At 63.1% G+C, this 108,149-nt stretch carries 94 protein-coding genes, 2 tRNA genes and 2 pseudogenes; 37 read left to right on the top strand and 61 right to left on the bottom strand.

Going from position 1 to position 108,149, the window contains the following annotated elements:
* A pseudogene (locus HMPREF3166_RS10050) lies at nt 1-135 on the top strand (IS481 family transposase); the annotation flags it as partial.
* A 99-nt stretch (nt 136-234) separates the two neighbouring features.
* On the opposite strand, the gene HMPREF3166_RS01055 reads toward HMPREF3166_RS10050, so the two are convergent.
* Nucleotides 235-305, bottom strand: a tRNA-Gly gene (locus tag HMPREF3166_RS01055).
* A gap of 113 nt (nt 306-418) precedes the next feature.
* Nucleotides 419-491, bottom strand: a tRNA-Thr gene (locus tag HMPREF3166_RS01050).
* A 197-nt stretch (nt 492-688) separates the two neighbouring features.
* Between HMPREF3166_RS01050 and HMPREF3166_RS01045 the strand changes: the two genes are divergently transcribed.
* The 5 genes from HMPREF3166_RS01045 to otsB all read left to right on the top strand — a co-directional run bounded on the left by HMPREF3166_RS01045 (nt 689) and on the right by otsB (nt 5,649).
* Complete coding sequence (locus HMPREF3166_RS01045) at nt 689-2,281, top strand: threonine/serine exporter ThrE (RefSeq protein WP_246816885.1); 1,593 nt, start codon at nt 689-691, stop codon at nt 2,279-2,281.
* Between the two features lie 70 nt (nt 2,282-2,351).
* Nucleotides 2,352-2,759, top strand: coding sequence for a hypothetical protein (locus HMPREF3166_RS01040; protein WP_070487281.1), 408 nt, complete (start codon nt 2,352-2,354; stop codon nt 2,757-2,759).
* A gap of 46 nt (nt 2,760-2,805) precedes the next feature.
* Entirely contained in the window at nt 2,806-4,272 is a 1,467-nt protein-coding gene (locus tag HMPREF3166_RS01035) for an alpha,alpha-trehalose-phosphate synthase (UDP-forming) (protein ID WP_070487280.1), read from the top strand.
* Nucleotides 4,272-4,754, top strand: a complete 483-nt coding sequence (locus HMPREF3166_RS01030) for an META domain-containing protein (RefSeq protein WP_070487279.1) — start codon at nt 4,272-4,274, stop codon at nt 4,752-4,754. The genes HMPREF3166_RS01035 and HMPREF3166_RS01030 overlap by 1 nt, the downstream gene beginning before the upstream one ends.
* 4 nt (nt 4,755-4,758) lie before the next feature.
* Entirely contained in the window at nt 4,759-5,649 is an 891-nt protein-coding gene (gene otsB, locus HMPREF3166_RS01025) for a trehalose-phosphatase (RefSeq protein ID WP_070487278.1), read from the top strand.
* Here otsB and HMPREF3166_RS01020 read toward each other — a convergent pair.
* Nucleotides 5,614-6,723 carry a LacI family DNA-binding transcriptional regulator gene (locus HMPREF3166_RS01020; protein WP_070487277.1) on the bottom strand — a complete coding sequence of 370 codons (1,110 nt, stop codon included), beginning with the start codon at nt 6,721-6,723 and terminating at the stop codon, nt 5,614-5,616. The genes otsB and HMPREF3166_RS01020 overlap by 36 nt on opposite strands.
* 138 nt (nt 6,724-6,861) lie before the next feature.
* On the opposite strand from HMPREF3166_RS01020, the gene HMPREF3166_RS01015 reads away from it, so the two are divergent.
* The 4 genes from HMPREF3166_RS01015 (at nt 6,862) to HMPREF3166_RS01000 (ending at nt 11,280) form a co-directional block, all read left to right on the top strand.
* On the top strand, nt 6,862-7,908 hold the full coding sequence (locus tag HMPREF3166_RS01015) for a metal ABC transporter solute-binding protein, Zn/Mn family (protein ID WP_070487276.1): 1,047 nt from the start codon (nt 6,862-6,864) through the stop codon (nt 7,906-7,908).
* On the top strand, nt 7,908-8,609 hold the full coding sequence (locus HMPREF3166_RS01010) for a metal ABC transporter ATP-binding protein (RefSeq protein WP_070487275.1): 702 nt from the start codon (nt 7,908-7,910) through the stop codon (nt 8,607-8,609). Before HMPREF3166_RS01015 ends, HMPREF3166_RS01010 begins: the two co-directional genes overlap by 1 nt.
* Nucleotides 8,606-9,544 (top strand): metal ABC transporter permease, encoded by a 939-nt coding sequence (locus HMPREF3166_RS01005; RefSeq protein WP_035007504.1) that lies wholly within the window; start codon nt 8,606-8,608, stop codon nt 9,542-9,544. The genes HMPREF3166_RS01010 and HMPREF3166_RS01005 overlap by 4 nt, the downstream gene beginning before the upstream one ends.
* Nucleotides 9,545-9,630: 86 nt before the next feature.
* On the top strand, nt 9,631-11,280 hold the full coding sequence (locus HMPREF3166_RS01000) for a carboxylesterase/lipase family protein (protein ID WP_070487274.1): 1,650 nt from the start codon (nt 9,631-9,633) through the stop codon (nt 11,278-11,280).
* A 51-nt stretch (nt 11,281-11,331) separates the two neighbouring features.
* Here the strand turns inward: HMPREF3166_RS01000 and HMPREF3166_RS00995 are convergent, their stop codons facing one another.
* Nucleotides 11,332-12,342, bottom strand: a complete 1,011-nt coding sequence (locus HMPREF3166_RS00995; protein ID WP_070487273.1) for a hypothetical protein — start codon at nt 12,340-12,342, stop codon at nt 11,332-11,334.
* A 121-nt stretch (nt 12,343-12,463) separates the two neighbouring features.
* Here HMPREF3166_RS00995 and HMPREF3166_RS00990 point away from each other — a divergent pair, with 121 nt between their 5' ends.
* Nucleotides 12,464-13,030 (top strand): TetR/AcrR family transcriptional regulator, encoded by a 567-nt coding sequence (locus tag HMPREF3166_RS00990; RefSeq protein WP_070487272.1) that lies wholly within the window; start codon nt 12,464-12,466, stop codon nt 13,028-13,030.
* A gap of 50 nt (nt 13,031-13,080) precedes the next feature.
* Here HMPREF3166_RS00990 and rlmB read toward each other — a convergent pair whose 3' ends face one another.
* The 8 genes from rlmB to HMPREF3166_RS00950 all read right to left on the bottom strand — a co-directional run bounded on the left by rlmB (nt 13,081) and on the right by HMPREF3166_RS00950 (nt 21,938).
* A complete protein-coding gene (gene rlmB / locus HMPREF3166_RS00985; RefSeq protein WP_034971815.1) occupies nt 13,081-14,037 on the bottom strand; it encodes a 23S rRNA (guanosine(2251)-2'-O)-methyltransferase RlmB in 957 nt (318 codons plus the stop codon).
* Nucleotides 14,038-14,240: 203 nt separating this feature from the next.
* Complete coding sequence (locus HMPREF3166_RS00980; RefSeq protein WP_049050120.1) at nt 14,241-15,113, bottom strand: HtaA domain-containing protein; 873 nt, start codon at nt 15,111-15,113, stop codon at nt 14,241-14,243.
* Nucleotides 15,110-15,784 (bottom strand): biliverdin-producing heme oxygenase, encoded by a 675-nt coding sequence (locus HMPREF3166_RS00975; protein WP_011273032.1) that lies wholly within the window; start codon nt 15,782-15,784, stop codon nt 15,110-15,112. Before HMPREF3166_RS00975 ends, HMPREF3166_RS00980 begins: the two co-directional genes overlap by 4 nt.
* 80 nt (nt 15,785-15,864) lie before the next feature.
* The gene (locus HMPREF3166_RS00970) at nt 15,865-16,920 is read right to left on the bottom strand and encodes an HtaA domain-containing protein (RefSeq protein WP_083293775.1); all 1,056 of its coding nucleotides are present in this window, start codon (nt 16,918-16,920) and stop codon (nt 15,865-15,867) included.
* 5 nt (nt 16,921-16,925) lie between these two features.
* Nucleotides 16,926-17,798 (bottom strand): heme ABC transporter ATP-binding protein, encoded by an 873-nt coding sequence (locus tag HMPREF3166_RS00965; RefSeq protein ID WP_005296738.1) that lies wholly within the window; start codon nt 17,796-17,798, stop codon nt 16,926-16,928.
* Nucleotides 17,799-17,830: 32 nt separating this feature from the next.
* The gene (locus HMPREF3166_RS00960; protein ID WP_005296741.1) at nt 17,831-18,880 is read right to left on the bottom strand and encodes a FecCD family ABC transporter permease; all 1,050 of its coding nucleotides are present in this window, start codon (nt 18,878-18,880) and stop codon (nt 17,831-17,833) included.
* The gene (locus tag HMPREF3166_RS00955) at nt 18,864-19,955 is read right to left on the bottom strand and encodes a heme/hemin ABC transporter substrate-binding protein (RefSeq protein WP_005296744.1); all 1,092 of its coding nucleotides are present in this window, start codon (nt 19,953-19,955) and stop codon (nt 18,864-18,866) included. Before HMPREF3166_RS00955 ends, HMPREF3166_RS00960 begins: the two co-directional genes overlap by 17 nt.
* A 48-nt stretch (nt 19,956-20,003) precedes the next feature.
* Nucleotides 20,004-21,938, bottom strand: coding sequence for an HtaA domain-containing protein (locus HMPREF3166_RS00950; protein ID WP_011273027.1), 1,935 nt, complete (start codon nt 21,936-21,938; stop codon nt 20,004-20,006).
* A 209-nt stretch (nt 21,939-22,147) separates the two neighbouring features.
* Between HMPREF3166_RS00950 and HMPREF3166_RS00945 the strand changes: the two genes are divergently transcribed.
* Nucleotides 22,148-22,735, top strand: a complete 588-nt coding sequence (locus HMPREF3166_RS00945; RefSeq protein ID WP_011273026.1) for a hypothetical protein — start codon at nt 22,148-22,150, stop codon at nt 22,733-22,735.
* Here HMPREF3166_RS00945 and cysS read toward each other — a convergent pair.
* Nucleotides 22,692-24,128, bottom strand: a complete 1,437-nt coding sequence (gene cysS / locus HMPREF3166_RS00940) for a cysteine--tRNA ligase (protein ID WP_210383901.1) — start codon at nt 24,126-24,128, stop codon at nt 22,692-22,694. The genes HMPREF3166_RS00945 and cysS overlap by 44 nt on opposite strands.
* 62 nt (nt 24,129-24,190) lie before the next feature.
* Here cysS and HMPREF3166_RS00935 point away from each other — a divergent pair, with 62 nt between their 5' ends.
* Complete coding sequence (locus HMPREF3166_RS00935) at nt 24,191-25,009, top strand: fumarylacetoacetate hydrolase family protein (RefSeq protein WP_070487270.1); 819 nt, start codon at nt 24,191-24,193, stop codon at nt 25,007-25,009.
* Here the strand turns inward: HMPREF3166_RS00935 and HMPREF3166_RS00930 are convergent.
* The 6 genes from HMPREF3166_RS00930 to HMPREF3166_RS00905 all read right to left on the bottom strand — a co-directional run bounded on the left by HMPREF3166_RS00930 (nt 24,999) and on the right by HMPREF3166_RS00905 (nt 29,553).
* A complete protein-coding gene (locus HMPREF3166_RS00930; protein ID WP_035004669.1) occupies nt 24,999-25,592 on the bottom strand; it encodes a hypothetical protein in 594 nt (197 codons plus the stop codon). The two genes, HMPREF3166_RS00935 and HMPREF3166_RS00930, sit on opposite strands and share 11 nt — an antisense overlap.
* Nucleotides 25,592-26,779, bottom strand: a complete 1,188-nt coding sequence (locus tag HMPREF3166_RS00925) for an ABC transporter permease (protein WP_070487290.1) — start codon at nt 26,777-26,779, stop codon at nt 25,592-25,594. The genes HMPREF3166_RS00930 and HMPREF3166_RS00925 overlap by 1 nt, the downstream gene beginning before the upstream one ends.
* Complete coding sequence (locus HMPREF3166_RS00920; protein WP_070487268.1) at nt 26,766-27,497, bottom strand: ATP-binding cassette domain-containing protein; 732 nt, start codon at nt 27,495-27,497, stop codon at nt 26,766-26,768. The genes HMPREF3166_RS00925 and HMPREF3166_RS00920 overlap by 14 nt, the downstream gene beginning before the upstream one ends.
* Before the next feature lie 78 nt (nt 27,498-27,575).
* Entirely contained in the window at nt 27,576-28,067 is a 492-nt protein-coding gene (gene ispF / locus HMPREF3166_RS00915; protein ID WP_070487267.1) for a 2-C-methyl-D-erythritol 2,4-cyclodiphosphate synthase, read from the bottom strand.
* Between the two features lie 53 nt (nt 28,068-28,120).
* Entirely contained in the window at nt 28,121-28,948 is an 828-nt protein-coding gene (locus tag HMPREF3166_RS00910; protein WP_070487266.1) for an IspD/TarI family cytidylyltransferase, read from the bottom strand.
* Nucleotides 28,949-28,962: 14 nt separating this feature from the next.
* Nucleotides 28,963-29,553 (bottom strand): CarD family transcriptional regulator, encoded by a 591-nt coding sequence (locus HMPREF3166_RS00905; protein WP_049049590.1) that lies wholly within the window; start codon nt 29,551-29,553, stop codon nt 28,963-28,965.
* A gap of 279 nt (nt 29,554-29,832) precedes the next feature.
* Between HMPREF3166_RS00905 and HMPREF3166_RS00900 the strand changes: the two genes are divergently transcribed.
* The gene (locus HMPREF3166_RS00900) at nt 29,833-30,405 is read left to right on the top strand and encodes a hypothetical protein (RefSeq protein ID WP_237746295.1); all 573 of its coding nucleotides are present in this window, start codon (nt 29,833-29,835) and stop codon (nt 30,403-30,405) included.
* 95 nt (nt 30,406-30,500) lie between these two features.
* Entirely contained in the window at nt 30,501-31,937 is a 1,437-nt protein-coding gene (gene radA / locus HMPREF3166_RS00895; protein WP_083293774.1) for a DNA repair protein RadA, read from the top strand.
* 23 nt (nt 31,938-31,960) lie between these two features.
* On the opposite strand, the gene HMPREF3166_RS00890 is transcribed toward radA, so the two are convergent.
* Both HMPREF3166_RS00890 and HMPREF3166_RS00885 read right to left on the bottom strand, forming a co-directional pair.
* Nucleotides 31,961-32,671 carry a hypothetical protein gene (locus HMPREF3166_RS00890; protein WP_053088969.1) on the bottom strand — a complete coding sequence of 237 codons (711 nt, stop codon included), beginning with the start codon at nt 32,669-32,671 and terminating at the stop codon, nt 31,961-31,963.
* Nucleotides 32,672-32,738: 67 nt separating this feature from the next.
* A complete protein-coding gene (locus HMPREF3166_RS00885; RefSeq protein WP_049049596.1) occupies nt 32,739-33,383 on the bottom strand; it encodes a carbonic anhydrase in 645 nt (214 codons plus the stop codon).
* Between the two features lie 36 nt (nt 33,384-33,419).
* Here HMPREF3166_RS00885 and HMPREF3166_RS00880 point away from each other — a divergent pair, with 36 nt between their 5' ends.
* The 3 genes from HMPREF3166_RS00880 (at nt 33,420) to HMPREF3166_RS00870 (ending at nt 37,524) form a co-directional block, all read left to right on the top strand.
* On the top strand, nt 33,420-34,505 hold the full coding sequence (locus HMPREF3166_RS00880; RefSeq protein ID WP_070487265.1) for an HhH-GPD family protein: 1,086 nt from the start codon (nt 33,420-33,422) through the stop codon (nt 34,503-34,505).
* Nucleotides 34,506-34,641: 136 nt separating this feature from the next.
* Nucleotides 34,642-36,108, top strand: coding sequence for a branched-chain amino acid transport system II carrier protein (brnQ, locus tag HMPREF3166_RS00875; RefSeq protein WP_035004687.1), 1,467 nt, complete (start codon nt 34,642-34,644; stop codon nt 36,106-36,108).
* Nucleotides 36,109-36,156: 48 nt separating this feature from the next.
* Nucleotides 36,157-37,524: a lipase family protein gene (locus HMPREF3166_RS00870; protein WP_070487264.1), complete on the top strand. Its 1,368-nt coding sequence runs from the start codon at nt 36,157-36,159 to the stop codon at nt 37,522-37,524.
* Here HMPREF3166_RS00870 and HMPREF3166_RS00865 read toward each other — a convergent pair whose 3' ends face one another.
* The gene (locus tag HMPREF3166_RS00865) at nt 37,525-40,182 is read right to left on the bottom strand and encodes an ATP-dependent Clp protease ATP-binding subunit (RefSeq protein WP_035004691.1); all 2,658 of its coding nucleotides are present in this window, start codon (nt 40,180-40,182) and stop codon (nt 37,525-37,527) included.
* A 470-nt stretch (nt 40,183-40,652) separates the two neighbouring features.
* Between HMPREF3166_RS00865 and HMPREF3166_RS00860 the strand changes: the two genes are divergently transcribed.
* On the top strand, nt 40,653-42,416 hold the full coding sequence (locus HMPREF3166_RS00860; protein ID WP_070487263.1) for an AMP-binding protein: 1,764 nt from the start codon (nt 40,653-40,655) through the stop codon (nt 42,414-42,416).
* Nucleotides 42,417-42,695: 279 nt separating this feature from the next.
* Nucleotides 42,696-43,541, top strand: a pseudogene (gene thiD, locus HMPREF3166_RS00855) (bifunctional hydroxymethylpyrimidine kinase/phosphomethylpyrimidine kinase); the annotation flags it as partial.
* Nucleotides 43,542-43,667: 126 nt separating this feature from the next.
* On the opposite strand, the gene HMPREF3166_RS00850 reads toward thiD, so the two are convergent.
* The 3 genes from HMPREF3166_RS00850 to lysS all read right to left on the bottom strand — a co-directional run bounded on the left by HMPREF3166_RS00850 (nt 43,668) and on the right by lysS (nt 48,262).
* On the bottom strand, nt 43,668-44,876 hold the full coding sequence (locus HMPREF3166_RS00850; RefSeq protein ID WP_005296808.1) for an acyl-CoA dehydrogenase family protein: 1,209 nt from the start codon (nt 44,874-44,876) through the stop codon (nt 43,668-43,670).
* Between the two features lie 58 nt (nt 44,877-44,934).
* Complete coding sequence (locus HMPREF3166_RS00845) at nt 44,935-46,353, bottom strand: acyl-CoA dehydrogenase family protein (protein WP_049049742.1); 1,419 nt, start codon at nt 46,351-46,353, stop codon at nt 44,935-44,937.
* 301 nt (nt 46,354-46,654) lie between these two features.
* Nucleotides 46,655-48,262, bottom strand: coding sequence for a lysine--tRNA ligase (gene lysS, locus HMPREF3166_RS00840; RefSeq protein ID WP_035004699.1), 1,608 nt, complete (start codon nt 48,260-48,262; stop codon nt 46,655-46,657).
* A 213-nt stretch (nt 48,263-48,475) separates the two neighbouring features.
* Here lysS and HMPREF3166_RS00835 point away from each other — a divergent pair, with 213 nt between their 5' ends.
* Nucleotides 48,476-49,693 (top strand): hypothetical protein, encoded by a 1,218-nt coding sequence (locus tag HMPREF3166_RS00835; protein WP_083293773.1) that lies wholly within the window; start codon nt 48,476-48,478, stop codon nt 49,691-49,693.
* On the opposite strand, the gene panD is transcribed toward HMPREF3166_RS00835, so the two are convergent.
* The 18 genes from panD to dacB all read right to left on the bottom strand — a co-directional run bounded on the left by panD (nt 49,690) and on the right by dacB (nt 67,319).
* A complete protein-coding gene (panD, locus tag HMPREF3166_RS00830) occupies nt 49,690-50,106 on the bottom strand; it encodes an aspartate 1-decarboxylase (protein ID WP_034965414.1) in 417 nt (138 codons plus the stop codon). The genes HMPREF3166_RS00835 and panD overlap by 4 nt on opposite strands.
* 134 nt (nt 50,107-50,240) lie before the next feature.
* Nucleotides 50,241-51,515: a galactokinase gene (gene galK / locus HMPREF3166_RS00825; RefSeq protein ID WP_070487262.1), complete on the bottom strand. Its 1,275-nt coding sequence runs from the start codon at nt 51,513-51,515 to the stop codon at nt 50,241-50,243.
* A complete protein-coding gene (gene galT, locus HMPREF3166_RS00820; protein WP_070487261.1) occupies nt 51,505-52,656 on the bottom strand; it encodes a galactose-1-phosphate uridylyltransferase in 1,152 nt (383 codons plus the stop codon). The genes galK and galT overlap by 11 nt, the downstream gene beginning before the upstream one ends.
* 73 nt (nt 52,657-52,729) lie before the next feature.
* A complete protein-coding gene (locus HMPREF3166_RS00815; RefSeq protein WP_035004705.1) occupies nt 52,730-53,047 on the bottom strand; it encodes a hypothetical protein in 318 nt (105 codons plus the stop codon).
* A gap of 37 nt (nt 53,048-53,084) precedes the next feature.
* Nucleotides 53,085-54,740: a sodium:solute symporter family protein gene (locus tag HMPREF3166_RS00810; RefSeq protein ID WP_035004706.1), complete on the bottom strand. Its 1,656-nt coding sequence runs from the start codon at nt 54,738-54,740 to the stop codon at nt 53,085-53,087.
* Between the two features lie 151 nt (nt 54,741-54,891).
* Nucleotides 54,892-55,872 (bottom strand): aldose 1-epimerase family protein, encoded by a 981-nt coding sequence (locus HMPREF3166_RS00805; RefSeq protein WP_070487260.1) that lies wholly within the window; start codon nt 55,870-55,872, stop codon nt 54,892-54,894.
* A gap of 24 nt (nt 55,873-55,896) precedes the next feature.
* On the bottom strand, nt 55,897-56,817 hold the full coding sequence (panC, locus tag HMPREF3166_RS00800) for a pantoate--beta-alanine ligase (RefSeq protein WP_070487259.1): 921 nt from the start codon (nt 56,815-56,817) through the stop codon (nt 55,897-55,899).
* Between the two features lie 5 nt (nt 56,818-56,822).
* Nucleotides 56,823-57,728 carry a Rossmann-like and DUF2520 domain-containing protein gene (locus HMPREF3166_RS00795; RefSeq protein WP_070487258.1) on the bottom strand — a complete coding sequence of 302 codons (906 nt, stop codon included), beginning with the start codon at nt 57,726-57,728 and terminating at the stop codon, nt 56,823-56,825.
* Nucleotides 57,729-57,737: 9 nt separating this feature from the next.
* Nucleotides 57,738-58,823, bottom strand: a complete 1,086-nt coding sequence (locus HMPREF3166_RS00790) for a DUF6779 domain-containing protein (protein WP_070487257.1) — start codon at nt 58,821-58,823, stop codon at nt 57,738-57,740.
* A 10-nt stretch (nt 58,824-58,833) separates the two neighbouring features.
* Nucleotides 58,834-59,328 carry a DUF3180 domain-containing protein gene (locus HMPREF3166_RS00785; RefSeq protein WP_035004713.1) on the bottom strand — a complete coding sequence of 165 codons (495 nt, stop codon included), beginning with the start codon at nt 59,326-59,328 and terminating at the stop codon, nt 58,834-58,836.
* A gap of 24 nt (nt 59,329-59,352) precedes the next feature.
* The gene (folK, locus tag HMPREF3166_RS00780; RefSeq protein WP_070487256.1) at nt 59,353-59,916 is read right to left on the bottom strand and encodes a 2-amino-4-hydroxy-6-hydroxymethyldihydropteridine diphosphokinase; all 564 of its coding nucleotides are present in this window, start codon (nt 59,914-59,916) and stop codon (nt 59,353-59,355) included.
* A complete protein-coding gene (gene folB / locus HMPREF3166_RS00775) occupies nt 59,913-60,278 on the bottom strand; it encodes a dihydroneopterin aldolase (protein ID WP_070487255.1) in 366 nt (121 codons plus the stop codon). Before folB ends, folK begins: the two co-directional genes overlap by 4 nt.
* Nucleotides 60,271-61,209: a dihydropteroate synthase gene (folP, locus tag HMPREF3166_RS00770; RefSeq protein ID WP_070487254.1), complete on the bottom strand. Its 939-nt coding sequence runs from the start codon at nt 61,207-61,209 to the stop codon at nt 60,271-60,273. Before folP ends, folB begins: the two co-directional genes overlap by 8 nt.
* Nucleotides 61,206-61,802 carry a GTP cyclohydrolase I FolE gene (folE, locus tag HMPREF3166_RS00765; RefSeq protein WP_049049731.1) on the bottom strand — a complete coding sequence of 199 codons (597 nt, stop codon included), beginning with the start codon at nt 61,800-61,802 and terminating at the stop codon, nt 61,206-61,208. The genes folP and folE overlap by 4 nt, the downstream gene beginning before the upstream one ends.
* On the bottom strand, nt 61,802-64,192 hold the full coding sequence (gene ftsH, locus HMPREF3166_RS00760; RefSeq protein WP_070487253.1) for an ATP-dependent zinc metalloprotease FtsH: 2,391 nt from the start codon (nt 64,190-64,192) through the stop codon (nt 61,802-61,804). Before ftsH ends, folE begins: the two co-directional genes overlap by 1 nt.
* 79 nt (nt 64,193-64,271) lie before the next feature.
* On the bottom strand, nt 64,272-64,853 hold the full coding sequence (hpt, locus tag HMPREF3166_RS00755) for a hypoxanthine phosphoribosyltransferase (protein WP_005296857.1): 582 nt from the start codon (nt 64,851-64,853) through the stop codon (nt 64,272-64,274).
* Nucleotides 64,854-64,958: 105 nt separating this feature from the next.
* Entirely contained in the window at nt 64,959-65,981 is a 1,023-nt protein-coding gene (tilS, locus tag HMPREF3166_RS00750; RefSeq protein WP_070487252.1) for a tRNA lysidine(34) synthetase TilS, read from the bottom strand.
* 3 nt (nt 65,982-65,984) lie between these two features.
* The gene (gene dacB / locus HMPREF3166_RS00745) at nt 65,985-67,319 is read right to left on the bottom strand and encodes a D-alanyl-D-alanine carboxypeptidase/D-alanyl-D-alanine endopeptidase (RefSeq protein WP_049049728.1); all 1,335 of its coding nucleotides are present in this window, start codon (nt 67,317-67,319) and stop codon (nt 65,985-65,987) included.
* Nucleotides 67,320-67,365: 46 nt separating this feature from the next.
* On the opposite strand from dacB, the gene HMPREF3166_RS00740 reads away from it, so the two are divergent.
* Nucleotides 67,366-67,848, top strand: coding sequence for an inorganic diphosphatase (locus HMPREF3166_RS00740; protein WP_049049743.1), 483 nt, complete (start codon nt 67,366-67,368; stop codon nt 67,846-67,848).
* Here the strand turns inward: HMPREF3166_RS00740 and HMPREF3166_RS00735 are convergent.
* Nucleotides 67,845-70,277, bottom strand: a complete 2,433-nt coding sequence (locus tag HMPREF3166_RS00735; protein WP_070487251.1) for an HAD-IC family P-type ATPase — start codon at nt 70,275-70,277, stop codon at nt 67,845-67,847. The genes HMPREF3166_RS00740 and HMPREF3166_RS00735 overlap by 4 nt on opposite strands.
* A 124-nt stretch (nt 70,278-70,401) precedes the next feature.
* On the opposite strand from HMPREF3166_RS00735, the gene HMPREF3166_RS00730 reads away from it, so the two are divergent.
* Genes HMPREF3166_RS00730 through HMPREF3166_RS00720 form a run of 3 tightly spaced genes read left to right on the top strand, consistent with a single transcriptional unit; the run spans nt 70,402 to nt 75,099 of the window.
* Nucleotides 70,402-70,713: a rhodanese-like domain-containing protein gene (locus tag HMPREF3166_RS00730; protein ID WP_005296869.1), complete on the top strand. Its 312-nt coding sequence runs from the start codon at nt 70,402-70,404 to the stop codon at nt 70,711-70,713.
* A gap of 32 nt (nt 70,714-70,745) precedes the next feature.
* On the top strand, nt 70,746-71,192 hold the full coding sequence (locus HMPREF3166_RS00725) for a MarR family winged helix-turn-helix transcriptional regulator (RefSeq protein ID WP_035004727.1): 447 nt from the start codon (nt 70,746-70,748) through the stop codon (nt 71,190-71,192).
* A 7-nt stretch (nt 71,193-71,199) separates the two neighbouring features.
* Entirely contained in the window at nt 71,200-75,099 is a 3,900-nt protein-coding gene (locus HMPREF3166_RS00720; RefSeq protein ID WP_070487250.1) for a Pls/PosA family non-ribosomal peptide synthetase, read from the top strand.
* Nucleotides 75,100-75,189: 90 nt separating this feature from the next.
* Here HMPREF3166_RS00720 and ppk2 read toward each other — a convergent pair whose 3' ends face one another.
* The 3 genes from ppk2 to groL form a co-directional block, all read right to left on the bottom strand.
* On the bottom strand, nt 75,190-76,080 hold the full coding sequence (ppk2, locus tag HMPREF3166_RS00715; protein WP_034987296.1) for a polyphosphate kinase 2: 891 nt from the start codon (nt 76,078-76,080) through the stop codon (nt 75,190-75,192).
* 160 nt (nt 76,081-76,240) lie between these two features.
* The gene (locus HMPREF3166_RS10120; protein ID WP_161799464.1) at nt 76,241-76,372 is read right to left on the bottom strand and encodes a PorACj family cell wall channel-forming small protein; all 132 of its coding nucleotides are present in this window, start codon (nt 76,370-76,372) and stop codon (nt 76,241-76,243) included.
* Between the two features lie 269 nt (nt 76,373-76,641).
* The gene (groL, locus tag HMPREF3166_RS00710) at nt 76,642-78,285 is read right to left on the bottom strand and encodes a chaperonin GroEL (protein ID WP_035004731.1); all 1,644 of its coding nucleotides are present in this window, start codon (nt 78,283-78,285) and stop codon (nt 76,642-76,644) included.
* 232 nt (nt 78,286-78,517) lie between these two features.
* Here groL and HMPREF3166_RS00705 point away from each other — a divergent pair, with 232 nt between their 5' ends.
* The gene (locus HMPREF3166_RS00705) at nt 78,518-79,933 is read left to right on the top strand and encodes a dipeptidase (protein WP_070487249.1); all 1,416 of its coding nucleotides are present in this window, start codon (nt 78,518-78,520) and stop codon (nt 79,931-79,933) included.
* Between the two features lie 169 nt (nt 79,934-80,102).
* Nucleotides 80,103-80,723, top strand: coding sequence for a hypothetical protein (locus HMPREF3166_RS00700; RefSeq protein WP_070487248.1), 621 nt, complete (start codon nt 80,103-80,105; stop codon nt 80,721-80,723).
* 10 nt (nt 80,724-80,733) lie between these two features.
* Here the strand turns inward: HMPREF3166_RS00700 and HMPREF3166_RS00695 are convergent, their stop codons facing one another.
* From HMPREF3166_RS00695 to HMPREF3166_RS00685, 3 genes are all read right to left on the bottom strand, one after another.
* Nucleotides 80,734-81,912 carry a glutamate--cysteine ligase gene (locus HMPREF3166_RS00695; protein ID WP_070487247.1) on the bottom strand — a complete coding sequence of 393 codons (1,179 nt, stop codon included), beginning with the start codon at nt 81,910-81,912 and terminating at the stop codon, nt 80,734-80,736.
* Between the two features lie 50 nt (nt 81,913-81,962).
* On the bottom strand, nt 81,963-82,670 hold the full coding sequence (locus HMPREF3166_RS00690; protein WP_070487246.1) for a LytR C-terminal domain-containing protein: 708 nt from the start codon (nt 82,668-82,670) through the stop codon (nt 81,963-81,965).
* Nucleotides 82,671-82,734: 64 nt separating this feature from the next.
* Nucleotides 82,735-82,947, bottom strand: a complete 213-nt coding sequence (locus HMPREF3166_RS00685; RefSeq protein ID WP_035004749.1) for a DUF3263 domain-containing protein — start codon at nt 82,945-82,947, stop codon at nt 82,735-82,737.
* A gap of 25 nt (nt 82,948-82,972) precedes the next feature.
* Between HMPREF3166_RS00685 and HMPREF3166_RS00680 the strand changes: the two genes are divergently transcribed.
* The 5 genes from HMPREF3166_RS00680 to HMPREF3166_RS00660 all read left to right on the top strand — a co-directional run bounded on the left by HMPREF3166_RS00680 (nt 82,973) and on the right by HMPREF3166_RS00660 (nt 87,668).
* Nucleotides 82,973-83,554 (top strand): peptide deformylase, encoded by a 582-nt coding sequence (locus HMPREF3166_RS00680; RefSeq protein WP_035004751.1) that lies wholly within the window; start codon nt 82,973-82,975, stop codon nt 83,552-83,554.
* Nucleotides 83,547-84,632 carry an N-acetylglutamate synthase, CG3035 family gene (locus HMPREF3166_RS00675; RefSeq protein WP_070487244.1) on the top strand — a complete coding sequence of 362 codons (1,086 nt, stop codon included), beginning with the start codon at nt 83,547-83,549 and terminating at the stop codon, nt 84,630-84,632. Before HMPREF3166_RS00680 ends, HMPREF3166_RS00675 begins: the two co-directional genes overlap by 8 nt.
* 11 nt (nt 84,633-84,643) lie before the next feature.
* Nucleotides 84,644-85,444 carry an exodeoxyribonuclease III gene (locus HMPREF3166_RS00670; protein WP_035004756.1) on the top strand — a complete coding sequence of 267 codons (801 nt, stop codon included), beginning with the start codon at nt 84,644-84,646 and terminating at the stop codon, nt 85,442-85,444.
* A 3-nt stretch (nt 85,445-85,447) separates the two neighbouring features.
* On the top strand, nt 85,448-86,959 hold the full coding sequence (gene cls / locus HMPREF3166_RS00665) for a cardiolipin synthase (protein ID WP_049049719.1): 1,512 nt from the start codon (nt 85,448-85,450) through the stop codon (nt 86,957-86,959).
* Between the two features lie 166 nt (nt 86,960-87,125).
* Nucleotides 87,126-87,668 (top strand): MarR family winged helix-turn-helix transcriptional regulator, encoded by a 543-nt coding sequence (locus HMPREF3166_RS00660; protein ID WP_035004760.1) that lies wholly within the window; start codon nt 87,126-87,128, stop codon nt 87,666-87,668.
* 93 nt (nt 87,669-87,761) lie between these two features.
* Here HMPREF3166_RS00660 and HMPREF3166_RS00655 read toward each other — a convergent pair whose 3' ends face one another.
* Nucleotides 87,762-88,574: an ABC transporter permease gene (locus HMPREF3166_RS00655; protein WP_070487243.1), complete on the bottom strand. Its 813-nt coding sequence runs from the start codon at nt 88,572-88,574 to the stop codon at nt 87,762-87,764.
* Nucleotides 88,574-89,734, bottom strand: coding sequence for an ATP-binding cassette domain-containing protein (locus tag HMPREF3166_RS00650; RefSeq protein WP_070487242.1), 1,161 nt, complete (start codon nt 89,732-89,734; stop codon nt 88,574-88,576). The genes HMPREF3166_RS00655 and HMPREF3166_RS00650 overlap by 1 nt, the downstream gene beginning before the upstream one ends.
* Nucleotides 89,735-89,810: 76 nt before the next feature.
* Between HMPREF3166_RS00650 and HMPREF3166_RS00645 the strand changes: the two genes are divergently transcribed.
* The 3 genes from HMPREF3166_RS00645 to HMPREF3166_RS00635 are packed head-to-tail and all read left to right on the top strand — an operon-like array spanning nt 89,811 to nt 94,772.
* Nucleotides 89,811-91,223 carry a hypothetical protein gene (locus tag HMPREF3166_RS00645; RefSeq protein WP_070487241.1) on the top strand — a complete coding sequence of 471 codons (1,413 nt, stop codon included), beginning with the start codon at nt 89,811-89,813 and terminating at the stop codon, nt 91,221-91,223.
* Nucleotides 91,223-92,308: a transporter substrate-binding domain-containing protein gene (locus HMPREF3166_RS00640; protein WP_070487240.1), complete on the top strand. Its 1,086-nt coding sequence runs from the start codon at nt 91,223-91,225 to the stop codon at nt 92,306-92,308. The genes HMPREF3166_RS00645 and HMPREF3166_RS00640 overlap by 1 nt, the downstream gene beginning before the upstream one ends.
* Nucleotides 92,298-94,772, top strand: coding sequence for a serine/threonine protein kinase (locus tag HMPREF3166_RS00635; protein WP_070487239.1), 2,475 nt, complete (start codon nt 92,298-92,300; stop codon nt 94,770-94,772). The genes HMPREF3166_RS00640 and HMPREF3166_RS00635 overlap by 11 nt, the downstream gene beginning before the upstream one ends.
* A 574-nt stretch (nt 94,773-95,346) precedes the next feature.
* Here the strand turns inward: HMPREF3166_RS00635 and HMPREF3166_RS00630 are convergent.
* The 9 genes from HMPREF3166_RS00630 to HMPREF3166_RS00590 all read right to left on the bottom strand — a co-directional run bounded on the left by HMPREF3166_RS00630 (nt 95,347) and on the right by HMPREF3166_RS00590 (nt 105,381).
* Nucleotides 95,347-96,558 carry an acetate kinase gene (locus HMPREF3166_RS00630; RefSeq protein WP_070487238.1) on the bottom strand — a complete coding sequence of 404 codons (1,212 nt, stop codon included), beginning with the start codon at nt 96,556-96,558 and terminating at the stop codon, nt 95,347-95,349.
* Between the two features lie 121 nt (nt 96,559-96,679).
* Nucleotides 96,680-98,137 (bottom strand): phosphate acetyltransferase, encoded by a 1,458-nt coding sequence (gene pta / locus HMPREF3166_RS00625; RefSeq protein WP_210383902.1) that lies wholly within the window; start codon nt 98,135-98,137, stop codon nt 96,680-96,682.
* Between the two features lie 155 nt (nt 98,138-98,292).
* Complete coding sequence (locus HMPREF3166_RS00620) at nt 98,293-99,339, bottom strand: sulfite exporter TauE/SafE family protein (RefSeq protein WP_168160714.1); 1,047 nt, start codon at nt 99,337-99,339, stop codon at nt 98,293-98,295.
* Between the two features lie 68 nt (nt 99,340-99,407).
* Nucleotides 99,408-100,235, bottom strand: a complete 828-nt coding sequence (locus HMPREF3166_RS00615) for a sirohydrochlorin chelatase (RefSeq protein WP_070487237.1) — start codon at nt 100,233-100,235, stop codon at nt 99,408-99,410.
* 1 nt (nt 100,236) lies between these two features.
* On the bottom strand, nt 100,237-101,496 hold the full coding sequence (locus HMPREF3166_RS00610) for a sulfate adenylyltransferase subunit 1 (RefSeq protein ID WP_035004789.1): 1,260 nt from the start codon (nt 101,494-101,496) through the stop codon (nt 100,237-100,239).
* Nucleotides 101,496-102,410 (bottom strand): sulfate adenylyltransferase subunit CysD, encoded by a 915-nt coding sequence (cysD, locus tag HMPREF3166_RS00605; RefSeq protein ID WP_070487236.1) that lies wholly within the window; start codon nt 102,408-102,410, stop codon nt 101,496-101,498. The genes HMPREF3166_RS00610 and cysD overlap by 1 nt, the downstream gene beginning before the upstream one ends.
* Nucleotides 102,407-103,207, bottom strand: a complete 801-nt coding sequence (locus HMPREF3166_RS00600; protein ID WP_070487235.1) for a phosphoadenylyl-sulfate reductase — start codon at nt 103,205-103,207, stop codon at nt 102,407-102,409. Before HMPREF3166_RS00600 ends, cysD begins: the two co-directional genes overlap by 4 nt.
* 245 nt (nt 103,208-103,452) lie before the next feature.
* Nucleotides 103,453-103,662 carry a hypothetical protein gene (locus HMPREF3166_RS00595; RefSeq protein ID WP_005296957.1) on the bottom strand — a complete coding sequence of 70 codons (210 nt, stop codon included), beginning with the start codon at nt 103,660-103,662 and terminating at the stop codon, nt 103,453-103,455.
* A 3-nt stretch (nt 103,663-103,665) separates the two neighbouring features.
* Nucleotides 103,666-105,381 (bottom strand): nitrite/sulfite reductase, encoded by a 1,716-nt coding sequence (locus HMPREF3166_RS00590; protein ID WP_070487234.1) that lies wholly within the window; start codon nt 105,379-105,381, stop codon nt 103,666-103,668.
* A gap of 315 nt (nt 105,382-105,696) precedes the next feature.
* Between HMPREF3166_RS00590 and HMPREF3166_RS00585 the strand changes: the two genes are divergently transcribed.
* A complete protein-coding gene (locus tag HMPREF3166_RS00585) occupies nt 105,697-107,118 on the top strand; it encodes an FAD-dependent oxidoreductase (protein ID WP_049049892.1) in 1,422 nt (473 codons plus the stop codon).
* Between the two features lie 44 nt (nt 107,119-107,162).
* Nucleotides 107,163-107,735, top strand: a complete 573-nt coding sequence (locus HMPREF3166_RS00580) for a GNAT family N-acetyltransferase (protein WP_070487233.1) — start codon at nt 107,163-107,165, stop codon at nt 107,733-107,735.
* The last annotated feature ends 414 nt before the right edge of the window (nt 107,736-108,149 follow it).

The raw sequence follows: 108,149 nt of genomic DNA, 5'->3' as shown, positions 1-108,149 counted from the left end.
CTTATGGTCATCACCGACAACCATGTCACCACTTCGTTAAAAGAAACCGGCGAGATTATCACCGAGCACTACATCGATACGTCTCGCAATTACCAAAAACCTTATTGGAAGAAAGGCCAGCCACCCCTGACCTAAAAGCGAAAACGGCGCCCCGGAAAAGAAAAACCGAGACGCCGGTTTGTCCATGATGTCGCGACTGAAGTGTCAACTATGTCGCGACTCATGACAAATTTGAGCCGGCGACGAGAATCGAACTCGCACTCTCAGCTTGGGAAGCTGATGTTCTACCACTAAACTACGCCGGCAGTTCCAGCACACGGGGGGTTGCATCAGTACAGCCCGCCACGTGCTGTCGAATACTCTAGCACCAGGGGTTCCGCCGCCACGATAAGCGGGCGAATTCCCTGGGCGCGAGGTGAGCTGGAGACGAGACTTGAACTCGCAACCTACGGTTTACAAGACCGTTGCGCTACCGATTGCGCCACTCCAGCACTGATCCACCTTCCAACGCGAGCTCTAGCAACCGGCGACGACCGGGGGGCTCACCCGCAGGCGATGGACTTTCCAAGCCTAGCAAGCCACACCTGCGAACAGTAAAACTTCCCCGCAGCACCCCATCCCACCTGGGGGAACAGGCTCTTGTGAAATCTCCCTAGCCCCGATGTACGGTGTGGGAGTGTCTAGTTTCATGTCGAAGGCATTGAGGAAGGGCTCTGACCTGCTGTTTTCCGGCAACAGGGCAACGATCGATGCTATCCGCTTAGCGCCGCCGCCATCTCCTTTGGCGCCGGTGGATCTTTCCGATCCTGTGAAGATCCACGCAGTGATGGACCTGGCCAGCCGCATCGGCGACCAGCTCCTCACCGCGGGCACCAGCAATTCGGATGCGAAGGCGCAGATCCGAAGCATCATGAGTGCCTACGGCCTGAACAATACGCACGTCGACATCACGTTGAACACGATCTACGTCTACTCGCGCTTCAACGAAAACACCCCGCCGACGAACATGTTCCGCGTGGTGCGGCAGCTTTCGACGGATTTCTCCCGCATCACTGAGGTCGACCGCCTCATCCGTTCGATCGTCGCAGGCGCCACCCCCCTGGAGATGGCGCAGAAGATCCTCTTCGACATTGAAACTTCCCTACTGCCCTACCGCAACCGCTACGCGCTGGCCAGCTGGGGTGGGTTCGCCGCTGCCGTCGCCCTGCTTCTCGGCGGCGGTTGGGCCGTGGCGATTGTTGCTGGCATCACCACGATCTTCACCATGTTTGCCAACGCCTGGCTGGCCTCGAAGTCCCTGCCGCTGTTCTTCCAGAACGTCCTCGGCGGTTTTGCGGCGGTGATCCCGGCGGCGGTGACGTATTCGATTGCGGATCGGATCGATTTCTACCTGCCGCCCTCGTTGATTATTGGTTCTTCTATTGTCGCCCTGCTCGCGGGGTTGACCCTGGTCCAGGCGCTACAGGACGGCATAACGGGCGCCCCGGTCACCTCCGCTGCACGTTTCTATGAGACGGTTCTGCAGACCGGCGGCATCATTACCGGCATTGCTGCCGGTATTCAGACGATGGCCGTCATGGGCATTACCCTGCCACCGCTGGATACGACTCATACCTCGGGCGTGCTGGGGTCGGTGACCATTCAGATCATCTCGGGCGCTGTGGCCACGGCATTCTTCTGCAGCGCCTGCTTCTGCGAGCGACGCGCCACCGTGGTCGCCAGCCTGACGGCCTTAATCGCCTCGCTGGCGCTGTTCAGTGTGACGAACGTGCTCAACTGGCCCGGCACCTTCGGCACCGCAATGGCCGCCCTGGTCGTCGGCCTGGCCGGTGGTCTGCTTTCCCGTCGCTACATGATTCCCCCGCAGATCACCGCTGCCGCGGGCATCACCCCGTTCCTGCCCGGCCTGGCACTGTACCGGGGCATGAGCTCCGTCCTCAACGACCAATTCGTCGTCGGTATGTCCAACCTGGGCCTCGCGCTGACAACCGCGACCGCGCTGGCTGCGGGCGTGGTACTGGGCGAGTGGATCGCCCGCCGCATTCGCCGCCCCCGCATCCTGCACCGTTACCAGCAGTTGCGGCGCCCCCGCGTGGATCCCCGACGGACGAACCAGAACAAGCCCCGGATGGGCGCCGACGGACGGGTGCGCCAGCCCCTGCACTGGCGTAGGCGCCGCAAGAGCGCGTCGAAGAGTACGTGGCAGCTGGATAGCGAGATGCGCGCGGCGGAGGGCGAAGAACAGTCCGAAGACCACCCGACGGGCACGAGCGAACACTAAATCGCGTAAAATATTTAAAGTTGAGACTTAAAGTTCCGTACGTCGACTTTGTAGAAATGGGGTCAGGCTCGTGCCTCCGAAGGTCACCGACAACCGTTCCGCCAACAATGAATCCCTGCACGCGGTAGAAGCGGAAACCGCACAGGCAGCGCAGCGCATCGTCGCGACCTTCTCCGAGGACTTCCTCGACGCTGCAACGCTGATGTGCATGCTGGGCGTGGAGCCGGAGGGTCTGATCCACCGCCGCGTGGTTGCCGAGCTCGAGGAGGCGGAGCAGGAGGCCAAGAAGTCCACCCGCAAGACCACCAAGAAGGCCGCAAAGAAGACTGCCAAGAAGTCGACGAAGAAGACCACCAAGAAGGCCGCGAAAAAGACGACCAAGAAGGCCGCCAAGAAGTCTACGAAGAAGACCACCAAGAAGGCCGCAAAGAAAACCACTAAGAAGACGGCGAAGAAGGCCACTAAGGCTAGCGAGTAGCACGTAGCGAATAAACCGCCTAATTGCACCGACACGGGTGATACACATGCAGTCCGATTTTCTGGTTGTCGCCAATCGCCTTCCCGTCGACCGCAACGTGGATAGCTCCACCGGGGAGGTCACGTGGGTTCCTTCTCCGGGTGGGCTGGTCACCGCGCTGAAGCCGGTGCTGGAATCCAACCGCGGCGCGTGGATCGGCTGGCCGGGGGCAACGGACGAGGTCGCGGCCGAGGATATGCCCGCGCCGGAGGAAGCCGGCATCCAGATGGTTCCGGTGAACCTGGACGCGCAGGATTTCGCGCAGTTCTACGAGGGTTTTTCCAATGCCACCCTGTGGCCCCTGTACCACGACCTGATCGTGCATCCCACTTACGATAAGCGCTGGTGGGAACGCTATCAGCAGGTTAATCAGCGCTTTGCCCAGGCGGCGGCGGATACGGCCGCGCAGAACGCAACCGTCTGGGTGCAGGATTATCAGCTGCACCTGGTTCCCGGGCAGCTACGCGAACTACGCGACGATGTCTGCATCGGCTTCTTCCTGCACATCCCCTTCCCCGCCCCGGAGCTTTTCCGTCAGCTGCCGTGGCGCCGCCAGGTGTTGGACGGCACGCTGGGCGCGGACGTGGTGGGCTTTCACACCCAGGATTCCGCGCGGAACTTCATGGTGGCGCTGCGGGCCATGGATTATTCGGTGCAGATCGTGGACGATTCCGAGTCCGCGAACTTCCTGCGCGGCGCCCGCCTGCCGGAGGAAGCGCAGGTGGTCGGCACCGTCACGCTGGATTCTGGCCGCCAGGTCAAGGTGGGAGTGTTCCCCATTTCCATCGACTCCGCGAAGGTAAACGCGCAGGCCAATCAGCCGGACGTGCTGGCCCAGGCCAGCGAACTGCGAGCCCGCCTGGGCAATCCGAAAGTACTGATCGCGGGCGTGGATCGCCTGGACTACACCAAGGGCATCCAGCATCGGCTAGAGGCCATCGAGTTCCTCTTGGACTCCGGCCGCCTGGCTCCGGAAGACGTGGCCATGGTGCAGGTCGCCACCCCGTCGCGCGAGCGCCTGGATGATTATCGGCGCACCCGCCAGCAGGTAGAGGCCATCGTTTCCCGCATCAACGGCAACCACGGCAGCCTGGGGCGTTCGCTGATCCACTACATGCACTCCGGCCTACCGTTCGAGCAGATCGTGGCGCTGTACACCGCGGCGGACGTCATGCTGATCACCCCGCTGAAGGATGGCATGAACCTGGTGGCTAAGGAGTATGTGGCCTGCCACTCGGATGGTTCAGGGGCACTGGTGCTCTCGGAGTTCGCGGGCGCGGCGACCCAGCTGGTGCAGGCGTACCTGTGCAATCCGCACGATGTCGATTCCATCGCCGACGCGCTGCAGCTGGCCATCGAGGACGAGCCTGCGAATAAGATTCGCCGCATGCGCCAGATGTGGGAGCACCTGCAGGATCACGACGTAAACCGTTGGGCCGATGCGTTTTTACAGCAGCTGCGGGAGGTTGAATAATGCGCCGTGCCGCTAGTTTCCTCGCGCTTGGTCTAAGCGCTGCAACCGTGGCCGGTCTTTCGGCGTGCTCCGACTCGGAGGCGCCACTGGGCAACTCCCAATGGCAGGTTTCGGCGATTTACGATTCGGACGTGCGTGGCGGCCTACTGCCGGAGGCTCAGCAGGGCCGCAGTTACTTGATCTTCGGCATGGAATCGCTGAACGGCGCCAGCGGCTGCGTCCACTTGACCGGAAACGTGGAGTGGAAGGACGAGTCCATACACATCACCGACTTTTCCTCCTCCCGCATCGACGGCGCCCAGTGCCTGCCGGGCGACGAGGACACTGCCGACCGCCTGAAGTCCGTCCTCAACGACCAGGACCTCACCTACACCCGCCCTTCCGATAATTCGCTGAAGCTGCAGCAGCCCGCGCCGGAGGACAAGCAGGATTGGCAGTCCGTCCCGGCGGTTGAGTTCATTAGCGGTCCGCAGGAGGGTTAGGCGCATGGATGGTTCGTTACTGCCCTTTCTTTCTGACGCCGACCTCTCCGGCCTGGCCGCCACCCCAGACCTACTGGTAGCGATGGATTTCGACGGCACCCTAGCCCACTTCTCCGACGAGCCAACGGGGGTGCACGCCGTGCCTGGCGCGACGGAAGCTTTGGAGGGGCTGGCGAAGCTGCCGAACACGGTGGCTATGGTGATTTCCGGCCGCAACTTGGAGCAGCTTGCGCATGCGACGATGCTGCCCGCGCACGGCCCGGTGCGCCTGGTCGGCAGCCACGGCGCGGAACCCGCCGACGGTGGCACAGCGAATTTGAACCCGGAGCAGCAGTCCTGGCTGGGCGAGCTGCGTTCCCACGCGGAGACCATCGCCGCTGAGCACGAGGGCGCGTGGGTGGAGGCCAAGCCCCTGGCGGTGGGGCTGCACACCCGCCTGGTGCCGGATAAGCAGCTGGCCGAGCAGCTGAATCAGCGCCTGGCGGACTTCGCCGCCACCAGCGAGCTTTCCCACGTGACGTGGGGTAAGGACATCCTGGAAGTCGCGGTGGATAAGACCACCAAGGGCTCCTACATCGAGGATTTCCGCCGCGCCTATGCCCGCCAGCACGGCCGGGAACTGCGGGTGCTGTTCGCGGGGGATGACACGACGGACGAGACGGTGCTCTCCGCGCTGCACTACTCCCCTGCTGCAGACTCCCCCGCCGCCGTTTCCCCCACCGTAGACTCCGCGGGCGTTGACGACACCCCGCCGGCTACCGCGCCCGCCCCGGACGTCGGCATCCGCGTCGGCGGCGGCGAGACCTCCGCCACGCACCGCTTGGACACCCCGGAGGACGTCCGGGACTTCCTGGAGGATCTACTGCGGCGCCGCGACGGACGTTCCGCGGATTAGCTCGGTATCCAGCAGCACGCTCGGCGCCGCTGCCCGGCGGGCGGGCTTGGCCGGGTTTTCGCTCAGCCGCTGTTCGATGAGCTCGGCAAGCATATTGCCGCTCTCCAGTCCCTTGTCTTTGCTGGGTTGGCGGACGGTTGTGATGTGGGCGTCAATAGCTTCGGGAATACCGTCGAAGCCCGTAACAGAGAGCTGACCCGGTACGTCGATCCCCTGCTCAGCTGCGTAGCGCACCACCCCGAGAGCCTGCGAATCGGTGGTGCAGGCGACGGCGGTGAGCTCGGGGTGGTTGGTCAGCAGCTCCTGGGCTGCTTCGAAGGCGGTCTGGGGATTGTTGATGTGCCGTTCGACGATGGGTGCCTGCGAGATCCCGGCTTCCTCCAGCACGTCCAGGATTCCCAGCACTCGCGAGCGCTGCACGTGCATGTGCGCGCCCTGGATGCGTTCGTCGCTCACCGGGCCGTTGTTCGGGGTGCGGTCCAGGCGGATGCACAGCACACCGATGTGGCGGTGGCCTGCGTCGACGAGTTCGCGGATGGCGGGCTTGATGGCCTCGCGGTCGTCGATCCCGACGAAGGGGTCACCTACTCCGGCGGGCTGGTCACACACCACGGTCGGCAGACCACGGTTGCGCACGGCGGTCAGGTACGGGTCGTCGACCGCCACGGAGTAGACGATGAATCCGTCCACGCTGGCCTGGTTCACTAGCTGCGCGGGGCGGTCGGCGGTGGGGTTATCGTCCACACCCGCCGGGATAAGTAGCATGGAGGCGTCCATCGATCCGCAGCTCACCGACACACCGGAGACGAATTCCAGCGAGGCCTGGTCTTCGAACGCATAGGGCAGCTCTTCGGTCAGCAGCACGCCGATCGCCCCTGCCCGGCGCGTACGTAGCGAGCGTGCCATCGGGTCTGGCCCTGGGTAGCCGACCTTCGCCGCGACGTGCAGGATCTTGTCGCGCAGCTCGGGCGAAAGCTGGTCCGGGCGGTTGTACGCATTGGACACCGTGGTGCGCGAAACGCCCAGTTCGGCCGCGATGGAGGCCAAGGTGCCGCGCCGTGCTGGTCTGTTCATTCTCTTAAGGGTAGTCGCCGGTCCTTTTTTCTTGGGGGTTGACGCCACCTTCCCCGGCCTGCCGTGGAGTTCCGTTGATGTTTCACCTTCATATTGACGATCATTTTCGTGACCAGTAACCTCGGAAGAATGAAGAAAATGGTTGCCAATTTCGCAGCAGTGTTTAGTATCGCAACGTTGGCTTTGGGCGTGACCGCCTGCGCCGGCGGCTCCGAAGATTCCGCCGCCGACGGCGACAAGATCAAGCTGGTCGCCTCCACGTCCATCTGGGGCAGCATCGCGGAAACCATCACCGAGGGGAACGATGACGTTGAGGTAACCACCATCCTCAGCAGCAAGGACGACGACCCGCACGAGTACGAGGCCACTGCCCGTGACATCGCGGCGGTTAAGGACGCGGACATCGTAGTCGCCAACGGCGCGGGCTACGACAACTGGCTGACCGACAACGTGGAGGAGGGCACTCCGCTGGTTACGGCTCAGCCGCTGGCCGAGGCGCACCACCACGGCGATGGCCACGGTGACGAGGGTCACGACCACGAGCACGGACATGACCACGAGCACGGCGAAGATGCCGGGCACGATGAACACGAGGGTCACGACCACGAGCATGGCGACGAGCACGATCACGAGGGGCACGACCATGAGCATGGTGACGAGCACGGTCACGAGGGGCACGACCACGGTGGAGCCAACCCCCACGTCTGGTTCGACCTGGACGTCGTCTCTGAGTTCGAGCAAAAGCTCTCCGCCGAGCTGCACAAGCTCAACTCCGACATCCCGGAATCCAACGAGGACGTCACTAAGAAGACCGACGAGCTGAAGCAGCGCATCGAGAAGCTGAGCGGCAAGAACGTCATCCTCACCGAGTCCGTCGCCGCCGAGCTGGTGGACGATTCCGAGCTGAAGGACATCACCCCGGAGGGCTTTGCCCACTCGGTGAATAACGAGTCCGAGCCTTCCGCCGCAGATCTGGCGGCCACCCGCCAGCTGATCACGGACAAGAAGGCCGACATCCTCATCACCAACGAGCAGTCGGAAACCCCGGCTGCCGAACAGCTGACCGACGCAGCCAAGGAAGCTGGCATTAAGGTAGTAAACGTCAACGAAACCCCCGATGAGGGTCAGGATTACTTCGAGTACGCCGATGCCCTGATCAAGCAATTGGAGGATGCAACCAAGTAATGGTTCTCGCTCTCCGCGAAGCGGCAGTCGAACCCCTCTGGCGCGACCTCAACCTCGAGGTCGCGCCAGGGGAGTTTTTGGCTATCTTGGGGCCCAACGGAGTGGGAAAATCCACCCTGCTGAACGTCGCCCTCGGCACCCGCAGACTCAGTCGCGGCAGCGTCAAGGTGACGGACAAGCTGGGATACATCCCCCAGCAGAGGATGTTCGACCCGACCATTCCGCTACGCGCGAGAGATCTGGTTGGCCTCGCGCTCGCAGCGGGCGTCATAAAGAATAGGCGACCGAAGAAAGCCCAGATCGACGCGGCGCTGGAAGAAGTAGGCGCGACCGGCCTGGCCAATCGGCGGGTCGGCGAGCTATCCGGCGGGCAGCAACAGCTGATCCGGCAGGCGCAGGCGATGGCGCAGGATCCGGAGCTGCTGCTGTGCGACGAGCCGCTGCTTTCCCTGGACCTGCGCGCGCAGAAGAAGACCGTGGAACTGCTGGATCGCAGGCGGCGGGAGCACGACACGGCAATCGTGTTCGTCACCCACGGCATCAATCCGATTCTTAACGTGACCGACCGGGTGCTATACCTCGCCCCGCACGGCCACACGATCGGCACGGTGGACGAGGTAATGAACAGCGAGACGCTCTCCCGCCTGTACCAAACGGACGTGAAGGTAGTGAACGTAGACGGAAAGCTGGTGGTCGTATGAGTAGCCAATTTCAGACCGGCGACTGGTGGGAGGACACCCTCGCGCTGCTTTCGGTGGACTTCGTGCAGAACGCACTGCTGGCGGCCCTGCTGCTGGGCATCGTCTCTGGCGCGATCGCCCCGCTGATCGTGATGCGGAAGATGAGCTTCGCCGCGCACTCCACCGGCGAGCTGGCGCTGATGGGCGCCGCCGCCGCGCTGCTGTTCGGCTTTAGCGTGAGCTGGGGCGCGCTGATCGGCGCGGTGCTGGCCGCCGTGGCGCTGACCGCGCTGGGGCAAAGGGAGCAGGACGCCATCGTGGCGGTGATCTTGAGCTTCGGCATGGGTCTATCCGTGCTGTTTATCTACCTCTACCCAGGCAGGTCTTCCGCCGCGTTTAGCCTGCTAACGGGCCAAATTGTGGGCGTGAGCTCCGCGTCGCTGGGCATCCTGGCTGTACTGGCCGTGCTGGTGGTGGTGACGATGGCGTTGCTGTGGCGGCCGCTGCTGTTCGCCACGGTGGATCCGGTGCTGGCCGCAGCCTCGGGTGTGAAGGTGCGCACGTTGGCGCTGGTGTTCGCCGCGCTGATCGGTGTGGTGGCCAGCCAGGGCGTGCAGATCGTCGGCGCCCTGCTGTTGATCGCGCTGCTTATCACGCCCGGCGCAGCAGCGGTGAAGGTGACCAGCAACCCGGTATTGGCAGTGGTGCTGTCGGGCGTTTTCTCCGTGGTGTCGGCGGTCGGCGGGCTGGTGGCATCGCTGGCGCCGGGGCTGCCGGTTTCGGTGTTCGTGACTACCTTGAGCTTTGTGATCTACCTGATCTGCCGCGGGATCGCGTGGATGCGTTCCCGGAATGTGCAGGCGGATGCGGTGCGAGCGCGGGAGTATTCGGCTGCTGGCGAGTCGATCTCGAAGCAAACCAGCAACGAGGCCGCAGGTCACGCGCACCACGCCTAGAACAACCGGGTGCGTAAAGCGCATAAAAAATAAGCACTGCCCCCGGAAGAGGGCCAGGGGCAGCGCGGCTCGTTAAGGTAGCACTTGTGATTACCGAGACGACTGCGAACTCACAACCCACCAACCCTTGGATCGTCCGCACCACCACCGGGCTAGTTAAAGGCCACGCGGAAACCGGCGTGACCGCCTTCCGTGGAATCCCCTACGCCGAGAAACCCATCGGCGACCGTCGCTTCCGCCGGGCCGAGCCCATCGCACCGTGGGAGGGCGTTTTTAACGCCGCGACCTCCGGCGACGCATGTTCCCAGTACCGCCCGGCGCGCAAGTCCGCCGGCAACTGGGAGGGCACGGAAGATTGCCTCTGGCTGAACGTGGTCGTTCCCCGTCCCGCGCACTCCCCCACGCCCGCTATCGACCCGGAAGCTTGCCGCCCGGTGGTGGTCTATTTCCACGGCGGATCGAACATCCATGGCTCGGCGAACAAGCCCCTGCTGTCCGGCGAGTACTTCACCCAGGCCATCGACTGCGTGTATGTGGCCGTGAACTACCGCGTGGGTATCTTCGGCCAGTTAGCCCTGGGCGAGGGTACGCACACTCCCGACGACATGGATACCAACGCGGGCCACTCCGACCTGCTGACGGCTCTGCGCTGGATCCACGATAACGCCCGCGTTTTCGGCGGCGACCCGGACCGCGTGACCATCATGGGCGAATCCAGTGGTGGCTCCATGGTCACCGCACTGATGGCCACCCCCTCCGCGAAGGGACTTTTCAGCGCGGCCATCGCGCAATCCCCCGCCCCGATGATCGTCCATACCCGCGCGAATGCGAAGTATTGGACGGACTTCGCCGCCCGCTGGCTGTACCGCATGCGCGCGGAGGAATCCTTGCCCTTGGACCAGCGCACCCCGGTTCGCCAGGCCCCACCAGAGCTCAGCGACGAGGAGCTTGCAGCCGCCACCGCAGACCTTCTGACTGCCGAGCACGCAATCCTGGGCCGCCTCTCGGACGAGATCGTGCGCTTCCACGCAGACAACCCGATCTCCAAGGCCGGCCCTTTCGCTCCTGTGATCGACGGCGATCTGCTGCCGGAGCACCCGCTTTCCCCCGGCGCGATGATGGACGTGCCCCTGCTGATCGGTACGAACCGCAACGAGTACGACATGATGCACCTGGAGCCGAAGCGTAGCTCCATGCAGTACACGCGCACGCGCACGTTCGCCCACGCGATTTCCGGCTCCGCCGCACACGCCACCGACATTCTGGAACGGCACTACGGCGGACCGAAGTCCCGCAAGCTCAAAGGGCGTTTCTTCGGCGACGCGCTGTTCACCGGCCCCTCCTGGTACCTGGCGCAGAACCACCCGAGTGACCGGGCATGGGTTTACCGCCTGGACACGACCACCCCGTTCCTGCGCGCTACGGGCATGGGCGCGGTACACGCCCTAGATCTGCCGATCCTCTTCCAGCGCTACGATCAGGACAAGGGGCGCATTGCAGTACTACTTGGCGGTCGCGGCGAGATGCGCGCCACCTCCGTCGCCATGCAGTCGCGGTGGAGGCAGTTCGTGCACTCTCACGACCCAGGTTTCGATCCCTATTCGTTGGGCTTCGCCACGCAGGTTTTTGACGCCCACTTCCCCACCGGCGAGGAAACCATCTACGACCCACAGCCCGAGCTGCGGGAGGCGTGGGCACAGGTTCAGTGGGATAAGCAGGAGGAAATGTTCGGCTAGCGCGAATTATTGGCTAGCGCTGGAGCCGGCTACGGCTGAGACGAACGGGCGTCACTTAGCAGCGCGACGCTTCCGCCACGAAGCCAGGGCGACCATGCCCACACCGAGCGCAACCCAACAGCACAGAACAACCACCGCATGGGTAATGCCGTGGCCATCGAAATAGCCGACGGACCGCACCGCAGTGCCAGCTGCGCCGATAGGTAGGTACTGGCCGAACCAACCCCAGGGGCTAGGCAGCCACTGCCAACCCGTCGCGATGCCGGACAGCGGGTTGGAAACAAACAACGTGATGATCGCGCCGATGCCCAGACCTGCGCCGCCGAGCAGGGATTCCATGCCGAGGACGAACATCGAGGTACCGGCGATACCCAGCGCGAGGATTCCCGCCAGCTCAATATAGTTTCCGTCGAACAGGTCATACCCGAACTGCATGATCGCACCGAGCACCAGACCGGCCAGAATGGAGACCACGGCTGCGCCGACCACCCGGCCCCAACGGCGCCCCTTGAGTCCGAAGGTCAGCAGCGCGGCCGAGGCCATGCCTCCAAAAGCCAGCGGCAGAGCAAGGGTGTTTAGACCCATGCCAGTGGGATCACCAGCGGGCAGCGGGGCGACATCCTCCACGGTGACCTTCTGGCCTTGCTGCTTCATGCCATCTGCGAGACCGGTCATGGTCTGTTTGAAGGTAGAGCCGGCTCCGCTGGCAATGGTGACGACTGCACCATCTTTACCGAGGGAGATGCCGCCGATCGCTTCGCGTTCCAGGACCTTCGTTTTTACCTCGTCTGGATTGTCGTAGGTGGTGACGTCGAAGGCACCGGGTTGCTTCTGCTCGAGCATCCCCTCAATTTTCTGAACAGCAGGCGCCGGGCCAGAGACCGCGAGGGGGAGATCCTTCGGGCCGGAGTGCATGCTGGGAGTAAGGAACACCAACAGCATGAGGGTGATGATTCCCGTGAGCGCGACGACGATGGCGGTGAGACGACCGATACCACTGCGCTCGGGGGTCGGGGGCGTTTGAGTTGGTGGATTCTTCTGCGTATCTACAGCGTTGGACATGGGTTTCCCCTTTCTACTTTCCATTAATCGGAACACTTTGTTCCGCTTGAACAAAGTGGATCATAACGCTCCGCTTAGATAGAATGCAAGTGCTAGAGCAAAAGTTTTCGGAAGGTTTGTAATGCGCGCGGATGCACACGAGAACAGGCAGGCAATACTCACTGCAGCTTGGAAACTGTTTTCCACCATCGGAATCGACGTCTCCATGCGCACCATCGCCAGCGAAGCGGGCGTGGGCATCGGCACCCTCTACCGCCACTTCCCCACCAAGCAGGACTTGCTGACGGGGCTTTTCGACTACGGGCGCGAGCGCCTCATCGACATCATCGACCGCCACACGGCGGGATGGGAGAACGCTCAACAAGCCACCGAAGCGTGGAGCAGTTTCGTCCATAGCGTCGCAGAGCTCCAGCTGGGAGCCATCGCCACGCAGGTAGTGCCGACCATTGTGGAAAACTTGGACTTTGAGGCAGACCTCGTCCCTCGAATGAACGAACTGATGGAACAGTTAGAAAGGGTGCTTCACCGTGCACGCCGCTGGAACCTCCTCAGAGAGGACGTGGACGCATTACATTTCCACCTCGGCCTGGCGGCAATCACCCGCCCGCTGCCAGACACAGCTCAACAGTTCGTACCCGATTACCAGCCCTGGCTCGTGGAGACGTACATTCGAGGACTTAAGCCTTAGAAACTAGAAGCCCCTGCTGAGGAATCCGCAGAGGCGAAGACGAGGGGGCGTCACTTAGCAGCGCGACGCTGGCGGGCGAACTCGCTGAGCACCACGCCCGCAGCGACCGACGCATTGAGGGATTCCACCCACTTGGCCATGGGGATCGACATGATCGTGTCGCAGGTCTCCGAAACCAGGCGGGACAGCCCCTTGCCCTCCGAGCCGACGACGATGACGGTCGGGGTAGTGCCGTCGTAGGTATCGAGGGTGTGGTCGCCGCCGGCGTCCAGGCCCACGACCTGGTAGCCGGCCTGCTGGAGCTGCTTCAGGGAACGCACCATGTTGGTGGCCTTTGCCACGGGCAGGCGCGCGGCCGTGCCAGCGGAGGTGCGCCAAGCAACGGCGGTAACTGAGGCGCTGCGGCGCTCCGGGATGATCACGCCGTGGCCGCCGAATGCCGCTACGGAGCGGATAACCGCACCGAGGTTGCGCGGGTCGGTGATGTTATCCAGCGCGATGACCAGACCGGGCTGGGGTGCAGAGGCAGCCTGCTGAATCAGGTCTTCTACCTGCGTGTACTGGTAGGGCGGGATCTGCAGGCCAATCCCCTGGTGCATACCGTTGCCGGTCATGCGATCCAGCTCTGCGCGGGAAACCTCCAGCACAGAAATGCCTCGGTCGGCGCAGGTGTGGACGGCCTCGGCCAGGCGCTCGTCGTTCTTGGTGCCCTCCGCGACGTACAGCGCGGTGGCGGGGACCTTGGCGTGCAGGCACTCGATCACCGGGTTGCGGCCGACCACCAGCTCCACCTGGTTCTCGTCCTTTGCGAAGCGGTCGTGCGCACCAGATGCCCGGCGCTTGGCGGCCTGCTTGCGCTTGTAAGCGGCGTGGTAGACGCGATCCTCCGCCTTCGGCGTGGCCCCTTTGCCCCGCAGGCTGCGGCGCCCCTGGCCACCGGAGCCCTTGGTTGCGCCCTTCTTGTTCTTCTTGCGCACGCCTCCGCTGCGCTGGGTGTTGCCCGCCACTGTGATTGCCCCTCTTACCTGGTCGACTACGTGCGTTTGTGTATGTTACTTCCCGGCACGCAAAACTGGAACCAGGCTCACGAGAACGTGGACAGCAAAGCACCCCACCTGCTGTGAATTTGTTGCTTCCATTACCAATCTTGCCGGCAGCAGCTGAAACGAGCAATAGTTCTTCGCAGATGGGGTGGTACGATGCTTTCCTTCTAGGCAGTGATGCCGAAGTTCTTCAAAACTCCTCGCCAATCCACGGGCCCGAAGGCCAGTGCCCCTACCCCAATCACTGCCACAATGGCGGCGATCACACCGGCCGCGATGCCAAGGGACGAGTTTTTGGAACTGCCGCTAGAAGAACCGGAGAATCCGCTTGCACTTCCCTGCAGTTCCTGCGGGGTTACATCTTCTATCTGCTTGCCATCGTCATAGTCCAGCAGCAGGTCAACGTCCGCGCCCTCCAGCTGCTCGCCCTCGTTGTAGCGGAGTAGAGATCTCTGCAATCCGATACCGGCCGTTGTGGGACGGTTCTGGGCAACGAGATCCTTACCCGGATCAATCGGGGCTTCCAGGGTGAAGGTCACGATTACTTCATCGTCGCCGCGCTTGTCTAGCTGTGTAGGATCGTTCGCCGTGTTACCGGAAAGGGAGTAGTCCCCAATAAGCGATACCGCCTGACCTGTGACATTCAACTTCAAGTCGAAGTAAGAGACATCCAAAGCTGGCCCGCCGTTCTTACCAAGACCTTTGTATGCGGTCACATGTGCGCTGCCGTCCAGGGCAATCGTGCCATTCCCCTGCGGGTCCAGCTTTGTTTCTTGGGTATTTACTGGGAACACAAACTGGTTTCCCTTAAACTCCGCGCCTCCATCGCCGATGACGGTTCCCCTGGCGATCGGCCCCTGCACATGCTTAAGGAAAGAGGTTTTGATCGGCCAGGCAAAAGCACCGGCTCCTAACACTGGGGCGGACACTTCCTCTGCCTGTGCTACAGGAACCGCCATGCCGCTTAACGCGACGGAACTGACCAGGGCGCTGGCAACGAAGTGGCGGGAATTGGACTTGGACAAGAATGGTGTATTCACGCGCAGACTCCGTAAAGATCTGTGAACAGGGAAAAATTCATACCAAAAGCATCGATGGCTTCCTCAATCAATTCGGAACGCTGCTGTGCTGTGAGTGGCAGGCTATCGAGGCGCTGACGGTAGCTGGTTCGGTACGGAGGGATCTTGCCAATAGCGGAGAAGTCATAGAACTTCAATGCCTCAGGAGCGACATTGTAGAGGTCTGCTACACGTACAGCGATGACCTGACCGCCGGAAATATCCCCGAGGTAGCGGACATAGTGATGAGCGATCACTCGTACAACGTCTTGTTCTCCGAAAGAGTCGAGGCGATCTACATACCGCCGGGTGGCGGGCAGTAGTTCAAGTTGTTCGCGCCAATCGGAGCCGAGGCAATACGTCAGATCGTGTTCCAACGCAGCGCAACGTTGCAGGCGCGGATCGGCAATAACCGACCCGATGGGAGTGCCGGAGACTCTTTCTACAGCGTTCTCTAGAGCGCTGTAGACAAACCAGAGTTGTCCCGAAAGCGCATACACCGCTTGAGCGTCAAGCTCGCCTTTGAAAAGGGTGCTCATGAACTCGGATCCTTCTGCGCGCCCGTGCGCCTCCGCAGTGGCATTGCGCAGTGCCTGAGAGATCGGCTCGGCTGTGTTAAAGCTTGTGTTTGAAAGTGTGGAGGTCGAAGCCATCACGTTATTCCTTTCGAAAGAGTTTCAAGATCCGCGTGGAATCTGGAATTTGTCGCTGAACGAGAAAAGGGAACTCGTTATTAGCGCAAGTTGTGGTGGCGTAGGAATTCATCAATCTTCTTGTGAATGCCATCGAGAGCGCCAGACACGTTGATCGCGTGGCCAATGATCGCCAGCATGCCTAGGATTCCGACCGTGCCAAGAATGTAGTTCCACACCTTTCCGAACTTGCCCAGCGAACCTTGGCCTTGCCCCTGGTCATCCGGGTTGCTCGGGTTATCCGGGTTGCTCGGGTTATCCGGGTTATCCGGGTTATCCGGGTTATCCGGGTTGTCCGGGCCGGAACCACCTTCATCATTCGGCTCCCCTGGCGTTGCACATTTCTTCTCGGTGGTCAGAGAAACATTGATGTCATCCAGCTCTGGCTTGTAGTCCGCCGAGTAAATGCCCATGAATAGGACGTCTACACCCTCCACAATGTTCTTGTCCCCATCCGTTTCTGGCTTAGGAACGTAGGTCATGCTGCTTGCATCAAGCGTGACAGTGTCCCCGTCAACCTTCCAGTTTCCGTGCCCCTTCGAGAACACGTCCCTGCCGGAAACCTTGTTCTCTTCGATACGGTCCTCAGGCGTATACTCAGTCATGTGCTTGCCAGGCACGTAGTATCCCTCATAGCTAGCGCCGCCCTGAATACTAGCCCCCTCGGCCGTGATGTAAGGGGACTTGAAGTTCGAGTACAAAGCACCATGATGGCCTTCAAAAACGACATCGGACGGCTTGGTGCCGATCTCTGCCTTGGTTACGTTGCCCTCGGAATCGACCTCAATGCTAGATACACTTGGGTCTACCTGGAATTGGAATTGGAAGTCCTTGGATTTCTTGTTGGCAGGATCAGATTCCTTAACCTCACCCTTCGTTTCCCAGCTTCCCTGAGCGATTCTCCCCAGGATGTAGCTGCGGAAGCTCTCCTTCAATCCCCAGTTGAAGGTACCGCCAGTGATAACAGTTTTGCATTCAGGTTTAGCCTGAGATGCGCCCTCCTGTGCCGATGCAACGGGTACGGAAAGTGCAGCAGTGCCCAGGGCGAAGGACATCACAGTGCCAAGCATGGCATTTCGAGTTGACTTAATAGACATGAGAATTACTCCTGATGAATGGATCCTAGGGACTTAGCCCTAGTGAATGGAATGGATTGATATGCAGAAAGCAGTCGAGCTACTGCAGCTGGCGGATCCCTCCGCCGCGGACGAACAGAGACGTCATTATCCGCACTGCGGACAACTTCGATGGGCCAGTCATAAACGCTGGAGAGAATCTCGTCGGTATAGACCGAATCAACCGATCCAGCGGCGGCAATTCGCCCATTCGATAGACAGACGATGTGATCGCAATACGCCGCAGCTGCGTCGAGGTCATGCAACACAATCACCACCGCAGTTCCAACTCTGTGAGCGATCTGCTGCATCAAGCTCAAGACTTGTTCCTGATGACGGATATCCATCGCCGCGGTCGGCTCGTCTAACAACACCACCGGTGTTTGCTGGGCCAAAACTCGGGACAACGCAACCCGAGCACGTTCGCCACCGGAAAGAGTGACGATGTCACGAACTGCCAACGCAGTGGAACCGGTGGCGTCCAGAGCAGCGTCAACAATGAGCTCATCCACACTGCTATCGACTGTCCCTCGCCACGGTCGCCGTCCCATCGCCACAACATCTCGAACAAGAAACTCAAACGCGACTTGGACATCCTGAAGCAACACCGCACGGCGCTGCGCCATTGCCCTTGCATCGGCCCGAGAGGGGTCTAATCCGGCGACGGAAACCACACCCTCAGTAGGTTTAATATCCCCAGACAGCGCGGCGAGCAGCGTCGACTTACCAGCACCATTCGGCCCAATGAGCCCTGTGACCTCGCCGGCACGAGCGACAAAACTAATGTCACTGAGCAACCGCTTGGCACCAACGTCGACGGCGAGGCCAGATACCTCAATGGCCTTATCGCCGATAGCCATACTGTTAGTAGTCGCATCGCTACCGTGAGCACTCATGCGTGCATCCCCTTTCGCATCATTCGGCGCAGCAGAACGAAGAAAGTCGGGCCGCCGACAAGGGCAGTGAAGATGCCAATCGGCAAATCTGCGAATTCAATCAACGTGCGGGCAGCCACATCGGCCAGACCAATCAAGACCGCCCCGCCAAGCGCAGAAGCAGGGATGAGGAGATAATTCTCCGGCCCCATGACCGTTCGCAACAGGTGCGGGATAATCAGCCCTACGAAGCCGATGAGCCCAGCAAAGGCAACTGCACCTGCAGTGAGTACGGTCGCAGCGATGATCACAATCGCTCTCAATTGACTTACATTGATCCCTGTGTGACCAGCGGCTTTCTCACCCAAAGCAAGCACGTCTAGTGCCCCACCCATCCGTAGGGCTACGGCAATTCCAACCATCGTGATCGGCAAAACCGCCCAAACGTGCTTCCACTGGGCACCATTTAGGGATCCCATCTGCCAAAAGATGATCTCTTCCCGACTGGCGGTCGGAGCCAAATAGACCATGAAGGAGATAATTGCTCCACACACGGCATTGACCGCGATACCTGTGAGAACCAGATTGATAACCACAACTCGGCCTTGACTTCGTGCTAGCTGGTAAATCAGGCCAGCGGCAACCAATGCGGAAAGAAAGGCGAAGAACGGAACGGTGAACGTGCCGAAGAAAGCAAGGTTAAAGACGATTGCCAACGCCGCACCAACCCCGGCGCCCGAGGTCACGCCAATAATCGATGGCTCGGCCAGAGGGTTGGCAAACACCGCCTGCATCAATGTTCCAGCCACACCCAAACATGCGCCGACTAGGAACCCCAGCAGGATGCGCGGCAAGCGAATATCCCACACTACGCTGGAGGCCAGACCTGAATGATGGTCTTTCCCCAGCAAGATTGAACCTAAATCCTGCAGTGGCACGTAGTACTGTCCAAGCACGATCGATAGCACCGCAGCAACAAGCATTAGCACCACCAGTGCACCGAAAATCCCTACCCATCGGCGCGTTCGCGCCCGGAGAAACTCGTTCGTATTAACCGTGTGGGTCATATAACGCCTTCGCTGTCCGCAAAAGTGTTTGCCCAGTCATAGGGCCGAACGCCAACGATTGACCATCTGGAATCGTGATTACGCGCCGCTTCTGTCCTGCCGTGGTTTGAGCTATGCCGGGGCGTTTGAGCAGGCCTTCGATCCCTCCGGTGGATTCCAACCCGCCGGTCATCATGATGAACGCATCTGGGTTTAACCTAGCTAGCGACTCCGCATTGGCTGGTTCGATGTAGGAAAGATTGTTCTCCGTCCCCACGTCAACCGCACCAACGCCCTCGATCAGGTCTTTTGCTCCGGTCCCTTCGCCCATGATGAAGAACACTCCACCATTTCCACGGGCATAAAGGAATGCCACCCGCATCGGTGTAGAGGGCACCATCTTCTTGATGGTCTCTTTATCCAGATTTATTTCCTCGACTGTGCGATCCGCAAGCTTTTCCGCATCCTCCGGGAGGCCCACGACAGCACCGAGCGTGGTGATGTCCTCGGCTACCGAATCGATCGTGCGGGTCGGTTCCATGACCACAGTGGTCACGCCCGCCTGACGAATCTGATCGATAGCGTCCCGTGGCCCGATGGAGTGGTCCACGATGACGATATCCGGCTCCAACGACAACACGGCTTCCACGTTGATGTTGTGCCCACCTTGAGTGACCACTGGCCTGTCGGCCAAGATGTTTTCAGTAGAAGAGACCGTGCGGCCTACAATCCGATCGGCAAGACCCAGGCCAGTAAGGGTTTTAGTGTAAGTACCGTACAGGTCAAGAGCCAGAATCCGATCGAGCTTATTAACCTTGACATCGTGGCCGTCTGCGTCGGTCAGCTCCACCGGCAGCTTCGGGGATGGATTCTTGGTCACAGGCTCCACATCCGTGAAGTCCTTGACCTCCGAAACGCCCTCAAAGCTACGAGGATCCTGCAGATCAGCAGCATTCTTGATGTCGTTTCGCAGAGCAGCATCAGCTTCGGATTCATAGGCGCCCTTAACGCCACACGCAGCGATGCTAGCCGTGCAGATAAACAACACACAGGTGCGGAACGCTAACCGCACAGTTCGATTAAGAACAATGGACATTAAAACGTGCTTTCTAACTGAGCAGTGTCTTGCCACCTAGTAGGCGGATTAAGACGGATTACTTACAACCAGTCGACCGATGCTTCCACCTGCGACGATGACTCCTACGATCAATCCGAGAAGGTAAGTAGCCGGGTTCTCATCCTGACCCTCAGCCGCAGCAGGCTTAACCTTGAATTTGCTCGATCCGTTTTCGTACCCCGCCGATGAAGAATCGCCGTCGACGCCATTGCCGGAACCGTCCTTATTGCCGGCGAGCTTCGCGGCGGCAGCATTGTGCGCAGCAGAAGAACCACCGCCCGATCCACCCGCACTCGATCCAGATGCTGTCGTACCGCCCACTGCGTCGCAGTCACCCTGGCCACCTAGCTGGGCGCTGAAAGATATGGGCGCTAGTTGAGTTCCCGGATCGTAAAATTCGGCGAAAGCCACAGAGCCATCCTGGGTCAGCGATACACTCGCCTCTCCGCTTACTGAGTTATCCGAGATATCAAGGGAACTAAAGCTCAGGTCTCCCAGCACTGTGCGCCCGAAGTCTCGCTTCTCCCCTTCCATGTTTGAAGAACGAACATCGGCAACAAGCCTTCCTGTTCCACCGTTGAACTGGATCTCCGGATTCGCAATGTTCAGGTCGAGAATTCCGTTGTGACCGGTGAATTGCATCGCGCCACCATAGGAAATCGTTCCCTGTTGAGAAGACGTATCGACGTTGCCGCCGTTGCCGGTGAACTGATACTTGCCGCCGCTGTATCCGACCCCGCTCAAATCCCACTTGCCCTTAGCGATAGAGCCGGTGATGTACGACTGGAAGGATTCCTTCAGAGCCCACGATGCCTTGGCGCTTTCGACTGCCTTGACCGACTCGCAGTGCAGGTCTCCACCGCCACCAGCTGCTCTACCTGCTGTGGCACCGCCCCGGGTTGTTCCGCCTCCGCTGGCGGCCGACCCGCCGCCTGTTCCGCCGTTTCGCGCACCACTGTTCCCTGCTCCAAGCGATGTTCCGCCAGAGGCCGATCCACCACCAGAACCGGAGTTGGAGTTAGAGTTCGTTCCGGAGGTAGAGCTAGTTCCGGAGTCGCTTCCGCTAGAAGATCCGTTCTTTACGCTCCCGCGATTGACGAAAGATTCATACTCGTCCAAGAAGGCTTGGGAGTTACCCATGAAAGTGGTCAGGGCGTTCATCGTGTCGTTCGTCTCAGACAGAATTCCCATAGCTTCCTTGTTAAAGCCGGTGAAGTTGCCATCGATCGTGGTCAGCGTGCGCTTTTCGCCCGATCCCGAGCCACTGCCCGAATCTGATCCACAGCTGCCGTCCAAAGCCACTGAGCCACTGGTTGGATCCATCGAGGTTCCCGCATTGTAAGCGAGAAACAGCCGGCTGCCACCTTGAGTAAGTGTCGTAGAACCAGAAAGGTTCACGCTCCCTGAGCCAGGGGTCACCGGGGTGGACAGGTTCACCTTGGCGATGACTTCATCGTCGCCAGTGATTTTGGCTCCTCGCTTGCTCTTATTGACCATGTCCGACTCATAGGAGACATAGTCCACCAGAATCTCGGCGGTTTTTCCCTTTGCGCGCACCTTCCAATCGGAGAGCGTCATATCTAACAGGTCATCACCGCCATAGTTGTGGCCGTTGAAACGGAGAACTCCGTTGAGCGGAACCGTCACCGTATCACCGTTTACCTGGGGCTTTTGGGGGCGGAACTGGAAGGCTCCATTCGGGCCGGTCTTATCGCCATTAAAGCCGATACCGTCGCCACCCCATCCGCCTTTAGCGACAGGGCCTTGGATATAGGCACGGTAGCTCTGCTTGATACCCCAATTGAATTCACAGGTTCCCGCCGCTGAGGCAACGGGGGTAGCGACCGTGGTAAATGCTACGGGAGCGAAGGCAAGTACGGAGGTGGCAGCCACAGCCGTGGATGCGCGGACGAACAACCGTCGCGAGGAGCCTCGACGTGATCCAAACGGTGAAAGATGCATGCTGATCCTACTCAAAACTGAAACATCAAAAGATTTGCGCCGCCTTACCTCTACCTAGGTTTTACCCATTAGATTAGGATAGTGTTACCTTAATTAGGTAAGGCTCGACTTAGCTGAAAGTATCATGAGTCAGCCTAAGAGACGAAAGCATCTTGTGTTTAGTTTCGTCCCCCACCCCCACCTCTCACCCCCGAGAAAGGACGCGAAGAATGACCGCATACACCCCGGCCCCTCTGGCCAACCTCTACCCTGAAGTAGACCCCCACCAGGCAATTCCGCTTTCCGCGACCGAACGCTTTGCCCTAACCGTATCGATCGGCGTGATGGCATACGGCGCAGTAGTCGGCGACTTCATTATCGCCGGAGTCGGGCTGGCACTAGTCGCCATCGCATGCGTCGTATGTTCTCAGAAAACGCAGCGCCGGATCCGCTCCCAAGCCCGCAGCCGCTTCCCCAGCGAGGACTGGGTCGAATACAGAACCGCAAACAGGTTGAATCTGAACCTCTTCCTCCCCCTGTGTATCGGCTCCATCGGCGCCCTGATTGTGGCCGGTTTTTGGTACATCCCGCCGGAGCACGCAACACTGGGCGGCATCATCATCGCCATCGTTTCTGCCGCCACCATTTGGTTCTTGCCAGGCCTGAACCCCATGTGGTCGAACGACGAAGAATATTTCGTACCCGAAGAAATGTATGACGACGAGGTCGAGCTTCCGGGATCAGAGTTACAACCCGACGAGTACGTCTATGGAACTACCCCTTCAGCGACCACTTCGCGCCATCGGCTGTATCCGTAACCTCAATGCCAGCCTCGGCCAGGCGGTCGCGCACCTCGTCGGCGGTGGCCCAGTCCTTGGCTGCGCGGGCCTCAGCACGGCGCTCCAGCTCGGCCTTCACCAGCACGTCCAGGGCGCCCATCGCCACGTCGGAACCACCGGCAGCAGCCTTGGTAGATTCCAGCCAGGTCTCGCTCAGCGGATCCACGCCCAGCACGGCAGCCATCGCACGAACCTGTCCGGCGATCTCCTTAACCTGCTGCTTTGCCTCGTCCGTGGGCTTTGCGTCCAGTAGCTTGTTACCCTCACGAACCACGTCGTGGATCACGGCCAGCGACTGCGGCACGGCCAGGTCGTCATCCATCTTCTCCGCGAACTGCGCCGGCACCTCGCCGACCGGCAGCGCCTGCGGGTCCACAGCGGTCTCACCGGTGACGTACTCTATAGCGCGCACCAGGAACTTCTCGATGCGGCGGTAACCCGCAGCGGCCTCACCTAGCGCAGCCTCGGAGTACTCCAGCATCGAGCGGTAGTGCGCGCTGCCCAGGTAGTAGCGCAGCTCAACCGAACGCACCAGCTTCAGCACATTCGGGATAGAAAGCACGTTGCCCAGGGACTTCGACATCTTCTCGCCGGACATCGTCACCCAGCCGTTGTGCATCCAGTAGCGCGCGAACCCATCGCCCGCTGCGGTCGCCTGCGCGGCCTCGTTCTCGTGGTGCGGGAACTGCAGATCCAGGCCACCGCAGTGGATGTCGAACTCACTTCCCAGGTAGGTCGTCGCCATCGCGGAGCACTCGATGTGCCAGCCCGGGCGACCACGACCCCACGGGGTATCCCAGGCTGGCTCGCCCGGCTTGGCTGCCTTCCACATGGTGAAGTCGCGTGGGTCGCGCTTGCCGGTACCCGCCGACTCACCCTGATCCATCTCGTCCAGCTTCTGGCCGGACAGGAAGCCGTAGTTATCGATCGTCGCGGGTTGCGCGTACACGTTGCCGTCTGCGGCGTAGCCGTGGCCGTTGTCGATGATGCGCTGCATGTACTCGATCATCTGCGGTACGTGCCCTGTGGCGCGGGGCTCGATGGAAGGTGGGGTGACGCCCAACTGGTCATAAGCCCAGTTAAACGCACGCTCGTGCGTAGCGGCCCACTCCCACCACGGGCGGTCGTTCTCCGCGGCCTTGGTCAGGATCTTGTCGTCAATATCGGTGACGTTCCTTACGAAAGCGACGTCCAACCCTTTGGCCTCTAGCCAGTTCCGCAGAATGTCAAAGGCAACTCCGCTGCGCACATGTCCAATGTGCGGGATCGACTGCACGGTCGCTCCACACAAGTAGATCGAGGCATGGCCTTCACGGATAGGCTCAAAGTCGCGGAGCTGGCGGGCGGCAGTGTCGTAAATTCGCAAAGTCACACCACACAGTATAGGCATGCGCATCCGGCCTCTTTCCTCTGTGCGTCAGTATCGTGGAGTACATGAGCACTCAGAACACCCCGCGATTCGCCACCATCCGCCTCAATGACCGGGGTGCATGGCTCCCAATTGCAGTCACCTCCTTCTCCGCCGAGGGCGGTGAGGGCAAGCTCCTCGCCGAATTCCCTTACAAGGCGCAGGTCACCAGCACGGAACTGGATTCCCTCCCCACCGTTTCTTTCACCGCCGACCAGCTGGGGCCGGTCGTGCCGAACCCCAGAAAAATTTTCTGTGTAGGCCTCAACTACCGGGAACACATCGCGGAGATGGGGCACCCGATTCCGGATCACCCCACCCTGTTCGTGAAGTACGCCTCCGCCCTGGCGGGCCCGTTCGACGAGGTCGTTGTTCCCCCGGAGCTCTCCGCGCAAGCGGACTACGAGGGCGAGCTCGCCGTCATTATGGGCGAAGCCGGCCAGATCGCGGGCTACGCCGTGATGAATGATTTCTCCCAGCGCGATTGGCAGTACCGCACCCAGCAGTGGCTGCAGGGCAAGAACCTGGATCGCTCCAGCGGATTCGGCCCGTGGATGGTGCCGGCCAAACACTTCGACCCGGTTGCGGAAGGGGCCGTCTTGCGCACCTGGGTCAACGGTGAACTCCGCCAGGAGCACAGCGTTGCCGACCTGGTGTTTAAGCCACAGGATTTAGTGGATTACATCAGCAACTTCGCCTCGTTGGCGCCTGGTGACGTCATCGTGACGGGCACACCAGAGGGCGTCGGCCACGGCATGACCCCACCGCAGTACCTAGCCGATGGCGACGAGGTGCGCATCGCGATCGACGGCATCGGGGAAATCCGCAACCGCATTAACTGCTGAGCTGAACCAAACTAGGCTCGGCCTTCTTGATAGCGCTCCGCACTGCCGCGAAAAGTAACAGGCAGATGGGAAGCGCAATCACAATTACATCGACCCTGGGAGTCCAGAACAATGGCAGGTATCTACTAGGCAATACCGATATGAGCAGGCACTGCGCGGCAGTTAGTAGCAGCAGGCCATAGAAACTCTTGCGCAGGTCCGCTACGAGGCATGCTCCGAAAATCACCGACAATGCAATAAGCGTGTACTGCAACATGCCTGGGTTGCCCAGGAGCGCGACAACGCCGCATTCGCCCAGGCAAAGTCCGAGGAAAAGCCAGTCGCAGGCCGCCCATGTGCGAACAGTTAATTCTTCCAGCTGGGAAAGCCGGTTATCCCAGAACATCACCGCGGAGCTAACGATGGCGATGGAAAACACGAAGTTAAACGGGATAACTCCGGACGAACTCCACGAAGCCCAAGGAATGGGAATAGTGGTCGTGCCGAACAGTACGGCGCCCACGACGCCGAATATCTGAAGCATCACCGCGTAGGTCGCGGAATGTCCACGCCAATAGATCTGTACTCGATGTTGGGCAGACACTATCCCTCCCAGCACTCGGAGTTCGCCCGATCCAGGATGAACTTCACGTCCACTCCCGCATTCGTTCCATGCACCCCGCGCCATTGTCCGGAAGGCGTCAAGGTCGCTCGTTCCAGCTCTTCTTCCGTCAGATCGGGAAGAGACTCCGCTACGGATACGGGTTGCTGCGGGGTCCCCCAACACGATGGTGCCCCCTTAAGTGCAGGTTCATTGCTGAGGAGCTCGACCAGGAGCGCGTGCTTTACTTCCGGTTGTTGACCCGAGCGAGCGAGCCGGATGTCGTCGTCCCGTTGCGGTTCGGCGTCGATCAGCCTATAGGTAGTGACGCCCAAAGATTCCCACACCTTGCGGTTTGCGTCTATCTGCTCAGGTGGGGTTTCGCGCCAGTAACACAATGCTCCCTCGCAGATCATGCGCTCTCGGGGGCGGGGCACCGCGGAACTGTAGTTTCCGTCTTGGGCGATTCCGTAGCCTAAACTACAGCTCACGCCGAATAGACCAATGGCTGCCACGCGAAGTGGCCACGCCGACAACCCCGGAAGCCAGTTTCCATGAAAAGCCGCGATCAACAGCAACGAGCAAACGCATATGGCCCCCAGCACCAGAGCCGAAGCCTTCCACAGAATCGGGTCCACGCTCTGTGATACTTGGCAACAGGAGCTGAACGGCTGCCCGAACATTTGTCGCCACGCCACGTTTGAGAGCGACACCGGGTAAGCGACCAGGATATAAGGAAGAAGCAAGCCGACAGCGATCGCCACAATTGCTGGTAGGTACAGCCCTAAAGTTGCCCCCAAGCTCAGCCATGCCACGCCGTGAAGAGCAATAAAGACCAACCCTGTTGCAAGGAACCGTCCGGACTCTACGTAGCCGATATCCGCCAACTGCACTGCGAGGTACGCCAGCACCACTACCACCGCAAGCAATAGTGGCAGCGCCAAGGATCTGAGCCAGACTTTAAAAACATCCTGCACAGACCCGCGGGACTTAAAAAAGGAACGGAAGCGTGCCATCTCTTTGGCGCCGATAAAGCCAAGGATTGGCCCCAGCGAATAGTAGAGGGCCAAGCTATTGGAGATCGCGTTGTCCTGCGTAGGCACCGGGTTTGCGTTGAGTGTAATGCTCAGCAATCCAAGCACAGAAGCCGCGAGCACCAAAGCAACGTTGAGAGCGTTAATCCTCGCCATGACCACCATCCCTGGAAAATGCCTCCGCAAGGTTTCTCACAGTCTCGGAATAACGATGTGACTTCTCCGACTCTAGTGATTCACGCCCAATTCGTAGAAAATCGCCCATCGGCCCCTGGAATTCAACTCTGCCTTCATGCAACACGAGCACATGCCCGAACGGCTTCTCTACTTCCAAGGGCTGATGGCTAGAAACCCAAAGACCAACGCCCGATTCCGCGATGGATCGATAGAGCCCTTGCAGATCCCGCTTCGCCAGCGGGTCGAGTGCAGCGCTAGGTTCGTCTAGCAGAATGTGCTCCGCGTTAGAGTTCAGGGCTGTAGCGATTTGCACGCGGGCTTGCTGCCCGCCAGACAGCTTGCTGCATTGCTTATGTGCGTGTGCTTTAAGTCCGACGAATTCAATCCAATAGGCTGCGGACCTCTTACTCTCCGCCCAACCGGCACCGTTAAGCCAGGCGACGTAGGAAACATAGTCGACCACACGCGCCCCATTGATGCTTTCGAAATGCTGCGGGACGTACACCGCTCGGCCCAACTTCGGCACAGCGCCCTTGGACGGTTTTAGCTGCCCGGCAAGCAACTTCATAAGCGTGGTCTTACCGGCACCATTGACACCCAGGATCACTGTTGGGCTAGCAGGAACCTCGAGGGAGCGGACCTCGATCCCTTCATCGGAACGCGGGTAGCTAAAGGAAAACGAGTAGCTATTCGACAAGGAAGTTCCAGACCTTTAGTGCACGGAGTTTCTGTTTGATGGAACAAACCTACGAAGGCATAAAAAGATTGTCAATAACTAATTCTGCGACTGCCACACGACCGCCGTCGCCACAGCCGCCACGCCCTCGCCGCGGCCGGTGAAACCCATGTGATCGGTCGTGGTTGCAGAGACGGAGACCGGCGCGCCGATCAGCTCCCCCATCACCTTCTCGGCCTCTTCGCGCCGGGTGCCCATCTTCGGGCGGTTCCCCACCATCTGCACCGCCGCGTTGCCGATCACGAAACCCTTGGATTCCAACAGCTCGCGGCACTCGCGCAGGAGGCGCTCGCCGGAAACGTTGTCGTATTCCTTGCGCCCCACTCCGACGAAACTACCCAGATCCCCCAGCCCTGCGGCGGAGAGCAACGCATCCACTACCGCGTGCGCCACCACGTCGCCATCGGAGTGTCCTTCGCAGCCATCCTGCCCTTCCCACAGCAGGCAGGCCATCCAGCAGTCTTTACCGGGCTGCACCTGGTGAGCATCCGTCGCAATGCCGACGCGGGGAATGATGTGTGGGGTATTCAATTGCGGTCTGCCTCTCGCCTCTGGTTGCGTTCTACTTGTCTTCCGCGGACTGTCTAGCCTTCGCTGCCATTCAGAATCATCTGCGCGACACGGTAGTCCTGGGGCGTGGTGATCTTCATAGCCAACGGGTCGGCATCCACCGCCACCACCGGGAAACCTGCCATCTCCATCAGCGAGGCATCGTCTGTTACCAGCGGCAGCGGTGAGGCACCCACCCGATCCACCGCGTGCGCGGAGCTGATTTCCGTGGTGCGCAGGTACTGCTCGTTGGCCTCGATCAGCTTCTCCAGGTCGAATACCTGTGGCGTAGCCGCCGCCCGCAGGCTGGCACGGTCGGGGGTTTGCTCCACGACCGTCTGCCCTGCGCGCGGGCCGGAGGTGGGGGCGTCAATAACTTTAATAGTGTCTACCACCGGCAACACCGGGATCGCCCCGTACCAGGAACCATCCGCGACACCACGGCGCGCGCGGTCGACAACCTCGGCGATCATGGCGGGTGGGGTGAGGCAGCGGGCGGCATCGTGGACGGCGACGAAGTGCCCCTCGGGCGCCTCGCCCGCAGCGCTTAACCGCCGTTGGATTACAACGAGACCCGCGTAAACAGAATCGAAACGCTCTCCACCACCGAGCTCCACGCTGACGGTCATGGGCGCCCATTCCGCAACGTTGATTGGATCACTGACGATGCGCTCGGCGTGGTCGCGCATGTTCTCGCTGACCAGCACAATCGCTTCTTCGATACTTTGGGACGCCGCCAGGCCATCCAGCGACCGTTCCAGCAACGACCGACCGTTGAGCTCGACGAAAGCCTTCGGGGTATCGAAACCCAGGCGGGTACCGCTACCGGCAGCGGCGACGAGTGCGTAGACGTTCGCTGTCACTGCGCCTGCCCGGTTTAGTCTTCGCCGTCCAGCTCGTCGTCCAGATCGATGGAGCCACCGGACTTGGAATCCTCGTCCACGCCTGCGGCGCGGGCTGCAGCGGCGGCCTCGCGGTGGCGCTTAATGGCGGCCTGCATCTCGGCCAGCAGTGCGTCGGTCTTCTTGTCATCAACACCCTCGGCCAGTGCGAGTTCGCCCACGAGGATCTGGCGAGCCTTGGCCAGCATGCGCTTCTCACCGGCAGACAGGCCGCGGTCCTGGTCGCGGCGCCACAGGTCGCGCACAACCTCGGCAACCTTGTTCACGTCGCCACTGGTCAGGCGCTCCTGGTTCGCCTTGTAGCGGCGGGACCAGTTGCCAGCCTCTTCGACGTCGGTCTCGCGCAGCACGGAGAAGACCTTGCGCAGGCCTTCCTCGCCCACCACGTCACGCACGCCAACCTTCTCGGCATTCGCAGCCGGGACACGAACGGAAAGATCGCCCTGGTTGATGCGCAGCACCAGGTAGTCGACGGTTTCCCCCTTGAACTCCCGCTGCTCGATGCCCTCGATGACGGCGGCGCCGTGGTGCGGGTAAACGACCGTATCTCCGACTGCGAACTCCATAAGTGTTCCTCTAACGTCCTTCCGAAAGGCTGTGACAGGCTGTGCCGGGCACTGACAGGCACGGCGTAAATACCCGAGTAAATACCCGATAGATTCTACCGTAATCGACCGCGCTACCCGCATTTGGGGCATAAAATCCCCAGCAAGTACGCACTAGGGGGCACTAATTAACCTTAAAGGCCTCCTTGGCTAGGTGTACCGGCCCCCTACAGGCTAGGCTGGGTGCAGACGTTTTTATTCAACTGCTTTTAAGACATGCCTCAGATGGAGGAACGCATCGTGAAGACCCTCAAGGCCCAGCCGCTGAAGACGACCTTTGCCCGTGGTGCGCTGGCGCTGGTCGCAGCAGGTTCCGCACTCGCGCTGTCCGCGTGTGGTGCAGGTCAGATTTCCCAGACTTCCAGCCAGGTTGCCGCAGTCAACGGTGCTAGCGGCACCGCTGAGCACGCTGACGTGCAGGACGTGACCGTCGTTGTCGGCCCGGATAACGCTCTGGCCCTGAAGTTCACTATCACCAACGAGGACACCCACGGTAAGCCCGTCAAGGTTGAGTCCGTGAAGGTGGAGGGCAAGGAGATCTCCGGCCTGGACGAGACCGAGATTCCGGCTGGCGGCTCCCTGGTTGCTGATGGCAAGTTCGCTATGGAAGACATTGAGGCCAAGGAGCAGAAGCAGCTGCAGTACGCCACCACCTCCATCAAGGGACTGGATGACGTTTACGTCGGCGGCCACAAGAAGGTCACCTTCAAGCTGGATGTCGGCGAGGTTGAGCTGAGCGCTCCGGTTTCCGCTTATGTTCCGGAAGCAGGCCAGCTGCACCGTGACGAGGACGGCAGCCTGACCGACAAGTAGCCCCAAGAGCAAGCTTTCAGCGAAGGCTTCCTCAAAATCGAACAAACGCCGCCGCCGGACATTGGTTGTCCGGGGCGGCGTTTATTGTTGTGAGCATGTCAAGTAAGTCGAGCAAAGCAAGCCGGGTTTTCGTCTGTACCTCCTGCGACCACCAGCTGTCGAAGTGGATGGGCCGCTGCCCGCAGTGTGGGGAATGGGGATCGCTGGAGGAGCGGGACACGCGCTCCTTAGGCTTGGGCGCAATGGGGCTCGCCGGAGTTGCGGGTGCTGGCGCTAGTGCGGGGCGCCGCGGCGGGGGACGCGGGTCCGGCGGCCTAGTTCCAGGGGCCAGCGCCCAACCGGTCACCCAAGTGGATCCGACCATCGCCAAGCACCGCCCCACGGGCATCGGGGAACTAGACCGCGTTCTAGGCGGCGGCATTGTCCCAGGCAGCGCTGTGCTACTGGCGGGCGAACCGGGCGTGGGTAAGTCCACCTTACTGCTAGAGGTCGCCGCTGCGTGGGCCAAGAAGGGGCATACGGTGCTGATCCTCACCGCGGAGGAGTCCGTGGGGCAGGTGCGCCACCGGGCGGAACGCACCGGTGCACTGCACGACAAGCTCTATTTGGCCAGCGAGAACGACCTGGAGAATGGCCTGGCGCAGGTCGATGCACTAAACCCAGAGCTGATCATCGTGGATTCCCTCCAGACCATGCAGGCCACTGGGGTGGAAGGCGTTGCTGGTGGCGTGGCCCAAACCCGCGCGGTCACCAGCACGCTGACGACCCTGGCGAAGATGTCGGGCACGCCCGTCATCGCGGTGGGGCACGTGACGAAGGAGGGCACGGTCGCCGGCCCCCGCACCATCGAGCACCTGGTGGATGTTGTGCTGAACTTCGAGGGCGACAAACACTCCTCCATGCGCTTCCTGCGCGGCATCAAGAATCGCTTCGGTGCCACGGACGAGGTCGGCTGCTTCGAGCAGACCGCCCACGGCATCCAGGAGGTTGCGGACCCCAGCGGGTTGTTCCTGCATCACCGCACCGAATCCGTGACCGGCACCGCAGTAACCGTCGTGATGGACGGGCGCCGCGCCATGGTCGGCGAGCTGCAAACTTTGGCGCTTAACAGCGAGTTTAAGAATCCGAAGCGCTACATGACGGGCATGGATGCCTCGCGAGTGTCGATGGTGCTGGCCGTGCTCTCCGAACGCTGCGGGTTGCCGCTGGCGGACAAGGAGGTTTACGCCGCCACGGTCGGCGGGATGAAGATTCTGGAACCCTCCGCGGACCTCGCCACCGGGCTTGCGCTGGCCTCCACCGCAAAACGTACCCCGCTCCCCCTTGGGCTGGTTGCCCTCGGCGAGGTGGGCTTAGGCGGGGAGGTGCGCCGTATTCCGCAGCTCACTCAAAGGCTGGCAGAGGCCCACCGGCTGGGATTCCACACCGCGCTGGTGCCAAAGAACTGCCACTACGAGGCGCCGAAGGGCATGAAGGTAAAGGAGGTCTCCACGCTCTGCCAGGCGGTCAACTACTGCCTATCTACTGACTAGGCCACCGGCTGGGCCATTACTGGCTACTGCAAGTTAAACGAGGCCGGCTGGGAAGTATTGTCGCCCACGTGGGCGTACAGCAGGTAGCTTCCCGGATCGACCGGCTTGCGGTCCTCGCACTTGCCCGGAGCGGAGGTGGTACGGGACCAGGCGGCCATCTCGTAGTTCGCAGACTCGCCGGCCTTGATCTTCGTATCGCCTACGACCTCCGGCTCGTTGCAGTCGATGTCTCCCCACACGCGCTCATAGTTGCCCATGGTGAAGACCTCGAACTTCAGCGGGGAATCATCGAAGTTGATGTCGCAATCCGCGTTCGTCGGGTTCTCGATCTTCACGAAGAAGTTCGGCTGCTGCTCCGCGTTAAACGTCGGAGCACCCGGCCGAGCGGTGACGCGCAGGTCGGCAAGCGAGCAAGAATCCTTCTTCTCGTCCTTGTTCTCGTCGCTCTCGTCGTCCTTGTCTTTATCTTTGTCCTTTTCGGACGCCTTCTCGTCCTCCGAGTCGCTCGGTTCCGTACCCTTCGGCGGCTCCGGCGAGCTAGTCATATCCTGCTGCTCGGAGGTAGTGATGGCAGTCTCGGTGGACGCCGTGTTCTCGGAGTCCCCTCCCCCACTGACCAGGCTGATCAAAGCCCAGATCACACCGATAACAACGACCAAGATCACCACCGCAGCAATACGGCGGCGGATATACACTTCGCGTGGCAACGGGCGCCTGTTGTCTTCATCAGTCACGCAACTAATGCTAAAGGCTGCCCGCTAAAAGACGGCGCATAGACACGGAATGAACGCCGCAAAACTCCTAGTGAACGCGCTGCGCACCCTCAATATCCAGGCCATAGCTGACCAGCGGCTCGGCCAGACCATCGGACAGGCGGTAGCGCAGCCCCACAACGGCACAACGGTTGTCGGCCAGACGCGCCTGAATCTCCGGCGAACGATCCACGATGTGGTCGGCGATCTCCGCCACGTGGTTGCGTTCGAAGGCGTCACTACTTTCCATGCCGCGCTTCTTCGCGGACAGCAACGAGGGCGTGACCTTCTCCACGAGCACGCGCTGGAAGCCCGCAGGCATGTCGCCGCCGTTCAACGCCTGGGAGGCCGCGGCAACCGCGCCGCACTTCTCGTGCCCCAGCACCACAACCAGCGGCACTTCCAGGGAATCCACCGCAAATTCCAGGGAGGCCAGAACGGACAGGTCGGTGATCTCTCCGGCAGTGCGGATCACGAAGACATCGCCTAGCCCCTGGTCGAAGAGGATCTCCACCGGGGCGCGGGAATCGGAACACGCCAACACCACGGCCTGGGGCTTCTGCCCCTCCTGCAGGGAAATTCGGCGGCTCAAGTCCTGGTGTGGGTGGTCGGAATCGCCGCGCATGAAACGTTCGTTGCCTTCGCGCAGGCTATCCCAAGCCTGCTGCGGGGTCTTATGTTGGCTGGAAGTCATGGTTCCATTGTGCACCGCGCTACAGTGATTCGTGCAATGAACTCCCCTTCCGCCGCCTCCCCCAACCTGCCCACCGGCTCGCATAGCAGCCTGCCTGCCAAGTTGAATTATTGGTACGCGCGCAACGCCCGCGACCTGCCGTGGCGCCATCCGGACACCACCCCGTGGGCGATTCTGCTGAGCGAAGTCATGAGCCAGCAGACGCCCGTCGCCCGCGTGATTCCCCTCTGGCAAGCTTGGCTGGAACGCTGGCCCACCCCGGCGGATCTGGCCGAGGCGCCGCGGTTCGAAATCCTGAAGATGTGGGCCAACCTGGGCTATCCCCGGCGCGCGCTGCGCCTAAAGGAGTGCGCGCTCGCCTGCGTGGAACGCCACGGCGGCGAGGTTCCCAGCGACATCGCCGAGCTCGAGGCCCTGCCGGGTATCGGCCACTACACCGCCCGCGCCGTCGCGGCCTTCGCCTTCGGCCAGGCCGTGCCGGTTGTGGATACGAATGTGCGCCGCGTCTACCGCCGCCTCGTCGACGGACGCTACCTGCAGGGCCCCGCCCGCGCGCGCGACTTGGCGGATGTGGCCTCGTTGCTGCCCCACGTCGATCCAGACCCTCGTTTAGTTGGACGCCAACTGCCTCCACCGCCCCAACCCCAGCCCACTGACACGGGCACCCGCTCAGGCGCGGGAACTGGCACAGCCAACTGCTCCGGCGTGGGCAGAAACGCTGGTGCGGGCACAGATACCGCCAGCGGCGCGCGCAGAGACGCCGCGAATCTGATGTGCGCCGCACTCATGGAACTCGGCGCTTTGATCTGCACTGCGAAAAGCCCAGCGTGCGACCAGTGCCCCGTAATCGACGACTGTGCGTGGGTGCAGTCGGGCAAGCCGCAGCCGACGGAGGCGGAGGCGCAAGCCGCGGCCCGGCGCGTGCAGAAGTTCGTGGGGACCGATCGCCAGGTCCGCGGAAAGATTATGGGGCTACTGCGGGAAGCGGGGGAAGGTGGCGTCACAAAGAAAGAGATAGACCTACTGTGGCCCGCAACCGAGCAGCTCGAGCGAGCCCTGCAATCGCTGCTCGACGACGGGCTGGTAGCTCGCGACGGCGCAACGTACCAGCTACCGCACTGAGAAAGCTCCGTAGAATCCCCGCAGAATCTCCGCCCGAAATAGGGGCAAAACGCAAATAGTTTTGACCGGCTTAGGCTCTACGGGGATACGTGCATTAGAGTGATAAACGTTACCCAGATCACAATAGGAAAATTTTATGTCGACTCCACCCTCCTCGACTGCCAAGCAGCCAAACACAACTACCACCGTGGCGGCCGTTGGCCTCATGTTGTTTTCCATGTTCTTCGGCGCCGGCAACCTCATCTTCCCGCCCATGCTCGGCGTGGAATCCGGCGAGAACTTCACCCCTGCCATGATCGGCTTCTTGCTGACCGGAGTACTCATGCCGGTGCTGACGGTCATCGCCATCGCAATTTCCGGCAACGGTGTGCGCGACCTGGCCTCTCGCGCCGGCGCACTGTTCGGGCTCATCTTCGCGATCGTTGCCTACCTTTCCATCGGTGCGCTCTACGCCGTACCGCGCGCCGCAGCGATCGGCTACGAGCTGGGCATCGAATCCACCTTCGATCTCTCCGGTGGCTGGTGGCGCCTGGCGGGCACGTTCGCCTTCTTCCTGATCTGCTTCCTGCTGACGCTCTGGCCTGGCAAGGTCGTAGATACCCTAGGCAAGGCCCTAACCCCAGTACTGCTGATCCTGCTGGCCGTGCTGGCTATCGTCGGTCTGCAGAAGCTGAACTCCCCGAGCATTCCCGCCACTGAGGAGTACACCTCCAACCCGCTGGTCAGCGGCATCTCCCAGGGCTATTTCACAATGGACTCCATCGGTGCGCTAGCCTTCGCGCTTATCGTCGTGAGCGCTTTTAGCCAGAAGGGCGAGACCGACCACAAGCGCATCGTCAAGCTCTCCGGCATTGCGGCCTTCACCGCCGGTTTCTTCCTCATGCTGGTCTACCTGGGCCTCGGCCTGGTCGGCGCCCGCATGCCAGAGAAGGAAAGCTACAGCGACGGCGCAGCTATCCTGAGCTCCGCTGCGCATCTGACCATGGGCAACACAGGCGAGATCGTGTTCTCATTGATCGTTCTGCTGGCCTGCATTACCACCGTCGTTGGCCTGACCGCAGCATCGTCCACGTTCTTCCACGAGCTAGTTCCGGCCATCAGCTACCGCTGGTGGGCGACCATCTTGACGCTCGTTGGCCTCGCTATCGCCAACCTGGGTCTGGAAAAGATCCTGAACGTCTCCGGCCCGGTGATCGGCCTGATTTACCCGCCGGCGATCGTGCTTATCGCGCTTTCCTATGTGCACCTGCTGTGCCGCCAGCACAAGCTGGTGTTTTCCTACCGCATCGGCGTGGCCGTGGCCTTCCTGTTCTCCTTCATCGACTTCCTGGCCGCCCTGAACGTGCCGGTCGACGATCTGCAGAGCGCCTTGAGCTGGATCCCGCTGATGGATGCAGGCATGGGCTGGCTGCTGCCCACCATCTTCCTCACCGCCATTGGCTTGGTCATCGACCTGACCCGCAAGGTGCCAAATGACGAGGACAAGGACGTGGACCTGGAGGCGCTGGATCCGTTCACGGCGAATGTGGACACCGAAGGCACAGAAGACAGCGCCGAAGTAGCCGCAGACAGCGCAACCGATACCCCCACTTCACGGGGCTAATTAGCAATACCTAATACTTCGGACAGAGAAAACGCTTAGGATTCCCCTATGACGTTTTCTCGTAGAAGTTCCAACCGTTCCCGTCCCCTCCGCTCCCGTACCCTAACCGCTACCTTCGCAGTTGTGCTGCCCGCCGCCATCGCCGCTTCCGGAATGGCCCCGGCCACCGCAGCACCCGGCGGACTATATGGTTCCGTCGAGGGATCCGCCTCCAAGGCCGCCGCCACTGGCAGCGGCAAGTCCGTAGTGGGTTCTCTGCCCAACTACGACCCGGATGGCTTCTACTCCTCTCTGCCTTTGCAGGTGAAGGGCAAGCCAGGGGAAATCATCAAGACTGCCCCCAGCAACTTTGCCCTCGGAATCCCCTTCGTCGACTGGACGAACAGCGAGGCCCAGCGCGTAGCCTACGTTTCCACCAATTCTCGCGGCGAGACCGTACCCGTCACCGGCACCGTGCTGGTGCCCCGCGCTCCCTACACCGGTGGCGGGGAGCGCCCACTGCTGGTCGTAGCTCCAGGCACTCAGGGCAGCGGAGATGCGTGTGCCCCAGGCAAGCTGCTGCCGATGGGCTTGGAGTATGAGGCCGCGCCCGTCGCCGCCGCCCTCTCCCGTGGCTGGGCTGTGGCGCTGACCGACCTGAACGGCCTGGGCACCCCGGCGCAGCATACGTACATGAACCGTGTGGATCAGGGCAACGCCACCCTGGACATGGCTCGCGCGGCGAAGAACATGCCTCGAGTGCCGAAGGCCGCACCGGTCGCGGTGTGGGGTTACTCGCAGGGCGGCGGTTCCTCCGCCGCAGCCCTGGAGCTGGCTCACACTTACGCCCCGGAGATCAACCTGAAGGCGGGCTACGCAGGCGGAGTTCCGGCGGATTTGGCTATGACTGCCACCGCCATCGACAACGGCCCCCTAGCAGCCGCCCTGGGCTACACACTGAATGGTTTCCTCGTCTCCAACCCGGAGATCCGCGGCGCCGTGGAGGAAAAGATGAACGACAAGGGCAAGGAGTTCGTCCGCCAGACCGCCAGCGAATGCGTCCCCGAATCCCTCGCGCGCCACGCTTATACGGATACGCGCACGCTGACAAAGAACGGCGAGTCACTCACGGAGCTGCTGCAGCAGGAGCCATTCAAGAAGCTTGTTGACGCCCAACGCATCGGCAGCCGCCCACCCCAGGTCCCTGTGTACGTCGGCCATGGCACGAACGATGACACGATCCCGGTTGAGCAGAGCCGCCGTATGGCCCGCCAGTGGGCGGAGGGTGGCACGAAGGTGAACTACGCGGAGCACAATATCCCGCGCACGTTCCCGCTTGGCGATCACATGCTGCCGATGTTCTCGCACCTGCTGCCTGCCCTGGACTGGGTGGATAACGTAATCCACGATCGCCCAGTGCAGTTCAACAAGGCTTAATTAGCCTTTCTGATTCCAGTCGTCGCTGGAATCTGCGGCGTCAAAACCCTTATCCTCCGGCACGTTGCCCTCGGCGGCGACGGACACCGCCTCCTGGGCCTCGTCGGCGGCGAAGTCCTCCTCACCGACCTCCGGCAGGGGCTTGGGCTTGGTGCCGAAGACGAACTTCGCATCGTCGCCCTTGGATTCGCCGTCCCAGTTTTCGACGTCGACGGTGACGATCTCGCCGGCGCCGATCTCGCCGAATAGGATCTTCTCGGACAGGTGATCCTCGATCTCGCGCTGGATCGTGCGGCGCAGCGGGCGGGCGCCCAGTACCGGGTCGAAGCCACGCTTGGCCAGCAGGGACTTCGCCTGCTCGGTGAGCTCCAGGTCCATGTCCTTCGCCTGCAGCGCGGTGCGCACGCGGCCCAGCAGCAGGTCCACCATCTGCACGATCTGCTCGCGGGTCAGCTGGTGGAAGACCACGATGTCGTCGATACGGTTCAGGAACTCCGGGCGGAAGTGCTTCTTCAGCTCGTCGTCGACCTTCTGCTTCATCCGCTCGTACTGGGTCTCCTCGTCGGCTTCGCCGGAAGCGCTGAAGCCCATGCCCACAGCCTTGGAGATGTCCCTGGTACCCAGGTTCGAGGTGAAGATCAGGACGGTGTTCTTGAAGTCCACCATGCGGCCCTGGCCGTCGGTCAGGCGACCGTCTTCCAGCACCTGCAGCAGGGTGTTGTAGATCTCCGTGTGGGCCTTCTCGATCTCGTCGAACAACACCACGGAGAACGGCTTGCGGCGGACCTTCTCGGTCAGCTGGCCGCCCTCGTCGTAGCCGACATATCCCGGAGGCGCACCGAACAGGCGGGATGCCGTGAACTTGTCGTGGAACTCGCCCATGTCGATCTGGATCAGCGCGTCATCGTCGCCGAACAGGAACTCGGCCAGAGCCTTCGACAGCTCGGTCTTACCCACACCGGACGGGCCGGCAAAGATGAACGAGCCGGACGGGCGCTTCGGGTCCTTCAGACCGGCGCGGGTGCGGCGGATGGCGCGGGAGACCGCCTTGACGGCATCGTCCTGGCCGATGATGCGCTTGTGCAGCTCGTCTTCCATGTGCAGCAGGCGGGTGGACTCTTCCTCGGTGAGCTTGAACACGGGGATGCCGGTCCAGGTGCCCATGACCTCGGCGATCTGCTCCTCGCCCACCTCGGCGACCTCGTCCAGCTCGCCGGCGCGCCAGGCCTTTTCCTTCTCCGCGCGCTCTTCACCCAGCTTGCGCTCGTCGTCGCGCAGGGCTGCTGCCTTCTCGAAGTCCTGGTCGTCGATGGCAGCTTCCTTCTTACGGCGCACCTCGGCGATCTTGTCGTCGATGTCCTGGATGGCCTTCGGGGCGGTCATGCGCTTGATGCGCATGCGGGCTCCGGCCTCGTCGATCAGGTCCACGGCCTTATCCGGCAGGAAGCGGTCGTTGATGTAGCGATCCGCCAGCTGGGCGGCGGCCTTCAGCGCACCGTCGGTGATGGATACGCGGTGGTGTGCCTCGTAGCGGTCGCGCAGACCCTTCAGGATCTCCACGGTCAGCTCCACGGAGGGCTCCGGGACCTGCACCGGCTGGAAGCGACGCTCCAGCGCGGCATCCTTCTCGATGTGCTTGCGGTACTCGTCCAGGGTGGTGGCACCGATGGTCTGCAGCTCGCCGCGGGCCAGCTTCGGCTTCAGGATGCTGGCAGCGTCGATCGCGCCCTCGGCGGCACCTGCGCCGACCAGGGTGTGGATCTCGTCGATGAACAGGATGATGTCTCCGCGCTGGTTGATCTCCTTCAGCACCTTCTTCAGGCGCTCCTCGAAGTCACCACGGTAGCGGGAGCCCGCCACGAGGGAGCCCAGGTCCAGGGAGTACAGCTGCTTATCCTTCAACGTCTCCGGCACCTTGCCGTTGACGATGTCCAGCGCCAGGCCCTCGACCACGGCGGTCTTACCCACGCCGGGCTCGCCGATCAGCACTGGATTGTTCTTGGTACGGCGGGAAAGCACCTGCATAACGCGCTCGATCTCATTCTCGCGGCCCACGACCGGGTCCAGCTTGCCATCCTTGGCTGCCTGAGTGAGGTTGCGGCCGAACTGGTCCAAAACCAGGGAGTTGGACTTCTGGCCCGGGCGGCTCGGCGCGCCCTCCGGGCTGCTGCCCACGCCGGCGGTAGCGGGCTCGCCGCCACCGCTTTCTTCCTCGTTCCCCTCGTAGCCGCTGAGCAGCTGGATTACCTGCTGGCGCACGCGGGACAGGTCTGCACCGAGCTTGACCAGCACCTGTGCCGCCACGCCTTCACCCTCGCGGATGAGGCCCAGCAGGATGTGCTCGGTGCCGATGTACTTGTGGCCCAATTGCAGCGCTTCGCGCAGCGCGAGCTCCAGTACCTTCTTGGCGCGCGGGGTGAACGGGATGTAGCCGCTCGGCGGGTGGCCACCGGTGCCGATGATGTCCTTGACCTCGGTGCGTACGGCGTCCAGGGAGATGCCCATGGATTCCAGGGCCTTCGCTGCGACACCTTCGCCTTCTTGGATCAGGCCGAGCAGGATGTGCTCGGTGCCGATGTAGTTGTGATTCAGCGCGCGTGCTTCCTCCTGCGCCAACACAACGACGCGGCGCGCGCGATCCGTGAACCTCTCGAACATGGTGTGCTCCCTTTTTCAAAAGATGTAGCTTGCGTATTCGCCAATGTTGCCCACCTTAGCCGTGAGCGTGGACAACTCATATCGCCTTTCACACAACACTGTGTTGTTGTTGCATTATTCCGACGCCACCTCGGCCTCAACCACCCACATACCAGCAGGTCAACAGGCATTCTGAGCTTAAGTTTCTAAGCTGTACGCCGTCAGCGAACGCCCCCTATAAACCCCTATTCCCCGGCTCCCCCACAACCTGTTGCTTCATAGTTATTTTTTCAAACCGAGAACTTTTTAGTCCAGAAACATTAAAGTGATGCACGCCACTAAAACTTCGAGGCAGTGGTACTTGAGAACCCCTCCAAGAGGGCGCCTCAGGAGAAACCGCCACGGAGAGAGCACCCCAGAGATACCAACCCAGAGAAACCAGCCCAAAGAAACCAGCTCAGAGAGACTGGCCCAAGGAGAGTCACCCAGAAATGAACGCAGCAGCAGCCGCCCAGTTGCCCAAGCCCTCCCTCACCGAACAGATCGGGACCGCCGGCACACTTCTCAAAGGCACACTGCCCCTGTTCAAATCGGGCGTCCTGGGATCCATGGGTCCCGTCGCAGCCGGCAAAGCCCTCAAGGGCATCATCCAGTGGAGCTTCCTGCCCGCAGGCCTGCTGGCCATCGGCGCCGCGCGCGACCCGTACCACACGGCCATCATCGACGACGCCGGCTCGATGACCTACCAAGAACTGCACGAGCAGTCCACCGCCCTGGCGCAAGCCCTCTTCCGCACCGGCGTCCGCGAGCGTGACCGCATCGGCGTCCTGTGCCGTAACCACCGCGGATTCATTCTCACCCTGTGTGCACACGGTCGGTTGGGTACGGACATTGTGCTATTCAATACTGGGGCGTCAGCAAAGCAGACCCAGGCCGTGCTACAGGAACAAAAGATCGACATTCTTTTCATCGACGAGGAATTCCTGCCGCTTCTACCGAAGGATTTCGACGCCTGCCCGGTCGTCGTCGCCTGGGAAAACGGAGACACGCTAGGGCTTACCCGTGAGGCGGAGGAAGCACTGAAGAAGGCCTCCAACGTTCGGGATGCGATCAACAGTGGCGACTACGCCACCCGTAGTGAGGACTGGCCGTCCCTGCACGAGGTGCTGAGCACCACCCCGGAAAATCTCTCTATCCCCGCCCGCCCGCGCCAGGGACGCACCATCATCCTGACCTCCGGAACTACCGGCACCCCGAAGGGAGCGCGCCGACCGGAGCCGAAGACGTACATGCCAGCGTCCTCCATCATGAGCCGCATCCCGATGCGCCACCACCGGCCGTCGTTCCTCTCCGCGCCGATGTTTCACACCTGGGGCTTCGCACAGATCCAGTTGGCGCTCGCGCTGCGCAACACCATGATCATGCAGCGCCGCTTCTCCCCCGAAGCTGCCGTGAAGCTGATTGAAAAGAACCGCCCGTACACCATCGCAATGGTGCCGACGATGCTGCGCCGCATGCTGGAGGTTGTGCCGGAGAACTTCAACTCTGGCACGAAGATCATCGCCACCTCCGGCGAGGCACTGCCGCCGAAGGTAGTGCGCGAGACGCAGGAGAAGTTCGGCGACGTGCTGTACAACCTCTACGGTTCGACGGAAGTCAGCTGGGCTTCCATCGCCACTCCGGAGGATCTGCGCAAGCACATCAACACTGCCGGGAAGCCACCGATGGCAACGACACTGAAGGTTCTGGACGATAACGGCAACGAGCTGCCGAACGGCGAGATCGGGCGCATCTTCGTGAAGAACGACATGCTGTTCGAGGGCTACACGCGCCCCGGCTCCGACAAGGAGATCATCGACGGCATGGTGGCCACCGGAGACCTGGGCTACTACAACGACGAGGGCCTGCTGTTCATCTCTGGCCGTAGCGACGACATGATCGTCTCCGGCGGTGAGAATGTCTTCCCGCAGGAGACCGAGGACGTGATCAACTCCATGGATTGCGTCGCCGAGTCCGCCGTGCGTGGCGTGGACGACCCGGAGTTTGGCCAGGCACTATGCGCGTGGGTAGTGCCGGAGGACAAGAGCGCCGCCGAACTGACCGACGAAGAGAAGGCGGAGTTCGAGGAGAAGGCTAAGACGGAGGTTAAGGCTCACCTGGCTCGCCACAGTGTGCCGCGCTACTTCGTCTACCTGGACAAGCTCCCCCGCAACGCGGTGGGCAAGGTGGTCCCGCGCGAGCTGCCGCAGCCTTAGCCCCCAGTCCGCTCGCAGCCGCCCGGCCGCAGCCGTGGCCGCCCACCAGTCACGGCCTCGCCCCTAGGCCTGTAGCCACCTCGCAGCCCATCCAAAAAGGCTTAAATGTCGTTAGAACGAGAATACGTTATCGGAAACGTTTTTCGTTTTGGCAAAACTGCTGGTCAGAACGTTGCCGTCAGGGCTACACAGGTAGCAAATGTGACACTTTCTCGTTCTAACGACATTTAGCGCTGCGTAAAGCCAACCGAGGCGGTGGGCGCAAGCAAATGCGCCATAATGAGGGGCATGACCAACAACAGCCCCGACATCAACCCCAGCAACTCAAGCCCCAGCGAACCCAGCCCCCTCCGCCCGCGCGTCCTGTCCATCGCCGGCACCGACCCAACAGGCGGAGCGGGCGCGCAGGCGGATCTGAAGTCCATCATGGCGGCGGGCGGCTACGGCATGTCCGTCATCACCGCCCTGGTCGCGCAGAACACGCAGGGCGTGCGCAAGATCCACACTCCCCCGCTGGATTTCCTCCGCGCGCAGCTGGATTCCGTGTTCGACGACGTCACCGTCGATGCCGTGAAGATCGGCATGCTCGGCGACACGGAGACCATCCAGACGATCCGCGATTACCTGCAGAATCACCAGGTCACGACGGTGCTGGATCCGGTGGCGGTGGCTTCCTCGGGCGACCGGCTGCTCACTGCGGACGCCGAGGACGCACTGCGGGACTTCGCTGCCGCTTCTTCGGTTGTGACGCCGAACCTCCCCGAACTCTCACTCCTGACCAAAACCGAACTGGCCACCAGCGAGCAGGAGGCCGTGGAGGTTGCCGCAAAGTGGGCGCAGGAAACCGACACCACCGTCATCGTGAAGCTGGGTCACCTGGCCGGGCCGGAGGCCGGAAACATTGCAGTATCCCCTGCCGGGAAGACGCATAAGGTCAGCTCCCCGCGCGTGGAAACAAAAAACACCCACGGCACGGGGTGTTCTTTGTCTTCTGCGCTGGCCACTCGGCTGGGCGCGGGTGATTCACTGGAGGATGCGCTGGATTGGTCTACTAAATGGCTCAACGAGGCCATCGCCAATGCCGACCGTTTGCTAGTCGGTAAAGGCCATGGCCCCGTTGATCACTCGGTGCGCCTGTTCTAGGCAGCTAGGCGCAGGTGCAAGCGCGCGGTTCGACGCAAGGCAGCTAGGCGCAGGCACGAGCGGCGGCTAGCAACGTAGCCGCTGCCTGCGCTCTCGCGCAGCCAGCTACTACTTGAGCTCCTTGGAGGAAAGACCCAGCTCGCGGCGAGCAACAACCAGCTGCTGAATCTGCTGGGTGCCCTCGAAGATGTCCAGGATCTTGGAGTCGCGGGCCCACTTCTCCAGCAGGTCACGCTCGGAGTAGCCATAAGCGCCGGCGATCTCAACCGCACGCAGGGTCAGGTCAGTAGCCATGCGGCCGGCCTTCGCCTTGCACTCGGAGGCTTCCTTGCTGTTCGGCTGCTTGTTGTCGGCCATCCAGCCTGCGCGCAGGGTCATCAGGTATGCAGCTTCCCAGTCGCTCTCCAGGCGAATGTACTCGCTGGCAGCTGCGGGCTGGTTCCACGCGGGGGCGTCATAATCGATCTCTACACCTGCGTCGGTGAGGATCTCGCGCAGCTTCTCCAGGGAAGCGCGGGCGACACCAACGGCCATGGCGGCAACCATCGGGCGGGTGTTGTCGAAGGTGGCCATCACGCCACCGAAGCCCTTCTTGGTGTCCACCTCCGGGGAACCCAGCAGGTTCTCCTTCGGGATGCGGACGTTGTCCAGGATGAAGTGCGCGGTGTCGGAGGAGCGGATACCCAGCTTGTGCTCTAGGCGGACCAGCTCGAAGCCCGGGGTGTCGCGCGGGACGACGAAGGACTTGATGGCTGCACGGCCAGCGGACTTGTCGACGGATGCCCAGACGACAACGTGGGTGCAGCGCTCGCCGGCGGTGACGAAGATCTTCTCACCGTTCAGCACGTACTCGTCGCCGTCCAGCTTGGCGGTGGCGGCGACGGCTGCGGAGTCGGAGCCGAACTGCGGCTCGGTGATGGCCATGGCGGCCCAGATCTTGCCGAAGCGCTCGAGCTGCTCGTCGTCGGCGACGGCTGCTACGGCTGCGTTGCCCAGACCCTGGTAGGGGATGGACAGGGTGAGTCCCACGTCGCCCCAGCAGGTCTCGAGGACGTTGAGGATGGAGGCCATGTTGCCGCCATTCTTGACGCCCTCAGTCTTCTTCTTGTCATCGCCGCGGCCACCGGAGGCGCCAGCCATTGCCTGGCCGGCGTCTGCCATGCCCTCGACCAGGCTGGCCATGGTGTCCAGCTCGACGGGGCGCTCGTGCTCCGCGAGGTCGTACTTGCGGGAGATGGGGCGGAAGATTTCGGCGGCGGCCTGGTGCGCTTGGTTCTGGCCCGCCTTCAAACGCTTGGGGAGTTCCAGATTAATCATGATGTGGTTCCTTCAAGTTCCTTGTGCTTATTCGATATGGATTCGAATTGTGGCGGGGTTAGACGACGACTACGCCCTCGGCGATGCCGATGGCGCGCATGTCGCGGTACCAGCGCTCGACCGGGTGCTCCTTGGTGAAGCCGTGGCCACCGAGCAGCTGCACGCCGTCGAGGCCCATGACCATGCCCTTGTCGGATGCGTAGCGGCGGGCAAGGCCGGCTTCGCGGTTGAAGGACAGGCCTTGATCCAGGCGGGAAACACCGCGCAGCAGGATCAGGCGCAGGCCGTCGAGCTCGATGCGCAGGTTGGCGACCATGAAGGCCACTGCCTGGCGGTGCGAGATCGGCTCGCCGAATGCTTCGCGCTCGTTGACGTACTTCTTGGTGTATTCGAGGATGGCCTCGCCGGTGCCGGCTGCCAGTGCGGCCCAGCCCAGGCGGGAGCGGCGGATGATCTCCGCGTAGTTTTCCTTGCGCTCGTCGGCGGGCAGGTCCTTGCCACCCAGCAGCTGGCTGGCGGGAACGCGGACGTCCTTCAGCAGCAGGCGACCCAGGGCGGCGGCACGCAGACCCATGGACGGGTCAGCTTCGACGACCAGCCCCTCAGTGTCGGACTCGACGATGACGAAGGTGTTCTCGCCGTCGAGATTCACTGCGATGACGAACAGCTCGGCCTTGCCTGCGTTCGGAACCATGGTCTTCACGCCGTTGATGACGATGTCGTCGCCCTCGCGGACGGCGGTGGTCTGCAGAGTGAACGGGTCGAACAGCGGGCGGGACTCGGAGACGACCACTGCGGAAGCCGGGACGGACTCGCCCGCGAACTCCGGCAGGTAGGTCTTCTGCTGAGAGTCGTCACCGTAGTTGGTGATGACGTTGGCCACGCCGGCCGGTGCCAGGATGGCGACGGCCTGGCCCATGTCGCCGAATGCCAGGGCCTCGGCGATCAGAGCGTTGGTGGTGGCACCGGAGGCGGAGGCGATGCCCTCGTACTCTTCCGGCAGGTTGATCAGGGCAACGCCCAGCTCGGCGGCAGCTTCCAGCAAGCCCTCTGCCGGCTCGGATGCCTCGTTCTGGTCGTGGCCGGTCGGGCGCAGGCGCTCTTCAGCGAACTCGCGCACGGCGGCGACGATCATTTCCTGATCCTCGGTCGGGGTCAGGTCGAACGGTGCCTTGCCCGGTGCCGGTGCCTCGGTCGGGACGGGCTGGTTGTTCTCGTCGGTGGTCTGGTTGGCCAGGCGTACCGGCTTGCCGGAGCCCTTGATCTTCTTGAACTGGCGGTTCACGGCACCGAGGGTGCGCATGCCGGTCTTGGTGGACTGGTAGGCAACGCGGTCCACCTTCTTGCTCAGACCGTACTTCTCTGCCAGGTCGGAGCCGGTGAACTTCGTCAAGACTCCCATGACGGTACCGATTGCGTCTCGCTTGATGTTGTTCAGGCCAGGGGTTGAATCGGCACGCTTGCTTCGGTCGCTCATTTCGTGCGGCCACCTTTCACTGGTTGTCAGCGCAAATCTCATATCTGCATGTGCGGATAATTATGTACGTAGCATAAACCAGGATAATGGCGCGCATCACATCTTGGGCCAAAATATTGATTGAATTACACCCACACGGGCGAGCTGCACGCCAGCTACTCCCCAACTATTCGAGGCACCGGTGCCCGCCTTTCACGCGCGCAGCCCCCGAACCACCCCCGAAGAACTCCCTCTAGCTCCCCCTCGAGCCAACCGGCCCCGGCAATAGATCCCACCGCAATCTACTGCCGGTGTTTGGCCGTTAGTTCTCGCGCTCCGGCTTCACGATCGGGAACAGCACGGTCTCGCGGATACCCAGGCCGGTCAGGGCCATCAGCAGTCGGTCGATACCCATGCCGGTGCCGGCTGTCGGCGGCATGCCCTGCTCCATAGCAGCCAGAAAGTCCTCGTCCAGGCGCATGGCTTCATCGTCGCCATTGGCCGCCAGGCGTGCCTGATCCTCGAAGCGCTCGCGCTGGATAACCGGGTCGATCAGCTCGGAATAGCCGGTGGCCAACTCAAAGCCGCGGACGTACAGGTCCCACTTCTCAGTGACACCCGGCTTGCTGCGGTGCTGGCGGGTCAGCGGGGAGGTCTCCACGGGGAAGTTACGCACGAAGATAGGGCCTTCCAGCTGGTCCTCGCACAGAACCTCCCAGATCTCCTCTACTAGCTTGCCGTGGCCCCAGCCGCCCTTGGCGGGAACGTCTAGGCCGATAACCTTGGCGATCTCCTTCAGTTCCTCAACGGTGGAGTCGATCGTCACCTCTGGCTGGCCGGGGTACTTGCGTGCAAGCGCCTCGTTCAGCGAGGGGTACATCTCGATTTCCTTCCATTCCCCGCCGAAGTCGTACTCGGTGCCGTCGGCGAGGCGAACCTTGCCGGTGCCCTCCAGGTCGGTGCCCTTGGTCAGCTGGTCCACGATGTACTGGATGGATTCGCGGGTGGTGCGGGCGCAATCGTCGTAGTCGCCCCATGCAGCGTAGGTCTCCAGCATTGCGAACTCCGGGGAGTGGGACTTGTCCACGCCCTCGTTACGGAAGTTCCGGTTGATCTCGAAGACGCGGTCAATGCCGCCCACCACGGCGCGCTTCAGGAACAGCTCCGGTGCGATGCGCAGGTACAGGTCAATATCCAGCGCGTTGGAGTGCGTGACGAACGGGCGGGCTGCCGCGCCGCCGTGCAGGGTCTGCAGCATTGGGGTTTCGATCTCTACGAAGCCCTCGCCCTCCATGTAGTCGCGCAGCGCACGGATGACCTTCACGCGCGTCATTGCGTTCTTGCGGGCCTCCTCGCGCACGATCAGGTCGTTGTAGCGCTGGCGCACGCGGGTTTCTTCGTTCATTTCTGCGAAAGCTACGGGCAGCGGGCGCAGAGACTTGGCAGCCATGACCCACTCGCTGGCCATGACGGACAGCTCACCGCGGCGGGAGGCGATCACGCGACCAGTCACACCGATGAAGTCGCCGAGGTCCACGTCAGCCTTCCAGGCCGCGAGTGCGTCCTCGCCAACCTCCGCCAGGGAGAGCATGGCCTGCAGCTGCGTGCCGTCGCCGTCCTGCAGGGTGGCGAAGCACAGCTTGCCGGTGTTGCGCATGAAGATCAGGCGCCCGGTCACGCTCACTACGTCCTGGGTTTCTTCGCCTGCGGCGAGGTAAGTGACGCCCTCTGCCTCAACCGGCTGCTCTTCAGCTTCACCGTCAGTCTTCTTCACTGCCCACTTTGCGCGCACCTCGGCCAGGGAGTGGGTGCGTGGCACCTCTACCGGGTAAGCGTCCTTGCCGGATTCGAGGATGCGCTGCCGCTTTTCACGGCGGATGCGTAGCTGTTCGGGCAGGTCTTGTACGGGGGTATTTGCTGCGTCAGTCACGCTTACAAAGCCTAGCGCATGAGGGGTACGGGTAATCGATTGAGGCATGCAGGTCGCCCGGGAGTGTTAGCTTTAGGGAACATAAGACGTTTTGTTCCCCTTACTCCTAGGTAACTCCCTCCAGTCATTTAGTTTCACCAGCCACAACCGGTAATGATCCGGAAATAGTCATAACTAGAAATCCATAACTAGAAAACAAAGGAAGCACTCGACATGCCTTCTTCACGCCCCGCTACCCGCACCCGCAGCCACGCTCGTACTTACGCCCGCACCCTGGCAGCCTGCCTAGCTGCGGGCGCTTTGACTTTCACCGCCAGCTGCTCCGCCTTCCAGCGCCCAGAGGGCGCCAGCGAAGAAATCTCCTACGGGGGGCAAACGGGCGGATCCGGTGGTAGCGAAGGGCAGCCCGCTCCGAGCAGCTATTCGGAAGTTTCACCGGAGATCAGCGATGACCAGCTACGGGAGATCTTCGCCGACGGGAAGTTCAACGACTGCAAGCTGGATCAGAAGTTTTACGATAGCGCCTACTTGGATGGCGGGAAGATGATTCCGCTGGATTCGGCCGATGCCTATGTCAATGCGGAGACTTGTTCTGGTTATGTAAAGCCACAGATCAGTGGTGACCAGCCCGAGGAACTCAAGGATACGTCGATCTACATCGGACTGTCCGCTACCAAGTTTGGCTCCCAGCTCGAGGAGTTGGCCAGCAACGATACCGAGCGGAATGAGCTATCCGATGAGGGCCTCAAGGGGTGGCAATCCATCGAGCTGCAAGACATGTGCGTACTTGCCGGCCCGGAGGGCACTCCGCTGGAGTACGCGGAGATTATCTCCACCTACACCTGCGACCCCGTCAAGCCTCTGCTGCGTTCGCTGACTAACCTGGCTAACCGCTACCAGGAGCTAAAGGGCGAGGAAGCGAAGATCGGCGGAGCTGAAGACCCGTTGGAGATCGGCGATCGCGTCGAGATGGATCTCGTGGACGATGGCTTCCGCGAAGCTCGCGACAAGGCCAAGTCCAAGGATGAGCCGACCACTGAAGAGGTGGGAATCGGCAAGGTGGAGATGAAGCTGAAGGATTCTGAGATCCTCATCGACAATCCACGGGACTACAGCAAGCTCTGTGTCGAAGTGGAGTATGACTACGAGGACAGGGCCCCGCTCGTTCCCCCGACCGAGATCGGCATGCAGTCTCCCAACGGCGAGTTCGAGGTGATGAAGGTCGCAGACAATACCATCAGGGCTCTTTCCGATGGCAAGGGTAGCCAGCGTTACTGCTCGGAGGTTGGCATACGATTCGGCAACACCGACTTCGTCGTTACCGGCTTGAAGACTCTCTCGGCGACTAAAGAAGCACTAGAGAAAGAAGGAATCCCGCTGTGGCGCATCCACGTAGAGCGCCGCGACGACGGGAAGTACGAGATCAGCTAAGCCTCCGGGTGGCGCGGGTTCTTCAGCCCCGAGCCGTCCGGCACGTGAGCCGGGTCGCCGCCGAGCTCCACCTGCTTGTTGTTTTCGTCCACGAAGACCACGCGCGAGGCGTAGTTCTTCAGGTCTTCCTCGCTGTACTGGGCATAGCCGATGATGATGACAAGGTCGCCGGGGCTGATCAGGCGCGCGGCGGCACCGTTGATGCCGATCACGCCGGTGCCCCGGTCGCCGGTGATGGCGTAGGTCGTCAGGCGATTGCCGTTATCGATATCGACGATATCGATCTGCTCGCCCTCGAGGATGTCGGCAGCTTCCATCAGATCAGCGTCGATGGTGCACGAGCCGACGTAGTGCAAGTCGGCCTGCGTGACCGTCGCACGGTGGATCTTTGATTTCAGCATTGTTCGCAACACGGGTGAACACCTTACTCGGGGCTAACCAAATAAGCTATTTAGCTGTTACTTTGCTCGGCGCCAATATGGCGCCCGGGCAACGCGCGAGCGGCGCGCGAGCGCTGCTCGCGCAAGCGTTACTCAATGCGAGCCACTTAAGCATTCCGGTGCGCGCCGTCGCTCGGCAGTGCAACCACGAACTCGGGCTCGTTGAAGCCCTTCTCCGCGAAGGCCCTGGCCACCGCTGCGGCGGTCGCCTCCACCTGATCCTCGCGCAGCAGCGCAATCGCGGAGCCACCGAAGCCACCGCCGGTCATGCGGGCGCCCAGCGCGCCTTCGGCCATCGCAACGTCCACAGCAGTATCCAGCTCCGGAACGGTGACCTCGTAGTCATCGCGCAGGGAGGCGTGGCTGCCCTGCATCGACCGCCCGAAGGCCTCCATGTCCCCGGCGCTGACCTGGCGGATCGCCTCAGCGGTGCGGTCGATCTCGCTGACCACGTGGCGCACGCGGGCGGCCACCACCACCGGATCCATGTTGTTGGCCTTGGCCCAGCCCACGGAGGCATCCTCGGCCTCCTCGGCGAAACGCAGGCTGCTAACGCCCAGGTCGGCGGTCACTCCGTCGATCACGGCGCGCCGCGCGGCGTATTGCCCGTCGTTCAGCTGGTGTGGGGCGTTCGTGTTCATAATGAGGATCGCCAATCCGCGCGCCGCGATGTCGAAAGGCACCTGGGTGGCGCTGTCTTCGGCGAAGTCGATGGCCAGCGCGTGGCCGGCTTGGCCGAACAGCGAAATACGCTGGTCAAGCCCGCCCGTCGAGGCGCCGACTACCTCGTTTTCTGCTCTTATGGACGCCCCCATGAGCCCGTTGCGAGCCGCATCATCAAGGGACTCGCCGCCGTATAGGTCGAAGGCCGCCAGAGCCGCCGAGCACTCCAGCGCTGCGGAGCTGGAAAGCCCCGCACCGACGGGAACGTCGGACTCGATGGCGAGGTCCAGGCCACCGGCGGGCATCAGGCCGGCCTCGGTGGCCGCCCAAATAGCACCCACTGCGTAACCCGCCCAGTTGGCGGGGTTACCGGGACCGACCTCGGCGACGGGGATCTCAAAGTGAACAACCTCCGCGGGGTCGCCGAAGCGGGAGGCCACGCGGTACACGCCGTCTTCGTTCTTGGCGGCTGCCACGTAGGTGCGCTGGGAAAGCGCGAAGGGCAGGCTGATGCCATCGGCGTAATCGACGTGCTCGCCGATCAAGTTCACGCGCCCCGGCGCGGACCACACGCCCGCCGGTCCATAGCCGTAGACCTGCTGGAAAAGGGATTGCACGTCGGCAGTGCCCTGCTCCTCGGAGCGGGTCTGCAGCCACCGCGGAGTACCAGCGTTCTGTGCTGCGTTGGTTTGGTTAGTTGGGGTTTCGTTAGTTGGCATTGTCGGCGACCTCCCGGAAGCGCTCGGCGATCCTCTCCGGGGTGGTGTCGGAGATCCAGGCCTCCTGGCCCGACTCGCTACCGGCCAGGAACTTCATGCGGCCCGGCGAGCGCATCATCGAATACAGCTGCAAGTACAGGCGACCGTTCTCCCGGTCCTCCCCCACCGGCGCCTGGTTCCAGGCGGCGATGTAGGGGGTGCGCTCCACACCCTCGAAGAAGCGATCCATGCGCCCCAACAGATCCAGGTAGAAGCGGGTCAGCTCGTCCTTTTCCTCGTCGCTCAGCGCCGCGAAGTCTGGAACCGCCCGGTTAGCCATGAGGATGACCTCCACCGGCCACTTCGCCGCCGCCGGCACATAGGCCGTGAAGTGCTCACCGGCCAAAAGTACACGGGTGCCGGATGCCTTTTCGGCGGACAAGGTGGCGTCAAAAAGATCCTTTCCGGTTTGCTCCCTAAACGCCCGAGCGCGTGCAGCTACCTCGGCGGCGCGCGGCGGGACGAAGGGATAGGAGTAGATCTGACCGTGCGGGTGCTGCAAGGTCACGCCGATCTCCTTGCCGCGGTTCTCGAAGGGGAACACGTAGCGGATGCCTTCGATGGCGGAGAGCTCGGCGGTGCGGTGCGCCCAGGCCTCAACAACCGTGCGGGCGCGCTCGTAGGGCAGATCCCTAAACGAGGAATTCACGTCCGGGGTGAAGCAGACAACCTCGCAGCGGCCGATAGCGGGCTTGCGGGGGAACAGCTCCTGGCCGTCGACGTTGGTGGCGAAGTCCTCCGGCACCTCCATGTGGACCGACAGGGACGGGAAGCGGTTCTCGAAGACCACCACGTCGTAGTCGTCGGCGGGCACCTCGGTGGGCAGCTCACCGGGCTTGGTGGGAGCCAGCGGGTTCTCGTTGGCCGGGGGCATGAACGTGCGGTTCATGCGGTGCGCGGCATAGACGTACCACTGGCCCGTCAGCGGGTCCTGGCGCATCTCAGATTCCGTGGTAGCCTGCGGCAGGTCGCGGGAATCGTGCAGCTCGCGCTGCTTCTCCCCCGCAACGTAGGCCGGCTCGTCGTCGAAGTACAGCAGCTCGCGGCCGTCCGCCAGCGTGGTTCGGGTTACTTTGAATTCGTGCTGCACAGCGTGGATCACTTCCTAAAAGGTCCTTGGGTGGGATGGTGCTTAGGTTGAAAATGCCCGCCTCCGGGTGGGGCGGGCATGTGCGTTATTTAGCTTGCGAAGCTGGTGAGTCAGCAGAGTCAGCAGAGTCCACAGTGTCCGCAGGTTCGTCGATCTTGATCGGATCCAGCTTGGTCCACAGGAAGAAGACCGCCGCCACAGCGACCATGGCAAGCCCGCAAACCAGGTTATACGTTTCGTTCTTCGGCTCGCCGGTGGTCACATCCATGCCCGGATCCAGCAGGAAGTAGCTGATCAAAAGCACAAGTCCGTACAGGCCCATGAGGGAACCGATGACGTTGCGGATGTCGAAAGCGCCGGCCATGTGGGAACGCTTGGTTTTCTTAGCCGTGTTGTTAGCCATTGTGTCCGTTCACTCCTTTCTGAAAGTTTAAGCGCTCTTAGGCGAACACGATGTTGAGGACGAGTGCCATAGCCAGGCAGAGGATGCCCAGCGGAACCGTGCGGCGGTACCACGGCAGGGTGGCCTCGGCGGCGTCCGTGAGGTTCTCCTTCGGGGTGACGGACTTGACGAAGCCCACCAGCTCCTCGTCCGGCTTCGGCTCGGTGACCAGGGAGACCAGGACGGAAACGATGATGTCCGTGACGAACGCCAGGGAGGCGGCAACGAAGGCCGTACCCTGCCCCGGCAGGTTGAAGAAGGTTGCGTCGGTGCTGCCGAAGGTGGCCACAGCCCAGTAGACGATTGCCACACCCGTACCGGAAACCAGGCCCACCCAACCTGCTGTGGGCGTCATACGCTTCCAGAACATACCCAGGATGAAGGTGGCGAACAGCGGCGCGTTGAAGAAGCCGAACAGCGTCTGCAGGTAGTCCATGATATTGCCGAAGTTGGATGCCAGCAGGGCGGTGAACACGGCAATGACGGTAGCGCCGACGGTCGCGATACGTCCGACCTTCAGGTAGTACTCGTCGTCGCGATCCTTGACGATGTAGGACTCCCAAATGTCGAAGGAGAACACGGTGTTGAAGGCGGAAATGTTAGCCGCCATGCCGGCCATGAACGCTGCCAGCAGACCCGCGATAGCCACGCCCAGCAGGCCGTTCGGCAGCAGGTCGCGCATCAGGTACAGGATCGCGTCGTTCGGCTCGGCGGAACCATCCATAATCGGGGTGACGGTCGCACCCGCAACCATGCCCGGGATGACCACCAGGAACGGGATGAACATCTTCGGGAACGCACCGATGATCGGGGTCTTGCGCGCGGACGACAGCGAATCAGCCGCCATGGAGCGCTGCACCTCTACGAAGTTGGTGGTCCAGTAGCCGAAGGACAGTACGAAGCCCAGGCCAAAGACCAGGCCGATGGCGGAGACGATCGGGTTTTCGAAGCCCGAGATCTCAGTACCCGGCCAGGTGTGGAAGTGCGACGGATCCGCGACCTTCTCCTGCAGGCCGGACCAACCGCCGACCTGGTGTAGGCCGATCATCGTCAGCGGCAGCAGGGCCGCGATGATCACGAAGAACTGCAGAACCTCGTTGTAGATGGCGGCGGACAGGCCACCGAGGGTGATGTACGACAGCACGATGGCCGCGGCCACCACCAGCGTGACCCACAGCGGCCAGCCGAGCAGGGAGTTAACCACCTTGGCCAGCAGCAGCAGGTTCACGCCGGCAATCAGCAGCTGGGCTACGGCGAAGGAAAGGCCGTTGACCAGGTGTGCGCCCTTGCCGAAGCGGCGGAGCATGAACTCCGGTACGGAACGCACCTTGGAGCCGTAGTAGAAGGGCATCATCACGATGCCGAGGAACACCATCGCTGGGATCGCGCCGATCCAGAAATAGTGCATGGTCTCGAAGCCATACTGCACGCCGTTAGCCGAGTGGCCCACGATTTCTACGGCGCCCAGGTTGGCGGAAATGAAGGCCAGGCCCGTCACCCATGCGGGTAGCGAGCGGCCGGAGAGGAAGAAGTCGATTGAGCTGGACACTTTGGACTTTGCTGCCCAACCGATGCCCAGGACGAACGCGAAGTAGAGGGCGACCAGCGCGTAGTCTACCCAGCTCGCGTCCAGGCGTAGTCCTTCAGCCGTCATAGCTGCGAACCTCCAGGAACGTCATGTTCCCGTCCCAGGCGCCAACGGTCACGTTTTCCAACTACCAGCGACGAGAACTATTGGATATATATGCGTCGCTAATTTTAACGCCGCGGGGTGCGTTAAAGGAAATTTTTTTCTATTTCTGAAACTACTTCGGTTCTTGGGTTGTGACGCCCTCACGCGGCGCGAAAGAGATCCCGCATTCGAAGCTGTGATTCTCGCCTGGTTGCAGGCGAATGAGGTCCCTACCGGAGCGTAGAGCGTCCGGCGGGCACGTCATCGGCTCGACGGCCAGAGCCCGGCCCACGCCAGGGTAGCCCTCGCGGCGGGCCGGGTCGGCGGTGAAGACCTGGAACCAGTCGAAGCCCTCTCCCACCCAGAGGCGCACGCCCTCGCCGTCCGGGTTGAGTAGTCGCGCTTCGGCCAGCGCTTTCTCCTGCACATCGATCTCGCCGAAGCAGTGGTCCAGCCACACCCCGGCCATACGCTGGCCGAATTCCACATCTGGCAGCACCCGGCGAGCCGGAAACTCCGGCCCGGCGGGCAGGTTACGCACGGAATCCAGAGGCAGATTCGTACCGACAGGCAGGTGTAGAACGCAGTCGTCCAGTGGAGCGCCCAGGGCACTCAGGTATGGGTGCCATCCCAGGCCGAAGGGGCAGGAGGCATCGGCCTCGTTGCGGACGTCGAAGGTGGCGCGCAGACCCTCATTCGCATCGAGCGACCACGTCATCCGCATGCGCAGCGGCCACGGCCACCCTTGGCGCAAGCCGGTGGACAGCTCCAGCGCTACGAAGTCCTCCCCCTGGTCGGCGACGTGCCAGGCCATCTGCCCCACGAATCCGTGGATCGCGGTGGCGCGGGCCGGCTCCGTGATGTCCAAACGGTGCAGCACGCCGTCGTGGGCGAAGACCCCGTCGGCGGTTCGGTTCGGCCATGGGGCCAGCACAATTCCGGAGGATAGCGGCGGGTAGGCGCCCTCTGGGTAGGAAACCACCAGGGGCTTGCCCGCGTAATCCAGGCTGCGTAGCCCGCCGCCGAAGGTGGAGATGCTGGCGCGGTACTCCCCGGCGGAGATGTCCACGAAGGAGTGCGAGTGTCGCTTCAAAGTTTCGAGTTCGTCGCTCATGGTCCTACTCAGCTCTACTCAGTTCTACTCACCTGCGTTGTCCGCGGGCTCGCCGCCCTCGCCGCCGTCGTCCAGGCCCTTGAAGCCGGTGCCCAGGGGCACGCCCACGTTGTCGATCAGGCGTGTGGTTCCAACGCGCGCCGCCACCAGCAGGCGGGCCTCGCCGTCCTCCGGGGTGTCGGAAAGGTCCGTACCGCGCAGCTCAAGATAGTCGACGTCGATGCCCGAGGCGGCGTCCAGAATAGATCCGGCAGTCTGCAGCACCACCGCAGGGCCCTGCTCGGCCACGAAGGCGCCGGCGGTCAGGGCGGCGGACAGGGTGAGGGCGAGCTCGCGCTCCTCATCGGAAAGGTAAACGTTGCGGGAGGACTTCGCCAGGCCATCAGCCTCGCGCACGATCGGCACGCCGTGGACCTGCACCTCCATGTTCAGGTCCGTGACCATCTGCTGGATCAGCAGCAGCTGCTGATAGTCCTTCTCCCCGAAGAAGGCGTGATCGCAGTGCGTGATGGTGAAGAGCTTGTTCACGACCGTCAGCACGCCCGCGAAGTGGGTCGGGCGGTGGGCACCCTCCAGGATGCGGCCGGCCTCGCCCGGGTGGATAGTCGTGCGCGGACCGTTGGGGTACATCTCGCGGGGGTTGGGGGCGAATACCGCGTCCACGCCCGCGGCCTTCAGCTTCGCCACATCCTCGTCGAGGGTGCGCGGGTAGGCATCCAGGTCCTCCCCTTCGGCGAATTGCAGGGGGTTCACGAAAATACTGACCACAACCAGCGCGCCCGGAATCTGCTGGGCGGCCTGCACCAGCGAGAGGTGCCCCTCGTGCAGCGCGCCCATCGTGGGCACCAGCGCCACGGGGCGGCCCGCCTTGCGCATGGCGCGGGTGAGCTGCCCGATCTTCTCGATCTCGGTGAAAACCTCTGCTTGGCCAGGTGTGAACGTCATGGCTCTTACTCTAGATCCAGCAGCCTTTCGACCTCAATAGCCCCCGCTTTAAGCGCAGTGCGGCGGGCCATCGCGGTGTAGGCGGCCTCAGCTGCCCCTTCCTCGGCTGAGTCTGGCCCGTCCTCCAGCTCCCGCAGCGCTGCACGGTGGCGCATCACAGCCTCCGCGTCGTCGCGGGCTACTGGGCCGGTCAGCCCGTCCATGCGTTTTTCCAGCGCGTTATCCACCGCGGCGTGGGCGATACGGCGCAGCAGCAGGGCGCTATCGGGGCTCTCCCCCGGCGCTTCCAACACGCGGTCCAGGATCTCCTGGGCATCAGTCAGCAGGGTCACCAGGTGGTTGGCCGCGTGCGCCATCGCCGCGTGGTAGGCCGCCCGGCGGTGTTCGGGGATGGCAACGGGAACCCCACCCAGGCTGGCCACTAGGGTTTGCGCGACCACATCGCCGACCTCGGAATCGCTAGTCACACCCCATGCGCAGCCGTCCAGCCGCTCGCTATCTGCCGGGGTGCCGGTGAAGGTCATCGCCGGGTGCAGAGCCAACGGCAGCGCGCCAGTATCGGTGATCGGCTGCAGGATCTCGCAGCCAAACGCCCCGGAGACGTGCGCCACGATCTGCCCGTCGCGCGTGTGCTGCGCGACTTCCTCCACCACCTCGGGCAGCTTCGGGTCCGGCACCGCCAGCACCACGAGCGCGGCGTGGGCGGTGCTGTCTAGGTTGATGCGGGGTATGTTCGGGATTCTTTCTGACGCCAACTTTTCCGAACGTGCCGAATGCGCATAGATGCCATGCACGTGGTGGCCGGCGCGTGCAAAGGCCTCCGCCAAAGCCACGCCTACTTTCCCGGCGGAGATGATGCCGACGGAGAGGCGTGGCTGTTGAATGTCCGAGTTGGTTGTCGGGCCTGTCACAGGTGGTTTTTACTTCTCTCGATTCTTGAAGCGCTGCATCAGCTCTGCGACAGTGAGGCCGTTTTCCACCTCATCGGCGCGACGGCGACCGTGGGTGGTTGCCGTTGCCTCAGTCTGCTCGCCCTGCTTCGCGGCAGCGTCCTGGGCGCCAGCGTCCTGGGCGGCGCCAGTGCGGGCACGGCTGGGGCGAACGGCCTCGGCGCTCGGCATCTGCGCGCGGCGCTTCTGGGCGGGCTTGGGCTGAGTGGGCTTTTGCTGAGTGGCCTTGTGCTCTGCGCGCTTGGCCTCGTCCATCGCCGTTGTGTCCACGACCAGTGGCAGCTGGGAGGTCTCCTCGGAGTCCTGGCCGGTCCAGTTCACGGCGGCGAAAGTGCCGGTGTTGAACTTCGGCTTGCTGCGGTGCTGTGCCTTGTGCGGCTGGGCTTCCTGCTGGCCCGCCGACTGCTGCTGTCCTGCGGTCTGTCCGGCAGAGCTGCCTGCAGCTTGCGGCGCCTGGCCACCCACGCTGTGCCCCAGCTCGCGGACTCGCTCGGCAGTCGCGCGCACCGCGCGCTGCTCGCCCTCGTCGAAGTTCTCGCCGGTCAGCTCCGCCAGCTGCTTGCGCATGTGAGCCAGCTCCGCACGCAGCTCCTCCAGGTGCTTATCGCGCTGATCCTGGGACTTCTTGGCCTCTGCGGCGTACTTCGCCTGCGTCGCAGCCTCGCGCTTTTCCAGCTGTGCGCGCTCGTGTTCCAGCTGCGACTGGAAGTAGCTCTCCTGGTTCTCCGCCTGCTCGCGCGCCAGCTTCAAGGCGCCTGAGTAGCGCAGCACCAGCACCACGCCGAAGAAGGCAGCCCAGAGGGCGGCGATAAGCGCCACCTTCAGCCAACCATCGGAATCCATTAACAGCATCAGCACGCTGGCCAGCAGCGCCAGAACCACCAGGCCGAACATGAGGAAGCGGGAGAGTCCCGAAGGCTCGTTGGAAGCCACGGAAGATCCCTGGAAGTTGGAGTCGTCCTCGTACCCCAGGGATTCCGGGGACTGGTGCCCGTCGAAGGGCTGCGACTGCGGCTGGTGAGACTGCTGTGGCTTAGGAGACTGCTGGAAGCTCATGGACAACACACTACCCAACGTCGAGCCCGTTGGGCGTTAATGGCGCATCCGGCGGTGGCGCTTCGCAGCTGCGTTCCAGCCAAACCCCGGCCACGACGGCCGCCAGAGCTCCCAGCGCTCCGGCGATCACGCCCGGCACATCGGCCTCCGCGGCCATAAGGTGCCCCGCGTTCGGCAGAACATAAATTCCCACCCCGACAAACATTCCCAGGAACACCGCCCCGGCCCATGCCGTGGCCTGGCCAAGCGCCAGCCACTGAACCACCGTCGTCGGCTGCATCTGTGTGCGATCCATCCCCACCCCGCTGCTGCTGCCGATGCGCTTGCGGATCACCCAACCCGCCACAGCGCACACGATTGCGAAAATCCACAGCAGCACGGAGCCGGTGGTCTTAATTGGCGGGAAGCTTCCATAGAAACTCAGCGTGCTGACCCAGGCGATGAGGGCGCCCACGATCGCCACGACAGCCAGCGTGGAGATCTTCGTGCGCTTCAGCGGGCTCATGTGCTGCCTCTTTATCCCTCGTCTTTAGTTCTCGCCAGGGCCCGAAAGTTCGGATGGATCCGCCGGGACGATGGCTTCCCGTTCGGCGGGATCAACATCTTCTAGCCACTCCAGGATGCCTCGCCCGCCCAAGGTACACCAGGGTTCCCGGGCCAGCTGCAGGTCGCTCAGCGGCACCAGCACAAACGCCCGCTCGTGGGCGTAGGGGTGCGGAATAACCAGCTCAAACCCCCACTTTCCCTGGGACTGCAGGGGCTGGGACTGGGCGTCAAAACAAAAAAGAATGTCCACATCGACGGTGCGCGGGCCCCACCGGACCTCGCGCTCCCGCCCCGCAACGGCCTCGGCGAATTGGCAGTGGTGCAGCAGCGCGAGCGGGTCCAGCGACGTGCGCACGGCCACCACGGAGTTGCGGAACTCCTGCTGCTCCACCCCACCCCATGGCGGGGTGACGAAGATCCGCGACTTCTCCACAATCTCGATGGCCGGGTGCATCGCCAGCAGCTCGTAGGCGCGTTCGATCTGTGCGGTGGGGCTGCCCACGTCGCCGGGCATGTTCGAGCCAATTCCCAGGAAGGCTGTGATCATCGCTTGGACCTCCGCGCCACCACCCGCACGTCGGCGAACGGGTGGGCGATCGGCGCCTGCGGCTTATGCACCGTGACCTCCACGGCGTACACCCCGCCCAGCTCCGCGATCTGGTCCGCGATGTTCGAGGCCAGAGTTTCGATCAGATCGTGACCCTCCTGCACCTCGACCGCGTTCACCGCGATGTCGGCCAGCTGCACGTAGTTGATCGTGTCTTCCAACGAGTCCGAATCTGCCGCAGCGCGGAAGTCCGTCCACACCACCATGTCCACGATGAACTTCTGGCCGGTGTCCTTTTCGTGCGAAAACACGCCGTGGTGGCCGAAAGCCTCCACGCCGATGAGCTCGATGCGGTCAGCCACGTCGCGCCCTCCATTGCTCGTCGATGTCGGGGCCGCGTCCGGTGGCCATGGCGTGTGCAACGTCCACTGCGGCCCGTGTCGGGGCTACTTTATGCACCCGGACGGCCCATGCGCCAACTGCCGCCGCCAGCGCGGAGGTGGCCGCCGTCGCATCGTCCGCCGATTCTGGGGTGCCGGGGTTGCCGTCGCTCGCGGGGCGCAGCGCGGTGAGGAAGCGCTTGCGCGAGACCCCCACCAGCACCGGATAGCCCATCTGCACCAGCCGGTCGGTGGCGCCGAGCAGCTGCCAGTTTTCCTGCGGAGTCTTCGCGAACCCGATGCCGGGGTCCAGGTAGATCTGTTTCTTTGTGACGCCTACCGCCTCCGCCGCTTCGATCCTCTGCTCTAGCCAACGGATGACGTGGCCGACGATGTCCTCGCCGTGGTCGTGGTAGCCCTCGGCTCCGGCGAAGTCCGCGGCGTTTCCCTTGTTCCAGTGCATGAGGATGATCGGCAAGCCGGATTCTGCGGCCAGCGGAAGCATGTCTGGGTCCGCCAGGCCACCGGAGACGTCGTTGAGGTAGGTGACGCCCGCTTTCCAGGCGGCCCGGGCCGTGGATGCCCGCATCGTATCGATACTGGTGGCGATGCCCCGGCGGGATAACTCCTCGATGACGGGGGTGACGCGGGCGGCCTCGACCTCCGGGGCGACGCGGGTGGCGCCCGGACGGGTGGATTCCCCGCCGACGTCGATGATGTCCGCGCCGTCGGCGACCATCGCCTCGGCGTGCGCCAGCGCGGCCGCGGTGTCCGGGTAGGCCCCGCCGTCGGAGAAGGAATCCTCGGTGACGTTGAGGATGCCCATCACGAGGGTGCGCTGGGGGTTGGTCGCGCTGGGCTTGTTTGCGTTGGGGTTGTTTGCGCTGGGGTCAGTCACAGCAGAACCCGTCACGGCCGAATCAGCGCCATTGCCTCTGCACGGGAGGCCGCATTGCTCTGGAAACCGCCACGGACCGCGGAGGTCACCGTGTTGGCACCGGGCTTACGGATGCCGCGCATCGCCATGCACAGGTGCTCGGCCTCCAGGACAACGATCACTGCGGAGGGATCCAACTTGTCCACCAGCGCGTCGGCCACCTGCGAGGTCAAGCGTTCCTGAACCTGTGGGCGCTTCGCCAGGCCGTCAATCAGGCGGGCCAACTTGGACAGGCCTGTGACCTTGCCGGATTCACCGGGGATGTATCCGATATGCGCCTTGCCGAAGAAGGGCACCAGGTGGTGCTCACACATGGAGTAGAAGGTGATGTCGCGCACGAGCACCAGCTCGCGGTGATCCTCGCTGAAGGTCTTGCTGAGAACCTCCGTGGGGTCCTCGTACAGCCCGGCGCACGTCTCGCGGTAGGCGCGAGCCACACGGGCCGGTGTTTCCTGCAGACCTTCGCGGTCGGGGTCTTCGCCGATGGCGAAAAGGAGTTCGCGGATGGCCGCCTCTGCCCGCTCCTGATCGAAGGAGCCAGGGTCGAGCGGCTGCTGTGGGTTATTCACTACTTGTCTTCCTGCCTGTGCTGGCCACCGGACTCGTTGCCGTTGTAGCCACCGTTGTGCTTATCCCAAGGGAACGTCTGCTCCGGCATCTCGCCGCGGCGGTAACGCACCTGCGATTCCTGTGAGTCTTGCGGACGCTGCTGCTCTGCCTGCGGCTCCTGCTCGGGCTGCACAGCTTGCTTCTGCTGCGCGGGCTTCTCCGGCTGGTGATCCGGCTGCTCGTTGTCGGGCAGGCGGAAGCCGCGCTCCTCCTCCGGCGGAACCGGGCCGGCGGTGCCTTGACCCTGCTGGCCGTGCAGCGCCTGCTGGGCGTGCTGGCCCTGCTGGGTCTGTGGGAACTGCTGCTGGCCCTGCTGCAGGCGCTCGGCCTGGCGCTGCTCGTTCTGCGCCTTGCGCTTTTCCATGCGGGCACGGCGGGCAGCGGAGAAGAAATTGGTCTTCTCCGGTGGCTCCTCGCCACGCTCGCGGGCCAGCTCGACCGGGGTCTTCACCGGCTCGCGGTGATCGCACGGGCGATCCAGATCCTGCATCGGGAAGATGTCCGAGACCTCGCGGGTATCGATGCCCTCGAAGATGGCCTCCAGGTCCGGGCGGCGCAGAGTCTCCTTCTCCAGCAGCTTGGAAGCCAGGGTATCCAGATATTCCCGGTTCTCGCGCAGCACGTCGTAGGCCACCTGCTGGGCCTTGTTCATCAGCATGCGCACCTGCTCGTCGATCTGGTTGGCCACATTCTGGGACGGCTGGTTGCCGCCCTGGCCGCCACGGCCGACAAACGGGTCGCCGTCGTCCTGGCCGTACTTCACGGCACCAACAACGGGGCTCATGCCGTACTCCACCACCATCGCGCGGGCGATGTTCGTGGCCATCTCAATATCCGCAGAAGCGCCAGTGGTCGGGTTGCCAAAGACCAGTTCCTCAGCAGCGCGGCCGCCCATGGCGAAGACCAGGCGGGCGAACAGCTCGGAGCGGTTGTACATGCCCTTGTCGTCCTCGGGGGCGGTCATGGCGTGGCCACCGGTGCGGCCGCGCGCCAGGATCGTCACCTTGTAGACGCGGTCGATGTCCTTCATCGCCCAGGCAGCCAGCGTGTGGCCGCCCTCGTGGTAGGCGGTGACTTTCTTCTCGTGCTCAGAGATGATCTTCGAGCTACGGCGCGGTCCACCCACCACGCGGTCGGTGGCCTCTTCCAGCGCGTCGGCGGTAATCACGTTGCCGTCCACGCGGGCGGTCAGCAGGGCGGCCTCGTTCAGCACGTTCTCCAGATCCGCGCCGGACATGCCCGCAGTGCGCTTGGCCAGCGACTTCAGGTCCACGTCCTTGGCTAGCGGCTTATTCTTCGCGTGCACGTTCAGGATCTGCTCGCGGCCCGCCAGGTCCGGGTTGGTCACCGGGATCTGGCGGTCGAAGCGGCCCGGGCGCAGCAGCGCCGGGTCCAGAATGTCCGGACGGTTGGTGGCGGCCATCAGGATCACTCCGTCGCGGTCGCCGAAGCCGTCCATCTCCACCAGTAGCTGGTTCAGGGTCTGTTCACGCTCGTCGTGACCGCCGCCCATGCCGGCACCACGCTGGCGGCCGACCGCGTCGATCTCGTCGACGAAGATGATGCACGGCGAGTTCTCCTTCGCCTGCTTGAACAGGTCGCGCACGCGGGAGGCACCCACGCCGACGAACATCTCCACGAAGTCGGAACCGGAGATGGTGAAGAAGGGCACGCCTGCCTCGCCGGCCACGGCGCGGGCCAGCAGCGTCTTACCCGTACCGGGCGGGCCGTACAGCAGCACACCACGCGGGATCTTCGCTCCCAGCGCCTCGTAGCGGCTCGGGTCGGTCAGGAAGTCGCGGATCTCGTCCAGCTCCTCCACAGCCTCGTCGGCCCCGGCGACGTCGTCGAAGGTCGTGTCCGGGTTGTCCTTGTTCAGCTGCTTGGCGGTGGACTTACCAAAGCCGAAGGCGCCCATGCCGCTGCCGCCCTGCATGCGGGACAGCATGAACATCAGCAGGCCGAAGATCAGCAGCATCGGCAGCAGCATCACCAGCAGGCTGCCCAGGAAGCTATCCTCGGTGACCTTGGTGTTGTACTTTTCCGCCTCGGACTTCTTCACCGCGTCGAAAATCTCGGGCGCCGCCCGGCCGGGGTACTTCGCGATGACCTGCTCGATGTCCTTCTTGCCTTCGACCTCGATAGAGTCCTTCAGCTTCAGCTGTACCTGCTGCTCACGATCGTTGATCTGAGCTTCCTTGACGTTCTTGTCTTCCAGCTGCTTCAGCGCTATCGAGGTCTCGACCTCGTCGTAGCCGCGGGCGTCATCAGTTAAAACACCGAACGCATAGATCGCGATGAGGATCACAGAGACAATGCCCGCGATCCTCAGTACCTTCTTCTTGTCCATATTTCCTAGAGTGTTGTTGGTTTTGAATGCCGTGCGAACAGCGCTGCCATTTGGAGCTTATTGGATTGGGGCCAGCGCTTTACTGGTAAACGCGCGGGTGCAGGGTGCCCACATAAGGCAGGTCGCGGTAGCGTTCGGCAAAGTCCAGGCCATAGCCCACAACGAACTCGTTGGGGATGTCAAAGCCGACCTCGGCCAGGTCGATCTGCACCTTCTGCGCCTCCGGCTTGCGCAGCAGCGTAACGACGGACAGCGACTTCGGGTTGCGGTTGCGCAGGTTCTTCAGCAGCCAGGAAAGGGTCAGGCCGGAGTCGATGATGTCCTCGACGATCACCACGTTGCGGCCCTCGATGTCGCGGTCCAGGTCCTTCAGGATGCGCACCACGCCGGAGGAGCTGGTGGAGTTTCCGTAGGAGCTCACGGCCATGAACTCCAGCTGCGTCGGGATGTCGATCGCCCGCGCGAAGTCGGTGATGAAGAACACCGCGCCCTTCAGCACGCAGATCAGGATGAGGTCGTCTTCCTCGTCGCGGAAGCGGTCAGCGGTGGCCTTGGCCAGCTCGTTGATGCGGGCGTGCAGCGTTTCCTCGTCGATGAGGATACTTTCTAGATCATCGCCGTAAGGGTTTTCCGGGACATTGAAGTTCTTCTCGCTGTGCATCGCAGACCTCGTTTTCCTCGTTTGTTTCGCTGTTCTGGCTTCGCTGTCTTGGCTCCGCTGCATTGGCTTCGCCGTTTTGTGCCTGCCTGGCATTCTAGCGCGCAGCTACGACCTGGGGACAGTCGCTAACTGCAGGTACCCATAGCGACGTTGCACGACCAGGCGGTGGGTGCGCCGTTGCTCGGTGTATGCAGGTTGGTTCTGTGGCCACGGCACTGCTGCCCCTCCTTGCCCTTTCCATGCGATGACCAGCGCGTCTATCGCGTTGAGGTGCGCGCTCGTGAGGGGTCCGGCTTTGTCTGCCAGCCATTGTTTGAGCACCCTACGCCGCAGTGCCGCTGGTTGCTGTTGTAGTTCGGTGCAGTTTAATGACGCCCCCTCCTCCGCCGCCTGCAGCTCCCGTCCAGCGAGCTCGTCGAGTAGCTCGACGTCTTCGCGGAGCATCCGCGCGGTGCGGGCCATGTTCGCACCGATATGCTCCGCGAGCACATCTTGCAGGTAGGGCAGCACGTGGGTGCGAATGCGGCTGCGCAGGTAGGCGTCGCTGAAATTGTGCGGATCCTCCCACCAACTAAGGCCGGCGGCGCGGCATTCTGCCTCCGTGTCCGCGCGGGTGCAGTTCAGCAGCGGGCGACCGAGCCACGCGGCCCCTGCGGCCACGGCCGCGTGGTCGGTGTGTACGGATCGCATCCCGGCGATGGCTTCCGCCCCGGAGCCGCGGACCAGCCCGATGAGCATCCCTTCTGCGTCGTCATCCGCCGTGTGAGCCACCAAGAGGGGCCGCCCGGCGGCTGCCGCGCCGAGGGCTTCGTAGCGCGCCTGGCGCGCCGGCCCCTCCCCTGGGCCTTCCACTTCGACGGTGCGGATCTCCGCCGTCGCCCCTAGGGACAGCGCGGTATCCGCGGCCTGCCGCGCCACCTGTGCGGAGCCTTCCTGCAGCTGATGGTCCACCACCACCGCGTGTACCTTCACCCCGCAGCGCAGCAGGCCGTGCACCAGTGCCAGGGAGTCCGCCCCGCCGGAGAGCCCCACTGCTACCCCGGCGCGAACCTGTGCCGCGCGCGCTGCGGACTCGGGGCTGGTTTCCAGCTCTCGCAGCCAGGCCCGGATCTGCGACTGCACACTCATGGCCTACTTGGCTGAACGCACCGCGTTCGCCAGCCGATCCAGCGCCGGACGGGCGGAGTTGGGGTCAGACTCATTGGAGAGGAACGCAAACGTCAGCGCTCGCCCCGAGTCCGTCATAACCGTCCCGGCCAGGGCGTTCACGCCGGAAAGAGTGCCGGTCTTGGCACGCACCCAGCCGGCGGAGTCTTCCGAGCCGGAGCCGGAACCATAGCGCGCCTCCAGTGTGCCTTCCACGCTGGATACCGGCAGCATGTCCAGGATGCCGCGCACCTCCTTATTGGAGAGCACCCCGTCTAGTTCGTGGGCAGTCAGGCGGTTCTTCTCGCTCATGCCGGAGTTATCGAAGAGGGTCGCATCCTTGGTATCGATCCCGTGCTCCTTCAGCACGTCGAGGGTCGCACTCGTGGCGCCCTCGAAGGTCCGCGGCTTGCCCTGGGACTCCGCAATCTCCCGGCCAATGGCCTCGGCCATGATGTTGTCGCTGTGCACCAGCATGTCGCGCAAGCGCACGTTCAGCGGCGCGGACTGAACGGTTGCGATGGGGCCTTGGTCGCCGAGACTGGGCGTCACTTCCTTAGAAACAGTGACCTCCGCATCCGCGCCGAGCGCATCAGCGAGGGCGCGCCCCACATCCTCGCCAGGGTTGTGGGAGCGGGCAGAGTCGGAGGTATAAGGATCGAGGCGACCGGCATCGAGCATGACGGCATCCAGGTTGGCGATGTTGCCGCCGTCGATGTCCTCACGGTCCCAGGTCTTGTTGAAAAGGTCGCCGGAGCGAATCGAGTTATCCACGACGATGGAGGTCACGGCCTGGCCGCCCAGCTTCTTCTTCGCCTTCTCGGCCAGCTTGGCTACCGAGGCGGCATCGGTGAAGAAGCCCTCGCCATCGCGGGACAGCGACACATCGCCATCGCTGCGCAGGATCAGCCGACCCGGATCGTTCGGATCCTGCAGTAGGTCGGTGGACCAGCGGCTATCTTCGTCCAGCGCCAGGATCGCGGCGGCCGCCGTGTACAGCTTGGTGGCAGAAGCCGGAGTGAGCTTCCGGTTCTCATCCTTCGCCCACAGCACCTCGCCGGTCTCAACATCGGTGACGGAGGCTGACAGTACCCCCAGCGCCGGATCCGCCGCGGCGCGCTGAATAGCGGCCTGCACGTCCGGCACATCCCCCTCGGGCGCGTGCATCACCGGGGTGGGCTCCGCCAGCTGCTCGGCGGCCTGCACCTCGTAGCGGCCATTCATCGACCACACCACAGCAGCCCCCACTACGACCGCCACGACGATCACGAAGGCGAGGATGCTCCACAGCCATACTTTCAGGGACTTCTGCTCACTCACTCGTTTCACCCTAGCCGAAAAAAGGCGCTCGGTTAGAATGGTGCGCATGAGCAAAAAAATCGAAGTAACCGTTGAAATCCCGAAGGGTTCCCGCAACAAGTACGAGGTCGACCACGAGACTGGCAAGGTCTACCTCGACCGCTACCTGTTCACCCCGATGGCATACCCAGCCGACTACGGCTTCATCGACCACACCCTGGGCGAGGACGGCGACCCGCTGGACGCACTGGTGATCCTGCCGGAGCCGGTCTTCCCCGGCGTGATCGTTGAGGCCCGCCCGGTTGGCGTGTTCAAGATGACCGACGAGGCCGGCGGCGACGACAAGCTGCTGTGCGTGCTGGACGACGTGCGTTTCGAGCAGTTCCAGGACATCGAGGACATCGACCAGTTCACCAAGAACGAGATCGAGCACTTCTTCGTCCACTACAAGGACCTGGAGCCGGGCAAGGAAGTCAACGGCTCCGGTTGGGGCAACGCCGAGGAAGCAGTGAAGATCCTCGACGAGGCCATCGAACGCTACAAGGGCTAACTCACAGCCGCTTGCCGGCGGGCGGCGATCTGGTGCACAACCTCAATGAGCACCGCCCCGCCCGCACCCACGGCCAACCCCGTAAGCATCAGCTTCAGGTTGCCCGTGTGCAGAATCAACAACTCACGTAGCGGCGGCACCAGGAAGATCACCAGGTAGCCGCCCACACAGCCGGCCAGCAGAAGCACCTTCCACCAATTCAGCGGCCGCGCCACAATCCCCAGCACCCACAACCCCATGACGATCAGCGCCAGCAGCACCGCAGTACCGGCCTGTTGCCGCTGAATTTCCGGCACCTCCGCTCCGGGGTAGATGATGATCCACATCGTCACGCAGATGCCGCCGATGAGCACACCGGAGGGAATCGCCAAAGACAGCACGCGCCTGACGAATCCGTCCCGCGGACGTTCCGTGTTCGGGGCCAGCGAAAGAATGAACGCAGGGATGCCGATGGTGAACCAGCCGGTGATAGTCACGTGAATCGGCTGGAATGGGAAAGAGATTCCCAGTACCGCCACCACCAGCGCCAGCACCACCGAGTACACCGTCTTCGTAAGGAATAGGTGCGCCACGCGCTCGATGTTGCCGATCACCCGGCGCCCCTCGGCCACCACGCGCGGCAGTGCGGAGAACTTGTTCGTCAGCAGTACTAGCTGCGCCACGCTGCGCGTTGCGGGTGCGCCCGAGCCCATGGCCACGCCAATGTCTGCCTTTTTCAGCGCCAACACGTCGTTGACGCCGTCGCCGGTCATGGCCACCGTGCGGTTCTGACGGTGCAAAGATTCCACCATCTGCTGCTTTTGCTCCGGGCTGACCCGCCCAAAGACATTTCCGCGTTTGATCTCCGCATCGAAGGCTTCGTCGTCCAGGCCGTTCAGCGTGCGGGCATCCACCGCCACGAGATCCCGGTCGGTTGCCTTGCGCGCGACCGCCGCCACGGAATCCGAGTTGTCGCCGGAGATCACCTTGATGTCCACGTTCTGCTCGTCGAAGTACGCGAGCGTTTCGCGGGCGTCGGAGCGCAGTTGCTGGCGAAGCACCACGAGCACCGGTTCATTCAGTTGCGGGGCGGAATCCATGCTGAGGTCGTTCGTGTTGGCCCAGGCCTCCCCATCGGCGCCTTCGAGCTTGCCGAACACCAGGATGCGCAAACCCTGATCGCCCAGCTCCTTGGCTGTTTCTGCAGCACGACCACCTTCGCGCAAAAGCACGTCGGGGGCGCCCATGATCCAGGCGGTGGCGTCAGAGCAGGCGAACCCAGAGAACTTGTAGCGCGAGTTAAAAGGAATCTCGTGGCCCTGCCACTGTTCGGGTTCCACGCCGCGCTCGCGTAGCCCGGCCACGATAGAGCGGGCGGTGTCGTTCAGATCATCCTGGGCGTTCAGCATGGAGGCGAGGTTGCGCGCCCAGGTTTCGTCCTCTTCGCTCCCGTCAGCAGGGCTTCCGTCGGCGGCGACGATGGAATCCAGCTCCATCTCATTGGTGGTGAGGGTGCCGGTCTTGTCGGTGCATACCGTATCGACGCGCGCGAGCCCTTCGATGGCGACGAGCTCGTTGACCAGGGCTTTGTACTTGCCAAGGCGGATCACGCCCGCAGCGAAGGCGATGGAGGTCATAAGAACCAGCCCCTCCGGCACCATCGGGACGATCGCCGCAGCCATGGAAAGGATGGATTCGCGCAGACCCGTATCGGAGCGGACCAGCTGGGTCCAGATCGTGAGGATGCCGGTCGGGATAAGCAGCCAGGTGATTACCTTGAGGATGCTGTTGATGCCGTTCATAAGCACGGAGTCGGTCAGCGAAAACTCGCTGGCCTGGGAGGCCAGGCGTGCGGCATAGGCCTCATCGCCGACCTTATCTGCGCGGAAAACGGCGGAGCCTTCGTTGACGAAGGATCCCGAGAGGATCTCGTCACCCTCGCCCTTGCTCACAGCATCGGCCTCGCCGGTCAGCTGGGATTCGTCGACGCGCAGCGAGCCGGCCACCACCGTGCCGTCCACCACGACCTCGTCCCCGCTGCGCAGCTTGATGATGTCCCCGAGGACGACCTCGTGCTGCGGGATGGTTTTTTCCTCGCCATCGCGGATGACGGTGGGTTCCGATTCGCCGACGATGCGCAGTTTGTCGAGGGTCTTCTTCGCACGCAGCTCCTGGATCACACCCACCGCGGAATTAGCGATGATGAGCAGGCCGAAGGCGGCGTTGATGACCGAACCGGTGGACAGGACGATCGCGCACAGAACGCCGAGGATGGCATTGACGCGGGTGAAGATGTTGGCGCGCAGAATCTGTGCCACGCTTCGGCCGGTTCCGCGGCTCTGCGCATTCACCTCGCCGCGTTGCTTGCGCTCCTCTACCTCGGCGGCCGTGAGTCCCCGCGAAGGGTCAGCCTGCACTTCGGCGCTAGCTTGCTCGCTGGCGTGCGCCACTTCGACCTCCTGCGTAAACGGCCCGGCAGGTCCCCACCGGGGTGTCCCTTCTATTTAACTCCACGCTATTCAACTCCACCTCGCTGGCTGCCCAACTTTGCCACCTTGCCTACAATGGGGCGCCATGAGTGAATTCGAAACAGTACAGCCCACCGATGTTCCTGCTGGCGCCCAGCTAATCGACATCCGTGAGGTGGACGAATACAACCAGTGGCACGCCGAGGGCGCGACCAACCTGCCCCTCTCCGAGCTGCAGGCTCGCTACGGCGAGCTGGACCTGAACGAGGATATTTACCTGATCTGCCTCTCCGGTGGTCGCTCCGCGCGCGCCTGCCAGTGGCTGGAGCAGAATGGCATCGACGCAATCAACGTTGCTAACGGCACGGCCGGCTGGCGAGACGCCGGACTACCTATCGTGGGGCAACCCCACAATTAGACAACCCCCATAGTCAGCGTTATATTTATGGCATGTCCGAAAACACGCCGCTACCCGCTGACTTGTTGTCTTCGCCCTCATTCCAGCTTGAGCGCCTACGCCGCCGCACCCGCGACTTCGTAGAGACCGCGCTCGCGGAAAAGGGCTTCAACCTGCGCGAATTCTGGGTTCTTGCCTGCCTCGTCGATGGCGATGCAGCAAGCCAGGCCACGCTAGGCGAAATTCTTGGGGTGGACCGCTCCGACATGGTTCGCCTGGTCGACTCCCTGGAAAAGCGCTCCCTCGCCAAGAGGGTTAAGGATCCGAAGGATCGTCGCCGCCAGATCATTTCGGTGACCAAGAAGGGCACTAAGACCTACAACAGTCTCTCCCCTCTGGTCGCCTCCGCAGAGGATAAGGCGCTAGACGAATCCACTTCCAAGCAGCTTAAGCACTTGAGCAAGCTGGCCAAGGCCATCATCTCTACCGAGGAGGCCTAGGCGAAAAGTGCAAATCCCTTCCCGGTACCTCCGTTCCCACGAGGCACCGGAGCCGCGCACGCTCATCGACATTGTGCGTGCGACGGCTTCGGCGTGCCCAGAAGCCCCCGCCATCGACGACGGCAAGGGGGTTATTACCTATTCCGAGCTGCTCGACGAAATCAACGAAACCGCCGAGTGGCTGCATAACCGTGGCCTCGGGCGCGGCGACCGCATCGGTATTCGTATGCCCAGCGGCGATCGCTCGCTCTACATCGCTATTTTATCCACCCTGGCCGTCGGTGCTGCCTATGTACCTGTTGACGCCGACGACCCCGAGGAACGAGCTTCCCTTGTCTTCGGCGAGGCCGGCGTGGCCGCAATCTACGGCGCTGACGGACTGCAGCTAGTCGATGCCAACCTGCAGGCAGATCCCGGGGCAACCTCCAACAAAGCATTCGGCCCGGACCTGGAGACCGATGCGTGGATCATTTTCACCTCCGGTTCCACCGGCAAGCCGAAGGGCGTGGCAGTCACCCACCGCAACGCGGCTGCCTTCGTGGACGCGGAAGCGGAGATGTTCCTGCAGGACGAGCCACTGGCCCCGGGCGACCGCGTTCTAGCGGGACTGTCCGTCGCCTTCGATGCTTCCTGCGAGGAAATGTGGCTGGCTTGGCGCCACGGCGCCTGCCTAGTACCCGCCCCACGCGCCCTGGTGCGCTCCGGCGTGGACCTAGGGCCTTGGCTGGTTTCCCGCAGCGTCACGGCAGTTTCCACTGTGCCGACCCTGGCCGGTCTCTGGCCCGATGAGGCCTTGGATGCCGTGCGTCTGCTGATCTTCGGCGGCGAGGCCTGCCCGCCGGAGCTGGCCACCCGCCTGGCCACCGATTCCCGCGAGCTGTGGAACACCTATGGCCCGACCGAGGCCACCGTCGTGGCCTGCGGCACCACCATGGACGGGGTGCGCCCGGTTTCCATTGGCACTCCCCTGCGCGGCTGGGACCTGGCTGTCGTTAACGAAAACAACCAGCCGGTGGGCTGGGGTGAGACCGGCGAGCTGATCATCGGCGGCGTCGGCCTGGCCCGCTATCTGGATCCGGAAAAGGATGCGGAAAAGTTCGCGCCCATGCCGGAGCTCGGCTGGGAACGCGCCTACCGCTCCGGCGACCATGTGCGCCTCGAGGAAGATGGCCTGTACTTCGTCGGTCGTATCGACGACCAGGTGAAGATCGGTGGGCGTCGAATCGAACTCGGTGAGGTAGACGCCGCGCTGTCCGCCCTCCCCGGAGTACGTAGCTCCACCGTCGTGGTGCAGACCACCGGCGGCGGAGACAAGGTGCTGGTGGGCTACGTCTCCACCGAGGGAGACGTCGAGGACTTCGACCAGCAGCAGGCGCTAGACCAGCTGCGCGATTCCATGCCCGCTGCCATGGTTCCGCGCCTGTGCGCGCTGGACGAGCTGCCGGTGACGACCTCCGGCAAGGTGGACAAGAAGGCTCTGCCGTGGCCGCTGCCTTCCAGTGGCAACGCGGAGTTCGACAACCCCACCCAGCAGTGGCTGGCGGGGCTGTTCGCCGACGCGCTCGGCACGGCAGTAACCAGCCCGGATGCGGACTTCTTTAACCTCGGCGGCACCTCCCTGGGTGCGGCCACGCTGATCAGCCGCGTGCGCCAGGAGGTTCCCACCGTCAGCGTGCGTGATCTCTACGATCACTCCCGCCTGGGTGCACTGGCCGAGCACATCGACTCTCTGCGCGAAAAGACCGGCGGCACGGGCTCCGGCCAGGCCGCCCAGGCCAAGGACGTCAAGCCCGCCAAGCCGGTGGGCATCGGCACCCGCCTTGCGCAAGCCCTGATCCAGGTTCCGGCGCTCACCCTCGCGGGCGCGCAGTGGGTCACCTGGATCCTGGTGTTCAACGCGATCCTGTTCCACGGTTCCTCGTGGGCGGGCGACCTGCCGTGGGTTGTCGACGTGCCTTGGGCCGTGGTCATCGCCGCGGTGATCGTCTTCGCCACCCCGCTGGGCCGCCTGCCGCTGTCCGCGCTGTTGATCCGCCTGATTACGGCGGGCATCGGCGAAGGCGACTATAAGCGCGGCGGCTCTGTTCACCTGCGCATTTGGGCTGCGGAGCGCGTGGCGGATTCCTCCGGCGCACGCGATGTCTCCGGTGCCGCGTGGATCACCACCTATGCCCGTTGGCTGGGCGCGAAGGTCGGCAAGGGCGCGCAGATGCACACCCTGCCGCCCGTCACTGGCCTGCTGACCCTGGGCAAGCACTGTTCCATCGAGCAGGAGGTGGATCTTTCCGGCTACTGGCTGGAGGGCGATGTGCTGCATGTCGGCAGAATCGAGGTCGGCAAGGACGCCTCCGTCGGCGCCCGCTCCACCCTGTTCCCCGGTGCCCGCATCGGCGCCCGCGCTCACATCGAGCCCGGCTCAGCCGTCACGGGAGCCAAGAAGGTCAAGGCAGGTTCGCAGTGGGCAGGTTCGCCTGCGGTGAAGGTCGGCAAGGCCCGCAACCGTTTCCCGGAGCACGCCGCCCCGCGCCGCACCATGTGGTTCTGGCTCTACGCGCTGAGCGCCATCGCGATGTCGTTCCTGCCCCTGGTGGCTCTGTTCGTCGCTGCGGCGTTTGTGCTGTGGCTCGTTCCTGTTGACGCCCCCTTGCTGGCGCTTCCCATCGCCGCAGTTGGTGGTCTGGTGGCATTTGCAACGTACGCAGCACTGACGTGGCTGTCCGTCCGTCTGCTGTCCGCAGGCCTGAAGCCGGGCGTGGTGGCCGTGCGCAGCCTCAGCGGCTGGCGCGTTTGGGCGGTTGAGCGCCTGATGGATAGCGCCCGTACTCAACTGTTCCCGATGTACGCGGCACAGCTGACCCCGCTGTGGTTCCGCAGTCTGGGCGCCAAGGTGGGCAAGGATGCGGAGATCTCCACCGCCGTGATGGTGCCGCGCTTCGCCGAGGTACGCGAGGGCGCGTTCCTGGCGGACGACACGATGGTCGGTGGCTACGAGCTCGGCGGTGGCGGCTGGATGCTCACCGGTAATACGAAGGTGGGTAAGCGTTCCTTCCTGGGTAACTCCGGTATCGCCGGCCCGGATCGCACGCTGAAGAAGAACTCTCTGGTGGCCGTGCTTTCCTCCACCCCGGTGAAGACGAAATCCGGCAGCAACTGGCTGGGTTCCCCGCCGGAGCGCCTGCGTCGCGTGGCCGTGGAAGCCGGTGGAGAGTCCCGCACCTACAACCCGGGCTTCGGCCTGAAGGTGGCCCGCGGCATCGTGGAGACCCTGCGCTTGTTGGCGCCGATGACCTCCGCCACGATTGCGGCGGGCGTGGTGCTGGCGCTGCAGTGGATGCTGGCGAACCAGGGCATTTGGCAGACCTTCGCGGTCTCCGGCCTGGTTCTGGTCGGCGCTGGTTTCGTGGCAGCGGCGGTAACGGTGCTGATGAAGTGGCTGTGCGTGCAGCGCATCAAGGCGGGCGAGCACGAGCTGTGGTCTGCCTTCGTGTGGCTCAACGAGCTGCAGGATCAGTTTGTGGAGACCGTGGCCGGCCCGTGGTTCCTGGCGCACACGATGGGCACCAGCAGCCTCAACATGTTCCTGCGTGCACTGGGCGCGAAGATCGGTCGGGGCGCTTGGTTGGATTCCTACTGGCTGCCCGAGGCGGATCTGGTCAGCATTGGCCGAGGCGCCAGCGTGGGCCCAGGTTGTGTGGTGCAGACGCACCTGTTCCAGGACCGTGTGATGAGCCTGGATACCGTCACCCTGGGTGACGGCGCGACGATGGGACCGCACAGCGTGGCTCTGCCCGCCGCAGCGATCGAACAGGCCGCGACGGTCGGCCCGGCGTCACTAGTTATGCGCGGCGACCACGTGCCCGCCGCAACGAAGTGGCAGGGCAACCCGATCGAGATCGTGGAGAGTTAGCCTCCAAAAACTCAAGCCCCAGTCGCCCTTGTAGGGCAGCCGGGGCTTGTTCGCGTACTGGCTCGGTCCGGCCAGTCCGAATGGGTTCTATTAGTCGCCGATCTGGTCGCGGCCGCGCTTGACGATCTTCGGATCCGGCTCGCCGACGACCTCGTGGTCCTTGTCCGCGTACTCGAACTTGGACAGGACGTAGCGCATCGCGTTGATGCGGGCGCGCTTCTTGTCGTTGGACTTAATGGTGATCCACGGGGACTCGTTGGTATCCGTGTAGCGGAACTGCTCTTCCTTGGCGCGGGTGTAGTCATCCCACTTGTCCAGGGAGGCCAGGTCCATCGGGGAGAGCTTCCACTGGCGAACCGGGTCCACCTGGCGGATGGCGAAACGGGTGCGCTGCTCCTTCTGAGTGACGGAGAACCACAGCTTCGTCAGGGAGATGCCCGACCCCATGATCATGTTCTCCAGCATCGGAACCTCACGCAGGAACTCTGCGTGCTGATCGTTGGTGCAGAAGCCCATCACGCGCTCCACGCCGGAGCGGTTGTACCAGGAGCGGTCGAAAAAGACGATCTCGCCGCCGCACGGGAAGTGCTGGACGTAGCGCTGGAAGTACCAGGAAGTGGACTCGCGCTCGGAGGGCTTCTCCAGGGCCACGGTGCGGGCACCACGGGGGTTCAGGTGCTCGTTGAAGCGCTTGATGGTGCCGCCCTTACCGGCAGCATCACGACCCTCGAAAATAATGATGTGCTTCTGGCCGGTGTCCTTGGTCCAGTTCTGGAACTTCAGCAGCTCGATCTGCAGGGCGCGCTTGGTGGTCTCATACTCGTCGCGGCTCATGCGCTCGTCGTAGGGGTATTGGTCGCGCCAGGTATCAACCCGATGGCCGTCCGGAGTGATCAGTACCGGATCGTCTTCATCCGAGTCGTCCACCAAGTAGCCCTCGGTAGCGGCAAGATCAACCATGTGGAATTCTTCTTCGGCCATGTGCCTGGGTTCTCCTTCGCCTGAAGATTTTTCAATTCTAGTAGCACTTTCCAGTCTAGTGGTTTTGGCCCAGCTATACAGATGTGCCGGAACCATACGGGGTAGGAAAGGCATGAAAAAACCCCGGCCGAAGCCGGGGTTTTAGCTGTTAAGCGGAAGCTTACTTCTCAGCCTTGCCGTTAACCCACTCGTTGATAACGCCGGCAACCTTGCCCAGGCCCTCGAAGATGCTCTTGAAGCCGCCGAAGAAGTCGGTCAGCTGGGTGAAGATGTTGTTGATCTGCTCGAACATACTAGTTTCTCCTCTTGTAGAGATTGGGGGCGCCAGTTCCTCTGAGCCCGATAATTTTCTTGTGGTAGTGACGCCCCCTCTAGGCCGTCTGGAGAATAGAGTAGCGGATCTGCGAAAAGCCACAACCCCTGGGCGAGACCTTCTTTAAATCCACCCCCCACCAGGGGGTAACGATTCAATAAAGATCCAGCTCAGGGGTTGTTTTTACGGCGAGTCCACCTAGGTTAAATCTAGGAAAACCAGCTATTTTTAACTGTTTTACACGGGGCTTAGAAGCCGCCCATGCCGCCCATCTCGTCAGCACCCGGCATTGCCGGTGCCTCCGGCTCCGGCTTGTCCGCGACGACAGCCTCGGTCGTCAGGAACAGTGCCGCGATGGAAGCAGCGTTCTGCAGCGCGGAACGGGTGACCTTCACCGGGTCGGAAATGCCAGCACCCAGCAGATCGACGTACTCGCCGGTTGCAGCGTTCAGACCCTCGCCTACCGGCAGGTTGGCAACCTTGTCCACGACTACGCCCGGCTCTAGGCCAGCGTTGTGAGCGATCTGCTTCAGCGGGGCTGCCAGGGCCGCGCGTACGATCTGCACGCCGGTAGCCTCGTCGCCTTCCAGGCCCAGGTTGTCGTCCAGCACGTTGGCGGTCTGCAGCAGGGCTGCGCCACCGCCGGCGACGATGCCCTCTTCCGCGGCTGCCTTAGCGTTGCGCACAGCGTCCTCGATGCGGTGCTTGCGCTCCTTCAGCTCCACCTCGGTGGCAGCGCCGACCTGCAGCACTGCAACGCCGCCGGACAGCTTAGCCAGGCGCTCCTGCAGCTTCTCTGCGTCGTAGTCAGAGTCCGCGTTCTCGATCTCCTGGCGGATCTGCTTGATGCGGCCAGCCAGCTGCTCTGCGGAGCCTGCGCCGTCGACAATGGTCGTATCGTCCTTGGTCACCACGACCTTGCGGGCGGTACCCAGCATCGGCAGGTCTGCGGTCTCCAGGGAGAGGCCAACCTCTTCGGCGATGACCTGGCCGCCGGTCAGGATCGCGATGTCCTGCAGCTGTGCCTTGCGGCGGTCGCCGAAGCCCGGAGCCTTCACAGCAACGGACTTGAAGGTGCCACGAATCTTGTTAACAACCAGGGTGGACAGAGCCTCGCCCTCGATGTCCTCGGCAACGATCAGCAGCGGCTTGCCGGACTGCATGACCTTCTCCAGCAGCGGCAGCAGATCCTTCACGTTGGAGATCTTGGAGCTAACCAGCAGGATGTACGGATCCTCCAGCACAGCCTCGCCGCGCTCCACGTCGGTGGCGAAGTAGCCGGAGATGTACCCCTTGTCGAAGCGCATACCCTCGGTGACCTCGAGGTTCACGCCGAAGGCGTTGGACTCCTCGACGGTGATTACGCCGTCCTTGTTCAGCTGGCCGTCGCCAACCTTGTACATAGCCTCGGCGATCAGCTCGCCGATCTTCTCGTCAGCAGCGGAGATGCCGGCGGTAGCGGCGATCTGCTCCTGGGTCTCGATCTCCTTGGCGTGGCTCAGCAGCTCCGCCGTGATCTTCTCCACGCCAGCCTGGATGCCGCGCTTGATGCCCATCGGGTTGGAGCCAGCGGCAACGTTGCGCAGACCCTCGCGTACCAGGGACTGTGCCAGGACGGTAGCGGTGGTGGTGCCGTCGCCAGCGACGTCATCGGTCTTCTTGGCGACTTCCTTGACCAGCTCGGCGCCGATCTTCTCGTAGGGGTCTTCCAGCTCGATTTCGCGAGCGATGGTCACACCGTCGTTGGTGATCGTCGGGGCGCCCCACTTGCGCTCCAGGACGACGTTGCGTCCCTTCGGGCCGAGGGTTACCTTAACCGCGTCTGCCAGGGTGTTCAGACCCTTTTCCAGTCCGCGGCGTGCTTCTTCGTCGAATGCAATCATCTTAGCCATGAGGCTTTTCGATCCTCCGTTTAGAGTTGGCGACACATACGGCTCAGATCAAGCGCCCGCGACGGCACGGGTGAATGAATGTCGCGACATTCACCCTCACTTCATCTGACGGTTATTTTCTGGCACTCCCTTAGTTCAAGTGCTAACCCCGTTTTTAGCACTCTCCCCCATCGTCTGCAAGGTGCCGTGCACGCACATCGGCTGTCCAGTCCGGTCGCTACAGTAGTTATCTATGAGCGATACCAACCGTGAATCCAATAGCGCATCCAACACCTCGCAGCTAGACCTCGCCCGCACCGCCATCGCGGAGCAGATGCCGCAGCTGAAGAAAGACCTCACAACTCTCGTCTCCTTCGAGTCGGTCCACTCCACCCCGGGCCTGGAAGATGCCAATGCCGCTGCCGCGCAGTGGGTCATCGACGCATTCACCAGCGTGGGCATCCCCGTCGAAGGCCACGTCACCACCGACGGCTCCACCTCCGTCATCGGCCTGCGCGAGCCCGCCGAGGGCTACCCCACCATCCTCCTGTACTCCCACTTCGACGTGCAGCCCGCCGGCGACATCGAAGCGTGGACCGATGACCCGTGGACCCTCACTGAGCGCGATGGCCGCTGGTATGGCCGCGGCACCGCCGACTGCAAGGGCCACGTGGCAATGCACGTTGCTGTGCTGCGTGCTCTTTCTATTCTTTCGGACGCCCACTTCCCCGCCGCCAAGAATCTCGGCATCCGGATCGTCGTCGAGGGCTCGGAGGAGCGCGGTGGTTATGGCCTGGAGGACCTGCTGGCCGAAAAGCCGGAGCTTTTCGCCGCCGACACTTTCCTCATTGCCGACTCCGGCAATGACGCCCTGGGCGAGCCGAGCCTGTGCACCGCGCTGCGCGGTTCCGCGCCGGTCACAGTGCGCACCCGCACGCTGGCACAGCCGATGCACTCCGGCCAGTTCGGCGGCTCGGCTCCGGATGCCTTGGTTGAGCTAGTGCAGCTCCTATCCACTCTCCACGACGAAAACGGTTTGGTGGCCGTCCCGGGATTGGAGCCGAAGGAGCGCTGGGGTGGCGTCGGACCAACAGAACAGGAATTCCGCGACAACGCCGGGGTAACCGACGGCGTGGAGCTGTACGGCGCCGGCGAGTGGCAGCCGAACGACCTGACGGTGATGAATCCGTCCATCACGATCACAGGCCTGGATGCGCTGTCGGTGGCGGATTCGGTGAACTCCGTGCCCGCGACCGCCGCGGCCGTGGTGAGCCTGCGCGTACCGCCGGGACGCGAGCCGCAAGAGTGCCAGGATCTGCTGGTCAAGCACCTGGAAAGCCAGAAGACGAACGCGCTGGTGGAGATCGAGCGCGGTTCCCTGGCCGAGGCATTCCAGGCGGATACCTCCGGCCCGGCGCTGCAGCGACTCGGCGAGGCACTGGGCGAAGTGTACGGCAAGGAGACGATGGAGGTTGCCTCCGGCGGGTCGATCCCGCTGACCAACAAGCTGCTGAGCGCGTACCCGCAGGCAGAGCTTGCGCTGTACGGCATTGAGGAGCCGAAGTGCGCCATCCACTCCGCGGACGAGTCCGTGGATCCGGACGAGATCGAGGCCATCGCGACGGCCGAGCTGCTGTTCCTGCTGCGCACCGCAGAGGAGCACAGCTAGCCGCCCAGAATCTCACCTAATGAGAAATAGGCAACAGTTTGAATCTCAGAGTGAGACGGATTACATTATTTAACTAGCAGTACTTTATATAGGTACCCAACTTTATTTGGGCACCCATTCAGAGGGTGCCCAAGGCCAACTAGATCTTGTTCCAGAAAATCGAGTCATCATGAACGTTTCCTCTACGAACACCACGACCCTGATCCGCTTCGCTAGCTCGGACCAGAACCTAGATCTAGACGCGCCTGTATACACCCCGCTCCCCAGCGGTCGCCGTTCCACCGCGAAGACGTACAGCGAGCCGGTGCACACCCGCATCGAGAAGCGCCGCAAGCGCACCCGCACCTTCGCGGAGGATCCGTTCCGCGCCCGCTTCGGCCAGCGCCTGCCAGTAGGCATGCGCCAGGAAGCGCGGGGCATGGAGTGGAAGAAGTTCATCCGCACCTACGCGCCCGGCGCGATCCGCGTGGACTACCTGAAGGCCACCCGCCGCTCCCTGGGGCGCCACGACTTCGACATGCAGGTCAGCGGCCTGCGCGCCGACGGGCAGTCCACCCGCGTGGAAATCACCGCAATGGGCGCCTCCTCGGCAACGACGGAGATCCTGGCTGACCACGGCTTCCCGGTGGAGGTCGCGGAGTTCCACCAATACGACATCTTCGAGGCCACCGTGACCTTCATCTACGCGGTGCACAAGTCCAAGCGCGTGTGGGCGGTTGGTTTCGGCGCGGACCGCGATACCTCTATCGCCAACGCCCTGTGCAACGCGGCTGCCCGCCTGCACTTCTAGCAGCGCGAACCTACAGCGACTTCCGCAGGGAATCGACCGTCAGGTCCACCGCGGCGATCCACGCCTCCGGCTGTGTGAAGCCGCCCTCTACCCCGTCGTCTCCACGGGTGCGGGTGCCGGGCTCCGGCGCGGCACCGTGCTCGCGGGCCGCGGCGCGTTGCAGCGCATAGTCTCCGCCACGGGCGATCAGCTTGCGCACATCCTGCAGTTCCGCTGCGCATCCCAGCTCCTCGGACAGCGGGGCGAGCCTATCCACCCAGGCGTCCAGCTCGTCAGTGACCAGCGCCTCGTTGGTCTCCCGGTCGGTAATGATCAGCGCGTCCAGGCCATAGCGGGCCGCGCGCCACTTGTTCTCCGCCACGTGCCAGGGCTGCAGGGTCGGTAGCTCGTGGCCAGCGTCCAGGCGGCGCTCGAAGTACACCACCAGACAGTGGGTGTAGGCGGCGATGGCGGCGAGCTCCCACAGCTCCATCGTGGCATCAGCAAAACGGGTTTCCACCGTGCCGTACTTGGTGGGGCGCACGTCGAAGTGCATGGAGCCGGTGTGGTTGATCACTCCCGATAGGTCCTGATCCCGGTTGAATTCCTCCCACTGCTCCCAGTTTTCAAACTGGTAGGGCACGCCCGCAGTCGGCAGTTGTTGGTACAGCAGGGTGCGGTTGGAGGAGTAGCCGGTATCCAGCCCCTCCCAGGCGGGCGAGCTGGCGGACATGGCCAGGATGTGCGGGTAGTGCGTCATCAACGCATTGATGATGGGCCACACTTTTTCCTTGGAGCCCACGCCCACGTGCACGTGAATCCCCCAAATCAGCATCTGACGGCCCCAGTACTGGGTGCGCTCGATGATCTCCTGGTAGCTCCCCTTTTCGCTGAGCTGCTGATCCCCCCAGTGCGCGAACGGGTGCGTGCCCGCGGAAAACAGGTTCACCCCGATGTCATCCGCACATTCCAGCAGCTGCTTCGCCTGCACATGCAGGTCCTCGACTGCCTCCGGGATCGTGTCGTGCACACTGGAGACCATTTCCACGGTGTTGGCCAGGAACTCGCGGACGACCTTGTGGCCGGGGTGCACCTCGTCCATCCGCTCTATCAGTTCGGCGGCGCGCGGAACCAGGTCGCGGGTTTCGGAGTCGACGAGGGCGACTTCCCACTCAATGCCGACGGAAGGTGCGGAACCCGGGAAGTCCATTGCGGCCCCTTAGAAGATATGTAGACAGAAGTTAAAAGAACGCTTTTACTTTAGCGGGGCATGTCATTTGTTGTCACAACCACAACACCCGCGGGACGCTCCCCCTCCAGCATCTCTACGCCTTCGATGGCTCGGTCGGTAGCCTCGTCACGCTCGCGCGCCTGGATCCCCAGATCCTTGGCGAGCTGCTCGGCCAGCTGACGCTCGGCGTCATTACCCTTCGGGTAGAGCACCACAGACGTCGGAAAGACACCCGACTCGTCCGGTAGGTTGCCCACACCGGTCTTGTTCCACTGCTGGTCGCGCATCTTGTTGGCGACGTCGCCGGCGAGGCCGTTGATGGGACTGTTATTGAGGACGGCTACGTAGGTGTCTTCTTTATTGACGCCACCTTCCGCCGCTGCCGTATCACCATCGCGACTCTCGTCAGCGCGATCGCCCTCCCGGTTATCACGCTCGCCTTCCGGCTTCGGCTTCTCGGCATCTTCCGCGTCCGGGCGCTTGGGATCTTCGCCCTCGGGGGCGGAGGGCTTCTCACCCTGCTTAGCTTGCTCGCCCTGCTGGCCCTGCGTCTGCTGGGTCTGGCTTGCCTGCTCGGATTCATCGGAATCATTGCCGGACAGGGAGAATACGCCCCAGCCAATCAGCAGAACGGCTACGGCAATCAGGATCATGGCTAGGCCGCGCAGCGGGAGGCCGAGGTTCTCATTATCCGCGTCGTCGTCGAGTGCATGGCGTGGTCGATTCGGTTCAGTCACGCCACAAAGTTTAACTTCCGTAACATCGGTAACAAACCTGACACGCGCTGTGCCTTACACTTCGTCAGAGCTCTTCGTCACGGCGGCGCAGCAGCATGCGTACCAGGACGGGGTCGAAGTCCAGCGCCTCCGGGCGCTCGATCAGCCGGTTGAGCTGCTGAAAGTAGCGGACCGGATCCACCCCAAACTCGCCGCGGATGTGCTCGTTCTTCGCGCTGGCATCCCGCCACCAGCGGCGCTCAAACTCCAAAATGGCGATCTCTCGGTCTGACAACATGGAACTAGATTCTAGACTGTCTGTTATGACCATCATGCCTATCGTCATCTGTGGCGACCCTGTACTGCACAACCCCACCACCAAGGTGGACCCCAGCGAGATCGCCGACCTCGCCCCGCTGATCGCGGATATGTACGAAACGCTCTCCGCCGCCAACGGCGTGGGCCTGGCCGCCAACCAGGTGGGCGTAAACAAGCGATTCTTTGTCTACGACTGCCCCGATACCGAGCGTGGCGAGATGCGCCGCGGCTGCGTGATCAACCCCGTGCTCGAGACCAGCGAGATCCCGGAAACTATGCCGGACGAGGAGGAAGACGAGGAAGGCTGCCTATCCGTCCCCGGCTACTCCTTCCCCACCGGCCGCGCGGACTGGGCGCGGGTAACCGGCCTGGACGAAAACGGTGAGGAGGTCACCGTCGAAGGCACCGGCTTCTTCGCCCGCTGCCTGCAGCACGAGGTCGGCCACCTGGATGGCTTCCTGTACACCGACACCCTGATCGGCCGGTGGAAGCGCAAGTCCAAGAAGGCCATCAAGGCCGAGGGCTGGGACCACGCGGGCAACACCTGGACCCCCGGCGTGGACGAGGATCCTTTCGGGCATGAATAAAGACACAACGTTCTCCGCCGCCCACGCAGGTGCCCGGCGCGTGGAGGGCTTCGGGTTCCCCATCAGCCGCCGCACCGACCCCGTGAGTATCCGCCCGGGCACGCGAGTGGTCGTGCGCTACCGTGTGCCGGGCGATGCCGCTTCCGGCCACGGGGCAGGCTCCGTCACCGACGCGATCGGCGTGCTGCGCAACATAAGCCCGCTGCAGGTGGACGACCTTGTGATCGCCGACGAGGACGTTGTGGTGCTGAAGACCCTCAGCGCCAAGCCAGTGCGCAATAGCGACATCCGCGCCCTCGAAGCCGCCAAGGCCGCGGCCTTCCCCGGCATCGAAAACCAGATGATCGGCGGGTGGCTGGCGCGCGCGGGCGATGGCATCACCGAGCGCAGTAACTCCGCCGTGCCCATCGGGCCGAGTGCCGGATTGCAGGAGGTTCCGCTGGCGCAGCTGGAGGAGTTCTACCGCTCCCACGACCTGCCCTGCCAACTGATGATCCCCGACCGGATCGGCCGACCCGCCGAACACCTGCCGGGCGAACGCGGCCCGGAGATCCTGGTGATGAGCAAGGAGCTCGGCGACTCGGCGCGGCTCTCGGCGCAAGACTCGCCGCAGGCTCCGGCTCCGGCTCTGGACACGTCCCAGACCTGCGCGCTGGATCCGTCCCTGGCCGACGCGCAGATCGAGCTGGCAGTCGACGACACCCCGGATGCCGACTGGTTCTCCATGTACAAGTTCCGCGGCCAACCCCTGCCGAAGAAGGCCCTGGACCTACTGTGCCACCGCATCGACGGCCAGCTGGGTTTCGCCCGCCTCACCGTCGACGGCCAACTCGCAGCCATCACCCGCGCCACCATCACCGACGGCTGGCTGGGATACTCTGCCGTGGCGGTGGCCCCGGAGTTTCGCCGCCGCGGCCTGGGTACCCTCCTGTGCCAGCACTTGCTCAGCTGGGGCGCGGACAACGGCGCGGAGCGCGCCTACCTGGACGTTATCGATTCCAACACCGCCGGAAAGGCGCTGTACCACAAGCTGGGTTTCAGCGAACACCACCGCAGCCGTAGTCTGCGCACGCGCTAGAATGCTAAACCATGCGCATCGCCACCTGGAACATCAACTCCGTACGCACCCGCGAGGATCGGGTGCGCGAGTTTTTGCAGCGCAGCGACGTAGACGTGCTGTGCCTGCAGGAGACCAAATGCACGGACAAGCAGTTCCCCGACTTCACTGACACGGGCTACGAGCAGGCCCACTTCGGGCTGCACAGCTTCAACGGCGTGGCCATCCTGTCGCGCGTGGGCCTGGCGGACGTGCAAACCGACTTCGGCCAGCCCGGCTTCAACAAGGACCTGGATGCCGAACAGGCGCTGGAAGCCCGCGCCATCGGCGCAACCTGTGGCGGCGTGGAGGTATGGAGCCTGTACGTTCCGAACGGCCGCGAGATCGCGGACCCGCACTACTCCTACAAGCTGCGGTGGCTCGACGCCCTCGCGGCGTATGCGGCGGGTTCGGGCGTGGGGGCGTCCCAAAGAAAGAGCAGCGAGAAGCTGTGCCTGGTCGGTGACTACAACATCGCCCCGCGCGACGAGGACGTGTGGGATCGCAGCTTCTTCGACGGCCGCACGCACGTGACTCCCAACGAACGCGCCCGGTTGCGTGCCCTGGAGGATGCGGGAATGACCGCCGCAACGGACCTGATCGCCGACGAATACACCTACTGGGACTACCAGGCCATGCGCTTCCAGAAGGGCGAAGGCATGCGCATCGATCTGCAGTATGCCCGCGGAATCACTCCCACCGCCGCGCGTGTGGATCGCGACGAGCGCAAGGGCAAGGGTGCCTCTGACCACGCGCCAGTGATCGTGGACTACAGCGTGGATGGCGAGGCCTAAATCATGCCCTTCCCCGACCTCCTCGGCCTGTTTAGCGAGTTCACGGACGATTTGCAGTGGTGGCAGGTCACACTGGTCGTCCTGGACTACGCGCTGAAGATCTTTGCGCTGGGCTGGGTTCCTAAGGAACGACGCCCAACGTCCGCCATGGCCTGGCTGCTGGCCATCTTCCTGATCCCCTTTATCGGCATCTTCCTATTCCTGCTGATGGGATCCCCAGCGATCAACCGACGGCGCCACCGCATTCAGAACCAGGCGAACGAACTGATCCGCACGATGAGCGCCGACGAGCCCGACGTCCCCGAGGGCAGCGAGCTCAGCGACGAGCTGCGTTCGCTGGTGCGACTCAACCGGGAGCTCACCGCACTGCCCGCCGTGAACGGCACCATGCAGGCCCTGCATTCGGACTACGAGGAATCGATCGCCGCGATGACCCGCGCGATCGACTCGGCCGAAGACTACGTAAACGTCGAAATTTACATCATGGCCTGGGACGATACGACCGAGCCCTTCTTCGAAGCGCTCGGCCGGGCCGCGCAACGCGGAGTGACCGTGCGCGTGCTGTGGGACCACATCGGCGCGCACAAGTACAAGGGCAACAAGAAGCTGGGTAAGAGGCTGCAGGCCATGGGCGTGGACTGGCAGGTCATGCTGCCCCTGCAGCCGTTCAAGTGGCGCTTCCGCCGCCCCGATCTGCGCAACCACCGCAAGCTGGTGGTCGTGGACGGCCGGGTGGCCTTCATGGGCTCGCAGAACATGATCGAGGCCCCGTACCAGAAGCCGAAGAACCACAAGATCGGCCGCGAATGGGTGGACGTAATGGCGGAGCTAACTGGCCCCATCGTCAGCACCATCAACTCGGTGTTCGCCGTGGACTGGTTCACCGAAACCAACGAGGAACTGGACCTCATCAACCCCACCGATGCCAAGCAGTGGCTGGATACGCACGACCAAGATACCGGCGCGGACATCATGCAGATCGTGCCCTCCGGCCCCGGCTTCACCACGGAGCCGAACCTGCGTCTGTTTACCTCCATAGCGCACCACGCCAAGCACACGCTCAAGCTGATTAGCCCGTACTTCATCCCCGATGAGTCCCTCATGGAAGCCGTGACCACCGCCTGCTACCGCGGAGTTCGGGTGGAGCTGTACGTCTCCGAAAAGTCAGACCAGCCGATGGTGGGCCACGCGCAGGCCTCGTACTACTCGGAGCTGCTGAAAGCCGGGGTGCACATGTACCTGTACCCCTACCCGAAGGTCCTGCACTCTAAGTTCGCCATCGCCGACGGAGAGATAGCCGTGATGGGCAGCTCCAACATGGATATGCGCAGCTTCGGCCTGAACTACGAGATTTCGCTGATGGTCGGCAAGGGCGAGCTGCTGGATGCGCTGCGCTCCCTGACCGATGACTACCGGCAACGCTCCGCCCTTTTGACCGAGGAGCAGTGGAGCACCCGCCCGCTGTACAAGCAGTATGTGGATAACGTCGCGCGCCTGACGAGCGCGCTGCAGTAGCGCACAGTAGCGCGCTGCAGTAGTACTGCACTAACGCTGCAGTAAAGCCTCGTGTTGGCGAATTGATTGTTTTCATTATCGCCGATTAGTGCAATAGCACTTTTGCCGTCATATAGGGTGAATCACAAGTTACTTACATACGCACACAAAAAGAAAGTTTCGCCCGATGACCCCGTCACCCCAGAAGTCGCCGCAGACGCCTTCCCACCCCCCGGTACGCGGCCGTAAGGCACCCGAAATCCTGCCGGAGATCGACGTCGCAGAGATCGCCACGGCAGTGTATGACTTTCTTTCCGCCACCCGCCGCCTGATGGAGCGCCCCAACCAGTCGCTGGAGATCTCCCAGTCGGAAATCGAGGTTCTGCAGTTCATCTCCCAACACCCGGGATGCGGTGTGTCGGACGTCGCCCGCCTGCGCTTCCTCCGCGCCTCTAACGTCTCGGCGACCGTGCGCCGCCTCATCAACGGCGGGCTGATCCGCCGCCAGGCCAACCCGGAGGATAAGCGAGCCCAGGATCTGTATCTCACGGACGAGGGCGTAGACATGATGAACTCCATCACCGACGAGTGGGCGCTCATCATCACTAAGGCCACCGACCGAATGGATGCGCGCGACATCGCAAAGCTGCGCCGTGGTGTGCCCGCCCTGCGGAACCTCTCCCTGGCTGCGGAGTCCCTCGTCGACGATCTGCAGCGCAACCCGGACTAGCCCCGAAGACGCCAAACCAGCCCCAAAGCTAAAACGCCCCACCTGGCATCTCAGGGCCGGTGGGGCGAAGGGGGCGTCACTAAGAAAAGGTGCTTAAGCGTCCCGCTTCTTTAGCGTCACTACGCCGACGATGAAGAGCACCACACACCAGGCGGCGAAGTACAGGATCGAGCCGGTTTGACCCCACGGCGCCCCGTCGAGATCCCGCATTCCGACGTACGCCTCGGCGTTGGTGAACGGCATGTACGGCGGCAGCCAGTCGCGAATCTTCGGCACCAGCTGCACCAGCGTGCCCTCGATCACCAGGTTCCACAGCAGCATGATTGCGATGCCGCCGGCGGTGTTGCGCACCAGGTAGCCCACGCCGATGGCGGCGGCGATGGTCAGCAGCAGGTACAGCTCGATGCGCCCGATCTGCTCCCACAGGCCATCGGCGCCGAGGCCGACCTTGCCCAGCAGCTCTTCATCCTCCAGATTCCAGCCGAGCGACCACTTGGCGAGAACCGTGCCCACCACGTTGGAGATCAACGCAAGGATCGAGGCGATCACGCCGTAGACCAGGAACTTTGCGATCGGCACCTGCCAGCGAGTCGGGGTGGCCAGCAGGGTGGTCTTGCTGGTGTTCGCGCCGTATTCGGTGGTCACCAGCATCACGGCCTGGATCATCACGATCATCATGCCGAAGGAGAGGAAACCGCTTAGGCCCATGTCAGCACCGACGCCCGCGACGACGGACATGTACAGCTCTGGGTCCTTCTGCGCCTCCTCGCTCGTCAGCAGCGAGCCGGTCATGCCGCCGTTAAGCAGCGCGAAGCCGAGCGAGAAGAACAGGATCAACCCGGAAGTCCACCACAGGGCTTTGGTGCTGCGGAGCTTAATCAGCTCCGATTTGATCAGGTTCACCATTACTTGTCCCCTTCCTTCTGCACGCGCACGGCGTTGCCGGTTGCCTCGCTGCTTTCTTTAGCGCCCTTTTCTTTATGACGCCCACCTGCGGACTCCGCCGCTTCCGGCACCACCTTGGGAGCGGCCTTTTCCGCGGCCTCGGGCTTGCTGGGCTTGGTCTCAGCCTCGGTCTCGCCGGGCTTGGCTGCCGCCTCGGTCTTGCCAGGCTTGGCCTCAGCCTTACCGGCCTCGAGCTTGTCGGACTCGACACTGGCGTGGTACTCCACGTGCTCCTGAGTCATGCGCAGGTATGCGTCCTCCAGGCTCGGGCGCTTCTCCGACAGCTCGCGCAGGCGCAGCCCGTAGCTATAAGCCAGGGCACCGATCCAGTCGCTTTCCTGCTGCGGGATGGTGAGCGTCGGGCGGCCGTCCAGATCCTTCCCCTCCTGGAACGCCACCGACTCCTCCGTCAGCGCGGCCTTCATCTCCGCGATGTGGTCGGTGCGCACGACGGTAGATACCTCGGAGGTGGACTTGATGAACTCGTGGGTGCTCTGGTTTGCCACCAGGCGCCCCTTACCGATGACGATCAGGTGGTCGGCGGTCTGTGCCATCTCGCTGAGCAGGTGCGAACTGATCAGCACGGTGCGGCCCTCTCGCGCCAGAGCCCGAACGAAATCGCGCACCCAGCGGATGCCCTCCGGGTCCAGGCCGTTCACGGGCTCGTCCAGGATCAGCACCTCCGGGTCGCCCAGCAGCGCGCAGGCCAGGCCCAGGCGCTGGCCCATACCCAGCGAGAACTTGCCGGCCTTGCGGCCCGCCACGTCGCTCAGACCCACGATGCCCAGGACTTCATCCACGCGCTTTTTAGAGAATCCGTTGGCAGCGGCGACCCAGCGCAGGTGTGCCGCGGCGCTGCGGTTGGGGTGGACCCACTTGGCATCCAGCAGCGTGCCGACCTTCTCCAGCGGGCGCTTGTACTCGGCATATGCCTTGCCATCAATGCGGGCAGTTCCCTTGGTCGGCTCATCCAGCCCCACGATCATTCGCATCGTGGTGGACTTGCCGGCACCGTTGGGTCCCAAGAACCCGGTGACGATTCCGGGTGAGACCTCAAAATTCAAATCGTTGACTACCGTGTTGCCTTTATAGGCTTTGGTTAGGGAACTGACCGTAATCATGCGTTCTAGTCTGCCACAATAAGGGGAGTTTAAGCAGACTTTGTGGGCACACAATTACTTAGGCTGTATATACTTTATGGCTATGCCCCCAGTGACTGCGTTCGAGGCAGACCGGTGGATGGACAGCGATGAGCACCCCACCGGTCGAGGCAGCTCGTTCAAGGGGTTTGTGAACCCGGCGCTCGAAGCCCCGCGCCGGTTCCTGAAGTTCGCCTCCACCTCCCCCGGCCTTCTCACCATCGTCTCGACGATCCTGGTTTTGGCCATTCTCGCCGCGGGCGGGGCAATGGTCTACAGCTCGCAGAACCGCCAAGCACAGCTGAATACATTGGTCAACCAAACGGAGCCGCTGTCGGATGCGGCGCAGGAACTCTTCAACTCCCTTTCCGTGGCCGATTCCGTGGCCACCACCAGCTTCCTGCGCAAGTCCACCACCGACGCCGCCACCCGGGACTACGACGCGGCAATGTCCAGCGCCTCGACCTCCCTGATCCGCGCCACCAGCGGCATCGACAACATCGAGTCCCGGGAAATGGAACTGGTACTGCAGATCCAGAACTCCATGCCGGAGTACGTGAAGCTGATGTCCAACGCGCAAACCCACGACCGTCTGCGCAACCCCGTCGGCGCCTCCTACTTGGCCCAGGCCTCCACGCTGATGCAGGACACGATGCTGCCGGCCGCCCAGGAGCTCTACTCCCGCACCTCAGAGGAGGTCTCCACCCAGCAGGCGAAACTCTCCGCTCCCCTGTGGTTCCCACTGTCCGGCATCGTGGCGGCGATCATCATGCTGGTGATAGCCCAATTCTGGCTCGCAGCATTGACCAATAGGCGCCTCAACCTGGGATATGTGGCGGCTACTGGGCTTATGCTATTCGCCCTCGTATGGGCGTCAATAAGCGCTGCCCTGACGTGGCACGCGGGTAACCAAGACGTGCAAGGCACCGTGCGACCACTCGAGCAGCTCACGGCAGTGCGCATCTCGGTGCAGCAGTCGCGCACCCAGGAAGCGCTGGGGCTGATCCAGCGCGACTACGGCGAAGATCGGCAGCAGGAGTTCTCGGATGCCATGGCGGACATCGACAGCAAGCTGGAAGGCCTGCGCAACCAAGTGAGCCACCCCGAGCGCATCGATACCGCCCGGGAAGCGCTGCGCTCGTGGGACGAATCGCACGCGAAGATGGTCTCCGAGCTGAAGAATGGCCGTTACACCGAAGCGCTGGCCGCGGCGCTGGACACGAAGGTCAGCGAGGAAAAGCAGGATGGAAAGAAAGACCTGCGCGCCGCCGATGAAGATACGTCCGACTACACCGTCGTGGACAACGAAATGCAGGAGCTCATCAGCAGCACCCGCGAAGAACTGCGCGACATCCTGGTGGAAGGCCGCACCGCCGCCGGCCGCGTGACCAACCTCGTACTGGCCCTGACAGTGCTCTCCGCACTGTGCGTCTTCTTTGGCACTAGGCCCCGACTACAGGAGTTCCTCTAATGAGAAAGCAAGCGTTCAAGCCTGTAGTCGCCGCGCTGACGGTCGCGGCCATCGCCCTCACCTCGGCCTGCGCCACGGAAAACCCCAGCCTGCCGGAATGGCCTTCCGTACAGCACAATTCCAGCGACGATCTGCCCTACGGCGCGACGTATGTACAGCCCGACGAGGTTCCTAGTGACGGTGACGCCGCATCGGATTCGAATGAAAACATCGACAACACTGGCGACGAAGAGCCGTTTGGCTCTATCAAGCCGGATACCCGCGAGCCGAAGGAGCGCGTGCCGCAAATCATGCGCCGGGGTCGTCTGGTGGTTGGCGTGGCCCAATCCCTGAACCGGCTAGGCTTCCGCGACCCGGTCTCCGGCGACGTCGCGGGCTTCGAAGTGGACCTGGCGCGCGAGATCGCACGCGACATTTTCGGCGACCCGAACAGAATCGAGTTCCGCTACGTAGAAAGCCGCGAACGCGCAGAGGCGCTCAAGAGCGGCGACGTGGACATCGTGGTGCGCACAATGTCGCCGACGCTTTCCCGCCAATCGAAACTGGAGTTTTCCATCCCCTACCTGCAGGTTCATTCGCGCCTGCTGGTGTTGAGCGACTCGCAGATCCAAAGCTTCGACGACCTGCAGAATAAGACAGTGTGCGTGACGCGCGACTCGACCTCCGCGGTGCGCATCAAGCAATACGACGTGGGGCGGCTGCTGCTGACGCAGGCATGGACTGATTGCCTCATGGCCATGCAGCGCTTCCAGGCCGATGCGATCTATACGGATGACGCGATCCTCACCGGCCTGCGAGCCCAGGATCCCTACACAACCCTGGTGGCCGACGCGCCGGAGACGAGCTACTACTCGGTGGTGATCTCCCCGCCGGGATTCCCAAAGCATACGACCGGGCTGGTGATGCAGGTGAACTCCACCATGGAGAGGATTCGGCGCGACGGAACGTGGAGGAACCTCTATGACACGTGGCTGGCGGACTACTTAGGGCCGGCGTCATCACTACCGATTAAGTACCGCACCGAGGAAGAGACGAAGGAACTCAACAAGATCCGGCGAAGGGAGGCGAACGGCAATGCAGAATAACGACAGCGAACCAGAAGAGCGCACCGAGGCCGTAGAATTCGACCCCTTCGCCGACAGCGAACCAGAAGAACACACCGAGGCCGTAGAATTCGACCCTTTCGCCGACGACGAAGACACAGACGCGACGGTGCAGCACACCGAACCCGTGGGTAACCCGGCGAACGCCGTGGACTCCGGCGAGCGCTCGCGCATCGAGGCGCTATCGACGTTCCGCAAGAGGCGCGGCACGTACCGCTCCGGCGCCTCCGTGGCCGACGGCATGGTGCAACTTCCGTTCATCCCGCCGACGAACCCGGAAGACGCAGTCATTGACCCCAGCGCAGCGATCGAGAAAGGCGTGGAAGCACCGACACTGAAGGCCGGCGACATCATCGCAGGCCAGTACGAGATCCTCGGCCCCATCGCGCACGGCGGTCTGGGCTGGGTGTACATCGCCATCGACCACAACGTCGCCGACCGCTACGTGGTGCTCAAAGGCATGATGGCCACGGAAAACGAGCAAGAACGCGCGGTCGCGGAATCCGAGCGGGCGTTCCTGGCGGACATCACGCACCCGGGAATCGTGAAGATTTTCAACTTCATCGACGACCCACGCTCCCCCGGCGGCTTCATCGTGATGGAGTACGTCGGCGGGCCATCGCTGCGCGGGCAGCGGCGGAAGCTGTCGGCCGGGGTGCTGGATCTGGACGTGGCGATTGGCTACATCCTGGAGATCCTGCCCGCACTGGACTACCTGCACTCCCGCGGCGTGGTCTACAACGACCTGAAGCCGGACAACATCCTGATCACCGAGGACCAGGTGAAGCTGATCGACCTGGGTGCGGTGACAGGCATCGGCGCGTTCGGGCACATCTTCGGCACCAAGGGTTTCCAGGCCCCGGAGATTGCCAAGACCGGACCGACCGTGGCCAGCGACATCTACACCGTCGGCCGCACCCTGGCCGCACTGATCGTGAACCTGCCGGTGGAAAACGGAGTGTATGCCTCGAGGCTGCCCACCCCAGACGAAGAACCGCTGTTCCGCGAGTATCTGTCCCTGTACCGCCTGTTGCTGCGGGCCACGGACGAGGATCCGGAGGCGCGCTTTAGCTCCGCCACCGCCATGGCTAACCAGCTGATCGGCGTGCTGCGGGAGATCCTGGCTATCCGCGACGGCCGCCACTACCCGCACCTCTACACCCGGTTCACCGCGCAGCGTAGTACGTTCGGCACCAAGCACATTGTGTTCCGCACCGACCAGCTGGTCGACGGCGTGGTGCGCTCCGTGGAGATCTCCGTGCCGGAGGTTGTCAGCGCCCTTCCCACCCCGCTGGCCGATTCGCAGGACCCGGGGTATGGCCTGCTTTCCGCCACCAGCTTCACCGAGGCCGGGGACCTGCTGGATACCCTGCGCGCTGCTTATGCCCAGCCGGAGCTGAAGCACTCCGTGGAGATTCCGCTGACGATGGTGCGTGCGCTGCTGGACGTGGGCCAGACGCGCGAGGCCCACAATCTGCTGGACGAGCTGAAGCCGCGGTTGGAGAAAGACTGGCGCTTCCAGTGGCACTCCGGGGTGGCGGCGCTGCTGACGGGGCAGTTCGCGGACGCGCAGAAGTTCTTCAACCGGGTGCTGTACATTCTGCCTGGTGAGCCCGCCCCGAAGCTGGCGCTGGCCGCCACCGACGAGCTGTTGCTGCAGCAACAGGGCGTGAACTCTACGAAGCTGCTGAGCGAGCACGTCTCCCGCGCCGCTTCTGCCCTGGCTTATGCGCAGAAGTTGCCAGTTAAGGATTACACCGGGGTGCCCAGCTGGGAGCACGTCACGCTGGATCCGGTTTCCCTGCGCTTCCACGCCATGCGCCTTTACGGGTTGGTGTGGGCTACGAACCAGTCCACTGTTTCCAGCGCGTTTGGCCTGGCCAGGCAGCTGCGCGCGGAGGGTATGGTCGATTCGGCGGTGGCTGCGTTGGACCGGCTGCCGCAGGCCTCGCGGCACAATCGTCTGGCACGGTTGACTTCTATCTTGTTGCTTATTTCTGACGCCAATAGCCTCACCGAGTCCCGCATCCGCCGTGCGGCTAGACGTTTGGAGACCCTGCCGACTAACGAGCCGCGCCTGCCGCAAGTTCGCATCGCAGTGCTGAGCGCGGGTCTGAATTGGCTGCGTGGCGCTAGCGACGACCCGGACGGCGTGGCGGGCTCTCGCAAGTCCAAGGACAAGCGCAAGCTCGGTGCCGTGACCAGGGCAAATCGTGGTTCTACAGCCAGGGCAAACGAAGCTTCTACATCCAGGGTAAGCGAAGGTTCTCAGGTCAAGCGGAAGGCAGCGGCGGCTCCCCTGTTCGACGTGCAATTTACCGAGCGCGGCCTGCGCACCGGCTTGGAAGCTAGCCTGCGCCATCTGGCTCGCCAGGCTCCTTTCGCCCGCCACCGCTATGACCTGGTGGACATGGCCAACCAGATCCGCCCCCGCACCTGGTTCTAGCTGCGCACCCGACTTCCCATTCCAGCTGCGCGCCTGGTCGCAAGGCCCGCCTGCCCTCCCATTCCAGCTGCGCACCCGACTTTCCATTCCAGCTGCGCGCCTGGATCCCACGCCACGCCCCGCACTCCGCCCCTCCCCTGAGCGGCAAATGTCGCTAGAACGGGAATCCATGAAGCCGCAAATACAGTCTCCACAAAGCGCAAGCTCCTGACCTGCACTTTTACATTAATGCAAATTATCTGCATTAACGTATTCCCGTTCTAACGACATTTCAGCCCCAGCGGGCACAAAACCCCGCCCGGCGAGCCTGCGTTTTCGCCCGGCGAGGCACGCATTCCCGTTCTAACGACATTTCAGCCCCAGCAGGGGCACAAAGCCCCGCCCGGCGAGCCTGCGTTTTCGCCCGGCGAGGCACGCATTCCCGTTCTAACGACATTTCAGCCCCAGCAGGGGGCAGGGGCAGCAAGGAGCAACCCAGCGCCCAGGCAGGCCCCTACCGCTGCTCGGCCAGCCCACCCCTACCGGCCAATGCCAGCTGGAGCAGGCCCCTACTGCTGCTCGGGCGGCCCCCCCTCTACTGCTGCTCGGCCAGCTCCGTCGCCTGGCGCGCAATCGCCAGCTCCTCATTCGTCGGAACCACGAACACCTTCACCTTGGAATCGTCCGTAGAGATCTCCCGCGCGCCGACGATCCCCTCGGAGTTCTCATTCCGCGCCTCGTCAATCTCAATTCCGAAGTTCTGCAGGTCAGCCATAGCATCGCGGCGCACCTGCACTGCGTTCTCGCCCACGCCCGCGGTGAACACAATCGCATCCACGCCACCGAGGATCAGCATGTAAGAGCCAATGAAGCGGCGCAGCGCGTGGATGTACACGTCGTAAGCCAGCTGCGCATTCTCATCGCCGTCCTCGATCAAGGTCTTCAGCTCGCGGAAGTCGTTCACGCCAGCCATGCCCTTCAGACCGGACTCGCGGTTCAGCAGCTTATCCGCCTGGTCCACCGTCATCCCGCCGGAGCGCGCCAGGTGGAAAATAATGCCCGGGTCAATGTTGCCGGAACGGGTGCCCATCACCAGGCCGGCGAGTGGCGTCAATCCCATCGTCGTATCAACAGCCACCCCGCCACGGATCGCGGCGGCCGAAGCACCGTTGCCCAGGTGCAGGGTGATCTGGTTGACCTCCTCGGCGGGCTTGCCCAGCAGGTCCGGCACCTTGGAGGACACGTACTCGTGGCTGGTGCCGTGGAAGCCGTAGCGGCGGATGTTGTACTCGTCGGCGATGTCCTTCTTGATGGCATAGTTCGCCGCATGCTCCGGCAGCGTGGAGAAGAACGCGGTGTCGAACACGGCCACGTGCGGCACGTGCTCCAGCAACGCGCGGGCATTCTCGATGCCGTCGATGTTGGCGGGGTTGTGCAGCGGCGCCAGCGGGATGAGCTCCTTGAGCTGCTCGATCACCTCGTCGTCGATGAGCACGGGCTCTGTGAACGTCGCGCCACCGTGAACCACGCGGTGCCCTGCTGCTACCAGGTCTAGGTCTTGGGGTCCGACGCCCAGTAGCGTCATCATGCCGAAGGCACGTTCTAGGCCAACAGAGTGGCTGAGGATAGGGCGATTGTCTTCCATCTTCGACGTTTCCGTCTGAATCTGGATGTGCCCCTTCTTCTCACCGATCTTCTCGACAATGCCGGAGACGAATGGGTCCGCCGTCGCGTTTGCTTCCGGGTCGAGGACTTGGAACTTGATAGAGCTGGAGCCCGAGTTGAGGACGAGTACGTACTTGGTCACTTTTCTTCTCTGTTCTTTTCTCTTCTTCTGTTGGTGCCGTTTGCCGCTCGGCCGGCGGTTTGGCTTCCGCCGGTCAGCGCCTGCACACTCTCGGCCCGCGCCACGGCCGCCGGCCTTCCGGCTAGTTGGCCTGGATTGCCGTGATCGCCACGGTGTTCACGATGTCCGGCACGGTCGCGCCACGCGAGAGGTCATTCACCGGCTTGTTCAGGCCTTGCAGGATCGGCCCCACGGCCAGTGCATCGGCGGTGCGCTGGACCGCCTTGTAGGTGATGTTTCCGCAGTTCAGGTCCGGGAACACGAACACGGTTGCCTGCCCGGCCACGTCAGAGCCCGGCAGCTTCTTCTGGCCGACGGATTCCACCACTGCGGCGTCGAACTGCAGCGGCCCGTCGAGTGGCAGGTCTGGGTTGTTCTCCTGGGCCTTCTTCACGGCGGCGGCCACGGCTTCCACGTCCGCGCCCGCACCGGAGGTGCCAGTGGAGTAGCTCAGCATCGCCACCTTCGGCTCGATGCCGAACTGTGCGGCGGTCTGCGCGGACACGGCAGCGATCTCCGCCAGCTGGTCGGGGGTGGGGTTCGGGTTCACGGCGCAGTCGCCGAATGCCCACAGCACGCCGTCCATGACCATCAGGAAGATGGAGCTAACCACCGAGGCACCCGGCGCGGTCTTGATGATCTGGAACGAGGGCTTAATGGTGTGCGCGGTCGTGTGGGCCGCGCCGGAAACCATGCCGTCGGCGATTCCCTTGTGAACCATCATCGTCGCGTAGTAACTGATGTCCTGCATGGTCTCGCGCGCCTGCTCCAGGGTGATGCCCTTGTGCTTGCGCAGCTCGGCGAACTCGGCGGCGAACTCCTCCAACTGGTTGCCCTCGGCTGGGTCGGTCAGCGTGGCACCGGAAAGGTCCAGCCCCAGCTCCTTGGCGCGGCAGGCGATGTCGTCCGGGTTGCCCAGGATGGTCAGCTGGCACACTTTGGCGCGCAGCAGCTGGTCGGCGGCGGTGAGGATGCGGTCGTCCTCGCCTTCCGGCAGCACGATGTGCGCGTTCTTTTCGCGGGCCTTGATCAGCAGGTTGCGCTCGAACAGCTCGGGGCCGATCACGGGCTCCTTCGCGGCGCTCGCCCCCGCGGCATTCCCAGCCCCGCCAGCCCCCGCACCAGCATCAGCCCCGCCGGCTGCTGCCTCCGCGATGCCTTCCAGCGCGATGTGGCGAATCGCCTGCCCCTCCGCCTCGACGGCGTTGGCTGCGGCGGCAGCTGCGGAGGCGGTGGCGTCAATAAAAGAAATACCGGCGGGCTTGCGGCCCGAGCGCACGAGCTGTCCGGAGGCCAACTGCAGCGCCGTGTCGTCGGCTGGGCTGCCCGCGAGCAGGTAGTGGGAGGCACCCGCGGCGGCGGCTAGGCGCGAGTCGAAGTTGATCTCGCCGGTGCCGAGCAGTACGGCGCCAGCACCGGCAGCGGCTCCGGCGCCGACCTTAGCGTCGTAGGCCGCGTCGAGGGCGGCGGCGAAGTCGGGCGCGGAGGGGCGGATGGTGTCGAAGATGTCGACTGCCTCTGCCTCCCCCAGTGCGTCCAAGATGTCGGAGCGGCGCGCGGCGGCGCTCGCTATCGGCGAGATGACGGCGTTCGTGCCAGTTCCTTGGGGCGCGATAGACGACGCGATAGACACAGCTCACATACCTTCCTCAATGGAGTTCCACTTCACTTCCATTGTGCCTTGGCAGCCCCGTACTAGCGAGGCGCGCACGGAAGGTTCGCCCTCGCTCTACCCCCTGGCGCGCTCTTTCTCGCGCTGTTGTACGTTCGTTCCTTCTTCTTCGTAGTGACGCCCACTTGCCCGCCTCTCGGCGGACTCCGCATCGCTGTCCGCGGCGGCTTGCTGGGGTCTTCCGGTACATCGTCGCCGGTCAGGGAGCGTTCCAGCAGGGAGCGCTTGCGCACGACGACGAGGGCGACGATCACAGCCAGGCCGATCAGGATGACGGCGACCACACCGAGGAAGCCGAAGTAGTTCACCAGGCGGCTGGAGTTCAGCAGCATCAGCAGGGCTCCGACCACGCCGCCAAGTACTTCTGGCTTCATAATGGTTACGATCCATGCGGCGATCGGGGCGGCGATGGCTCCGCCGACCAGCAGGCCGACGACTGGTTGCCAATTTTCTGCCAATTCCGAACCCATGCCGGCAACGAAGCCTGCGGAGGCGGAAACGGCGACCAGGAACTCGGCGGTGTTTACCGTGCCGATGATGCGGCGCGGTTCGGCCTTGCCCACGCTCATCAGGGTGGAGGTGGTTACAGGTCCCCAGCCGCCCCCGCCGGAGGCATCCAGGAAGCCACCGGCCAGGCCCAGGCCTGCCAGGCCGAAGCGGGAGCGGCGGGTGGTGGATACCGGCTGGGTGTTTTCATTCTTCTTCCACGGCACGGCCACGCTGCGCACCAGCACATAGGCTCCGAGGAGCACGAGCAGGGTGGACACAACTGGCTCGGCTGCCTCGGTGGAGAGGTTACTGAGCACATAGGCACCCGTGAACGCGCCGATGGCGCCCGGTACGCCGAGGGCCAGGACGGTCGGCCAGTGGACGTTCTTCAGCCGCCAGTGCGACAGGCCGGAGAACAGCGTGGTGCCAACCTCCGCGAGGTGAATGGCGGCGGAGGCGTGGGCGGGGCCCAGGCCGGAGAAAATCAGCAGAGTGGTTGCGGTGATGCCGAATGCCATGCCCAGCGCGCCGTCGACCAACTGGGCGACCACGCCGACGAGGGCAAAAATCAAGATCTTCATGGGGGTTAGTCCTTGCTGTCTGTGAGAGGCTATCCGTGAGGGAAAACTTGTTGTGAGGGGTAGAAGGGCTAGTGCGCTTGTTGCAGGACGCGACAGGCGCGGTTGATGACGACCGGAGCTACCGCGTCACCGAGGTGGCGCGTACACTTCCGGCCGTTAGGCATTCGGGTCTTAGCCTTGTCCCAGAGCAAGCCGGGGCTGACGAACAGCGGGACGGTGACGGTGCGTTCGTCTGCGAACTCCAACAGCGCCTCCGTGTCCCGGCCCGGGTTGTCCCCGGTGGCGACGAAGGCGCGGGTGCTGCGCATGTTCAGGCGGGCGCCAACGCGGCCGGCGAACTCGGCGACGGCCTCGTTCGCGCCCGGCTGGCTGGAACCCACGGAGTACAGCGCGAGCTTGTCCACGCTGCTGTCTACGGCGTTCGCGGCGTCAGCGTTCTCAGCGCTCGCGGTGCCAGTTCGTACGGCGTTTTCAGCGCTCGCGCCGCCCGCGGTGCCAGAGTTCACACTTTCCGCGAGGTACTGGGCCGTGAAGTCGGCGACCAGCTCCTCCATGTCCGCACCGGTTCCCAACCCCTCAGTGAGGTGGAGGGTCAGGCCGGCGGACGAGGTGGCGTCAATAGACTCAACGGCCTCGGCGATCGCGGCAGGAACGTCGAAGCGAGCGTGGAAAGCCTGCGTGAACAGCAAAGGAACCACCACCGCCTCCGAGTAGCCCGCCGCGACGACGCGGTGGGCGACCGTCGTGAGGGTGGCGGGGGGAAAGTCCAGGAAAGCGGCGAAGGCCGGCAGCCCAGTGCTCTCGGAAATGCGCTCGGCGATCTCGAAGACCGCCTGGTCCGCCTGCGGGTGGCGGGATCCATGCGCCAAGCAGATGATGGGTGCCGGCCAAGTCATGCTAGTTCACCAGACCTGCGGTCAGGGTGTCGCCACTACCGGGGTTAATCAGCAGCAGCGAACCAACGCGGCCACCACGGCGGTAGGTTTCGACGGGCAGCGGCTCGGCCACCGTCACGCGCACCTCCGCGATGTCGTTGAGGGCCAGCTCGTCAGCGCCACCGTGGGCAATCTCCTCCTCGCTGCGGTTGCGGCCGGAGATGTCCACGCGGCGGACGACCTCGTCCACGCGGCCGCGCACCAGCGCGGTGCCGTAGCGCACCAGCACATTGCTGCGCAGGCGCACCGGGGACTCGGAGAGGTGGAAGACCGTCGCGGTGAAGGACTGCTGCGGCTCCGGCAGGTCCGGGGCGGCGATGATGTCCCCGCGGGACAGGTCGATGTCGCGGTCCAGGCGCAGGGAGACGGACTCGCCGCGGGTGGCGGTCTGCTGCTCTCCTGCCGGGCCGTCGATGCCCTCGATGATCGCCTCGCGGCCATCGGCCAGCACCTTATCGCCGACGGACACCTTGCCCGCGGTAATGCGGCCGGCGTAGCCGCGGTAGTCGGTGGCGTGGTCGCGGATGACGATCTGGATCGGGAAGCGCAGGCCGCGCTCTACATCGGCGATGTTCTTCGCCGGCTCGGTGGTCTCCAGGATCTCCAGCACGGACGGGCCCGTGTACCAGGGAGTGTTCTGGCTGCGCTCAACGACATTGTCGCCCAGCAGCGCGGAGGTCGGGATCACGTCGACGTGCGCCAGGCCCAGCTCGGAGACCAGCGCGTCCACGTCGGCCTTCACGTCGTTGAAGACCTGCTCGCTGAAATCGACCGCGTCGATCTTATTGACGGCCACGATCACGTGGGAGATCTTCATCATCGCCGCCACGGTCAGGTGGCGACGGGTCTGCTCGATCACGCCATTGCGGGCGTCAACCAGAACAATGACGAGCTCCGAGGTGGACAGGCCGGTGACGGTGTTGCGCGTGTACTGCACGTGCCCCGGGGTGTCGGCCAGGATGAAGCTGCGCTTATCGGTGGCAAAGTAACGGTAGGCCACATCGATGGTGATGCCCTGCTCGCGCTCGGCGCGCAGGCCATCGACCAGCAGCGAGAGGTCCGGATTCTCCAGGCCCTTGGCATTGGAGACGCGCTCTACAGACTCGTACTGGTCGGCCAGGATGGACTTCGTATCGTGCAGCAGGCGGCCCACGAAGGTGGACTTGCCGTCGTCAACGGAGCCGGCGGTGCACAGGCGGAGGGTCGGCAGGTTGGTGGACATCAGAAGTAACCTTCCTTCTTGCGATCCTCCATGGAGGACTCACTGAGCTTGTCGTCGGCACGGGTGGCGCCGCGCTCGGTGGTGGTGGACTGGCGGATTTCGTCGATCACGTCCTCTATGGTCGTGGCGGTGGAAAGGACGGCGCCGGTGCAGCTCATGTCGCCGACGGTGCGGTAGCGCACGGTCTTCTCGACCAGCTCCTCGCCTTCCTTCGGGCCACCCCACTCGCCCGGGGTTAGCCACATGCCGTTGCGGTTGAAGACCTCGCGCTGGTGGGAGTAGTAGATCGCCGGGACCTCGACGTTGCGGTCGCGGATGTAGTCCCACACGTCGGCCTCGGTCCAGTTGGAGATCGGGAACACGCGGATGTTCTCGCCCACCTGGTGGCGGCCGTTGTACAAGCCCCACAGTTCGGGGCGCTGGCGGCGCGGGTTCCAGCCGCCGAAGCTATCGCGCACGGAAAACACGCGCTCCTTGGCGCGGGCCTTCTCCTCGTCGCGGCGGGCGCCGCCCAGCACCGCGTCGTAGCCGCGGTTCTGGATCGTCTCCACCAGCGGCACGGTCTGCAGCGGGTTGCGGGTGCCGTCCGGGCGCTCCTGGATGGCACCGCTGTCGATCCAGTCCTGGACGGCAGCGACGTGCAGGGTTACCTTCGGGTCCGCGGCGATCTTGTCGCGGAACTCAATGACCTCCGGGAAGTTGTGGCCGGTATCCACGTGCACCAGCTCGAAGGGAACCGGTGCGGGGTGGAAGGCGCGCTTCGCCAGCTCCAGGACCACGACGGAATCCTTGCCGCCGGAAAACAGCAGCGCGGGGCGGTCGAACTGGCCTGCTACTTCGCGCAGGATCTCGATTGCTTCCGCCTCGAGGCTCGCCAGGTGCGGCGAGAGGGCGGGGGTGTTTTCATTACTCATGTGTGAAGTCCGCATTCTGTCTTGTTGGAGCCGGCCCAGCGGCCGGATCGGGGGTCCTGTCCTTCGGCAACCGGCAGGGTGCAGGTTTCGCAGCCAATCGACGGGTAGCCCTGCTTGGTCAGGGGATTGATGATCAGGTCGTGGTCGTTGATATACGTCTCCACGTCCTCGTCGCTCCAGGCGACGATGGGGTTGATCTTCAGCCGGCCGGTGCGGTCCACGTCCAGCACCGGGGTGTTGGCGCGCAGGGCGTTATCCACGCGGCGCACGCCGGTGATCCAGGCGTTGAAGGGGTTCAGCATCCGCGCCAGCGGCTCGACCTTGCGCATGCGGCAGCAGGCGGTGTTGTCACGGGAATACAGGCGCGGGCCGTAGACCTTGTCCTGCTCCTCGCGGCTGAGGACCGGGGTGATGTTCTCCAGCGGCAGGTTGTAGCGCTGCTGGACCTTGTCGCGGGTCTCCAGCGTTTCGGCGAAGTGGTAGCCGGTGTCCAGGAAGACCAGCTCCGCGCGGTCTTCCGCCAGGCGGCCTTCCGCCAGCTCGGCCAGGACGGTGTCCTGCATCGACATGGTCACGGCAACCTTGCCAGGTACGTGCTCGGCTACCCATTCCATGATCTCTTCGGCGCTGGCGCCCTCTAGCTTGTCGTTCCACTCGGCGACGAGCTGCTCGTTGGCTGCTCGCTCCTCGTCACTCAGCGGCGTGGTCTTGGTTGGCGCGCCCTGCGGACTCTCGGCTGGGTCTCGGAAGTCATCCGAATTCCCGCCGAGCAGGCCGGTCGCATCTACCAGGCTCATGAGCTCCTCTTCTCGGGGTTGATGTTTGGTTTGTCGAAGTGTGCTTCTTAAGAACTCGGGGGAACTCTTGGTTATTCCCTAGACAGACCGATCGGTCTGCTCTGGTTTCCACCACAATAGACCAATCTGTCCATTCCTACAACCGGGTTCGGGATTCTTTGTGACGCCCCACCGTCGCGACCTGCACAAAGGCCACGAATGGCCCCTCAAGAGGCGGGGGCGAAGGGGCGTCAATAAAAGGTCAGCTACAACAGCTGTCCGTGGAACTTGACGGAGAAAACCCGCATACACTCGCGGCACTGCCAGGCGTTGTCGGTCTCCGCGTCCGGGAACAAGTTCTGGGACATGCAGTAGGGGCAGTTGTTCACCGTCGCGCGACGGGCATTCGGATGGCCCACACGGCCTCCGACCTGCTCGTTCACACTGGGCAGAGAGTCTTTATCCGGAACACTCATCGGCTACACCAGCAGCTCGTCGTCGGCGCGAACAACCCAATCGCGGAACTCCTCACCCTCGGTGCGGTGGGACTTGAAGTTCTCCACCACACGCACCACATAGTCGCCCAGATCCTTGGAGAAGACCTGGTTGCCGCGCACCTTCTTGCCGAAGTGCGGCTCCAGACCGATGGTTCCGCCGAGGTGCACCTGGAAGCCCTCCACGCGCTCGCCCTCGTCGGTGGTGAGGATCTTGCCGGACAGGCCAATATCCGCCACCTGGGTGCGCGCACAGGAGTTCGGGCAGCCATTGAGGCTGATCTTCAGCGGAACGTCGAGGTCGCCCAGTCGATCCTCCAGCTCGTCCACCAGGGCGATGGCGCGCTGCTTGGTGACGACGTGCGCGAGCTTGCAGAACTCCAGGCCAGTACAGGAGATGATGTCGCGGCGGAAGGCCGAGGGCTTGGCGGACAGGCCGAGCTCCTCCAGATCCGCGGCGAGGGCCTCCGCGGACTTACGCTCCAGATCCAGGAACAAAAGCTCCTTGTCCGGGGTGGTGCGGATATTGGTGGTGCCGTGCTTTTCCGCCAGGTCCGCCAGCTGCTGCAGCTGCTTGCCGTCGGTGTGGCCGACGGTGGGCTTAACGCCCAGGTAGAAGCGTCCATCCTTCTGCTCGTGCAGGCCGACGTGGTCGCGGTAGCCCGGGTACTCCTCCGGCTCCGGACCGTCCAGCAGCGGGCGCTTGAGGTACTCGTTTTCCAGAACCTCGCGGAACTTCTCCACACCCCAGTCGGCCACCAGGAACTTCAAGCGGGCGCGGTTGCGCATGCGGCGGTAGCCATAGTCACGGAAGATGCGGACCACGCCGGCCCAGACCTCCGGCACCTCGTCGATCGGCACCCACACGCCCAGGCGCTGGGCGAGCATCGGGTTGGTAGACAGACCACCACCGACCCAGACGTCGAAGCCGGGGCCGTGCTCCGGGTGCTCGGAGCCAATGAAAGCGAGGTCCTGGATCTCGTGGGTGACATCCTGGCGGGCATGGCCGGAGATCGCGGACTTGAACTTACGCGGCAGGTTGCCGAACTCGGGGTCCGGCAGCAGTTCCTTCTTGATCTTCTCGATGGCCGGGCGGCCGTCGATGATTTCATCCTTGGCGATGCCCGCAACCGGGGAGCCGAGGATCACGCGCGGTACGTCGCCGCAGCCGAAGAAGGAATCCAGGCCGACCTTTGCCAGTTCGTCCCAGATGGTCGGGACGTCCTCGATGCGGATCCAGTGCAGCTGCACGTTCTGACGGTCGGTGAAGTCGGCGGTGTTGCGCGCGTACTTCTCGGAGATCTCGCCGATGGTGCGCAGGCCAGCGGAGCTGACCACGCCGCCGTCCAGGCGGATGCGCATCATGAAGTAGTTGTCCTGCAGTTCCGCGTTGGTCAGGGTCGAGGTCTTCTCTCCGTCCAGCCCCTGCTTGCGCTGGGTGTACATGCCGACCCACTTGAAGCGCGGGGCGAGGTCCTCGGCGGGGATCGAGTCGAAGCCCTCCTTAGAGTAGATGTCGCGGATGCGCTGCATCACACTAATTCCGGGGTCTTCCTGCTTGACCCGCTCGTCGTCGTTGAGCGGCTCGCGGCCGTCCACAGCCCACTGCCCCTGGGGCTTGCGCTGCTTCTTGCGACGCGGGCGCGCTGGCTTATTTTCAGCGGTCGGTCCGGTGGTGCCGGTGGTCGTTCCGGTGGTCATGGTGCCTCAAATTCCATCTAGACTGATCTGTCTGTCTACATTGTCCGGTTCAGCCTAGATGGGATCCGACACAAATTCAAGCGAAATGTTGATTTTTCTAGACAGAGTTGTCTATAGTTCGGGGAGTTACCCGCAGTGACCCGATTTAGCGACCCTGCGTGGATTTTCGCTACATTAGAATGTGTAAATTCATGAGCAGCTCGAACGCTTCATGCGGTTCACGCGGAGCAGCAACAAAACGCACCGCGCGAGCTCAACACCGCGGTTTACCCAATAACCGAAGTACAACCCGAACAAGAAGGATTTGCACCTGACATGCCCGAGAATCGCCCACTTCGCATTGCAGTCATCGGCTCCGGTCCGGCAGGCATCTACGCCTCCGACGCGCTGACGAAGTCTGAGGCCGACGTCAGCGTCGACATTTACGAGCGCATGCCGGCCCCCTTCGGCCTGATCCGCTACGGCGTTGCCCCCGACCACCCGCGTATTAAGGGCATCATCAAGTCCCTCCACAAGGTGATGGACAAGCCCGAGATCCGCCTGTTCGGCAACATCAACGTCGGCAAGGACGTCACCGTTGACGAGCTCAAGCAGTTCTACGATGCGGTTATCTACGCCACGGGCGCCACCGACGACCGTCCGCTGAACATCCCCGGCGGCGAGCACACCATCGGCGCCGGCGAGTTCGTTGGCTTCTACGATGCCAACCCGTACTTCGAGGACAAGTGGGATCTGTCCGCGGACTCCGTCGCCGTCGTCGGCGTGGGCAACGTCGGCCTGGACGTCGCCCGCGTGCTGGCCAAGACCGGCGAGGAGCTGAAGGTCACCGAGATCCCGGACAATGTTTATGATTCCCTGAAGGAGAACCAGGCCAAGGAGATCCACGTCTTCGGCCGCCGTGGCCCGGCGCAGGCTAAGTTCACCCCGCTGGAGCTGAAGGAGCTCAACGATTCCGACACGATCGAGATCGTTATCGACCCGGAGGACATCCAGTACGACGAGGGTTCCGAGGAGGCCCGCCGCGCGTCCAAGATTCAGGACATGGTTTGCACCCGCCTGGAGCAGTACGCCATCGCCGACCCGAAGGGCGCTCCTCACAAGCTGTACATCCACTTCTTCGAGTCCCCGGTTGAGGTTAAGACTGACGCCGAAGGCCGCGTCACTGCATTCGTCACCGAACGAACCGAGCTCAATGGCGATGGCTCTGTCTCTGGCACCGGCAAGCTCACCGAGTGGCCGGTCGGCGCGGTCTACCGCGCCGTGGGCTACAAGTCCGACGAGCAGCCGGGCCTGCCGTGGGATGAGCGTCAGAACGTGCTGCCGAACGTCGGTGGCCGCGTGCTCACCGAGGGTCCGACCGCCGATGGCATCGCGGGCGTTCCGGGTTCCGCTGACCCGGAGGCCGAGAAGCGCGAGCGCCTGCCCGGCGTGTACACCACCGGCTGGGTCCGCCGTGGCCCGGTCGGCCTGATCGGAAACACGAAGGGCGACGCCAACGAGACCGTCGCCAACCTGCTGGAGGACGCTGCCAACGGCATCGGCTTTAACCCGGAGAAGCCGGAGCTGGAGGCCGTCGAGGCTTTCCTCGAGGAGAAGGGCATCGCCCACACCACGTGGGAGGGCTGGTACAGCCTGGATAAGCACGAGCGCGAGCTCGGCGAGGCCGAGGGCCGCGAGCGCAAGAAGGTGCGCGAGTGGGACGAGATGCTGCACCACTCCCAGGGCAAGAACGTCTAAATACGGACTCTCTGCAAAGACACTAGGCAAGGACACCGAAGACTGTGGCCAACACCCCCTCCCCCGCCGCCAGCTCAGCCTCTGGCGCCGCCGAGTTCCCGGATGTTCACTTCACCGGGCGCGCGCTGCTAGCGATGCCCGCCCAGCAGCTGCACCCGCTGTACAAGCTGCGCGTGGACGTGTTCGTCCACGAGCAGCAGACTCCCTTCGCGGAGATCGATGACATCGACCCGCATCCGAACACCCACCACGTGCTGGCCTACATTCACCCTGGCAGTGGCCCGGAGTATCCCTTCGGCCAGCCGGATCCGGGCTCTCCCCTGCGTCTGGTCGGCACGGCGCGCGTGTACGGCAAGCCGGAGGATCAGCACATCGGCCGCATGTGTGTAGCCCAGGATGTGCGCGGGCGCGGCATCGCCACCCAGATCATGGAGCAGGCCTTGGAGGTCTGCAAGGGGCGCGCCGCCGCGCTAGACCCGACCACCCAGGTCGCCCGCGTTTCCCTAAACGCCCAGACACAGGCGCAGGACTTCTACGCGAAGTTCGGCTTCCAGCCGGTTGGCGAGCCTTTCGACGAGGAGGGCATCCCCCACGTCACCATGGAGCTGGAGCTCTAGTCCGGCACCCCGCCGCTGCTTTCCGGCACCCCGCCGCTACTTCGCCACCAATTCCGCCGCGACCTCGGCGCACTTTTTCTACCGCGTCACCTCTCCACCGCGGTTCAACCGCGCGTGGAGAGGTGAATGTCGTTAGAACGTGAATACGTCAGCGCGCGCTGGCCTCCTCGATTTTTCACAAGCCCCTGACCTGCAGTTTTACATTTTCGACACTCATTGCTATTAACGTATTCCCGTTCTGGCGACATTTACCCCGCCCAACGGAGAATTACCCCCACGGGGCTGCGCGTATTCCCGATCTGGCGACATTTACCCCGCCCAACGGAGAATTACCCCCACGGGGCGGCGCGTATTCCCGTTCTAGCGACATTCCCCCATCCCCTCCGGCACCCCGCCGCTGCTTTCCGGCACCCC

The sequence above is a fragment of the Corynebacterium sp. HMSC08A12 genome, assembly GCF_001807485.1.
In the GTDB taxonomy this organism is placed as follows: Bacteria; Actinomycetota; Actinomycetes; order Mycobacteriales; family Mycobacteriaceae; genus Corynebacterium; species Corynebacterium evansiae.
Note: the sequence above shows the minus strand (reverse complement) of the source record. Positions and strands in the feature narration are given on the sequence as shown.

What these genes read in the sequence shown, in the direction of transcription:
- HMPREF3166_RS01045 (WP_246816885.1), top strand. Translation starts at nt 689, where the DNA reads ATGTCGAAGGCATTGAGGAAGGGCTCTGACCTGCTGTTTTCCGGCAAC.
- HMPREF3166_RS01035 (WP_070487280.1), top strand. Translation starts at nt 2,806, where the DNA reads ATGCAGTCCGATTTTCTGGTTGTCGCCAATCGCCTTCCCGTCGACCGC.
- HMPREF3166_RS01030 (WP_070487279.1), top strand. Translation starts at nt 4,272, where the DNA reads ATGCGCCGTGCCGCTAGTTTCCTCGCGCTTGGTCTAAGCGCTGCAACC.
- otsB (WP_070487278.1), top strand. Translation starts at nt 4,759, where the DNA reads ATGGATGGTTCGTTACTGCCCTTTCTTTCTGACGCCGACCTCTCCGGC.
- HMPREF3166_RS01020 (WP_070487277.1), bottom strand. Translation starts at nt 6,723, where the DNA reads ATGAACAGACCAGCACGGCGCGGCACCTTGGCCTCCATCGCGGCCGAA.
- HMPREF3166_RS01015 (WP_070487276.1), top strand. Translation starts at nt 6,862, where the DNA reads ATGGTTGCCAATTTCGCAGCAGTGTTTAGTATCGCAACGTTGGCTTTG.
- HMPREF3166_RS01010 (WP_070487275.1), top strand. Translation starts at nt 7,908, where the DNA reads ATGGTTCTCGCTCTCCGCGAAGCGGCAGTCGAACCCCTCTGGCGCGAC.
- HMPREF3166_RS01005 (WP_035007504.1), top strand. Translation starts at nt 8,606, where the DNA reads ATGAGTAGCCAATTTCAGACCGGCGACTGGTGGGAGGACACCCTCGCG.
- HMPREF3166_RS00995 (WP_070487273.1), bottom strand. Translation starts at nt 12,342, where the DNA reads ATGTCCAACGCTGTAGATACGCAGAAGAATCCACCAACTCAAACGCCC.
- HMPREF3166_RS00990 (WP_070487272.1), top strand. Translation starts at nt 12,464, where the DNA reads ATGCGCGCGGATGCACACGAGAACAGGCAGGCAATACTCACTGCAGCT.
- HMPREF3166_RS00975 (WP_011273032.1), bottom strand. Translation starts at nt 15,784, where the DNA reads ATGGCTTCGACCTCCACACTTTCAAACACAAGCTTTAACACAGCCGAG.
- HMPREF3166_RS00970 (WP_083293775.1), bottom strand. Translation starts at nt 16,920, where the DNA reads ATGTCTATTAAGTCAACTCGAAATGCCATGCTTGGCACTGTGATGTCC.
- HMPREF3166_RS00965 (WP_005296738.1), bottom strand. Translation starts at nt 17,798, where the DNA reads ATGGCTATCGGCGATAAGGCCATTGAGGTATCTGGCCTCGCCGTCGAC.
- HMPREF3166_RS00960 (WP_005296741.1), bottom strand. Translation starts at nt 18,880, where the DNA reads ATGACCCACACGGTTAATACGAACGAGTTTCTCCGGGCGCGAACGCGC.
- HMPREF3166_RS00955 (WP_005296744.1), bottom strand. Translation starts at nt 19,955, where the DNA reads ATGTCCATTGTTCTTAATCGAACTGTGCGGTTAGCGTTCCGCACCTGT.
- HMPREF3166_RS00950 (WP_011273027.1), bottom strand. Translation starts at nt 21,938, where the DNA reads ATGCATCTTTCACCGTTTGGATCACGTCGAGGCTCCTCGCGACGGTTG.
- HMPREF3166_RS00945 (WP_011273026.1), top strand. Translation starts at nt 22,148, where the DNA reads ATGACCGCATACACCCCGGCCCCTCTGGCCAACCTCTACCCTGAAGTA.
- HMPREF3166_RS00935 (WP_070487270.1), top strand. Translation starts at nt 24,191, where the DNA reads ATGAGCACTCAGAACACCCCGCGATTCGCCACCATCCGCCTCAATGAC.
- HMPREF3166_RS00925 (WP_070487290.1), bottom strand. Translation starts at nt 26,779, where the DNA reads ATGGCGAGGATTAACGCTCTCAACGTTGCTTTGGTGCTCGCGGCTTCT.
- HMPREF3166_RS00905 (WP_049049590.1), bottom strand. Translation starts at nt 29,553, where the DNA reads ATGGAGTTCGCAGTCGGAGATACGGTCGTTTACCCGCACCACGGCGCC.
- radA (WP_083293774.1), top strand. Translation starts at nt 30,501, where the DNA reads ATGTCAAGTAAGTCGAGCAAAGCAAGCCGGGTTTTCGTCTGTACCTCC.
- HMPREF3166_RS00885 (WP_049049596.1), bottom strand. Translation starts at nt 33,383, where the DNA reads ATGACTTCCAGCCAACATAAGACCCCGCAGCAGGCTTGGGATAGCCTG.
- HMPREF3166_RS00880 (WP_070487265.1), top strand. Translation starts at nt 33,420, where the DNA reads ATGAACTCCCCTTCCGCCGCCTCCCCCAACCTGCCCACCGGCTCGCAT.
- brnQ (WP_035004687.1), top strand. Translation starts at nt 34,642, where the DNA reads ATGTCGACTCCACCCTCCTCGACTGCCAAGCAGCCAAACACAACTACC.
- HMPREF3166_RS00870 (WP_070487264.1), top strand. Translation starts at nt 36,157, where the DNA reads ATGACGTTTTCTCGTAGAAGTTCCAACCGTTCCCGTCCCCTCCGCTCC.
- HMPREF3166_RS00865 (WP_035004691.1), bottom strand. Translation starts at nt 40,182, where the DNA reads ATGTTCGAGAGGTTCACGGATCGCGCGCGCCGCGTCGTTGTGTTGGCG.
- HMPREF3166_RS00860 (WP_070487263.1), top strand. Translation starts at nt 40,653, where the DNA reads ATGAACGCAGCAGCAGCCGCCCAGTTGCCCAAGCCCTCCCTCACCGAA.
- HMPREF3166_RS00850 (WP_005296808.1), bottom strand. Translation starts at nt 44,876, where the DNA reads ATGATTAATCTGGAACTCCCCAAGCGTTTGAAGGCGGGCCAGAACCAA.
- HMPREF3166_RS00845 (WP_049049742.1), bottom strand. Translation starts at nt 46,353, where the DNA reads ATGAGCGACCGAAGCAAGCGTGCCGATTCAACCCCTGGCCTGAACAAC.
- HMPREF3166_RS00835 (WP_083293773.1), top strand. Translation starts at nt 48,476, where the DNA reads ATGCCTTCTTCACGCCCCGCTACCCGCACCCGCAGCCACGCTCGTACT.
- galK (WP_070487262.1), bottom strand. Translation starts at nt 51,515, where the DNA reads ATGCCAACTAACGAAACCCCAACTAACCAAACCAACGCAGCACAGAAC.
- HMPREF3166_RS00815 (WP_035004705.1), bottom strand. Translation starts at nt 53,047, where the DNA reads ATGGCTAACAACACGGCTAAGAAAACCAAGCGTTCCCACATGGCCGGC.
- HMPREF3166_RS00810 (WP_035004706.1), bottom strand. Translation starts at nt 54,740, where the DNA reads ATGACGGCTGAAGGACTACGCCTGGACGCGAGCTGGGTAGACTACGCG.
- HMPREF3166_RS00805 (WP_070487260.1), bottom strand. Translation starts at nt 55,872, where the DNA reads ATGAGCGACGAACTCGAAACTTTGAAGCGACACTCGCACTCCTTCGTG.
- panC (WP_070487259.1), bottom strand. Translation starts at nt 56,817, where the DNA reads ATGACGTTCACACCTGGCCAAGCAGAGGTTTTCACCGAGATCGAGAAG.
- HMPREF3166_RS00790 (WP_070487257.1), bottom strand. Translation starts at nt 58,823, where the DNA reads ATGAGCTTCCAGCAGTCTCCTAAGCCACAGCAGTCTCACCAGCCGCAG.
- HMPREF3166_RS00785 (WP_035004713.1), bottom strand. Translation starts at nt 59,328, where the DNA reads ATGAGCCCGCTGAAGCGCACGAAGATCTCCACGCTGGCTGTCGTGGCG.
- folK (WP_070487256.1), bottom strand. Translation starts at nt 59,916, where the DNA reads ATGATCACAGCCTTCCTGGGAATTGGCTCGAACATGCCCGGCGACGTG.
- ftsH (WP_070487253.1), bottom strand. Translation starts at nt 64,192, where the DNA reads ATGGACAAGAAGAAGGTACTGAGGATCGCGGGCATTGTCTCTGTGATC.
- hpt (WP_005296857.1), bottom strand. Translation starts at nt 64,853, where the DNA reads ATGCACAGCGAGAAGAACTTCAATGTCCCGGAAAACCCTTACGGCGAT.
- tilS (WP_070487252.1), bottom strand. Translation starts at nt 65,981, where the DNA reads ATGAGTGTGCAGTCGCAGATCCGGGCCTGGCTGCGAGAGCTGGAAACC.
- HMPREF3166_RS00740 (WP_049049743.1), top strand. Translation starts at nt 67,366, where the DNA reads ATGAGCAAAAAAATCGAAGTAACCGTTGAAATCCCGAAGGGTTCCCGC.
- HMPREF3166_RS00730 (WP_005296869.1), top strand. Translation starts at nt 70,402, where the DNA reads ATGAGTGAATTCGAAACAGTACAGCCCACCGATGTTCCTGCTGGCGCC.
- HMPREF3166_RS00725 (WP_035004727.1), top strand. Translation starts at nt 70,746, where the DNA reads ATGTCCGAAAACACGCCGCTACCCGCTGACTTGTTGTCTTCGCCCTCA.
- ppk2 (WP_034987296.1), bottom strand. Translation starts at nt 76,080, where the DNA reads ATGGCCGAAGAAGAATTCCACATGGTTGATCTTGCCGCTACCGAGGGC.
- HMPREF3166_RS10120 (WP_161799464.1), bottom strand. Translation starts at nt 76,372, where the DNA reads ATGTTCGAGCAGATCAACAACATCTTCACCCAGCTGACCGACTTCTTC.
- groL (WP_035004731.1), bottom strand. Translation starts at nt 78,285, where the DNA reads ATGGCTAAGATGATTGCATTCGACGAAGAAGCACGCCGCGGACTGGAA.
- HMPREF3166_RS00705 (WP_070487249.1), top strand. Translation starts at nt 78,518, where the DNA reads ATGAGCGATACCAACCGTGAATCCAATAGCGCATCCAACACCTCGCAG.
- HMPREF3166_RS00700 (WP_070487248.1), top strand. Translation starts at nt 80,103, where the DNA reads ATGAACGTTTCCTCTACGAACACCACGACCCTGATCCGCTTCGCTAGC.
- HMPREF3166_RS00695 (WP_070487247.1), bottom strand. Translation starts at nt 81,912, where the DNA reads ATGGACTTCCCGGGTTCCGCACCTTCCGTCGGCATTGAGTGGGAAGTC.
- HMPREF3166_RS00685 (WP_035004749.1), bottom strand. Translation starts at nt 82,947, where the DNA reads ATGTTGTCAGACCGAGAGATCGCCATTTTGGAGTTTGAGCGCCGCTGG.
- HMPREF3166_RS00680 (WP_035004751.1), top strand. Translation starts at nt 82,973, where the DNA reads ATGACCATCATGCCTATCGTCATCTGTGGCGACCCTGTACTGCACAAC.
- HMPREF3166_RS00675 (WP_070487244.1), top strand. Translation starts at nt 83,547, where the DNA reads ATGAATAAAGACACAACGTTCTCCGCCGCCCACGCAGGTGCCCGGCGC.
- HMPREF3166_RS00670 (WP_035004756.1), top strand. Translation starts at nt 84,644, where the DNA reads ATGCGCATCGCCACCTGGAACATCAACTCCGTACGCACCCGCGAGGAT.
- cls (WP_049049719.1), top strand. Translation starts at nt 85,448, where the DNA reads ATGCCCTTCCCCGACCTCCTCGGCCTGTTTAGCGAGTTCACGGACGAT.
- HMPREF3166_RS00660 (WP_035004760.1), top strand. Translation starts at nt 87,126, where the DNA reads ATGACCCCGTCACCCCAGAAGTCGCCGCAGACGCCTTCCCACCCCCCG.
- HMPREF3166_RS00655 (WP_070487243.1), bottom strand. Translation starts at nt 88,574, where the DNA reads ATGGTGAACCTGATCAAATCGGAGCTGATTAAGCTCCGCAGCACCAAA.
- HMPREF3166_RS00650 (WP_070487242.1), bottom strand. Translation starts at nt 89,734, where the DNA reads ATGATTACGGTCAGTTCCCTAACCAAAGCCTATAAAGGCAACACGGTA.
- HMPREF3166_RS00645 (WP_070487241.1), top strand. Translation starts at nt 89,811, where the DNA reads ATGGCTATGCCCCCAGTGACTGCGTTCGAGGCAGACCGGTGGATGGAC.
- HMPREF3166_RS00640 (WP_070487240.1), top strand. Translation starts at nt 91,223, where the DNA reads ATGAGAAAGCAAGCGTTCAAGCCTGTAGTCGCCGCGCTGACGGTCGCG.
- HMPREF3166_RS00635 (WP_070487239.1), top strand. Translation starts at nt 92,298, where the DNA reads ATGCAGAATAACGACAGCGAACCAGAAGAGCGCACCGAGGCCGTAGAA.
- HMPREF3166_RS00620 (WP_168160714.1), bottom strand. Translation starts at nt 99,339, where the DNA reads ATGAAGATCTTGATTTTTGCCCTCGTCGGCGTGGTCGCCCAGTTGGTC.
- HMPREF3166_RS00615 (WP_070487237.1), bottom strand. Translation starts at nt 100,235, where the DNA reads ATGACTTGGCCGGCACCCATCATCTGCTTGGCGCATGGATCCCGCCAC.
- HMPREF3166_RS00610 (WP_035004789.1), bottom strand. Translation starts at nt 101,496, where the DNA reads ATGTCCACCAACCTGCCGACCCTCCGCCTGTGCACCGCCGGCTCCGTT.
- cysD (WP_070487236.1), bottom strand. Translation starts at nt 102,410, where the DNA reads ATGAGTAATGAAAACACCCCCGCCCTCTCGCCGCACCTGGCGAGCCTC.
- HMPREF3166_RS00600 (WP_070487235.1), bottom strand. Translation starts at nt 103,207, where the DNA reads ATGAGCCTGGTAGATGCGACCGGCCTGCTCGGCGGGAATTCGGATGAC.
- HMPREF3166_RS00595 (WP_005296957.1), bottom strand. Translation starts at nt 103,662, where the DNA reads ATGAGTGTTCCGGATAAAGACTCTCTGCCCAGTGTGAACGAGCAGGTC.
- HMPREF3166_RS00590 (WP_070487234.1), bottom strand. Translation starts at nt 105,381, where the DNA reads ATGACCACCGGAACGACCACCGGCACCACCGGACCGACCGCTGAAAAT.
- HMPREF3166_RS00585 (WP_049049892.1), top strand. Translation starts at nt 105,697, where the DNA reads ATGCCCGAGAATCGCCCACTTCGCATTGCAGTCATCGGCTCCGGTCCG.